The organism is Thermoprotei archaeon (assembly GCA_038881895.1).
GTDB lineage: Archaea > Thermoproteota > Thermoprotei > Gearchaeales > WAQG01 > JAVZOV01.
On record JAVZOV010000003.1, the window covers coordinates 256,916 to 372,258 of the forward strand.

Here is a 115,343-nt window from a genome sequence, read left to right on the forward strand (position 1 = left end):
TAAGTTTAGCGATCTCTTCGTCATGCCTTTTGAATCCCTCTATCATGTCTTGTCTAAGCTTGGCAATTTCTTCGTCGTGTCTTTTGAATCCCTCTATCATGTCTTGTCTAAGTTTAGCGATCTCTTCGTCATGCCTTTTGAATCCCTCTATCATGTCTTGTCTAAGCTTGGCAATTTCTTCGTCGTGTCTTTTGAATCCCTCTATCATGTCTTGTCTAAGTTTAGCGATCTCTTCGTCGTGTCTTTTGAAGCGTTTGTTCATATCTCGTCTTAATCTTATGAGCTCTTTATCATGTTTATCTAACCTCTTTAGTATCTCATGTAAACCTATTAAGCCTGCTACTGCATATCTGAATTCCTTATCCTTTTCTAATGTTTCAATGAGTTTTTTTCTTTCTTCAATCGATAAAACCATTCACTATCACCAAAAATAATTATAAAATCCGCATATAAAGTTATGGATAAAGTTTAATGCTCTGTCAATTATAAAAGCTTTGATAAAAAATACTTTCGTTTGGAGGTGAAAGGACAGTCAAGCTTATATTGAGAAGATTAAGATTGTTAATCCTAAGGATCAAGAAAAACGTGCTACAAGGAGAATAAGATTCTTACTGATACAGCATCTCTATTGCTTGTCTATCCGATTAGAGGTTTATCTATCAGTGCTCTCAACCAATGTGAACTTTGCTTTCACCCTTAATGGCAGCCACGTTTCTCTTAGCTGTCGACAAATATAAGGGAAAAACAAGAAATTTAGTTTGTTGACAATTTATCCCTAAGCTTTAGTTAAGGGCTGTTTTCACTGAATTTTGGCAAATAGGAAAGATCTATATCTTCTGGTTCATAATCGATAAGTTTTCCTGCTAAATAATCATCGTAAGCTGATAGGTCTAGTAATCCATGTCCACTCATATTAAATAATATTGTAGGACTTTCACCTTTTCTTGTTGTCTCTTTTGCTATATCTAATACAGCCTTTATTGCATGTGCGCTTTCTGGTGCAGGGACTAAACCTTCTGATTTAGCAAATAATACAGCGGCATTAAAAACTTCAGTTTGATGATAGGCTATAGCTTTAACGTATCCGAGCTCAGCGAGTAGGCATAATGATGGTGCTTTCCCGTGATATCTAAGCCCACCTGCATGTATTGGTGGTGTCCTAAATTTATGTCCTACAGTATGCATTTTTATGAGCGGTGTTAAGCCTGCGGTGTCTCCATAATCGTATGTATAAATACCTCTTGTTATGCTAGGAATTGCTTTTGGCTCAACTGCTATGAAAATTGTATCACTTTTACCTTTAAGCTTACGTTCCATAAATGGATAAGCTAATCCACTGTAACTACTTCCACCACCTATAGCACCAATTACATAATCGGGATATTCTCCTAAATATTCCATTTGTTTTAATACTTCTAATCCAATAACTGTCTGATGCAGTAATACATGATTTAATACTGAACCCAAACTATACTTAGCCATTCCATCACTTTTTATCACGGTCTCTATTGATTCACTAATGGCTATCCCTAATGATCCTGGGTGATCTGGCTCGGTGGCTAAAAGTTTACGTCCAAAATCTGTTTGATTACTTGGACTAGGGAATACTTCAGCTCCATAAAGTTGCATGAGAATTCTTCTATATGGTTTTTGAGTATAGCTACTCCGTGTCATGTATACTCTTATTCTTATGTCAAATAACGATCCTGCCAATGATAATGCAGAACCCCACTGCCCAGCACCAGTTTCCGTAACAAGCTTATGCACGTTTTCTTTTGATGCATAATATGCTTGTGCAGCGGCAGTATTTAATTTATGACTACCTGCAGGCAACGCACCCTCAAATTTATAGTATATTTTAGCAGTTGTACCTATAGCCTCCTCAAAACGTTTTGCTCGCAGCAATGGTGTTGGTCTACCTACTTCATAATAAATTTTTAAAAGATCTTCAGGTATTGGTATATAATGTTCATTGCTGAATTCTTGCCTAACAACCTCTTTAGTAAACAATATTTCAAACATTTCAGGTTTTACTATCTCTCCATTTGGTAATCTTGGAGGTGGTAATGGTCTCGGTAAATCAGGAATTATGTTGTAGAAATTCGTGGGGACAATTTCTTGAGTTTGTATTGATCTTAGTAGTAGATTATAAGATTTTCTAAGAGGGGTTAAATCCATTGGCGCATATCAAACCCCACCACGAACTAATCTTATCAATCACACCTATATAAACATTGACTAATGATGAGCTAAACAACGTTTATATACCAAAGTACACATTATGAGAGCTTTATCATATGCTTTAATACTCTTCCTTTTAATCTCCTTAACATTACTCCATTAGCGCTTTTTAAAGAAGTTAGAACTTCATTATTTTCTTAGCTCTCATAATCTCTTACAAGGTTTCTTGCTTTAACGGTGATGATAGATTAAGTAACACACTCATTGTTTCTAAGGTGGAATGTGATGAAGTGAGGGCCTAAAAGGACAAATGGACAACTAACCAATGAGTATCTTAGAATGATGTAATTAAGGTACTATGAGCCATAAATTTATATAATTGGTTTTTAAGTATTTCTTGAAATAGATATGGGATTAAAGGATATAATAAACTCTGCAAGGAATATTTTATCGGTTACTGTAAAGCCTACTTGGGATGAGTTTAGTCTTTTGTTTAAGATAGTTTTAGTTGGATTAGTGATTGTTGGCCTATATTCTTTTGCGGTTCAGTTAACTGCCCTAGCTTTTGTGAACTTCAGACTTTATTCTTCACCGTATGTCATATGGGGTTTAACAGGTTTTATTGTCATAGTATATTTCATTGTATACTATAGAGGTAGAAAATCCGGATGGTGGTAATACATGTCAAATGAGCAAAAACAAGATGACAATAAAAGTCAAACAACTCAGGAAACCAAACCAATAATTTCTACTAGATTATTTGCGATAAAAGTATCAACAGGACAAGAGCTAGGAACAGCTTTCACAGCAGACCTTAGATATTCAAAATCACAAGAATTACAATCGAGTAGTGTTGCATCAGTGTTAGTGTTAAAAGAGGTTCGTTCGTATGTATTTGTTGAGGCTAATAATTCGTTTGATGCTGGTAGAATGTTTTATGGATTACGGCATGTAAAAGTAGGTGCACCAACACTCATACCTTATCAGGAAATAGAAACACTCTTGCAAACAAAGATTGCTGCCAGTTCTATAGAACCAAACTATATAGTAGAAATTATCGCAGGACCGTTTAAAGGAATGAAAGCTAAAGTTGTTAGCGTTGATAAAACAAAGAATGAAGTAACCGTGACACTTATAGAGAAAGATATTTCGTTTGCATTCCCTCTCACCATGTCCGCTGAATCCGTTAAAATAATAAGCAAGGGTAAGTAATCATAAAGAGGTTAGAGAGTATGGCAAATGAGAAGACTTTAAAATTCATAATAGATGGTGGAAAAGCTACAGGCGGTCCACCCATAGGACCAGCCTTAGGACCTTTAGGAGTTGATGTGATGGATGTAGTAAATACAATAAACAATTTGACAAAAGAATTTGGAGGAATGAAAGTTCCAGTTGAAGTAACCGTAAATTTAGATACAAAAGAGTTTAAAGTATCAGTAGGAATACCGACAACAGCGGCATTATTACTAAAAGAGCTTAAAGCAGAGAAAGGTGCAGAATCCCCAGCAAAAAACATTGGAAACTTATCAATAGAACAGGTGATCAAAATTGCAAAAATAAAAATACCAGATATGCTTTCAAAACACCTGAAATCCGCCACTAAAGAAGTATTAGGGACATGCTTAAGTCTTGGCATTAAAGTAGAAAATCAAGACCCCAGAGAAGTCATTAAGATGGTTAATGCTGGTAAATTTGATGATTTAATAAAAAAATATGAAGCTGGTGAGGGTTAATGTCATTTGTAAAGAATGAAACATTGATAAAAAACATCAAAGATATGAATAGTAAACTCACAAAAAGAAATTTTAAGCAATCCATAGAATTAATCATCAACCTAAGAGACGTTGACTTAAAAAAACCAGAGAACAGAATTAGAGAAACAGTACTCTTACCACATGAGATACCCGGTAGAAAAGTAAAAATATTCATCGCAGCTGAACGTGATGTAGCTATAAAAGCACGTGATGCAGGAGCAGATTTAGTATTAGGAAAAGCCGAATTAGAACAATTATCAGGAAACAAAAAAGAACTCAAAAAAATAGCACGCGAATACGACTTCTTCCTAGCACAACCTGACCTAATGCCAACAGTTGGCAGAGTATTAGGACAATACCTCGGGCCGAGAGGAAAAGCACCAGAAGTACTTCCACCAAATGCTAACATATCTGAAATAATATCGCGATTAAGAAAAAGTGTACGCATAAGACTAAAAGACCAACCAGTCATAGGAACAGTTATTGGTAAAGAAGGAATGCCAGATGAACAAATAGCAGAGAACATTAGAGCAGTACTAGCAGCATTAGAAAAAAAGTTTAAATTCCCACAAAACTTTAGGTCAATCTATATAAAAGGAACTATGAGTGAACCGGTAAAATTTTACATTAAAGAATTCGAAAAGAGGTGAGAAAACACGTCATCAGCAGTAATATTAACAACAGTTAAAGCCCGAGAAAAGAAAGCTAAAATAATCAATGAAATAAAAGAATACATCAAAAAATACAACATAATAGGAATAGGTGATCTAACCAACATAGGCTCTCATGAAATACAGCTTCTACGCTCAAAACTAAGAAAGAAAGCACTAATGAAAGTAACAAAAAACACACTATTCAGTATCGCATTTACACAAGCAAAATCACAAGAAGAATATGAAAAAATAAAACCATTCCTACAAAGTCAAAACGTCTTCATATTTACAGACATGAACCCATTCGAACTAAGCTTATTCCTAGAAAGAAACATGGTCTCAAGCGAAGCCAAACCAGGTGATATAGCACCAAATGATATAATAATACCAGCAGGAAACACTGGATTCACACCAGGACCAATACTAAGCAAATTCGGGAAATTAAAAATACCAACAAAAATCGAAGAAGGAGCAATAGTAGTAACCAAAGATACAGTAGTAGCAAAACGAGGCGAGCAAATCAGCAGTGATGCAGTAGAAATACTAAACAAGCTAGGAATAAAACCAATGTTAAAAGGCTTAACGTTAAAAGCAGTATACTTTGACGGATATATCATAACAAAAGAACAACTAAAACTTGACATAGAAAACACTAAGAAACAAATACAGGAAGGTTACATCACAGCACTTAACCTATCCATAAATAGTGCATATCCAACACATGAAACAATAACAGTACTCATTAACATAGCCCACACAAACGCACTTAATCTAGCAATAAATGCAACAATACTTACTAAAGAAACAATACCATTATTAATAGCAATCGCTAATACAAAAGCCAACACTCTCTTAAAACTAATACCAAGCTCATAAAAACATTCCCTCCTTCAACATTTTTAATACTTCCATTTTTAATTGAATAAATATTGTGATCACAAATCAATGCGAAGAATTTAAATTTAAGTATATTCTGGAAATATGTAGTTAGGGGGTGAATACTATCGAATACATATACGCGAGCCTCTTGTTACATTCAGCTAAAAAGGAGATTAACGAAGAAAACCTAAAAAATGTACTACAAGCTGCTGGTGCAAACATTGATGAAGTCAGAATAAAGGCTGTTGTGAGCGCCTTAAAAGAAGTAAATATTGATGAAGCTATAAAGGCTGCAGCACCAGTATATGCTGCACCTGTAGCAGCATCAGCAGCACCTGCAGCGGTCGAGACTGGAACAAAAGAAGAAAAGAAAGCTGAAAAGAAGGAGGAGAAGAAAGAGGAGGTATCCGAGGAGGCTATGGCCCAGGGATTGGAAGCACTCTTTGGATAAAGAATCTAAGAATAGCATTCAAAGAAATATACGACAACTATTTATTAATCTTTATTTACTTATATCGATTAAGTAGGTCAGTTATTAATATAGAAGGTGCAATGTATGGAGTTTAGTGTAAAAGAATACGAGATACCGTTTTTTAAAGAAATGGGTTTTGTTAGAAAAAAGTGTCCATCATGTGGAACATACTTTTGGACATTAGATAAGAATCGTAGAACATGCGGTGAAGCTCCATGTGATCCGTATACTTTTATAGGTAGAAAAAACTTTTCAAAAATCTACAATTTAAAAGAGATGCGTGATGCATTCTTAAAGTTTTTTAAATCGTATGGTCATAAAATCATTAAACCGTACTCTGTAATTGCGAGATGGCGTGATGACCTTTATTTAACAATAGCTAGTATAGCAGTCTTCCAGCCATTTGTAACCAACGGTAGCGTTCCTCCACCAGCCAATCCACTCGTAATATCACAACCATGCATCAGGTTACTTGATCTTGATCATGTAGGACCAACAGCTGGTAGACACCTATCAATATTTGAAATGGGAGGACACCATGCGTTTAATTATCCTGATAAGAAAATATACTGGAAAGATGAGACTGTAAGATTCTTTCATCAATTTGTCACCGAAGTACTCGGAATAGACCCAATGGAAATCACATACAAAGAAGGTGTTTGGGAAGGTGGTGGAAATGCCGGTCCAGACTTTGAAGCCATTTACAGAGGACTTGAAATGGCTACACTTGTTTTTATGCAATACAAAGTAACAGAGGATGGTCAATACATTGAGATTCCATTAAAAGTTGTTGATACTGGTTATGGTATAGAACGTTTCACATGGATGTCTCAAGGAACACCCAGCGCTTTTCACAGCATATACGAAGGCCTACTCACCAAATTACTTTCAAAAGCCAACATCAGCACAGACATAAACCTATTAGAAGAACACGCAAAAAACTCAGCACTATTACTAGGAAATAGGTACAGTCCAAAAGATGTAAAAATTATCGTTGCAAAAAAACTAGGTTTAAACATCGAAGAAACCGTTAACACTTTGACAAAAATCGAGTCAATATATGCCATTCTTGATCATTCAAAAGCATTATTATTCATGTTATCAGATGGACTAGTACCATCTAACAGTGGAGAAGGATACTTAGGAAGATTACTTGCTAGAAAAATATTAAGACACATCAGGTATCTAAACCTTGACATAACTTTAAGAGAATTACTTTCATGGCAAATGGATTATTGGCAATCACAATTTCCAAATGTTATCAGAAATAAAGATAAAGTGTTAGAAATGTCCGAAATTGAGGAGAAAAAGTACGAAGAGTCTATTTCAAAAGGCATTACTGAAGTAATAAAAACCATAAAAGAAATAAAGAAATCTAACACTTCATTAGAACTGAACGAACTAATAAAATTATACGACTCTCATGGAATACATCCAGACCTGGTCGCAGAAATAGCAAAGAAAGAAAACATAACAGTCGAAATACCAAACAACTTTTACTCAATAATCTCTTCAAAACACCTTAAACCTATACCAAAGATTTTAAAAGAACCAGACGTAAGCAAATTCCCTACAACAAAGGCATTATACTATGATGATCAATATTTACGCAACTTTAAAGCAAAAATAATAGGCATCATTGATAATGGGCTTATTCTTGATCAAACAGCGTTTTATCCTGAAGGTGGAGGGCAGATCTCCGACACAGGAATCATTAGAATAGGTGATGAACAAATAAAAATAGTAAGTGTCCAAAAGTATGGTCATGGAGTAATAGTACACTACACTGATAAGAAAGAAATCAATAAAAATCTGATTAACCAGGTAGTTGAGGGAACGATCGATTGGGATCGCAGACTAGCATTAATGCGTCATCATACATCAGTTCACATCATGATAGCCTCAGCGAGAAAAATATTAGGGGACCACGTTTGGCAAGCAGGCTCCTATGTTTCACCAGAGTATGCTAGATTAGATATAACACACTACAAAAGAATAACAAAAGAAGAAATAGAAAAAATAGAACAGTTAGCAAATAGTATTGTACTTTCTAATATAAAAGTAACCCCAAAATTCATCGACCGACAAAAAGCCGAGAAGAAGTACGGTTTCACATTATATCAAGGCGGAGTACTGCCTGGTAGTGTAATAAGAATAGTAAGTATAGGAAACTTTGATCACGAAGCAGATGGAGGAACACACATCAAAAGAACCGGCGAACTAGGACTGATAAAGATCATTAAAGTAGATAAGATCCAAGACGGCGTTGAACGATTAATTTTCGTGGCTGGTAAAGAAGCATTAAACAAATTCCGAGAACTTGAAAACACAATTAAAAACATATCATCACAGTTAGAGACAAGCGAGGATAAAGTACTAGAAAGTATAACAAACATAATGAATGAACTAAAGAACAATAGATCAGAAATAGATAGGCTACGATCAATATATGCAGAAACAGTCACTAATAACTTATTAAACAATGCAGAGACAATAGGCAAGATAAAATTCATCAGCTTCATAAACCAAAAATTATCAACAGACGACATAATATCAATAGGCAACGAAATTGTAAAGAAAGATGCCAGCGCGGTCGCAGTCTTGATAACTGGGATCCAAAAAATAAGCGTAGTAGTTATTGTAGGAAAAAACGCAGCAAACCTAGGCATCAATGCTGGAGAACTAGCAAAACTCATTGGAAAACATATTAAAGGAGGTGGAGGAGGAAAAACAGAACTAGGCCAAGCAGGTGGAACGGAATTCAAAAATATTGATCAAGCCTTAAATAATGTAAGGGAGGTATTAAAGAAATATGTCTGAGAAATACGATTTTCGAATAATAGAGGAAAAATGGTTAAAAAGTTGGGAGAAAGATAAAATCTTCGAACCAGAACCTGATAACAGAAAGAAATTCTTAATAACGTTCCCGTTTCCCTACATGAGTGGCCCATTACACGCTGGACATCTGTACACATCAATAAGAGCCGATGCATACGCTAGATACAAACGAATGAGAGGCTATAATGTGTTATATCCATGGGCATGGCATTGGACAGGAGAACCCATAGCTGGTATAGTGAAAAGAATTATAGCAAAAGACCCAGCAATGATTCATGTAGTGCTTAATATTGATAAAGTATCTCCCGAGGAAATACAGAAATTCACAGATCCTGTCTATGTTGCACGTTATTATACAGAGAGAGGTAAAAAAGATCTTCAAAGACTTGGACTAAGCATAGATTGGAGAAGAGAATTCACGACAACATCCTACAACATAGGATTCAGTAAATTTGTGGAATGGCAATTCAGAAAATTAAAATCAATGGACTACATAACAATAGCAAGCCATCCAGTCGTCTGGTGTCCCCGTGATCAAAGCCCGACAGGTGATCATGATAGATTAGAAGGAGAAGGTGTAGCACCTGAAAAATACTACCTCATGAAATTCAAACTATCAGAGAACACATATCTAGTAGCCGCAACATTTAGGCCTGAAACAATCTTCGGTGTCACAAACATTTGGATCAACCCTGATGCATCTTATACACTCTGTAAAGTTAATAATGAACATTGGATAGTAAGCAAAGAAACTTTACAAAAACTTATAGAACAGAACATGACAGTTGAAGAAATAAAAGAGTTTAGAGGAAAAGAACTTATAGGAAAAATAGTAGAAGAACCAATCAATCATAGAAAAATTTACATACTTCCAGCATCGTTCGTAGACTCATGGCTTGGAACAGGAGTTGTTTACAGTGTACCAGCACACGCACCATGGGATTGGCTTGCGCTCAAAGACCTTAAGATGAAAAAAGAAGTATTGAAAGATTATAATACAGATCCAAGTATACTAGATAACATAAACCCAATCTCAATAATTCGCATAGAAAACTTCGGAGAATACCCAGCAATAGAAATAGTCGACAAAATGGGAATAAAAGATCAACTAGATCAACGCGCTGAAGAGGCCACAAGAATAATTTACAGGGAAGAATTCCATAAAGGAATAATGAAAGAGAATTGTGGGAAATACGCAGGCTTATCCGTAAAAGATGCAAAAGAAAAAGTAGTAAACGATCTGAGCACACAGAAAATAATCGATTACCTCTATGACTTACCAGAACCTGTAGTATGTAGATGCGGAACCAGGTGCATAGTAAAGATCCTCAATGACCAATGGTTCTTAAAATACTCTGATAACGAATGGAAAGCAAAAGCAAGAGAGTGCGTTGAATCAATGAACTTTTATCCAGAAGAAGCACGAAATTGGTTACTCAACACAATAAACTGGCTCGAAGACAAAGCATGTGCACGACGTTCAGGATTAGGCACACCATTACCATGGGCTAAAGACTGGATCATAGAACCACTGAGCGACTCAACAATTTACATGGTATTTTACATGATAAGCAAATACATTAACATGGGAACACTAGATCCCAACAAACTTAACGATGAATTCTTTGATTACGTAATCTTAGAAAAAGGAAACATCGAAAACACATCAAAAATAACAGGAATAGACATCAGTATTATTAATCAAATAAGAAAAGACATACTATATTGGTATCCAGTAGATCTGAGAGTATCAGGCAAAGACTTACTTTCAAACCACTTAGCATTTTTCATATTTCATCATGTAGCAATATTTGATAAAAGCATGTGGCCTCGCGGAATTGCCGCGAACGGTTTTGTAACAATAAATGGGCAAAGACTCTCGAAATCCAAAGGCATTATAGTCACAATCTCAGAAGCAGTAGAAAAATACGGAAGCGATACCACAAGGCTCTTCATGTTAAGTGCAGCAGAAGACCTTGATGATCCAACATGGTCAGATAAAGGGGCAAAAGAAACGCTAGAAAACATAGAAAAACTTTACGCAACAATACTCAGTATTATAAATAACATCAAAAACGACACAACCACTAGTACTGAACAAATAAACACGATAGATAAATGGCTACTCAACACACTTCAAAAAAGAATAATACAAATAACAGAATACATGGAGAACTTTAAACTGAGAAGTGCAGCAGTCACCTCTATATACGAAATGTGGAACGATTTAAAATGGTATTTAAAAAGAACAGACAAACCAAAGAAAGACATATTAAAGAGATTCGTTGAAACATGGATACGCCTGATGGCACCATTCACACCATTCATAGCAGAAGAATTATGGGAAAAATTAGGAAACAACAAATATGTAAGTCTTACACAATGGCCGGAAGCAGACTACTCACTAATCGATGAAATGAGCGAAGCAATAGAAGAACAAATAAAAATAATAACACAAGACATAAAAGCAATACTTACACAATACACAACAAACATTTCAAAGATTTACGTCTACCTACCAGCAAAGTGGAAATACCAGATTGCGACATTAATAGGTGAAAAATTAGCAATAAAATCAGACCCCAGAACATTAATAAAAGAACTCATGAAAAACCCAGAATATAAACAAAAGAGTCCTGCAGTGATATCATTCATAAACAAATTCATAGACATCTACTGGGCACTCAGCGAACTTCATAAGAAAATGGTACCAAAAGCAGAGATAATCGATGAAAAAGCATTAGAATCAATGAAAAAACTTGTGAAAGAAGAATTCAATGCAGAACTTATAATAGACTATGAAGAAAACCAAAACCTATACGATCCAACTAAAAAATCACCCAGATCACTACCATTCAAACCAGCAATCTACATTGAGTAAACAAAAAACATAATGTCTATAACTCAAAAAAGCTTAAAAATAAACTCGTTTCATAATATATCAGGGCCTGTAGCGCAGCATGGACAGCGCGGCGGCCTTCTAAGCCGTAGGTCGCGGGTTCAAATCCCGCCAGGCCCGCTATCATAACTCTAAACCTTTGTAGAAATACAGAATAAACTTATATGAATGCTACAATGAATATTGTTTAGAATGTTCAAGATTGTGTTCATAATCCCTACAGATCTACAACCCAAATTTGAAGGAATAAAGGAATTAATAAAACACAAAATTAATAGGGCAGACGTGGAAATGGACTTTATTCTTCAAGGTAACGAAAAGCTTAACGAAAAGCCAGATCTAATAGCAATAATAGGCGGTGACAGAGAATTCCTTAAATGCGTTCAATCAATAAAATTTGTCGACACACCTATCATAGGTTTATGCGATATTAGTACCCCAAGCTTTTATTGCGAAAGCAGCATCGAAATATTTAACAAAATATTACCTAGAATCATTAACAAAGATTATACACTAGAGAAAGCAATAAGATTACTAGTAAGAATAGATGGCAAACCAGCACCACCAGCACTCAATGATGTGTGCATATTTCCTGCTCGCAGCGCTACATTAATGGAATACACATTCTCAGTTAATGGTAATGTATTATTTAGGGATTATTCAGACGGTGTAATAGTGGCAACGCCAATGGGTTCATCAGCCTATGCCATGTCCGCAGGAGGTCCTTTAATATTGTCAGGTTCAGAAGTCCTAGTTGTCGTTTCTGTAAATTCCATGGATGCTGCAAGACGCCCGCTAGTAATACCCGCCAACTCTTTCATAGAAATCTATGACATGAGCAGCAGATACGAAAGAGAAGTTATAATTGATGGTATTTATCGAGAAAAAGTTATGGACAAAGTCGAAATAGAAGCAGGTTTACCAATAAGCATAGTTAGACTAAAATTAATACCTGAAAGATTAAAAACCATTAGAGAAATCCGCAAGATCGAAAAATTAATGAAAATACCTCCAAGCGCACGATTAATACTTAAAAGCATAGAATATGAAGGGCCCCTATCACAAATGGATATTGTGAAAAAGACAGGATTATCACCGCGCACAGTAAGACATGCACTATCAATACTCCTTAGACGTGGTATGGTTTCAAAAAAACCTGATGTAAGAGACCTCAGAAGAAGCATCTATTACATTATAACTAAAGAAAAGGAACATAAATTTAATGAACAACGACGACCCACACAACCGATACTATAATATAGTACACGACAATAAATATTAATAATGATACCTACAAAAATTAAAAAAGAAAATAAAAAACATAAAGTAGACTCAGAATTTTTTGAGACACTAGAAGAAGTATTTGACGGATCAACAGTAATGGCAGCATACGACTTGATCAGAAGAAAAATTATAGATCATTTCAACGGAGCTGTAGCATCAGGCAAGGAATCTAGAATATATTGGGCAATCTCATCAGAAAACAAGGAACTAGCCGTAAAAATATATCTCACCACATCAGCAGAATTTAGAAAAGGTATTAGAAAATATCTTGATGAAGAAATGATGAAAAGTTATAGAAAAGGTTACCGCTGGGTAATATACGAATGGTGCAAACGTGAATACTCAAACCTAAAAAAAGCATACAGTGCAGGTGTTAGAGTACCACAACCTATAGCATACTACAAAAACTTACTCGTAATGGAATTCATAGGATCACAAGGAAGACCAGCACCACTAATCAAAGACATACCACCCAGCGATCCAGACAAATCATACAAAATAATCATAAATTATATAGAAAAACTGTACACAATAGCAAAAATAGTTCACTCCGACCTTTCTGAATTTAATATAATGAACTTCAATGATGACTTAGTAATAATCGACCTAGGACAAGGCGTACAAAACACACACCCAATGGCTGAAGAATACCTCCTGCGAGACATAACTAACATTACCAGATACTTCAAATTTCTAGGAGCAAAAGTCGAAGATCCTTGGAACGTGTTTAACAAAATAGTAGGGTTCTGGGTTAAGTAGGAATGCATAGTGAATTGTTGCTTTTATTCCTACTTAACCCTTCCCTCTCGATTAATTCGTTGAGGGCTCTTTGGGAGAACCCAATTCCCCGCATCTGAAGGTTCAACACCGCTACAACATCCCTATCCATCGTTAACCCGCATTCTTCGCACTTCATTATCCTGCCCAGATAGGAAGCCATACTTCCAGAGCAGGCTGGGCAAGTTTTAGATGAGTTGGCTGGGCTAACGTACTTTACTGGTAGGTTAAGCCATTTAAGCTTGTATTCAAGCATAAACTGGAATGTTCTTGCGTTCCACTTTGAGAGCTTTCTGTTATTTTTCCTTGAGCCGTTAAGAATTCGCCCCTTTACACCTTTCAGGTTTTCAAGTATTGCTCCGCAGTTCTTCTCCTTGAGCTCCCTCGCAATCTGCGTGGTTAACTTATGCATGAAGTCCTTGGCTCTATTCCCCTCACGTCTAGAGTACTTCTCTAATAGTCTCTTTGATGTATTGGGCTTAATCTTAGATAACTTTTGTATCCTCTGTCTTTTAACCTCATAGACTCTATGAATGTGGTAAAGCCCCCTCAAGTCATAGCGCTTAACCTCACCATCTATGAAAGCTGTTATGTTCGTCAGGTTCACATCGAAGGAAGCCCACTTATCAGCCTTGGGCTCAACCCTCTTCTTAACCGTAATTATCAACTCACTTTCAGTCATAAGTAGTCCACCGACTTTATCAAAGTCTCTTGGAATCCACGAACACTTACTCAAGTCAACCTCAAGATAACGTTTGTTCGGTTCAATGCTTACCTTCAGTATGCTATCTCTGAAGCTGAAAAGCGTGCTCTTGATGTAAACGGTTTTTTTAGTTATCTCAGGCTTACCTTCGCCCTCCCCCTATTATATAATGTTATCCAGCCTTTAACAAGCCCTATGACAGAGTTCATTGCTGAATCAACGTAATGCTTTGAGTATTTCCACTCCCGTAGCAGTTCATCCCTAAGCTCTCTCCTATCCTCAGCTTTCAAGTTAAGGTGAGCCTTCTCGGAAATTTTAACGTGTGAGAATATTGCATCTAAAGCCTTCTGCTTAACTTTGAAGTATTCTTCGATTAAATCTTTTGGAGCCTCTACTGGGATCCTGTAGCTTTTAACTGCCTCCATAATCTCTCAACTTCGCTCCTCGGGTAGCGGAGCTTGCCAGTTGGGAGTTTAACTGCTCTAATAATGCCCCTCTTCTGCCACTTCCAGAGCGTTTTAACTGAGATACCGAACTTCTTTGCGACATCTTTTGGTCTAAGTAGTTCTTCTTCCATCAAAGAGTTAATAGAGTTAAACAAATATTTAAACCTATCTATTCCAAAACTGTTGACCACGGCTACTAACTAGGCTTAATATTCTTAATATAACCCTGTTCAACTAACTTTCTAACCTCATCCTTAGTATAATAATGAACTATATCACCACGAGTCTTAGGCTGAAAATCCCAAGGCGCAACTAACACATAATCACCCTCTCTAATCCAAACCTTCTTCTTAAACCTACCAGGTATACGACATACCCGTATTTCTAAATCATCACACTTCACCTTAACTCTATCATAACCAAGCAACTGAACAACAATACCTACAACCTCTCCCTCCGCAGGCACCCGCAACTCCTCACTAGACGACCCATCATTCGCACTCATATTAACTATAATACAGAAACACACATATATTATTTACCTAAATCCAGCAAGAAATCTTAAGGTTTTAACTTGTCGGATGAATCGTCAATGAGCTTAAATACGAATTATTTTGAACTGTAATGAACATAACTCGTCTTCTAAAGAGTTCAATTACTGAAGAGGTCAGGAGTTTTTCCTGCCAAAGTAGGAGAATATCAAAGAAGAATCTAAAATCCACCAAGAGGTTTTATATTTTTTATTACGAGATAATTATTTTTATAGTTGTGTTGAACATTCAAGACATCAGAAAAACCTGTCAGAACAAAGGGGGAATCATGCATTATTTAAAAATTAGCAGATGTTACTTAATCTTCCGTGATTCTTAGTAAGATCGTGTGTCGTGCTATTCTCTTTCCTCCTTTTATTTTAACTAATTTTCTTGTTTCTGTTATGTTTCCGCCAAATTGTCTCTTGAGCTCTTTGGTCACTCTTACAGCCTCATTGTATGACGAAAAGTAGAAATCCACACCATTATCGACCTCTTTTTGGTCTATAAGCCTATAATCACGACCTGATTTGTATGCTTTTTCAAGCGACTTAGAAACCGTTAAATATAGTAAGTTCATCTCCTCTCTATCAATGTGACCGCGCACTTGTAGTACAGCTTCATAATTGCCAGAAATTTCATTCAAACACCTATCACATATTTTATGCTTTACATCAATGTACATGTAAATATCACGATTTATAACTACATTATAACCATGTAACTTTATCTTAACACGAGCATCGATTCTATTATTGCCAGCACGTTTTATAAAATCTTCTACATCACCATCAAACTCTACATCTATTATTGAATCTTCCGCATCTATTTTAATGTTGGACAATACCATAGATTTGAAATCATTTTTTAATAACAATATATTGCTAGAGCGCCTCCAGGAACCTTTATAAAGATGATCACCACATATTGGACAAACAGTAAAATGAACCCTCCTTTCTTTGAACGTAAGAATTTTTCTCTCATGGAGAAAACAATCTAGGCATATCCCCCTGTATATTAAAACTCCTTCACTCCTGCCACAAACAAGGCACTTTTCCTGCACATGATTTCTTACTAAACACAAAGATATAAACTTCATTAGTTATTAAAGATGAACATGCAATATATTATGTTTAAATTTGCTTGAAAGCTGTGATAATGTATCGATATCCAAACGTTTTAAACCATGAGTTCCCAATAAAGCCATCATTAGCACCTAGTACAAGATATTATTTCTTTTGACACTCTCATCGACTAAAGTCGGGAAGTTCTACTTCAGCTCCGTGCTTCATCATACCGAGTCAGAACTGAAGTTCTAGGCTTTCTTGTTAAATTATTTGTAAAGTTCTATAAAGTTAAGAACCTGGTCTTTAAATACAGTTTCACTTCTTAGATCTATAAACCTTTTCTCCTTTCTTCCGAGCCTAGGTATGGTTTCTTTTGGTACAATAAAAATTTGATCTGCAGAAATCCATGTATACGCGCGTAACCTTGACAAGACTTGGGATTTGATTTGATCCGTATCACCAAAATTAAGCTCTAAAAATACTAGCACTTTATCTACACCTACTTCATCTTTTAATACAACATACATATAATGATATATTTCTGGCATTCCCATAAGAGCCTCCTCAACAGCAAAAGGGCTAATCAAAGTACCTTTAATTTTAACCAACTCGTCCAGTCTATATTTAGGCGGCATAACACATACAAAAACAGATCCACATCCACAATCACTGCCAAGCACTACTGAACAATCTCTGCTACGAAATCTAATTGCCACAGTGCCTCTACGTGTAAGTGTCGTAAAGACAAGTTCTCCACGTTCACCAAAATCAAGATCCTCACCAGTATTAGGATCAATAACCTCGACAATAGTATGATCCTCAGGCCAGTGCACACCTCTACCGGCTTCACATTCAGCACCGCTGCCAGCTTCGGTAAGACCATAGCCTACTCTAACCTCAATATTCCACTCTCTTTCCAACCTCTGCCTCACACTCTTAGGAAATGGTTCTCCAAGTGCATATGCTCTTCTAAGTGAACTTTTTCTGGGGTCTTTACCAGTAATCGTCTCATAAGATTTAGCTAACTTTAACATATACTGCGGTATTCCTATCATCACAGTAGGTTTGAAAATTTCAATCAGCCTCACATGCTGTTCTGCAGAGGGTAATTTTCCAGCTGGTATTACAGTAGCGCCTATTTGAACTGCAGCCTCATGGATCATCGTACCTGCAAAGAATAATCCATAAGGTGTTATATTAAGTATTATATCACCTTTATGAATACCAGCAGTAAGTAAATTGCGTTTTTCTTGCTCTGTTTGTATTCTCACATCACTGTGAGTAAAACCGACTATAGTTGGTATTCCTGAAGTCCCGGACGTTATATGCCACTCAGCAATTTTCTTATCAACGATTGGCCCCCAATAATCTTTCACAAAATCTTCCTTAGAAGTAAAAGGTAATTTACGTAGATCGCTAAGAGACTTAATGTCATCAGGCGTTACACCAGATTTTTTGAATAATTCATGATAAAACGAACTTTTCTTATAAGCTAATCTTACGATCTCTCTAAGACGACGTTCTTGTAAAGATTTTAGATCATTTTTACTTAACGTTATCATAAATCTTCTATTATATATTAGAGATTCTGACTGAAAAGGATTACTATTCAAGCGGCATTAATTCTATTTGAATTCCTGTCTGCCTGCTAATTCTGTCAATCTTTTTCCTTGTCTTACCAATAACCATTGGCATGTACTCAGGAGGTATTTTAATGAGCATTTTGTTCTGACTATTACTCTCCAGAGTTATTTCATCATCAGGCATATAACGACCTAACACTCTTCTTACCTGCTTTTCAGCAACATGGTATTGTCTCGACACAGTCTTCTTTATTGGCACCACGAACGTTCTCTCACCAAATACATAAATTTCATACTCAGGTTCATCAGTTTCAGCGTTTCTGACAACAACCACTGGTCTTGCAAGGTCACTTTCAGTAAGTCCGTGGGGGACCTTTACAGCAGTCTCGAGAGTATAGACCTTCTCAACATCACCATTCTTTATAAAAACTACAGTATCAATAATGGATGGAATCATACCCAAATCAACTCTACTAATAAACCTTTGAACAGCATCTATAGGTGATGTAGCATGAACAACACCGACCATACCCACACCAGCTAACCTCAGATCCGTAAAAAGCTCAAAATCCTTAGTATCCCTCATCTCATCATAAATAGTATAGTCCGGCCTCGAGAGCAAAAGAACATCATGAAGCTCCTCAGAAGTAGCATAAGTTTTCGAAAGTTGCGTTATCTCAGGAGGAAGCTGCATATCCCTAGGAGACTCCACAGTTTTCACAATCTTACCCTTTTCATAGTAGAACTCAGCAAGAGCCTGAGCAAAAGTAGTCTTACCCATACCAGGAGCACCAGCAATAAGAATACCCTCAGCCCTCTTCTCAAACCTCTCAAGCAACCTCTTAGAAATTCGATAATCATTCAACCTCAACTTCCTCAAAGGTTTAACAATCGTGATCTCCATTCCATCACTTAGAGGTGGCTTTGTAGACACCACCCTATAGTGACCAACCTGGGCTATCAACGACCCAGACCTTGCAATCTCCTTTACAGATTCAGATGCAGACACCGAATATTCATGAATCTCCCTCAATAAAGCCTCCAATTCACCACGAGTAGTCGGCTCAGTATTTATATACTCAAGCCTCCACTCACCAGGTTTACCACGCTTAATCATAGGCGGAACACCCTCTTTAAGATGAACAGACATCACATCTTCCTCGAAAAATCTTGTAAACGAAGGTAAAACACTCTTATACGGAGCCTTAATCACATCTATTCCAACAGACTGAGCCATAGATACCAAAGTACTATCGTTCGTAATTATACCCAATCCCAAATCCTTAGCAACATTTATAAGAAAATGATTCTTATTCTCCTTAAAATCCTTGTAAGAAAGCCCTTTAGGCATATAATCAGTAAGCTCGACAGTAAAGAGCTCAGTATCCTTCGAAAAATTGTATAACTTCTCTAATATGATAGAATAGGAAATGGCCTCTTCAGGCGCATCTATAATCCTAAAGAAACCCAAATGCACGTACACCTTACCAGAAAACCGCCCACCTACACATAGCTCATTTATTCCCTCACCTGTCAACGAGGATAAATCCAACAAGTAATTCTTTTCTCCCAACATCATTTCTCCGAACCTATTCTTCATACACTAAAAGAGAAAAGACTATTTAAACATTATCTACAACCCAATGAAAATAATATCACTACTAACCTAAACATCCTCATCAATTCTTGAAATATTATAAAGCAAAAGCGCAAACGATTTCTCCATACTTCTTAATCCACCTGTAGGTCCCCCCTCACCAACCACAAAATACTCGTTTGGACTATTTAATCACCATGACCTAAACCACCCATTACAAATGGCAAATTGAGTGGAGGATCGTGAAACAATGAAAACGGTGCCACTACCAGCAATCGTCGGCCAAACCTCAGGTTTCTTTATCAGTCAATAGTCTCCAACAAAGCTTAAACATATCTCGCTGTATATGAGGCCTGCAACAACCTCTAGAAGTTTCAAAACGTCTGTTATATAAATTTCACGTAGGCTTTAACTATTAACCTAAAAGCTTAAGAAGCTGAGTCTTTAGAAGAAGTTTTCACACTTTTCCTGTGCTTAAAGAAAGAAAAATCAGTTAGCTGAAACTTTAAGCTGAGGAGATCAGCAAATTCCATAACCAAAATAGAAAGTTTTAAATACTTTGGTACTTAAATTCGAAAATGAGGTAATAATCTTGAGAAAGGAAATTTTAATAGCGTCTTTTATCATTGTTTTGATAATCGGAGCTGCACTTGGTTATGCTGTAACGATGCTTACGGTGCCGCCAGCTGTTACGGGGCCTACAGGTCTCAAGGGGGAAATATTGATTGGCGCTCCCTTAGCACTTACTGGAGCTTTTGGAAGTTTCGGCACAAGAGAGAAGTATGCAATAGAAATTGCCCAGAGTGACATAAATGACTTTGTTACTAAAGCGGGGATCCCTGTAAAGTTTACTTTTCTAATCGAGGACACTGAAACTAAACCTGATGTAGCACTTTCAAAGGTTCAAGCATTGGCAGCTAAGGGAGTTAAGGTGCTTGTAGGTGGATTAACGAGTGGAGAACTCAGAGGCATAAGTGCTTATGTAGACGCAAATAAAATAGTAACATTGTCCTCAGCTTCAACTGCTGATAGAGGGTCAATCGGAAAAGGTTTTGATGAAGGAAGCTATATAATCAGAACCCTTCCCTCATGTGAAGCTGAAGGAGTGGCTATGACCAAAGCCATTCTAAGTATGGGGTACAAGAAGATAGCAATAATTACGGCTAAGGTCACGTATTCAGAAGCGATAGAGAGAGCATTCATATCAGAATTCGAGAAGGCAGGAGGAAAGGTGGTATATAAAATCTCTTATGAGGAAGGGACAAAAACTTTCACCACAGAACTTTCGCTTTTGGAAGCTGAGATGACCAAGTATTCGAAAGACGAAATAGCCTTATTCGCTAACATGTGGGAGGATGTAGCTTTATTCCTCCAGCAGGCAGAAGGAAGGAAGAGTCCGTTACTTGAATACACGTGGTTCGGACCTGATACATATGCATATTCCACTGTTGTATTAAATGAAGCTGGAACTATAGCATCAAAGGTGAAATTGATCTCTGTGAACTTTGAAGCCCCAGTTACGGAACAATACTTAAAATTTGTCGAGGTATACAAAAACAAGGTAGGAGAAACACCAGACATATATGCAGTCGGAGCTTACGATAACGCTTGGATAGCAGCCCTCTCCATACTCGCCGCGGGTAAATATGATGGAGAGGCAATAAGATCAGTTGTACCATACGTAGCCAATCACTTTTATGGAGCATTGGGAAATCCTGCGCTATTGCCTAACGGCGACAGGGAAATCATGGATCAAGCGTTTTATGCGATTAAAATTGTTGCCGGAAAACCTGAGTGGGTAAGAGTGGCCCTCTACGAGTCAGCGACCGGAAAGCTGACATGGCTGGAACAAATTTAAATATTCCCTATTTTTTTTATTGAGGGAGCTTTATGAAGTTAGAATCAACTTCTTCACATGACCAGTTAAACAATTCTAATGATGACATCCTCGTGACAGATTCTGTTGTAAAGAAGTTCGGAGGATTGAGAGCGGTAGACGATGTGTCCATAAAGGTGAAGAAAAAATTGGTGTCCTTACTTGCAGGTCCTAATGGAAGTGGAAAAACAACGTTAATCAATGTTATATCCGGATATTATAAACCTGATTCAGGCAGGGTTTACTTTAAAGGTGAGGATATAACTGGGCTTCCAATGAACTTGATCTACAAACGTGGGCTTGTGAGAACCTTTCAGATACCTGCTCCATTCTCAAAAATGAGTGTGCTTGAGAACTTATTAGTCGCGTATAGAAATAATCCCGGTGAGAGTTTTTTTAAACACCTAAATAGGAGATACTGGTCAAATGTAGAGAAAGAGGCTATAGATGAGGCCCTCAAGATACTTCAAATGTTAGGTATGGAAGATGTTTGGGATAGAGAAGCTTGGTCGCTGGGCGCAGCTCAACTGAAGCTCCTTGAGATAGGAAGGGCTTTGATGTCAAAGGCTGAAGCGTTAATCTTAGACGAGCCAATAGCCGGTGTAAACCTGAAAGTAGCCCACGAAATATTTTCTCATTTGAATACTCTAAGAAATCAGCTTGGAATAACATTTCTAATTATAGAACATAGACTTGATGTTGCCTTAAAATACGTCGACCATGTATTTGTTATGTCTGAAGGAAAGATTATTTACGATGGTGATCCTAAAAACGTGGTTGAAGATAAAACTGTGAAAAAAATATATTTAGGTGAATGAAAATGCTGGAAGTAAATTCGCTGAACTCCGGCTATGGAAAATTGCATGTATTATATGATGTCAAAATAAATTGTAGGAAGGGGGAAATAGTAACAGTATTAGGACCAAATGGCTCTGGAAAGACCACCTTACTCAATAGTATATTTGGAGTTGCCGATGTATTCTCCGGTTCCATAAAACTGGACGGAGAGGAGTTGATTGGATTATCACCACATAAGATAGCTAATATGGGGATAGGATACGTTATGCAGTTACAAGGAATATTTGCAGGCTTAACCGTGGAAGAAAATTTGAAAATAGCAGCCAAAATGGCTAGAATCACGAACATTAATGAGGCCTTCTCCACCATTTTTGGATTCTTCCCCGATCTAAAGAAATTCTTAAAAAGAAGGGCTTTAACTCTAAGTGGAGGAGAAAGACAAATGCTAGCTATCTCAATATCCCTAATAAGGAAACCAAAATTACTCCTATTAGATGAGCCTACCAGCGGACTTTCCCCACTATACTCCAGCAATCTACTAAGGAGCATAGCTGAAATTAATAAAGAACTTGGATTGAGCATAGTGCTAGTGGAACAAAACGTGAAAAAAGCCCTTGAAATAGCTCATAAAACCTACCTACTTGTCAGCGGAAGAATCAACTTTGAGGGAACACCTTCTGAACTTACAGCTGAGGAAAAACTTATGAAGCTTTATCTCGGAGTGTGATTAAACTTGATAGAATTTGCGCCATTGATGGACGCTGTAACTTACTCATCCATTCTGTCACTTCTAGCCGTCGGAATTACTCTTCTCTATAAAACCACTAAAGTTCCAAACTTTGCGCACGCATCCCTAGCTACTTTAGGCGCTTACGTAACCTATAGCTTGACAAGACTTATAGGGATAAACCCTTATCTTAGTTTGCCTGCTTCCTTTGTTATGGGCGGTTTAGTAGCTTTATCCCTCTTCTTTGTAATCCTTGAACCTATGAGGAAACGAGGATCTTCAATAACCATGCTTATGATCGGCACTCTCGCTTTTGATGTTATAGTGTATGGAGTGCTAAATGCTTATGCAGATTACCTGCAAACTGCCTTAAAGATTCCTTCGAGAGTTGTCTCATTAATAAAGTTAGATTTTACGGTAATGGGCTTTCCTGGAGTTTTTATAACATCCATAGCTTTGCTTGCAGTAAGCGCGGCTGTTTTGCATTTTGTGCTTAATCGGACTTATCTAGGAATAGCCCTTAGAGCGTCGATGGAGAACCAGGTGCTCGCTGAGGTCATAGGTATAAATACAAGGTTCACCCTGATGGTATCATGGTTTATCGCTGGAGGGCTCGCAGGCCTCGGTGGAGCTCTTCTGCCACTCTGGACCCAAATAGATCCTGGAATCGGAATATTATTGATAGCTGCCATGTTCTGTGCCAGTATTCTCGGAGGACTTGAGGAAATTTATGGAGCCTTTTTAGGAGGTTTTTTGCTGGGGTTTGCAGAGTTACTTGGAACGCTGGGCCTGGCAAAAACCATAGGGGCATGGGTTGTCCCATATAGACCTGCAATACCATTAATCATTCTTTCCATAACGTTAATTGCCTTCCCCAGCGGTTTAGTAGAAATAGTTAGAAAAAGGAGAGTGGCGAAATGATTGTTGAAGCCGTCTCGCTCTTTTTGTTAGATCTGTTAGCCATATTTGCCATATATCTAATACTAAATTTGGGTTTGAACATTGAGTATGGCTTTACTGGAATCCCCAACTTCGGCACTGTTTTCTGGGTCGCTGCAGGAGCGTTCACTGTAGGGGCTTTATCGACCAATTTGGCCGCTTGGATGCTCGGTATAAACATATCTGGACTTAACATAATCACTGACAACATCATTATCGTTACAAAGGTAAATGAGTATATAGCGGCACAACCTCTCTACGGTATCATATTACTTATTATAATGTTAATTATGGCTGCGAGTGTGGGGGCCGTCTTAGGAATTATACTATCGCTTCCAACAGTCCGACTTAAAGCAGATTATCTGGCTATAACCTTCTTAGCCTTCGGAGAGATTCTCAATGTAATAGGAACAGCATATGAACCCCTTGTAGGAGGACCGCCCGGTGTAAATGTTCCAGACGTATGGGCTTGGGCTGGTGGTTGGAGATTTGTAGCCTCAACCCTAACAATAGCAATAATTGCAATTATCATCTTCATTTATTCCGAGTATCTAATTAAGACGCCATTTGGGAGAGTCTTAAGGTCAATAAGGGATAATGAAGTTGCAGCAGCAGCGCTTGGAAAAGACATAGCACGATACAAACTTACGGCGATGATTATAGGATCAATTATGATCAGCGTAGCAGGAGCACTCTTCGTTTTGTATTCGGGATCAGTCACTCCCACCTTTTTCAGATTTTACTGGACATTCCTACCGTGGCTGATGATTCTTCTTGGCGGTGTTGGAAATAGCTTAGGAGTAGCCGCTGGAACAGCCATGTTCTACACCGTGTATAAATTGATAATATACTACAAGTACGTGCTCATGGGTTTTATGCCATTCGACGTGGTTTGGCTAAACTACATTCTTTTAGGAATAGTGGTGGTTTTAGTACTTATATTCAGACCCCAAGGCTTAATCCCAGAAAAACCTAAGAGATACAAAACATAGCTGATTCCACCTCCACTAATAAGCACCAACACTCATGACCCTCCTATTTCCACCTTTAGCTTTACTTCTCCTGGGTTTTACCAAGAATAAAAAAATACCACAAAACCGACCGTTGTGGGATTCATGGACTTTCGTCCCTTCCCCCTCAACCTCATTGGGGGCTTTCTGGGTCAACGAAAAATCCCCTCATCCTGAGCATGTTTAGACGTGCCCATTCGGTGCCAATTTACCACCACATATCGGGCACGTTCATGCATTCTTTAATACACTAAACATCTATAAAAATCTATCTATTTGAGAGCTGCTGTCCGACCCTTACAGGTTCGCCATAGTATACACATCAACAGTCATCACCACAAGAAACCTCAAATCTGAAACCATTATTTATTCAGGTTATATTAAGATTAGGAAATAAAGCCCACACTCAACAATAAAACTTCTCAAAACATTTAGCCCATCAAACCACACCCCAACCCCTGCATAACCTTTCAGCCCTTTTAGAGAACGTATATCTATAACTGAACCTTTCCATAAGCCATCCGAAAATAAAAAGTAGACAGAAGCATGAATGTTAGGATGAGAAAAAAAAAGACCCATAGCTCAGTAAGTTTCAAATCCTTATGGATATTCTATAAACTCAACCTTCTTTTATAGATCAACAAAAACAAACTTATAAAAAGTTCAAAAAAGCTTATAAAGGAAAAAAGAAAAAATTAGTGAGCGCAGGATTATAGAATACCTATAAGGATTTGAAGCATGTTCTTCTTTAGCGTGGAGATCTTGCTCCTAAAAGACAGAAAGTTAAAATAATGATAATAATATTAAAAAATTGGTGCCCCGGTGGCCTAGCTGGCAGGGCGGCCGCCTCGTAAGCGGCAGGTCGCGGGTTCAAACCCCGCCCGGGGCTTTAAAATATTTTAAACACTTTTCAAACTAAAGTGATTAACAATTGGAAGTTCGTCATTTTATAAGATCACAATTGTCATGGAAGAGATTTTAGAGAATTTGTTTTTCGTTATAATTCGTTATAATCTTGTAGTAAGTATCTTCAATCCTAGTAGACATTTGAGGTTCTTATAGCTACTAACTCTACAGTCCCCTGCAGTATAGTTCAGGGATGAGAAGGTGTTTAAACGTCATAACTTTCAGAATCTTTAAGTATGAATGCTTCTTCACTATGTACAAGTTTTTATCAAGTTATATATCTGAGGAGTTAGAATAATTAAGGCAATGGACCATACCATAATTGGGGCTACAGCATATCTTCTAAGTGAAGTTCAGGATTCACTACTTTATAGCTTTAATGCATATGAAGTTCTTACCATTGATATCTGTTGAGGGTTCTTCAACTCTAGGGGCTTCGTTTGGAGAAGTGCTTAGAGTACCTCCAAAATCTAGTATCTTGAAACCTGAGATTTCAAGCATCTCTATAACCTCATTAATAGTATAGAATTTAGCCCTAGAGTAAAATCTATGACCCTTTACTCCTAAATCAGAATAGTATTTTCCCCATGGAGAGTCACGTGGGATGATACATGTTACAATGTATCCTCCTCTCCTAAGAACTCTATAAGACTCTTTAAGAGCAGTGAGTGGATCATCAACGAAGCATAAGGTGACAACTATGAGTGTAGAACCGAAGGTAGAATCTCTTAAAGGCATGTGTTCTCCAACTCCTAAAATTAGGTTGTCTATTCCTCTATCTTTAGCTAATTTAAGCATATTAATAGAAGGATCTAAACCAGTATCAATGTTAGCTGCTAAGGCGAAGAATCCAGGGCCTACTCCTACCTCAATAGACGGTTTTGGAGCATCTTTCATCATTAACTTTACAAGTTTGGATTCAGACTCTGCTATTATAATATTTCTTTCATACCATTTATCATAATCTCTATAAAGTTCATCGAAGAGTTTAGCTGTTGACGTAAATTATCCCCTATATGTGTTAAGTGTGCTTTGTATTTATAGCTTTGTACTCACCACTTATACTATCGATTCTTATATGGTGGGTTGAACCTGTACTAAGAGAAAGTGTGATTGTGAACAAGAATCGGTGATTATTTAATAAAAATGTTTAAATATGAAGATGGTAGATTATGTTTAAATATTATTGTGTCATTGAGAGAGGTGAGGTGTTAGGTACGCTCCAAACATAAGGCCTGAGGTTCAGGCTATTGCCGCTGTGCTAGTTGAAAGAGCAGTCAGCAATTTTAGAAGAGTGGTACCTTTAGTGTGTGGGGTTCTCGATCAAGGTTTCTATTGTGATTTTATAGCTGAAGAATGGTTAAAGGAAGAGGATGCAATGCGTATTGAAAAATGGGTGAACGATAATGGATTTAGTGTCATAGTTAATACGTTAAAACCTGAAGAAGAGAATAATCTTAAAAGAAATCGCTCTAAGGTCTTTGAAATCTATGGAAATGTTAAGGTCAGCGCGCTTTCTGTTAATGGATATTCGAGTCTTTTAAAAGGTTCATGGAATTTTGGTTCTTTTCCACAGCAAGTTGTTGTAAAAATAACTAACATTTCAGCTCATAATCCAAGTCCGGATGTAAGATTATTGCGTGTCAGTGGAATAGCTTTTGGTTCTAAGGAAGAGTTAGATAACTATCTAAAATACAGTGAAGAGCTTGTTAAGCGTGATCATCGCGTTTTGGGCAGAAAGCTAGATCTCTATAGTTTCCATGAAGATGCTGGTGTTGGTCTTGTACTGTTCCATCCTAAAGGCACGATAATAAGGCAAGAACTGATTAACTTAATGCGGGAAGTTAATAGGAATCTTAATTACATGGAAGTGAGCACACCACACGTGTATAGAGTGGAATTATGGAAGATGAGCGGACATTATGAGTATTATAGAGATAGGATGATCATTTTCGATGTAAAAGATGAAAAGTACGGTGTTAAACCGATGAACTGCCCTGGGCACATTCTTATATACAAGAGTTCATTAAAGAGTTACAGAGATTTACCATTTAAACTCTCTGAATTTGGTACTGTTTACAGATGGGAGCAAGAAGGTGAGCTCTATGGACTTCTTAGATTGAGAGGATTCACCCAGGATGATGGACACGCATTTCTTAGAGAAGACCAAGTGAAAGATGAAGTGAAAAATATATTAAATGAGGTCACTCGAATCCTAAGCTTATTTGGGTTCAAAAAGGATGATGTAAAAATATCACTCAGCACAAGACCAGCACATAGCATCGGTACTGACGAACAGTGGAGAAAAGCAGAGAAAGCTCTTAAAGAAGCCCTTTACGAGATTAGGATGGATTATGAAGTAAAGGAAGGTGAGGGTGCGTTTTACGGTCCAAAGATTGATGTTGATTTTAGAGATAATTTAGGTAGATGGTGGCAATGTTCAACAATACAAGTGGACTTTGCGCTCCCAGAACGGTTTGACATATATTATATAGATCAGGATAACAAGCCTAAAAGACCGGTCATGGTTCACAGAGCCATCCTTGGCAGCATAGAAAGATTCATGGCAATAATTATAGAAAACTTCAGCGGACGATTACCAACATGGCTTTCACCAATCCAAGTCACAGTTATACCCATTACAAATGCACAAAACGAATACGCAATGAAAATTACACAACTACTTGAATCAAAGAATATCCGTGCTACAGTGGACCTCAGTCCAGACACATTAAACAAAAAGATTAAGAACGCTTACGATCAAAGTATACCATACATTATAATAGTTGGGAAAAAAGAAGCAGAAACTGGAAAAATATCTATAAGAGCCAGAGGAGGAAAAGAAGCAAAAGATATTGAACTAAACACCTTCATAGAATTACTCTCTAATGAAATTTCAACACGAAGCTTAACTCAATATACTATCGACTCCCTCATCAAAATTTAAGAATTTAAATAAAATTTACACATTCCTGTATACTCATCTTTTTAAATAATACAAAATATGATATTAAGGGATATGCATGCAACTTCCACGTGTAATATTATACCAAGGTCAGAAAGAATACGTTACGCGCGTAGGATCACTTGAACGTAAATTACCGATAGTTCAAGTTTCAGAAGGATTATGGATAGCATCAATAGGTGAAATAGTGTTAGGAGATATCAACTTTGTAGAAGAGGCAGGAAAACTTTTAGCCAAAAAAATAAAAGAACAATGCAACCCTGAAATCTTAATAGCGCCAGAAGCAAAAGCATTCCCCTTAGCACACGTAATAGCAAGAGAATTAGGACATAAATTCTTCGCAGCAGCAAGAAAAGGTGTAAAAGGTTACATGAGCGGCTACATTTCCATAGAAGTACAATCCATAACAACAGCAGAAAAACAACAACTTGTACTAGATGATATCGACGTCCTCAGAATAAAAGGAAAAAAAGTATGCCTACTCGATGACATAGTTTCAACGGGAGGAACAATGAAAGCGTTACAAGCAATCACAGAAAAGGCCGGCGGCATTCCAGTATGTAGAGCAGCAATCTGGCTTGAAGGACCATGGTGGAGTGAAAAAGAACTCATATACCTAACAGAACTACCAGTATTCATGAACAGCGAACTCTACGAAAAATCACTCAAAAACCTTGCAAGCGTACAATTTGAAATATGACAAAAAAGAAAACACAAAACATAGGCAAAAAAGAAAGAATCATACAAGGCACATACGGAAGTGCAATATTACTCTTCTCACTATACATCTACTACTTTTTCTATCTAAAACTACCAACAACACTCATGCTAGTATTTATAGCATTCCTCATGTTCTCTGGATACTTAGGATTATTACAATCCTTTAAAGGATTCTACATTGAATACAGCCTCAAAAATACTCACAAAGAGAGTATGGGAACGTTAGACCCAACAATAAAAGAAACCTACAAACAAATCACAATAGAAATTATCATATTTAGTTTAGCACTAACAATTATTACATTAGCCTTTCTAAAAATTTAATAATTGAGGGAATTATTTTTTCAAAGTTTCATCAATTATTTTTCTCAGAACGTACTGCATTATTCCTCCATGCTTATAATACTCAACCTCTATTTCAGTATCTAATCTTGCGATCACATTAAACCTCACTATCTTACCATCATTCCTTTTAGCAGTTACCGTTAACTCTTTCCTCGGCACTAATCCCTCTGAGATCCCCTCTATGTCATATACTTCAAAACCTGTGAGTCCTAATGATTTCCAACTTTGACCATCTTTAAACTGCAGAGGAAGGACCCCCATCCCTATCAAATTACTCCTGTGTATTCTTTCAAAACTCTCTGCTATTACCGCTTTTACACCAAGCAAGTATGTTCCTTTTGCAGCCCAATCCCTTGAACTCCCTGCACCATACTGTTTACCAGCAAGTATTATGAGCGGTGTGTTTTCCCTAGCATAACGCATCGCAGTATCATAAATTGTCATCCTCTCTCCGGAAGGTATGTGTATCGTCCACCCTCCTTCAACTCCCGGAACTAATAAATTCTTTAAACGAATATTCGCGAAAGTACCCCTTATCATAACCTCGTGATTACCCCTTCTAGCACCATAAGTATTGAAATCCATCGGATTCACACCCCTCTCTATTAAATAACGACCAGCTGGACCATCCTTTGAAATAGACCCTGCAGGTGAGATATGATCAGTAGTTATACGATCACCTAGTAATGCGAGCACGCGAGCTCCTTTTATATCCTTTAATTTAGGTGGCTCCAATGGCATATCTTTAAAGAACGGTGGCTCTTGAATATACGTTGAGTTTGCATCCCATGAATATAGATCACCCTCAGGTACTGGCAAATTCTCCCATCTTTCTTCACCTTTAAACAAATCAGCATACTTTTCTTTAAACATCTCCGGTCTTACTGACCTCTCTATCGTTTCTCTAATCTCCTTTTGCGATGGCCATATATCCTTTAAATATACAGGGTTACCATTTGGATCATAACCTATAGGCTCTTTTGTAAAATCTATGCTTATCCTTCCAGCAAGAGCATAAGCCACAACTAACATCGGAGATGCCAAATAAGCTGCCCTAACCAACGGATGAATCCTCCCCTCAAAATTCCTGTTACCACTCAATACTGCAACAGTGAAAAGATCATTATCAACTATAGCCTTAGCAATCGAATTAGGTAACGGTCCACTATTACCAATACACGTCGTGCATCCATATCCTACAACATGAAAACCGAGCGCTTCAAGATACGGCAACAATCCAGAGGATTTAAGATACTCAGTAACAACCCTCGATCCAGGTGCAAAACTTGTTTTAACGTACGGCTTCACACGCAACCCTCTCTCAACAGCCTTTTTAGCTAAAAGACCAGCCCCTATTAACACTGAGGGGTTTGAAGTATTAGTGCAGCTCGTTATAGACGCTATAACTATAGACCCATTGGATATTGTTGCCTCATAATCTCCAACTTGAACCTTAACAGGCGATAAAACATTAATTACATCACCCCCACCGTCAGTACTTGACAACTTTTTAGTCTTAAGGTATTCCATCAATACTTCTAGAAATGCCTCCTTTGCTTTATAAAGCGATATTCTATCTTCTGGGTTTTTCGGACCCGCTATCGATGGTTCAACAGTACTCATATCAAACTCTATCACTTCACTGTAAATAGGATCAGGCATGTCATCACTCCTAAACATACCCTGCATCTTAGTATACCACTCAACAAGCTTAATCAACTCATAATCACGACCAGTAACCCTCAAGTACTCCAACGTCACATCATCAACAGGGAAAAATCCAACAGTAGCACCATACTCAGGAGACATATTAGCAATCGTTGCCCTATCAGGAGCACTCAGCTTACTCACGCCAGGACCATAAAACTCAACAAACTTTCCAACAACACCCTTCTTCCTTAATAACTCAGTTATAGTAAGAACCAAATCCGTAGTCGTTGCCCCCTCAGGTAATTCACCAACCAACTTCACACCAACAACTTCAGGCACCAACATATAGTATGGTTGACCAAGCATAACAGCCTCAGCCTCTATACCACCAACACCCCAGCCCAAAACACCAATACCAGCAATCATAGTAGTATGAGAATCCGTACCCAACACAGAATCAGGAAAGACTGCAAGATCACCATTATGATCATGCAACTGTACAACCTTAGCAAGATACTCCAAATTCACCTGATGTATTATACCACGACCCGGTGGAACAACCCTGAAATTATTGAACGACTTCTGAGCCCACCTAAGAAACACATACCGCTCATAATTACGCTCAAACTCCTTCTCCAAATTCAAAGCAAAAGCATAATTAGTCCCATAATAATCAACCTGAATAGAATGATCAATGATCAAATCCGCAGGCACTATTGGATTAACCTTACGCGGATCACCACCAAATTTCTTCATAGCAGACCGCATAGCAGCCAAATCAGCAACAGCTGGAACACCAGTAAAATCCTGCAATATCACCCTAGCAGGAAAGAATGGTATCTCCTTAGACCCCACAGTACTAGGCCACCTAGCAAGAACTACAGCGTCCTCCTCAGTCACAACCTTATTATCGATATTCCTGAGAACACTCTCTAAGAGAATTTTAATTGTAAACGGAAGCCTTGAAACACCCTTAACACCAACCTCCTCAAACCTATCTAACCTGTAAACCGCAACCTTCCTCCCATCAAAATTAAGAAACTCCTTAACACCAAACACATCCATATTTATACACACCAATATTTATATAGAAAACATACTTAAAAACATTAACCTCACTTATAATTTATTAACACACTAGTACAAATCAAGAAATAACAAAAAGATAGTAAACACCACTCTTAAGCAGAAGTGCAGAGGAAAAAATAAAAGATAGACAAACCCTTTAATACTTAGTTGCGGGGGTGGCCGAGCCAGGTCAAAGGCGACGGACTCAAGATCCGTTCCCTTGAGGGGTTCGTGGGTTCAAATCCCACCCCCCGCACTATATCTAAAGACTAAAAATAGCCAGAATTGAGCTCTTTTTTGGCTAAAAGTCGCTAAAATATTTGCTCGGTTTTTGCGTAGTAAATCTATTTCACTTCTAGGTTTGAACCGTTGTGGGATTCATGGATTTTCGTCCCTTCCCCCTCAATTTCATAGAGGGCTTTCTGGGTCAACGGAAAATCCCCTCATCCTGAGCATGTTTAGACGTGCCCATTCGGTGCCAATTTACCACCACATATCGGGCACGTTCATACATTCTTTAATACACTAAACATCTATAAAAATCTATCTATTTGGGAGCCGCTGTCCAACCCTCATATAGCCAAGGTCATTTAACGATGTTATTAAGGAGGCGGGCTTGAATAAGAAAGCTATTGAAGGTATGTTATACAGGCTTTGGAGAGAAGGAGCGATTCTAAGAACAGATAAGCCATTCATGGAAGCACAGAGAATTTTCAAGGGAAGAGGTGGAATAACTCATAACCTGAGAAAATATCACCTCTACATTCTTAAGCCTGAGGATAAGGATTCAATTGAGTTTCAGGGAATGCGTTTTGGTGAACTACCACCAGCTTTCGCAGGTGGCTTCCTGCTTCCACGGACAGACTCGATCTCCACTCACCCACAGCGGAGGTCTCGGCAGGTGAGACCGTTTCGGGAATCCCGTGTGGAAGGTGGGTTACGGAGGTCTTGCCCTCAGCAGGCGTCTCTTTCGGCCTGTCCCATGCCTACTAGGTCTGCCAGCCAAGCAGACAATGATAAACACAACGAGAAAAAATATAAGCTTATCGGCCTTCATCCCCACACTTACAGATGGGGACTCCCCGCCGTCAAAGTTAAATACAATAAAGAAATTAGAAGCCTTCAAAAGAGAGCAAGACAAAGATAATTTACGAATTTCTTGAAAGGAATAAGAATAGTGCTTTCTTTTCTAAGGAAATAGCTGAGGCTCTTAAGGAAAAGGGAATCAATCTTCCAGATGTGATGACAAATATGAGAAGGCTTGAGAGAAAGGGTTTGGTTTATGTTCGAGGCTATAGAACAGGTTATGGAGAAACTCCTTTCAAAGAGAGTTTTTAATAACTTAGCTCGATTCATCAAAGCAAAGAGAGAAAGCGATAGAAGAGGCTATTCAAAGAACTGAGATTGCTCTAGTTGAAAAATCTAACTCAAGCCCGATAATGCAGAGAATACACATAATAAGAGATCAACTAATTGAGGCATCAAAACTTAATGATTTAATAAGCTTTGAATTCTTACAGAACAAGCTTGATTGCTCCGAGTATGAGCTTGAAACAGCTTTAAAAAGAGCGATGCAACTTTATCCAGAAATTAAAGAAGTTAAACTCTTCAATAGGTTCAACTTTTACTACCACGCTTCAATAAGCGAGGAAGATTTCAAGAAAGCGCTTGAAAGAAAGGAGAATTATATTCGAACAGTAAGCGGGAGGAGTAATAGGATTGGTCACAATTGGGAGGCATGTGTTGAGTGGTTCATAGATAAGTTTACAACAGGCGCACAATTCATGACTCAAGACCATAGAAACAAGATTATGGACAAGAGAAGAATAACCTTACAGTTGATCATAGCATTGATGCATCCTGTCTTCTTCATCCCAGATCGAAACTGCTGCAGAGTGATGCCGCGCCTCGCCGAAGAGGAACTCGACGACCCTACAATTTATCAGAGGAGAATCGCACGGGATGATTGGCGCGTAATCTTGGCTTATCTGATTGAATCCGCTCAGCATTCCTCCAAGCGGATTGGCAAACTGATGCTCATCATTGACGAACTTAACACTTCTATCAGTCAGCATCGACTCAAACTTGCTCCTGCTCTTGCTCCCTATGACCACCACCAACTCCTCCGAGACCTTCAACATTTCTCTCACGATCAGGGAGATGAATGGTCTTCCCCGGTATTCTAGGAATGCCTTGTTTTTTCCCATTCGTTGACTCTTTCCGCCTGCGAGAATTATGACAGGTGCCATGGGAGAGATTATCGCTTCCTTCCACGTGCTCTCAAATGTCTTCCGTTGACTGTAACGGATTCAACGCCACAGCCAAAGTTCAACCTCACCTCAAAATCAGCCCAGGAGCTCTTCTTCTCATGCGAGCACCACGTCTTGAGAAATCCTGCAAACATCTGCCCTCCCTTGCTATCGCTCGAAACTTTGTTTAATCTGATTCCTGTTATCCTCTGATAAGGAGGTAAGAATAGCCCGAGCGTCTTGGACAGGCGCCTTGCCTCCTCTTGAAGTGCACGATGCTGCAACTCGTGAAGCTCGTTCTTGTTTTCGGTCATTCACGCGCTCGCACTTTTACGACATTCACTTTTGTATCGAAGAAGCTGGCGCTTCCGCCGATGGGATCGGTCAAGCACGCGCCTGTCATCACTTTGTCCAGGAGGAGGACTGGATTCCCTATCAAGCCTGCTCTGCGTCGTTCGTCGCCGGGGATAGTGATTCCGTCGACAGTTGCGTCAGCTGCACCGTAGTTCCAGTGCCCATAGGAAAGAGAGACGGCGATGGTTCCGGGGCGTATGCCCTGTATTATTTTGAGCTTACCCTCGACGAAGCGCTTCCCCAGCTCGCCTAGGTCGAAGCTCCCAGTCGGGTTGGATGCCGAAACCAGCCGAACTATGTCCCCATCTTTTAGTCCCAACCTCCTCGCATCTAACGCATTCATGAGAACGAAGTTGGACGGCAGAATCAACAGTTGAGACCAGTAGTTTGACACGGTGCGTTTAGCGCCAAATATCTCCTTGAACGTGGATAACCAGAAGGCGTAGCCATCGTTGGGCAGCGGACTCCCATCGCTGAATGACGGTGGCCTATAACGGGGGACGCCAGAAAAGTGCTTGCCGGTAATGCTGTCGATGCCAGCTGCGATAGGTTCGACATAGATGTTCCACAGTTTGCCAAAGGGATGGCTGAGGTATGACCCGCTGTACGCTTTCTCTGACGACTCGAACCTCCCGCCTCGGTTCAACACGTAAATGACGCGAGCCCAGTTCTCGGTCCCAACGCTGGCCTTCCATTTCTCAGGGTTGAAGACGGCTGAAGGTAGATAACGTCGCGCTTGCAAGAAGAGCGAAATCTCGTCAGGGTCTGCTTCGGGCACGGAGTCGCCTGGTGCATCCCCGCTAGCTATGTTCGCCACCGCCTTCAAGTAGAAATCCTCCGGCCTGTTGAATGGTAGTCCAGGAGCGAAGCCATCTGGGCCGTAACCCGGTGCTTTGAGTTCCTTAGCAATCGCTATCATTACCGCCTCCATGCTGATTGGCATCTCCTCCCCATCGACTGTCACGATTTCTGGTACAGGGATGGCAGCAGGCTGCCTCACCAACGATGTCTTTGTGACCACGCTCGGAGGGGCTCCCATGAATGCCCAACGTTCGAGGTAGCTCAGGTCAGGAAAGATGTAGTCTGCATACATAGACGTATCCCCAATAACTATGTCATCAGCAATGAGAAGCGGTATCGCGTTCGTGTCTCTTAGTATCGCAATCTGCTCTGTACCGGCCGGGGCAAGCTGGACGGGGTTCCCCATATGCAGCCAAAGTATCTTGATAGGATATGGATAGCCAGCTTTGGCTGCAGGAAGGACCTCTTGGTAAATGTTGCCCGTAAACGGATACCAAGGCCGTTTGGCGGGATAGCCTTCGAAGAGTGTTGACCTTTCATAGAACGATCCTTCACGCGTGAGCTTTACCCCGAATGGAGTCAACTTGCCTGTGTGAAGCTTCGCGAGATTGAAGGGTTGCCCCGCCTTTGTGCCCATCGCGTCCCACGCGCCTCCTCCGACTGACAGACCTCCCTTCCAGTCCGGGTTTCCGACCAGCAGGTTCAAGATGATTAAGGCTTGTGCTGTATAGTATCCGTTCCAGTGCTGAACTGCTCCACGGTAAAAGTCGATGGCCGCCCTTGGACCGTGGCTCGTGAACTCAGCTGCGAGTTCGACTATCGCTTTTGGATCCAGACCAGCCTTCTCGGCCCAGCCCTCGATTGTGTCCTCTGCAGCGGCCTCCCTCACAAGCTGCAGTGCACTCTTGACGTGTATCCCCGAGATTGTCGTGTCAACGAACAGATCTCCTATCACTATATTGTCTGAATCGTATGGGTCGAATGCGATAGCACGACCATTAGAGATAACCACAAAGTAATCCTGCGCGTTCTTTCCTTCGGGAACCTTCAGACCAATATCCCCCGCCCTCAGGAACTGCCCTGGCGTCCCGTCCTCCCCTATCTTCACCAGCCAAGTCGCATTCGTCCAGCTCTTCTGGCCAGTAGCAAGAGCCGCTGCCTTGTTCGCGTTCTGCAGAAAACCACGATTGTAACGGTTGTTCTCGATAATCCACTGGATCATGGCCATGGCGAGGGGAAGGTCGCCCCCTGGAACCACTGGAAGCCATCGCCACGCCTTCGCCGCCGTCTTGCTGAACCTCGGATCTATTACTGCGAACTTGAAGTTCTTGGCCTCTGACGTCAAAGAGGAGGTAATCTGTTCGGAGATGGGCGTTGGTCCGAAGTTCGCTTCGAAGGCGCCGGTCCCCCAGAAGATGACGAACTCCGACTCTAGGTAGTTCGGCTTGGCGTGGTTTGGGCCAGGTGTCCATTTACCGCTCGTGTACTGAGCGGTCGACCATTGGTAGGCAACGTGGTGACTTAGTTCGCAAATCGAGGTGTGGTTGAACCAGTTCACTGAGCCTAAAGCTCCATATGTGAACCTCTGTGCAAAGGAGTCCCGACCTCCCTCAATCCTGCCTGCTAAGAAGACGAACTGGTTATTCTTCGGCCCGAGGTCTGGGTGATCTGGGTCTATCAGAACATCCAGGTACGAAGAATACTTGCTCTTGAACTCGGCTACGCTCATCTTGCCCTGCTGAATCAAGGCAACATCGCTTGCCATGGCAGCAGAAAGCTTCGCATCCTTCAGCACAAAGACGTCTTTGAACCCCGGTACATATCGGTCTTCGCCTATGCTCTCGAACAGCTTTCCCCCGTTGACTATCTCTTTGATCGCTTGGTCGAAAGAGATCGTCTGCCACTTGTTCGAGCCACGGGGACCGGCACGCTTGAGGACTTTGACGATTCTATAGGGGTCGGCGTAGGATTGAATCCCGGACTGCCCCTTTGGGCAGAGCTTCCCGTCCACTGGGGCAGCGAGCCGCGGGCTAACATCATAGTCAAGCCATGGAAGCATTGTGAGCGGGCTGTAGGGACTGCCGTCAATCTTTGATATCTTCCCATCCGATCGATGTTTCACCTTAATCGCGCACTGGGTATTGCATTGCAGACAGGCGCTGTAAATTGTGTTCTCTGGGAGGTTAGGGCTGTATTGAGGGGGCGCCTGAGGGCTCTCGCCACCAACCTGCAGCACTCGCAGGCCATCCAACGCAACCAGTGCTAGGACACCTGCGCCTCCCAGGAAAGCAGCTGATTTCAGGAACCCTCGGCGCGTTGAAGCGAGTTCGTTTCTCTTCATCCGCTGCGGCTCATTCTCTTTTGGCCAATTCTCTCCATTTCCATTCATTTTTTAAGCACCTCTTCAAGAGGGATGATCTTCACCAGCAGAACATAGAGGAGGATCAACAGGGATATGCTCGAAACCTCAACGAGTATCTCCCATAACGAAGGGAAGTACGGCAGGCCCGCACCAAGATTGGGCCACAACTCCCCGCTGACTCCCGGTATCGAAGTCCAAGGTGACGACTTTATATCCCAGTCCAAGGGCATGTTCGGCAATGGAAGCTCATTAAGTGCAGGCAGGACTATGTTGAACTTGATACCGATGATCCCAAGCACTATCATGAGCCCCGCGATACAGGCCATGATAGGTGCTTTGCTCGGCGGCCTATAGAGGAGCAATGCTGCAGGTATCAAGAACCCGATGAGGAGCTCGTCAATCCAGAATACCCACCAATAGGGGCCAAGAACCAGCAGAGAAGCGATGAGAGTATTCTCTTGGGGAGCGGTTGGCCAGAAGGAGGTAACGAGTTCCCAGAACACGAAGAACCATTCGATGAAGAGCAAGAGAAGGACCACGTCCCTCAGTTTGTCCGTGGCAACTGAATCAACCTTTATCCCCAAGGCCCTGTTCGTGATAATGTAAGTCGCCAGTAGGAAGGCAGCCCCGCTTAGCATAGCCGAGAGCACGAAGTGGATTGGAGTATATCCCCCAAACCACATCGCACGCCACCCAAGGACGCCGAAGATAGCACCCGTCCCTCCGTTTGCCGCGACCGGAATCCCAACGATTGCCAGAATTCGCACAACCTTCCTGTCTCTCAGCTGACTCCCGTCGCTCAAATCTGATGAGCCCAGAGATATAATGCTGTAGAGGGTTTTCCTTATACCCACAGTGGTTGACTTCAGCCTTACCAGGTCGGTGCGACAGGCAAAGTAAAGCTCTGATAACAGAATCAAGACGTAGACCACGTACATCCAAGCTTCTATCGCCATCCACGAGGAGAAGTTGGGGCTGGTATACAGGTAGATGAAGCGGTCCATCCTCCCCAGGTCTGGGAGGACGCTGAGGAAAGCGCCTAGGAGGGAGAGAATAGCAACTATTAACGCGTACCTGCCCACCTTCTCCAGGTCTTTGAAGTTGAAGCCGTACACCAAGGAAGAAACGAGGAAAGCACCGGCGCTGAGACCCGCGAAAAATATATAGAAAGCTATCCAGAGGCCCCAAGCAGTAAAGGAGGGGGAGAGGGCCGTTACCTTGAGCCCTTCAACCGCCCTGACATACCACCCATAGCTGGTGCTTGCAGTGAGGATGGCGAGGAGGATTACCAAGAAAAGATATTTCCTGGTCACTTCAGCGACACCCCCAGCGGGACCTTAAGCTCGCGCTGAAGTAACACCTTCACAAAGTCATCTAAGGCAGCGTCTATGTCCTTAACATCAATGTCGGTTCCCCCACTGCCGGGGCCCACGATGTAGTATACCGAAGGCTCGGTGCCCAGTTCCTCCTTCAACCTGATGGCCCTGTTCTCTTTGAGCAGCTCGCTCACTAGGCTCTTAGGATTCTTGATGTCCCCGAAGTAGTTCGCGACGCCCATACACGTCGTAACACACTGTGGAAGCATGCCGTTGTCTATCCTCTGTGTGCAGAAATGGCACTTCCTCGTCACGCCCACCAAATCGGCTCTCCGCCAACGGCCATACCATGGAGTCGACACGTATTCCATGCTCGGTAAGTCATCCACTAGACTCTTGGCTTCCTTGTTCATCAGGGGAGCGTTGGTCGCGGGTCCAGCGGGCGTGGAATCCCAGTCAAATCCGAAGTCTGTAGCCCTAGCTCCATACGGGCAGGCGGCGACGCAGTACCTGCAACCGATGCACTTGCTGTAATCAATGACGACGACGCCGTCTTCTCTCTTCCACGTGGCCTTGACTGGGCAGACGGGCACGCATGGAGGGTTGTCGCAGTGAAAACAAGGGCGTGGCAGGAACGCACGCGAAACATTGGGATACTCACCAGTTTCCCACTCAAGGACCGGCCTGTATGTGACCCCCGGAGGGGACCTGTTCTCAGCTATGCACGCGACGGTGCAGGCATGACACGCCACACACTTCCTGAGGTCGATGACCATGACCCATCTCCTTTCCGTGATTGGCTTTTGCAGGGATTCCTGAAGCTCTCTCTGCATCCTCAAAAGCACACCTTCATTTTCCTTCTGCGCGGGCAGGCTAGGCAGGTAGCGAGACTCGTTGAGCGGCTCGGTTTTGGCCTCGGCGAGGACCTTCGTAAGAGGCATGAGAACGGTAGCGCCGACCGCACAAGTAATCGCCGCCGTTCTCAGGAACTCCCGCCGCGATCGATCCCTTGGATTAACGGTCGTGCCTACGGAGCTCATGAGCTCTACCTCCTTTCACAGCGAACGTAAGGTGAACCAAAACGAAAATTGAAATGGGAGCTCTGGGAAGTCATAAATTCTCATCCCGTATATACATGAAACAAAAAAGTATATAAATCTATTGGTAAAGTCAATAGATGTATTAATAGATGTATTACGTAAATGAATAAAGGAGCTTACTGGAATCAAGACTTCTACATATCCAGTTAATTATCCTAATGAGATGAGAGATCCTGTTGTTGAAACTATAATATGCTCGCCTTATGCAATTATACTGGCTAAGCGACATGCTATCCTTAAAACCTCGCAAGAACAACGAGAGAAGATAGACTGGCATTCATACATAAAGGAGATTTCGATTGTTTCATCGAATGTTTCAGACTGGGAATCTTTTACAACAGAAGTGCAAAGTATTAAGCAAAATGAGGGTGCTTTACTTCTTAATGAAGTTTATACCATCTATGAGAATTCATCAGTTATTTACCATCCAGATGTGTATGTTAGAAGAGCTTGGTATGATATATTAATGGATTTCATTTGTACTGGTCTGATAGTGGAAGGTGAAATGAGGCTAGTGTTTAATCCTCTTTTACAATTAAAGACTGTACCAATGGTAGATTTTTCGATAATAGCAGATTTATGGATGCACCACTGGTGCAGAGCATATTTAAAGGACTGCATTCTATATGGAAAAGACCCAGAAAATCTGCTTAACTTTATAAATTTACCTACTCAGGACACGAAAGAATTAAAAGAGTTATCCATCAAAATCTCTGAGACAGAAGTGGAACCAGAACTTGAGGAAATGTTCAAAGGGACTTGCAAGGATATTCTGATAAGAAGACGTTCAAAATCCTCGATAAAACGGTAGTATCTTGCGAAGATCTTCATCTCTTTTCCATGTTCTTTTAATTTCTTCTTCTAGACACATCTTTATAGTATTTAAGGAAATCTCATCGGGTCTCATCCTATATGAGAATAGAAAGTTTTCAACTAACGCGAGGCTTTTTCCATAATTTTTGAGTGAAGGGATACGTCTGAAGTTTAGTGGCGAAAATATTCGTTTTACAAGGCCCTTCTCTCTTATTCTTCTCTATCTTCCCGCTTTAAACCGAGTTCCAGTAGTTCATTTTCTGTCAATTCTACAACATGATGTATTCTTATCTTTTCTGAAGAAAGCTTGCGTATATCTTCGAGAGAACACGAGAAAGAGATTCCTGCAAGACCGTATAATTCCAGACCTGTGTTGACAACAGTGGCATAATATGGTTTCTTTTCATGTTTTGAATGATCCAAATATAATGAAATACTATCACACTTTTTTAGTTATCGTTTATCACAATGATAAATAAATAATTAAACCGTTAATTATTTATCCTTTATACTCATTTTTTCTAAAGGTCTGTCTGTAAAATTTAGTTAAAGCTCTTCATTCCAATTCTCCCTAACTTTTTCAACGCTTGTATGGATTCTAGGCTTAGAAGGATCTTTACTCTGATACTCGCACAAGAAAATCTCTGGATATCTAAATCCGTAAAACTCAAGAACTTGGTAAAGAAACTTATATCCTCCTCCGCAATCCTCTTTTCCTAAAGCTTCACACTCATAACAAGCATCTAAACCACGAAACTGACTTAGCCAGCAAGACTCATCTAAAGAACTTTGTGGCAGAACATAAGCTTCTATAGTTTTCAAATTAGAATCAAGCCTTTTATAAACAGTTCCTTCATTATTTTCAGAACCAGAAATTCTCTTAGGCTTAACAGTACCCTCATCAATCCTTCCAGCTATTTCTCCTTTCTTAATTCCTCTCTCCCAGACTTTAATTGCTCTCTTAACCTTTGCTTCAAATTCTCTATCCTTTCTAGCAACTTCATCTTTATCGAGCAATCGCATTTTATTATCGTAAAGGTTTCCTTCAGAATCCTCAATCCAAATCTTATTCAATCTTCTGCTATGCCTGCAATGAAAGTTATTATCCGAGCCATAGATTTCAGAAATTTCTTTTAAAGCATGGTTGATGTAAGATGAATCTGTTTGGCTATAGCCTCCATAACCCAAAACTTTTCCTTCGTACAAATCAACCTTAAGAATAGGAGTATTGTAATGATTCATGGTAAAAACTGAATCTTCAACTTTGCATTCTAAACCTAATTTGCTTAAACGATAATTTCTTTTGCCTTTAATAGCTTTGCTAATAACTTCATAAGCCATAAAAAGAGATGTTATTAGGGAGAGTGAGTTTTATTGAGAGAAAATTGCCGATAATTTCTTACTCTAACAAAGATATTCTAATATTTTCTATGATTTTTTCATAAGTTAAGCTGGGTAGCAAGTTTATGAATTTTGATATACATGCTCTGAAGATGTCTTCGATTTTATCTATAAATTCTTGTTCTACTTTGTAGTATCCGCTATGTACGATTGACCCTCTTATTTCACGTAGTTTTCTAATATCCTTATTTAGCCTTTCTCTCTCTTCTTTGTTAGAGCCTATAAAATGAGGTACATATAAGTCTAATCTATCTGATGTGCCGAATAATACTTCAAGCGCTATTGCAAGATCCAATAACTTATCTAAAGCTTCAACCTCTCTGTAAGACTTATTGAACCATCTTATTGCAAACTTCATAGGATTTGGAAACTGATTTTTCACTTTTAAGAATTGTTGTACGAATAAACTCAGAGGTGTAATATCCTCCTCAGTCAGAATATAATTTGTAAATATGTGAAATCTATCTATATATCCTCCAAGTGATGCTCCCCAAGACGTCCTCCAAATTTTTGGATAATGTAATATATAGCCATGTTTAACACTTCCACGTTTAAAAAGTCTCAACATCGTTACAAAATCTTCTATATAAGGCTCAGGAGGCGATAGAGAACGTTTTGGAACGTTAACAGTTATCTCAACACAATACCTTATCTCTATATCTCCAAATTCTGGCCTAAATTCCCATCCTAAAGGATAACCGTAGTTAATAAGTTCTTTAAGTTCCCATTCATTAAGCTCACGTACCTTATACTCACCAATTGAAGCCTCATTCACACCCTGTAACTCAAAGTTTTCCAAAGGTGAGACAATAACAAGTTCTCTACCCTTAGAATAAACATGCTTTACCATTTCATCATATAATTTCTTAAATTTTTCTTCATTGAAGTCGAACCCATAAGATTCAAGATATCTATTTACTAGAGTGCCAAGTATTTCAGTCATTAAAAATGGTTTATAATCTGGATTCTCAACAGGTTTACCGCTACTATCTACGATCGTCATTTCAAGGTGTTCAGGAAAATTCCTCTCTAACATTAAGTTGAGACATTTCTTTACAGATTCCAAATTCATACATTCTTCAAAAAATTCAATTACACGTGGATAAATTGTTTTAATTTTAATATCAAGACGCCACCTATAACCAACGATTTGAGGAGCTAAGTAGTAGACGTTCTTAACCTCACCCCTTTCTCTAAGGAGCTGTATTATTGATTTTACGGCGTCTCCGAATACCAATATATCTGAACTTTCGTTCAATGCATACCACCAACCTTAAATCTTTGAAAGTATACTTGAATATTTCTCCGCCCTCATCATTTTTCCCTCAGGCTGAATAAGCCAAGTCATCCAGCAAATCTCTATGGGCTTATATCCACAAGCTAAAGCAACTTCTTCAACTTTCTTAATAAACTCTATATCATCATTTACAGGCTCTAATCCTGCTTTAACTAAAATCTCATTAATCACTCTCTTAACTATCTTGTCAGGCATCGCAGTATCAATACCGCCCATCATTCTTAGATATTGAAAAGTGATTAAGCCTACTCCTTTAATTCTTCCAATAGGGTCTTCTCTCCAATTCTCAGCTTCGCATTACTCGCCCAAGTCCTCAACGCCAACTTATCATCATCGCTGAGAGTTGATAGATAAGATGCTATGTTCTTGGCAATAATCCAAGACCTCTTATTTCTCCACACACTTCTTAATTCGTCGATATTTGCTTCAGCAAGATCTTTAAGACTCTTGATTTTTCCACTCTCAACAAACTTCTTATTGAATTCCTCAACCTTTGGAACCACTGCTGTGAAGTAGTTTAATCCTATTGAGGTGAAGGCTGCATCAACAACCATTAGAACAACGCTTCCTCCCCACCTCTCAGTTCTAAGGCACCTTTCGCAATACTCTTTCAATCCAGAAACCTTCTGCATGTAGCTATCAACAATTCTTTTGAGCGAAGGCGCTCCATCTCCCTTATTAATCCTCAATCACCTACCCAGTTAAAGATTTAAAAATGATAATCGTTATTATTAGTTTAGGTGACTGAAATGAAGGTGTTTCTTGCGCCTGGTTTGTTTAAGAACATTAAAAGAAGTATTGCAGATGGCGTGAATATTGATGAATTAGACATTAGAGACCCTTTGCTTAAGGAGAAGATCCTCAAATTTTATGGTGCTAACCCCATTAAGCTGTGGGCATTGAAGGAATCGCTTCGCGCTCGCTGGACTTCTATTGATGAAGGGGATTACGTATTACTTTATCATGCTGGAAAGTTCATCTACGCTGGCAGAGTATCTTTCAAGTATCCTTTTGCTAAAGAATCTGAACAAGTGGAAGTTGGCAGTCACTTGGCGGAAAGCGTTTGGGGAAGGGATGTTGACGGCAAAACTTGGCCCTACCTCTTTTTCCTGGAGGATGTAAGAGAGGTAGACCTCCCTCTCTCTGAACTCAACGAGTTAACAGGATATAATTTGAAGGCTGTAGCAGGATTTATGAAGATACGTGATGAAAAAAGTCAGAAAGTTATAGAGTATTTGCAACAAATTTACCTTAAACCCCCTGTTAAACCTCCATCTAAGCCGTTAGAGCTACCTCAACACGACGAAATAGTTGACGCCATCTACGCGTTAGGAGAACTCATAGGGTATAAGCCTAAGAAGAAGTGGAGGCATGAGGGATATGAGTTCGATGTTGTATGGCATAAACCTCCCAGAATAGGTCCGAAGTGCGTGTTTGAAGTCCAGGTAAAAGGAAGCTTAGAGGCAGCTCTACTGAGGCTTAAGCACGCTTACGATTTATGGGAATCTCAAATATTTCTAGTTTCAACAGAAGACCAGCTTAAAGAGGCTCAGTCAAAATTCTTGGGTGAGCTTCACGAGCTTAAGGACAAAGTAACTCTGTTGGACGTTAAAAACGTCAAAGAGTTTTGCGATTTTAAGGGAAGATTCGAGTGGCTTGAAAGGAAGTTTGGATTAAAACCAACATAGATTATCTGAACTCAAAATTAGATTCATATGTTGCCTCATCAAAAGTTAATCTATCCATGTCCATTCCGCGATAAGGAAACACTTGAGGTGATTTATAGACCGAGCTACAAGGCTGCTAAGAGAAGTCGGAGCGCTGCTGGAAGCAAGACAACTTGGAGGAGAGTGGAGGAAGGAATTATCCTACTATCGGAGAAATGCTCGAATTGTAGAAAGACTGCAAGGGAGATCGAAAGGAAATGGAAAGGAGATATTGTAAACATAATTGTTAGCGATACTGTTAAAACTTATAAGCCTACAAATTTAAGGGAAATGTGAGGGTAATTTAATGGTTCAGATGAAATTATTTAATAAAGTAGTTACACGCGAAGAATTGAATGCTCTAGTCGATAAGGCAGCAGATATAATAAGAACGGCAACCGATTATAAGTTCATCCTGGTTTTACTTTTTTTGAAGAGAATAAGTGATACCTGGAGGGAGGAGTTCGAAGAGAAGAAGCAAGAATTGATGAATTACTTAGATGAGAAATCTGCTGAAAAAGAGGCCGAGAATGAGGTGTATCATACTTTTAATTTGAGGAGGGAACTATTGTGGGATGAAATAACTAAGGATATTAAAAAGTTGCCTGAAAATCTCTCAAATGCTCTAATTAAGATAGCCGAATTGAACCCGGAGCTCAAAGGGGTTATAGATAAGTTTAGCTTTCTGGGTTTCACCACGCAAGAGCATAGGGTAAAATTGATGCAGTTGATCGAACTTTTCAACCAGTATAACTTCAGCAATAAGTATGTTTCAAGCGATATTGTAGGAGATGCCTATGAGCACATCCTTTACAGATTCGCTCCCACACAAGCGAAAGAGGGAGAAGTCTACACCCCGAGGGAAGTCATTCAACTCTTGGTTGAAATTTTAGATCCGAAGCCTGGGGAAAGCGTTTATGATCCCGCCTGTGGTTCGGGTGGGATGCTAATAGTTTCCCATAAATACGTGAGGGAAAAATACGGGAAAGAGGAGAAGCTCCTACTTTACGGTCAAGAGTACAACTCAGACATTTACGGGCTTTGCAGGCTGAACCTTATAGCTCACGGAATCACAGATGCTTTCATTGAGTTCGGAGATAGCTTATTATATCCCAGGTTTACTGAAGGAGGAAGACTAAAACAATTCGATGTCGTTATTGCTAATGTTCCATGGAATCAAGATGGGTATGGAGAGGAGACGCTAAAGAAAGCTGATTTCAAAGAAAGATATTTTGACTACCCCCCAAACAACACAGCCGATTGGGCATGGGTTCAGCACATGTTAGCTTCAGCTAAGGAAAACGGAAGGATTGGGCTTGTAGTAGATAATGGATGTTTATTCAGAGGTGGAGCTGAAAAAACGATTAGAAGCAAGGTCGTAGAGAAAGATTGGATTGAATGCGTTATTCTTACACCAGAAAAGTTATTCTATAACACTGGAGCTCCTGGAGCCATTATAATCTTCAATAAAAACAAGCCTTACGAAAGGAGAGACAAGATACTCTTCGTAAATGCCTCAAACGAATACATACCTCATCCTTCGGTCAGAAGGTTAAATTCACTTTCAAAAGAAAACATAGAGAAAATAGTGGAAGCTTATAGAAGGCTCACTAGCATACCTGGCTTCTCAAGGGTTGTTGATAAGAGCGAGATCGTAGGCAATGATTACAACCTCAATGTTACGCTCTACGTCATGCCCGTTGAGGAGGCTGAAAAGATGGATATATCTAAGGAGTTTTCAGAACTGAAAGAATTGGAAAGGGAAAGGGAGGAGGTTGGAAAGAAGCTAGAACAATACATTTCTGAAATAATAAAAGTGGTGAGTGGTTAAATGATGTTTTACAAAGAGACTGATTTTAAAGAAACTCCAATTGGAAAAATTCCGAAAAATTGGAAAATAGCACGAGCTATAGATGTTGCTAGATACATAAATGGTTATGCATTTAGCCCAAAAGATTGGAAGACTCGAGGAGTTCCGATAATAAGGATACAAAACCTCAATGATCCGAATACAGAGTTCAACTATTTTGATGGTGAGATAGGTGAGATATATAAAGTGGAAAATGGTGATCTTTTATTCTCATGGTCTGCAAGTATTGGAGTATACGTTTGGAATCGCGGCAAAGCAGTTTTAAATCAACATATCTTTAAAGTCATTCCAGGACCACTAGTTGATAAACTCTTTTTATACTATACTTTATTTCTTGCAATTGAGCAACTCAAAAGAAGAGTTCATGGCTCAACAATGAAACACTTTAGAAGAGGTGAATTAAGAGCTACCTTCATCCCTCTTCCATCTCTCCCAGAGCAGCAAAAAATTGCAGAAATTCTCTCAACCGTTGATGAAGCTATTCAAAAAACTAACGAAATCATAGCTAAGACTGAGCGCTTGAAGAAGGGCTTGATGCAGGAGCTTTTAACAAAGGGGATAGGGCATAAGGAGTTTAAGGATACTGAGATTGGAAAGATTCCAAGAGAGTGGGAAGTTGTTAGAATATGCAAGCTTTTCGATTTATATAAGGGAACAACACCTTCCACGAAGATTAAAGAGTATTGGGATGGTATAATTCCATTTGTAACGCCTACTGATGTAACCAAAGTTAGTGATTCAAATGAGATACATCTTAAGGCTACTGAAAACTTCATCACAGAGAAGGGTTTAAAATCAAAAGGACTTAAACTGGTTCCCGAGAACTCGTTGCTTTTCACTTCGAGAGCTACCATTGGATATTTAGCAATAAATAAGGTTAAGGTAGCGATAAACCAAGGAATAATTTCGCTGATACCTAAAAAAGATACAAACGCTGATACTACTTTCTTCTATTATTTTCTTCAGAAACTAAGAAATTATTTCGAAAATTTGGCAGGGGGAAGCACATACAAAGAGATATCCATGTCAACTTTTAGTAACATAAATGTTCCACTACCCTCTTATCAAGAACAAGAGAAAATCGCTAAGATCCTTTCTACAGTTGATAAAAAACTTGGACTTGAAAGAAATGAAAAAGCAAAGTTGGAAAGAATCAAGCGAGGATTGATGGATTTGCTTCTTACTGGAAAAATTAGGGTTAAGGTGAGTTGATGCCTCTCATAATGTTTCCTAACATAGATTTTGATACGAGTATTGGTTATTACATTAGTTTACATGAATTACGTGAAATTTTCCCTCATCTTGAAAAAGATAAAGAAGTAGAACTATATTTTATAGAACTTAGAAATGAACAGGGCAAACTTGTAAAGAGATTTAAACTATTTAGGAAACTTCTCGCGAAAACAGGTGAACATTACCAAGGCTATTATGGTTGGGTGAAACATTTATGCTTACCTCAAAACATAGTATCCTCGCTTAATATAGGAAGGAACTATAAGATGGTGATAATTCTTATTAGGTATGATAATGAACCACTTTTACCCTTCGAAGTTAAGGCAATAGGTTATGAAGCTCAAAAAGTCGTGGAAACTCTTTCAAATATTGATATGGATCTGCTTTTACTACATTTAGAGCAACCAATTCTCAATAAGGTATGTAGCTATTTATGGGATTCATGGTTTAGACTTGAAGAGAACGATATCGAAGGGTCTAGAACCGCCATAAGAAATTCGCTTGAAGTGTTAGAGAAGGAATTTCTACCAAACATACTTGCAGGTGAAGAATCGAGCAAGTTTCCTGATAAGTTAAAGAGATTAATAATTAGTCTTAGGGATTTCTTACACTACGGGGGCCCTCATCCAGGTCCAGCACCACGAACTACTACAGAGATGATTCTATCTTTAACAATTAACCTTGTCAAATACCTAACGAAAAGCATCGAAAATAAAGTCATTATCTTTCAGGAAGGTTAACAGAATGCTAGCTGAGAGAACCCTCCAAAATTACATCGGAAGAAGGCTTAAAGAAGATCTAGGATGGGAGGTTGTTGAATGGGGTAAAGGTGTAAAAGGTGAAAGAGATTCTCTTGAAGAGGTTATCATAAAGGAAAGGTTATTTAAAACGATAGAAAAGATAAACAACGTAAGTTTAAGCGGTGATGAAAAGAAGGATATATTTTCGATTCTTTCCCTCTTACCCAATACGATTGAAGGAATAAAGAACTTTTTAGACTTCGCTAAGAATGGAATTCCATTTAAAATTAGAATAAACGGCAAAGAAATACCGAAGCAGATTTACCTCTTTGACTTTGAAAACATCAACAACAATGACTTCTTTGCAGTTAAAGAGTTTGAGGTTGAAGAGGAGGATAGGAGGAGACGCTTTGACTTATGTCTCTTTGTTAACGGTATTCCTTTGGTGGCAATAGAAACCAAGAACCCATTCTTAGAGGAAGAGAAGGGAACGACTTGGTATGATGCATATAAACAAATTTTAGAGTATGAAAAAGTAATCCCAAGCATCTTCAAGTACATACAGTTTTGCATCGTTTCAGATGGTTATGAAACAAAGCACTTCCCAAACTACTACGCTGAAAATTATGATGACCTCTTAGAAAAAGAGAAGGGCGTCTGGAAAAGCTTCTACCCGTTTAAAGAAGAGGAAGTCAAGCCTCTTAAAACATTTCCATACTTGGATTCGACCATCTTTGGTTTGCTCTCTAAGAGAAACCTTCTCGATCTAATTGAGAACTTCATCTTCATCAAGAGGTATAAAGACGTTTATCAGAAGGTTATGGCTTGGTATATGCAGTTTGAAGCAACGAACCTAATAGTTAAGAGAGCAGTTGAAGAGAAAGAGAAGAAGCTCGGATTAACTTGGCACTGGCAAGGCTCTGGCAAAACTTTAACCATGGCTTTCGCCTCTTGGAAGCTTCTCAGAAACCCAAAGCTTGGAGTACCGACCATATTTATTGTAGTTGATAGAAAAGATTTGCAAACGCAAATCGTGGACGAGGAATTCAGACCTTTAGGCATAGAGATAGAAAAGATAGAGAACGTAAGAGAATTGGTTAATGTGCTGAAATGGGGAGGAAGGGAAAGGGAGGGAAAAAGGGGGATATTCGCTTGCTTGATTCAAAAGTTTCAGCCCGAAAAGCTCAAGAAACTTCATGATGAGGGGGAGATAAATCTTGAGAGGGAAAATATTGTAATCTTTACGGATGAAAGCCACAGAAGCCAATACGGAATCTTAGCAAACGTCATGAGAGGTATATTCAAGAATGCCACAATTTTCGGTTTCACAGGTACGCCTTTAACAAAGCCTGAGAGGAACACTTTTCAAAAGTTCTCTCCTAAAGGCGAGCTTTATCTGCATCGTTACGGCATGTTAAACTCCATTAAGGATGGCTTCACAATACCAATAAGGTATGAAGCTAGGCTGCCGGAGCTTCACTTAAAAGAGGAGGAAATAGAGGAGCTTTCAGAATATGAGGAAGAAGTTATCGAGGAATTAACGTTAGAAGAGAGAAAATTATGGAGAAGGAAAGTTAGGCCGAGGATCGCGCTCCTCAAAAGTCCTGAGAGAATTGAAAAGATCTGCAGGGACATAGCTGAGTACTTTAAGGCAAAAGTTGAAAAGACAGGCCTTAAGGCTATGATCGCCACGGTTGATAGGGAAAGCTGTGTTTTAATCAAAAGAGAGCTTGACAAACATCTTGATCCAAAATATTCAGAAATTGTCATGACGTACCAAGCAAGAGAGAGGTCACAGATCATTGAAGATTATAAAAATGAATTAGTAAAGAGGTTTGGACACTCTGATTTTGATAAGATAAATAGGGATATAAGGGATTGGTTCAAGGATCGAGATCTCCCGAAGATCCTAATAGTCAGCGATATGCTCCTAACTGGCTTTGATGCCAAGAGATTATGGACTTTGTTCTTATATAAGCCATTAAAAGAGCATAGGCTGTTACAAGCTATAGCTAGAACCAATAGGCCTTACAAAGATGTGAAGGAATACGGCTTAATCGTTGACTATGTAGGCATAGCCAAAAGCCTAGAAAAGGCGTTGCAGCAATTTGAGAGCGACTTTATTAACGAAGCTTTGCTCATAATAAGAGATGTGAAGGCTTCCGAGGAGGATTTCGAAAAATGTGTAAACGGAATTAAAGAGATGTTAGAGGGTGTTGAAATAAAAGGATTGGAAGACATCGATAAAGCCGTTGAAGTCTTAGTTTTAAATGGAAGAGAGAAAGAGTTCGATGAGAAGGCTAAAAAATTGAGGATATTATATGAATTGCTTTCTCCTAGCGAGGCTACATTTAAGCATTTGGAATTTTACAAGTGGGTAATCTGTATTTCAATAGCTCTAAACAGGTATAGGAGAATAGGGATGAGGCTTATAGAGATAGAAAGGATGGCTAAGAAGACGTATGAGCTCATCCAAAAAACCGTTGGCATCGAGGAAATAGAGAAGATTGGTAAAGTAGATATCGTTGAAGAGCTTTCAAAGCTTAAAACTGAGGGAAGGCCGAGGAATGCCCTAAGGGTTCTAGGGGAAACCATGAAAAGGATTGAAGGTTTTAGTTCAGATTTTTATGTTAGCCTGAGAGAAGAAGTCGAGAGAATAGTTGAAGAGATGAGAGAAGAGAAGAAGCTGACAAAAGATGTTATTGAAAGGATAAGGTTGCTGCAAGAAAGACTTAAAATGAGGGAAGAAGAGAAAGAGAGGTTTAAAGAAATCTTCCCAATATTTGATGTGCTAAGGAGATACTTCTCAGATGCAGAGAGAGTTCAAAGAGTATCAAAGGAAACCATTCAAGAACTTATGGAAAGAGATCTGCTCAGTAAAGAGGGCTTTTTGAAGAAGAAATTGAGGAAGGAGATAAAGAGGATAGTAAGGGAGGGTATCATAAGGAACTTTGGACTTGTTGAGAAGCTAGACGAGATTGTGGAGAAGATATTCATGAACTTGGAGGATGAGTATGAATAAAACCACAGAAGAATTTCAAGAGAAATTGGAAAGCATACTCAAAGAGCTTTTAGATAAAAATGGAATAGAGATTTATGGCAACCTCAAAATCGAAGTTGCAAACATGGATACACTCGCCTTACTAAAGGGAAATAGGATCTATATCAACATCCAAGCGAAAAGATATCCCAAGTACATTTTAAAATACGTGATCGCTCACGAGCTCGCTCACCTAGTTGTAAGAAGACACACTAAAAAATTCTGGGAGATAGTAAGAAGAATCTATCCACACTATGAGCGGGCCAAAAATGATCTGCTTAAAAGGACAAAAAATAGATTCACTCAAACTTATGAGTGTGATAACTACGTAACTAGAGAGTAAACAGACTCATACACGTATAACTTGCACTCCCAATCCCACATTGGCTTTAACTTCAGTAATTTTCTGATCCTAGATTTAGCAATAGAATTCATCTGAAAACTCCCAATACTCGATTGACCAGTCATCTTAACCTACTAAAGCCTCAAGAGCGACTAAGGAGTTTTCAGACGAGTTCAATAATAATGCTTTATTTTGTGGCTATCTTTATCTTTTCGGCTTCCTTTTCAGCTATTTGCAACGAAATCTGCATCTCATATTCCCTCAGCATTTTCACGAGCGGGCTTTCCAAGTTGATCTTGTATAGGGTCGCTTTGCCTATCTTTCTTGAAGCCTTAACTACTCCGTACTTTTCTATGTCCGGAAAGTGTTTATAAAAGGTCTGCTTGCTCATTCCCAAAGCCTCTATCACTTCCTTCTTTGTGAAGTCGAAGAGCGGGTTATCTAGGAAAAAGTCTATTATCCTCAGCTTTGGAGAAGCCCCAAGCGTCTTCAGTAAGAGTGACTGGTACTCTTTCTTCGTATACAGTTCTTCTGGCATATCTATCTAAAGTTTAATTAAAAAATCAAGTATATATACTTTGACTTCTAAAGGTATTATAAGTGAACTTATGCCTGAGAGGGAGATAAGCGATGCTGAAATCAAAGCTGACATAATGAATAGACTCCTTAGAAAACATTGTTGGGGTGCAAAATATCTTCCTATTGATACACTCGTCAACTGGCTTAGTAAGCAAATAAGAAAGGATGGTAAAAGGGTCAGGAATTGCATAGAAGAATTGGTTAGAGAAGGGTACATCTTGTTGCATAAAAAAGGTCAAACTGTTTCTTTAAATCCAGCAAGAGGTAGAGATATTGTGGAATATATCAAATCAGTTCTAAAGTCATAGGAAACTCATCCATCTTACTTTGATACCAGATTTCGTAGTTCTATGCCTAACAAAAAAGGCTCAGGATACCAGTAAGGAGGAAAAATAAAGCTAGTAGCTCTTGACAATCTCGTTATTAATTTGCTTGAAGGATGCAAAGTTACTTCCTTAAACTCATTTCACTGAGAACTACCTTTATTTGGGCATAGCGAGTTATATATGCATAACTTACACTCCCAATCCCACATAGGCGAACTCCACTTATCCATGAGCAATTTAGCATGCTTCTCGTCGAACTCATCATTCACTTCAAACTCCATGAAGCCCTTAGGTGAACAGTAGAGAAGATAAGAGTGCTCAGTATCTGAGAGCCACTTATACATACTTGCTCTAAGCCTATCATGCTCTAACCTTCCTATTAGCCATGCTCGCCTCTATTCTTAAGAAGGAATACGCATTCTTCACGTCCCTCTCAAGACCGTGCTTCTCAGAAAGCTCTATGATCTGTCTGAAGCTCAACGTAGCCATCCATCAAAGTGCGGTAAACATCGTAGTCCAGTTTGCCCATGAGCCTAAGTCTTTTTGCCTCTCTTTCAGTTTGATAAATTTCATTGTCTATGGAAATTAAAAGCTCAGCAACGGATCTAGAATCCTTATTTTTCAAAAGGTTCTCAGCCCTAGCCATGATGAGAGGTTCGAGATATTTCAATTCGTTCAAGGCTTCCTTGCTCGAATACTTAACCATTTTACAACCTAAGAAAAAGAGTCGAAGCGAGATAATGACGTTTACCGATGCATAAAATTCCGTTAATTCTGAAACGAAAATTATTTAATCCTCAGCCTGTAAATTATATTTGGTTATTCATGATATCTAGGCTCTCAATTATAGGCGAGAGAGTTTACAAGTTAAATAAAGAGTTCCTCGAAAAAGAGTACATGGGATTTTTGGTCTATGTGAGAAGGGTGTGAGAAATGCCACCACCTGCTGTTAAAACAGTTAGAGACTTAATTTTTTGGCAATATGCAAAAATTATTGCGGAGTCCGCGGGATTTGGTAAAAGAAATTGGGGTTTTGTCATGAAAAAGTTCAAACAATTACAAGAGGGAGAGATGTTTTGGAATGAAATTAGAGAATATGTTAAAGAGAGGGAGAAGACGGATGAGTGTATTTTTTGTGGTAGAAGAGCTAATTTAACAATTGACCATTTATTGCCTCGTTGTTTCAATGGCCCTGATGATGAGAAGAATATCATTTGGGTTTGTCAAGAGTGCAACTCATCTAAAGGTTCAAAAAGACTCTATGAATATTGGACCATGAAAAAGGGGTTGGAAGGGGCTAAATATGAAGTACCCAGAATAGCCGAAGGGAAGTATCTAAAGTTTGTCTATGAGATTTTAAGAGACAGAGGATTGCTTAACCTTGAAATCAATAAGATAAGAAAGGAGATATGTCCAAAATGTGATGTAAAAAAGTTATGTGTTAGAGAGGGATCTGAAGGTAAACTTTCTCCACTTTGCTTAGATGGATTAATTACCTTAGCATTTAAAAGAGGATGATTTCTTGCCAGAAGCTTCTTTAATAATTTACCCAACCCCTCAAGTTTTCCATTAATCATTCTTATAACATTTGGTAGCTGGCGAACCTTTGCCCGGCTAGGAAGCTGCGCTAAGCTTTAGCAAGCCCTCCCTCAAAGCCAAGACCTTGGCGGCATAGAAGCACTTTACAGAGATTAAACCTTACTTTCCCCTTTTATTTTTTGTTTAGTCACTATAAATGGAAGATCCCTTTATTTCCTTCATCCTTGTACTCAATGAAAATATCGAAAATTCCTGCGCTTCCTGTAGGGTAAAGGTCTAATGCAACCTTATCGTTTCGGTAAATTTCCTCCCTGAAACTTATTGGAATCACTTCTAAATCACCATAAGCTTCTCTGTAGGCTTCAAGTACTCCGTGAGCAAATGAAGTGAAGTCTATAGTTCCAGAACACTCAGTTGTTTTGTCTAAGTTATCTCCTTTAATTATGAGGAATGAACGCTTATCTTTCCAATCTAACTTGAGTGAAATTCTTTTTGGTTTTGCTTGAATGCAATAGAAGACTAACTCCTTTACAATTTCTCTAGATTTTCTTTCCTTGTTGAGATCTATTATATTTTTCATGCTAAATGTATATCGAACGCTAGAAAGTGTTTGCTTAACCTAGATCCGAGGGTTGATCCGAGACTTAACTTCAACTCGATAAGCTTTCTTCCATACTCTAATGAAGAGTTAATGATCATTCTTAAGCATAGGATAGTTGATTGTAAGGCTCTATATCCAAACGCTTGGTCTAAGGAAGTCCTTGAGAGAATAGCTGATTTAGCTTGCGGAGACGCTAGGATTGCGATTCAAACATTAAGAAACTCAGCATATGTTGCTGAGAAGGCGAACAAGAATAAAATTGGTTTGGATGATGTGGAAAGGGGATACGAGGAAGTTAAGGACATCAAGAGAAAGTATCTTTTGGAAAAGCTCGGAGTTCATTATAAGCTTATTTATGAAATTGTAAAGAAAAATCCTAGCATAACATCAAGCGAATTTTACGAAGTCTATAAGAAAGAAGCAAAAGAGCATGACTAAATCCAAAGTCAGATAGGACATTTACCAATTACATTATTGATTAGATTAGAATATCTGAAAGTTGATAGGGCTAAAACTAGAGGAAATATAAGATTATTTAACGTAGTTTGAATAAACACTTTCAACATTCTTTTACCATCAAGTTCAATTTATAGAGACCTCTTCTAGATATATTCCTCCCTTCACTAAGACACCACTTCACATCGCTCGTGTCAGTCCGATTAGAATTGTGACCGGTGTCGCTATTACGATGGCGCTGGGACAAGCTATGATAAGAACTATTAAAGCTCTATAGATCCATGCGGAAAACAAAGAGTACGGTTGCGGAACAGAACTTGTAATTGAAAGATACCATTTCAAAAACGGCTTTGTTAGCTTGAGAGATACCATAGGTAAAACTTTGGCTTCTGCAATAACTATAGGTTTCGGCGGAAGTGCTGGATTAGAGGGGCCAAGTCTTTTGTTAGGTGGAGGAATCTCTTCGTTTATTGTTAGAAGGCTAAAGTTAGATCAAAAAGATGTAAAAACACTGTTTCTGTGTAGAGCAGCAGCAGGATTTTCAGCGATCTTTTCTCTTTCTTTTTCGTAGGTGCACAACAGCTGCCATAGCAATTAAGAAAATGCCAATGGTCTCAAAAATTAAAAGCAGCCGAAGGTTCCGCGTCTCAGGAACAATAAAATAGCTCAGCAGAGGCCCAAGAACTAATGTGCCTCCAGCTCCCCCAAGAGCACCTACCAAACGTTCCTCTTCAGTCCTACCTCTCATCTGTTTTTCCTCCATTTATTGTATATGGAGTAGTGCATATATGCTTTACTGTTATGTGTATAGAAAATTATTTATAGAAAAATCTTCTAGAATAATATACATGGTTTACTACAAACATATTCCATACGACCTAAAAGAACTTCCAGAATTCATAAGAAAGCTTGGCATGGAATACAAGTGGGTTAGCATTCACTTTCCAGGGCACAAAAAACACGCCAAATATGGCCTGAAAGACGACAAGGTTCTAATCATAGTTCATAAATGAGTTAGGTCACACTTCACACTCCCTTGGGGCTGGTATGATCTGTATAGCCAAGTGACGCGATTCCCTGAGTCTCTGAAATATATGTGCTTGCTACCGCGGCAGTCATCAACAGTGGAAGACGGCTAGCAGAATAATGAACCTTTTACCCCTCTTCTCGTTGCAGCTAGCCTGTGGCCCATCTCGTGGACTCCGATGATGGCCATAATCGCAAAAGTAAATGTTACTCCGCCCACAACGGAATCAGTTAAACCTTCTGAAAGAAAATATCCCGCAGCAAAAGTTGTTCCAACGGTCGCCAAGAATAGAAGCAAATTTATTGAGGCGCTGCTTCTTTTAACAGGGGGGTCTCGGATTAACCTTTAAAACTATGCGGTTATCAACTCTTCGCATCACTGCCATAAAATTGGTTTCTTCCAGCTTTTTGAGAAGGTTAAGGAATGCCTTTTTAGTTCCTTGATGCTGCTTGAGGTAATATGTAGGGATGCCCCGCTCCAGCAATAACTCCTCAACTTGGAGAATTGATGTGACTGTGGAGGTTATTTGCTCGAAATTTGCTTGAACATTTTCATAGGTTCCGCTGGATGTTATGCTCATGTTTTCAGCCTTTCATTTTTGAAGAGAGGAAAGTTTACCAAATTTAAACACATCTCCATTTCACGTTTCAATTCTCCATCAATTTTGAAGGAACCATTTTTATTCTATTATTCTTCTAAAGCTTATTGATGCTATGATGAACATTATGGCGTCAAAGATTGCTATCGCTGCTAAATCCAGTAGGAGGTTTGAAACGTCTCCCGTGATTAGTAGGCCTCTCACCGCGTCGACAACGTAGCTTAGCGGATTAAACGCTGAAAATTCCCTTAGGATTGGGGGCATCATTTGGATGGGGTATAGGGCATTGCTTGCGAAGAATAGGGGCATGATTATGGCTTGGCCTATGCCCATAAACCTTTCTCTGGTTTTCATGAAGGAGGCCACAAGTATGGATATGGCTGCGAATCCGCCTGAGGCAAAGAAGATTATTGCGAAGGCTAGGATGAAGTAGGCTGGGTTGGGTATAAACTTCACGCCAATTATAAGCGCTATGGGAAGAATTATTAGGGCTTGGAACAGGGCCCTCACGCCTGAAGCCATAGATCTTCCTATCACCATGGAATACCTTGAAGCAGGCGTGACAAGCAACTTCTTCAAGATGCCGGAGTCCCGCTCCCAAACCATCATCAACCCATAGAGTATACTGACGAAAGTTGTTGTTTGAATCATGATGCCTGGAGTTATGAAATCCGTGTATGGCACTCCGCCTGTTGGTATAGCCCTAACACTGCTCATGACTGGGCCATAAATAGCCATCCAAAGAATCGGCTGAACAGCCCTAGAGTAGATTTCCGTTCTGTCATGGTGCAGTCTCCTCAATTCCAGCTCAATCATAACAAGTATGTTTTTGAAGTCTTCCATCATGTTTTACCCCTTCCTAATCATATCGCGCATATGCGTAACATCGCTAATTCTGCCCTTTTCCTCAAGCCTTGTCCCAACATATTTAAGGAAAACGTCATCCAAAGTTGGCTTAGTTATAGAAACTTTCCCCACGGATATGCCCTCACCTTTAAAAATATTCATTAGACTGGGCAATGTGGATTCGGCATCGTCAACAAACACGCTTAAACTTCCATCTTCAACAAAAACATCTTTTACGAAACCTAATTTGCGAAAGTCCTGAACCAACTCGGGTTTAAGGACGGTCTTTTCAAGTGTAAATGCAACAATTTCACCGCCCAAAGAATGCTTTAACTCTTCGCTGGTGCCTCTTGCCACTATCTTTCCTTGGTTGATTATGGCTATGTCATCCGCGTACAAGTCAGCCTCATCCATATAATGCGTATTAAAAAATATGGTTACACCATACTCCTTCTTGAAAACGCCAAGTCTTTCCCAAACAACTTTTCGCGCGGCTGGATCCAAACCAATGGTTGGCTCGTCCAAGAACATTATTTTCGGCTTAATAAGCATGGCACAGGCTATTTCAAGCCTTCTCATCATCCCGCCAGAATACGTCCGAACCAAATCATTCTTCACGCTAGTTAAATCCATATGCTCTAAAACTTCATCAATTATTTTCCCTCTTTCACTGACAGGCAAGCCGAAAATTTTGGAATAAATCAAAAGGTTTTCATAACCGCTAATGTCCGTCCAAACGCTCGTCTCCTGAGGAACATAGCTTACAAGCCTTCTAACTTTGCCGCCTTGACGTACAACATCTAGCCCGAAGACATACGCTTCTCCAGCTGTAGGCTTAATCTGCGTTGTCAAAATGCGCATAAGCGTGGTTTTTCCAGCGCCATTTGGCCCCAACAGTGCAAATGACTTTCCAGCCTCAACCGTCAAATCCACACCATCCAAAGCCCTAACTTTTCCATTATACACTTTCACAAGGCGGTTAACTTGAACAGCAAAATCCACATCCTGCCACCTTTAAGTATTCGATACGAACACGTACTTAAAAACTTTAAGAATGGCAATAAAAATAACGTCATGAAAAGGGATCTACATGAACGCAAACATAGTAGTCTCAATAAGCCAAAAATTGCTTGAAGCCATTTTAAGCCACGCAAAGATGCTTCATCCCAGGGAAACCATTTTCCTCCTTCGAGGAAAAAGAGGTGAAAACTTGATTAAAATATGTGAGCTGGTTGTTCCGCCGTTGTCAGCAGTTTCGAGGCAGACAGGTTTAAATAGAGGTTGATTACTTTGTTCTTAACGATGTCTGGAGATTACGAAGAACTGCTTAGACCAAAGGATGTTGCTAAGAAGTTCGGTATCTCAGTTAAGACTCTCTGGGAGTGGCAAAGGAAAGGCATTATTAGGGCAGTTAGGCTCCCAACTGGTAAGCTGAGATATCCCGAGAGCGAGGTTGAAAGGTTATGGAAGCAGTTAAGAGCTACAGGGTCCCGGTAGAAGCTCCGAAGGATTTAATCGAGGAATACTTCAAAGTTAAGCGGAAGGCTTTAGACGCGATATTCTCACACGTTAAAATTTCCGAGAAGGCTCACCTCGAATTCGATAGAGAGGATAGGAGAGAGCTTAGGGATGAATTGCTACGGGAGTGGAAATACTCAAAGCACTACGTTGATTCAGCAATAAACTCTGTCATCGGATTGGTTAAGGGCTGGATAACGCTCTACAATAGGGGGAGGGCGAAGGAACCTCCTAAGATAACTAAGAGGACAGTCTATATTAAGAGCACGCTTTTCAGCTTCAGAAACGGCATACTGAGGGTAAGCATTGAACCGAACAAGCGGTATCTTGAGGTTGACTTGAGTGAGTGTTCGTGGATTCCAAAAGACTTTGATAAAGTCGGTGGGCTACTTATGACTGAAAGTGAGCTGATAATTACGGTTAAGAAGAGGGTTGAGCCGAAGGCGGAAAAATGGGCTTCCTTCGATGTTAACTTAACGAACGTGACGGCGTTCATAGGTGGCGAGGTCAAGCGCTATGACTTAAGAGAGCTCTACCATATTCACAGAGTTTATGAGGTTAAAAGACAGAGGATACAAAAGTTATCTAAGATTAAGCCTCTAACCTCAAAGAGACTATTAGAGAAGTACTCTAGACGTGAGAAGAATAGGGCTAAAGACTTCATGCACAAACTAACCACGCAGATTGCGGGGGAGTTCAAGGAGAGGAACTGCGGAGCAATACTTGAAAACCTGAAAGGTATAAAGAGACGAATTCTTAACGGCTCAAAAGACGCGAACCGAAAGCTCTCAAAGTGGAGCGCAAGGACATTCCAACTCATGCTCGAATACAAGCTGAAATGGCTTAACTTACCAGTGAAATACGTTAACCCAGCTAACTCATCTAAAACCTGCCCGGTCTGCTCAGGAAGCATGGCTTCCTATCTGGGCAGGATAATGAAGTGCGAGGAATGCGGGTTAACGATGGATAGGGACGTTGTAGCGGTGTTGAACCTTCAGATGCGGGGAGAAGGGTTCACCCAAAGAGCCCCCAATGAAATAATTGAGGGGGAAGGGTTAAGTAGGAATAAAAGCAACAATTCACTATATATTCCTACTTAACTCAGAACCCGCTTGCCACTTACAGGCGTGAATTCGCAAACATTCCAACCCACATGCTCCCCATAGACTTTTCCATCATTGGAACAGTGCACTCGCATCCTTCTGGAAATTTAGTGCCTTCACCTGTAGACTTGAACAATTTCTGGGGAAGCATACTGATGATTGTGGCATTTCCTTACCAAACCAAAACGGTAAATGCGTCGTAATATACAACCACAAAGGTGAAAAACTAACATTAAAAATAGTAGGCGCATAGTTTTGCTCTCTAAGTTAAACCCTTAGATATACATGAATTCTCATGATGATGAAGAAAGAAACCTTAAAGCTGAAGGTGTGTGGACGCCCCAATTTTGCACTTGATTAAAGGCAAACTTGTTCGGGAAGTTGTGGGCCTAAACTGTTTAGGGAAAATGGAGAAAGATGAACTACCAAGAATGGGAGAAGAAGACATGATTTACATTTTAGGCAGAAAAGAGCTATACAACGTTCTTAATGAGAAAACATCCTCATGATTTAAGCTTGAAATAGAGCCTATGGAAGAAAGAGAAAATCTGCAGACAACTATTTATGTTGGATGTGATCATGATTTATCTTGATATTATAACGGTTCCAATGTCTTCTCCTTTAGCAGCCCTTGTAATGTTTTCTGGTTCTGTGCCGTTTACTACTCTGACCGTTAGCTTGCTTCTTTTTATGATTTTTAGTGATGGTGGATCGAAAAGCTTGTATGTCCCTGCCTCAGCTCTCTCTTCTTCCATGATACGTATCAGGTCATCTATTGTTACTGATTTCAATAATTCTGCATCGCTGTGTTTTTTGGGATCTTTTGTGTATATTCCATCAACATCTGTTGCATAAATAAGTAATCTTGATCTTGTGAGTTCTGAGAGGAGCGTAGCGACAGCTGTAGTTGATTGGCCAGGCATTAGACCACCAGCAATTATTATTCTATTATCATTAACAGCATCGATCATTTCCGAAAAAGTTTTTGTTAGTTTTGAGTGAACGCCTTTCATTGAGAGAGCATATTGAAATAGTAAGGCGTTTAGCCATGTAACTTCGATTGCTAATTGATCAAGATGAGCCTCTGTTAAGCCTACTTTTCGTCCCTCTTGAATGTATAACCTAGCTATGGGTCCTCCACCTATAACAAGGTGTGTAGGCTCACTCTGCATTAGATTATAAAGAATGTCAACATATTCCTGCACACATAACGTGTTGTCCTTATTTAAGAGGTGACCACCTAGTTTTACAACAAGAACCATTACTCTCACCTCAGAATCGCGGCAATACCTCCAAAAGCATTCCTTAGCATTGCGGCCTCATCTAAACCTCCAGATATCATGTGTATTGTGGCTCCTTGGTTCTTGGCATTAAGTATAATATCATCAGTTACATCATTCTCAGTAACACTAATGTTTGGTGAGCCACAGGATTCACATTTAAGATTAAGCTTGAAGAGGTAAACATCGTTAGCGTCAATGATTGAGAAACCTGAATGACCACAGTTATTACATGTGTAAGAAATCTTAATAAAAACGTTTTCTTTCGACATAACCAACTCCTTCACATTACCATTTTCAAGGTTCTTCATGACCTCCTTTATCCCTATTGCAACCTTTTCAGGATTGTTTGATACAAGATCTAGCACAGTTTTAACAACCTCTCGCTCTTTAACAAGTTCAGATTCCTTAATATACTCCTTACCCTTCTCGATGAGCTCTCTAATACCACTCTCATCAGTATACCCTATATCAACAACACCTAAGATTCTGTTTTTTAACTCATAGGGTATATATTCCCCATCCAAAAAATCATTTTTCGTGGGCCCCGGTCCACCAATCAACACACCTTCAACCTGGTTTTCATCAACGAAATATCTTTTCATGCGTTCCCCAACCCTATGGAAGAACTCATTAGTAAGAACCTCTATTATGCGCTCAAACCTTCTAGCGGATTGCCCACCAGACTTGTGCTTACCCGGAACACCAGACGTGATAGATTCTAATATTTCAATATCACCACCCATCACGATAGCAAAAGTGGCCTCCTCCTTATCCATAGCAACCAATCCATACACATGACCCTTCTCTAACATTCTCTCTAATATTTCAACATGAAACCTGGAATCACACCTATACAGATATTGACTTAATGGTTTTGGTGGTTCTAATAAGTGCACCTCCAAAACCTCGTCACCAGGCTTATCACCCGCAACATACCCACAAAAAACAATAAGACCATTAGAAGGAGCAACCCTAAAAAGCTTCAAACGCTGCATTATAGTAGTAAGCGCCTCAAGAACATGATGCCTCGTAGTCCTATCCTTAATATTTGATGCCGTAGAATACTCCTCCCTAAGCAACGTTGTAATGTCAGAGATCTGCCTACCAGCAGGTATATAAAGCGACACAAGTTCAGTGCCCCGCCCACTCTTCCTCTTTAGCTCCTTCACTAGCCTTTCCAATTTATATTCATCAAGTTTTTCAGTCGTGCCCTCCACTACTCAACCCCTTCCCAAATAAAAATAACCTTTCTACAAATAAACATATTCGCAGCATTTATCAGAGTTAATTAAGATATTATCTTATAAACGTATAGCAAATCACAAAACGAGAATTTAAATGAAACTAATATATTTTAGAACTGCACCCTCGCTTGCATCACTTACTAACATAGAATATCTCCTTAATACTCCCTTAAACTCCCTTTTAGGAGGTGTCCAACTCTCTATCCTGTATTTTAACTCTTTTTCATCAACTTTTAACATTATTTTTTTAGATTCAACATCTATGTAAATTTTATCATCATATTCTACGACAGCAATAGGACCACCAACAGCAGCCTCTGGAGACACGTGCCCAACCATAATACCCCTCGTCGCACCACTAAACCTACCGTCAGTAACCAACGCTACACTCTCCCCTAAACCTAAACCAACCAACGCAGAAGTCACCTGAAGCATTTCGGGCATACCTGGTGCGCCAGCAGGACCTACATACCTAATAACTACTACATCGCCAGGCCTAACCTCATCCCTTTCAATATACTTAAGGGCTTCCTCTTCGCTATTGAAGGGTCTAGCATTACCCTCAAATTTTTTAACAGAAACTCCTGCAATCTTTACAACAGAACCATTCGGCGCAAGATTCCCCTTTAACACCATCAGCGCGCCACGAGATGATAAAGCCTTCTCCACAGACCTTATTATTACATTATCCGGATTAGGAGCACTTGCTATGATCTCCTTCCAAGTAACACCTAATATTGTTAACGCATCAGGATTAATAACACCAACCTTTGACAGCTCTTTCATCAACACCGGCACCCCACCCACTGCGTGAAAGTTAATCACGTAATACTTTCCTCCAGGGGCCAAATCAGCTATGTAAGGCACTTTAGAACTCATACTATCAAAATCATCGAGAGTTAAGCTTACACCAGCCTCCCTCGCAATAGCGAGCAAATGCAACACGGCGTTCGTTGATCCCCCCATGGCTAAATCTACAGCGATAGCGTTAAGTAATGATTCACGTGTTATTAGATTACGAGGGAGAAGGTTCTCTCTTACTAACTTTACTATTAATTTGCCAGAATCCTTAGCAGCTCTGATCCTATGTGCATTTACTGCGGGTATTGTTGATGTACCAGGCATTGATAAACCTAACACCTCAGATAATATCGACATCGTATTAGCCGTATATAATCCAGCACAGCTTCCTGGACCAGGACAAGCGTTTCTTTCTATCTCATAAAGCTCTTCAACAGTTATACTACCTTTTAAGTATGCACCTACAGCTTCAAAAACATTACCTAATGCAATCGGTTTTCCTTTATAATAACCTGGTTCCATTGGACCACCATTGAGAAAGATTGATGGAATGTTTAATCGAACAGCCGCCATTATCATGCCGGGCACTATTTTATCACAACTCGCCATCAAAACTAACCCATCCACCTGGTGAGCTTGAGCCATTATTTCAACACTGTCCGCAATTATTTCCCTACTCACTAATGAATATTTCATCCCCTCATGACCCATAGCGATGCCATCGTCAACAGCAATGGTGTTAAATTCTAACGGTACCCCACCAGCCTCCCTGACTCCCTCTTTAATAGCATTAACAAGATTTCTTAGATTCAAATGACCAGGAACAAATTCACTGTAAGAATTTGCAATACCGATGATTGGTTTATTAAAATCATTCTCAGTGAATCCAACAGCTCTTAATAAAGCCCTATGAGGAGCTCTCTCTACACCTTGAGTTACCGTAGAACTGCGCATACTAATCCCTTCCACTCGCAAGTGATCTAATGTACTTGCCTGTTACTTCCACTTGATGTTTTTCGATTTCCTTAATAAGCTGGGTAAGCGTGGACATTCCTTCCTTATATTCTTTAACCCATAATCGTGCAAACTCATTATTCCTAACCTTCTCTGCAGCTTTTTTCATGTTCTCCTTAACATGATCATCGATAACCTGAGACCCAACTGTTAAACCTCCAAACCTAGCCGTCTCAGAAACATTCATCAGCATTCCTGTAAATCCTTTTTCCCATATTAAATCCATTATCAACTTAGCCTCATTTATAGCTTCAAAATAGGCTACTTCAGGTTGATAACCTAACTCTACTAAAACCTCAAACCCCTTCTTTAAAAGCTCGATAAGACCACCCACAAGCACAGTCTGCTCACCTATTAGATCTGTTTCGGTCTCCTCAGCAAAAGTAGTTTCTAAAACACCCATCCGTGTAGCACCTATTCCTTTAGCAATCGCCAGAGCATACTCCATAGCAACACCGCTATAATTCTGGTGCACCGCTACGAGAGCAGGAACACCACGTCCTCTAACATACTCATCCCTAACCAACTTTCCAGGTCCCTTAGGAGCAACCATCACCACATCTACAAAGTCAGGCAGTTTAATCAAACCAAACCTCACATTAAATCCATGAGCAAAATCTATTACAGTTCCAGGTCTTACATGCGGGGAAACATATTCACTCCACACACTTTGCTGAACCATATCAGGTATCAACATTAAAAGTACATCAGATCTTTTAGCAGCCTCATCAATTTCATACACCATAAAACCGTCTTTAGCAGCCTCACTCCACGACTTACCCTTCCTCAAACCGATTATGACATTAAGGTCACTATCCCTTAAATTGAGCGCTTGCGCCCTTCCTTGACTACCATAACCTATGACACCGATAGTCTTATTCTTGAGAACATCTAATGAAACGCTCTCGTCAGTATAAACTTTAGACACCCTCAATCACCTCCATCTTGTCAACATCCACAAGCCTAAATAACTTTTTAGACAACCAATCGATTTCATCCTCCGAACCATTAAGTTTAACATGCATCATCACACAATCATCCCTAAACCTTATCATGATCTCTTGTAAACTCACCTTACTCCTCCGTACAACATTAATAATTCTACCCACGGAATCAACACCTATAGTAGCTTGCAGGACTATTACCTTCTTCATCATCACTCCCTCCAGACAAGATCAACTTTCATCCCATCAGGAGGTATAGCATTAGTAAGCCAATCACCAGGTTTAATCCATGGAAGCACGATATCTTTCTCTCTATCAATAGGAACATCAATCAATACAGGCTCATTATTTCTCACAGCCCATTTTGCTATCCTTTCTATATCATCATAATTATTAGGCTTATAACCCTCAATATCGTATGCATCAGCCAATTTAATGAAATCCGGTCTCTGAGAAAACTCAGTCTCCACTATCCTCTTAGAATACATGTACATCTGCCACTGCTTTACTAACATTAAAGCCCTATTATCAAAAATCACCATTATTATCGGTAGATTATAATCTCTAATCAAGGACAGATTATTCATCGTCATCTGAAATGAGCCATCACCATCAATCAACAACACTGGCCTATCCCTCACAGCTATTTTTGCACCCAAAGCTGCAGGTAACCCAAAACCCATCGTCCCAAGCCCTGCACTAGTTATGAAAGTCCCTGGAACATATACATCCCAATGAAGCTCACACCACATCTGATGACTCCCTACACCAGTTACAGTTATACTATCTGCCGGCATAGAGCCCCTAATAGTTTTAAGAACCTTCCATGGAGCAAACTTTAATTCATTGCTTAACACCTCCAAAGCATTCTCGTAAGATTTCCTTATCGAGAATAACCAGTTCAGGAACTTTTCATTTTTCTTTACAACATTCGGAAGAACCTTCATCATTTCATTCAAGGCCACCTTTACATCAGAAACTATACCGACAGCCGATTTAACATTCTTATTAATTTCACTAGAATCAATATCAATATGTATGACTTTCTTCTCATTCATCTCATTAAACCTACCCACAGTCCTATCACTAAACCGAGTGCCAAGTGCCAAGACTACATCAGCATTAGCAAGAGCTGCATCAGCCTCAAGCCTCCCATGCATACCAGCAGGACCCACATAAAGCACATGATTATTAGGCACGCAATTCTTACCAGGTAAAGTAGATACAATAGGCGCCATCAACACCTCAGCAATCCTAATCACCTCACTCCACGCGCCACTCCAATACACACCACCACCAACAAGTATGACAGGTCTCTTAGAACCTAAAAGAAGCTCAACAGCCTTTTTAATGTCATACGAATTCGGCCTAAGTAAAACAAACTTACTCAACCTTAACTTCACACTGACATCCTCATCCCTAGTATAAGTAGCAGCTTGAACATCCTTAGGAACATCAATCAAAACCGGACCCGGCCTACCACTCACAGCAACTTTATACGCAACACGAAAAGCTGAAGGTAATTCATTAGGACTCCTTACCATGTAATTAAACTTCGTTATAGGAAACGTAACGCCCATAATATCAGTCTCCTGAAAACCATCCCTACCGAGCATCGCAGAAGACACTTGACCAGTAATCGCAATCATCGGAGAACTATCCATGTACGCATTAGCCAACCCAGTCACCAAATTAGTCGCACCAGGACCACTAGTAACCATCACAACACCAGGTCTCTTTAACACCCTTGCATAAGCATCTGCAGCATGAATTGCACCCTGCTCATGCTTGAAAGTAAACAGCTTTACGTCATCAACATTATAGAAGGCATCATATATTATCATTATACTTCCGCCCTGAATCCCGAAAACGTGCTTAACGTTTAATTCACGAACTGCTTTAACTAAGACATCAGCCCCACGCAAAACGGTAGCGGTTAATTGATTTCCATGGAGGTCACCAACCTCACAAGACAACTAACTCATATATATCTATTATGCACTTTTAAACATTACGCACTCATAATCAGACTAACACTTATAAGCAAAAACTAACAGAAAACATGACGAAAAATAAATAAATTTGTTCACGTAGAATAAGAACCTTCAACACAATATTACGAGACGGTGAACAAACACCAGGAACCACATTAAAACCTTTAACAAATAACAAATTAAATTAAAATTGCACAAACATTAGATGAATGAGTGTTAACGTCATAGAAGCCAGTTTTTCTTCATCAAAAAAGTGAAGTGAAATCATCAAATTAATAAAAAAGAACATCAACACAAAAACAACCAAAAATATAACATGCACTACAAAACCAACTATCACACAGCACATCAACCAGTAATATCAACTTTATATTTTTCCTACACTTGACCTTAATTGTGGGCCGGTAGTTCAGCTGGGAGAATGCCCGCCTTGCACGCGGGAGGTCGCGGGTTCAAATCCCGCCCGGTCCACCAAAATTTTTAATCAAACCCTACCTCGAACTTTTAGAAGGAAATTCTACAATAAAAACAATAGAAAAACCTAGAACTTCAGTTCTAGATGAATTGTCAATAAATTAAACATTTGATTGTTGTATCAATGTTTGAGCGAAGATGAGACTATATGTTCCATTCAAGAGGCTAGTTTGACCAGCCCTTAACTCGGTACGATGAAGCACGAAACTGAAAAACCGAGAATCTCCCGACTTTAGTTGATGAGAGTGTCAAAAATAAGCAATAAAGCAAAATAAATCTAAATCCAAACCTCTCAAATATAATAAATCTTAAACAAAATAATTTGTTTACTAAATAGTTAAATTTATACGTCTCTATTCCCCAATATTTAGTGAGTTGATATGAGCAAAGATCAAATCATAGGCGGACTATTACTCGCAATATCCATAATAGTAATAATAGTCTATGGATGGATCGTCTTCCTCACATCGTGGTCATTATTCCTCCTACAATTAACAGCCTTCATCGCTATAGCCGGCATCTTCGGAATATTAGCATGGATAGGCTACACTCTAGCAACAACACCACCACCAAAACCAATAGAAGAAATCGAAAAAGAAATAGAAAGCGAAACAAAAAAACTTGAAACCACAGAACAAAAACCCCCAGAAGAACAAACCGAAAAGAAAAACCCATGACAACAAACCATACCAAAACCACTCACACAACAAATATTTTCCTCCTATAGTTAATAATTTTTATCTTTTATATGATACAATAAAAATTTTAAATACATCTTCAATTTTATTTATAAGTTTATTTATTAGCAAAGCTTATAAACTCAGTAAAGTTTATAAACTTTTAACACCACATACTTTTGATGTCGGGTGTATACCTATATTGAACTATTTAATTATATGAAGCGTGGTTTGAGGAATGGCGCATGGTTTAAACTCAAAAGGTTGGAGAAAAGCTTGTATAGAGCAACATTACTCTATGCGAAGTTTAAAAAGAGGATAATTAACAGCGAGCTCATCTCACAACTCAACACGATAATCGAAAAGCTCCTCACACCAGGCTTAAAAATCCTTAAAAGAGGCTTCGAAAGAGCAAAGAAACTGGTGGAAGCCTACAAGAAAGGTTATTTATCATGGTGCCCAGAACTCATAGAATGGCTCCAAGACCCAAAATACATCTTCTGGCTAGGACTATAACAAACAGAAAGGAGTCACACAAAAGTTAGCAAACGAATAACGCACAAAATATTAAGCACTCAAATGTATAGATAGGTGTCATGCTAAACCAGAAACTTCTATTAAGAAAGCGCGGAACAACATCAAAATTTCAAAAGACTTCCAATGAAAGATCATAGCAGTTCATTCCTCAGCAGCATAAAAGATATTGGTCAGATTCAAATAGATAGATAGTATTATGCGTATAGCTCTGGTTACGGAGACTTTTCCACCATTCAATGGTGGTTCGTCTAGACGTTATTTCGAAGTCTTTAGGAGGTTAGTCAAGAAGGGTCACGAAGTCGATGTTTTCACCGTTAGGTTGAATGAGAGTTGGAGTAAGTTCGAGGAGATCGATGGATTGAGAGTTTTTAGGACAGACATGGTTTTAAGAAATTTCATTACTTCTGATGGTTTTAGGTCTATTTCCCAAGTCCTTTTGTACACTTCTTGGGCATGGAAGCGTTTAGGAAATGAACGTTACGATATCATCGAAGCCAATCACTGCCCCATCTTCCCCACGTTCTCCTCTTGGTACCACTCTAGGGTTAATCACATACCCCTATCCGTAACTTTTCATGAAGTTTGGTTCGATCATTGGTACCACTATGTACCATCGAGCATCTATGCACCGCTGGGGATGATCATGGAGAAGGCCATGAGCCGCCTTCCATCTCTTTATATCGCTGTGAGCAGATTTACAGCCGATAAACTAGAAAAGTTGTTACATATAGATAATAGGAAGATCGTTATCATTCCCAATGGTGTTAATTTGGATATGTTCAATGGTGTCGATGTAAAGAAGGATAGAAATAAGATCATATATTTCGGTCGTTTAAATCCTCATAAGAGAGTTGACCTCCTTTTGGAAGCAATGAAGATCGTTATAGAGGATTACCCAGATGTGAAGTTAGAGATCGTTGGTGATGGTCCCATGAGAAGGTTTTATGAAGAGTATACATTGAAGAATGGATTAAAAGACCATGTGTCTTATATAGGTAATGTTAGCGATTTGGAGTTGGTGATAAAATTGAAGAGTTCGTACATATACGTTCTACCTTCCATTAGAGAGGGACAGAGTATAACGACTCTGGAGGCCATGGCCGCTGGAACTCCTCAGGTCGTCGTCATGAGCGATGATAGTGGAGCTTCTCAATTGTTACATGAGAGTAAGAGTGGCATCATCGTTCGAGCATCTGCCCTTTCCATAGCTGAGGGTATCAAGATGCTGTTGGACGATAGGAATTCATGGTTAAAGTTTCGAGATAATGGCTTGAAGTACGTGAAAAATTATACGTGGGATTTCGCCGCCGAAGAGTATAATAGGGCATATACAAGTTTGGTTAATTATATGGCATGAATATTCGTAGACCACTGTACAAGTTAATGCCCATTGTGAGTTTGATCGTAGTTTACATCATCGTTTATTACCTACTAATTTCTAACGTCCTCTTTACCAAAACTGGAGACATCGTATGGTTAAGCGCTATGAATGATTTGTGGGGAAGTTATTACAGGTACAATTCCTTCGCTATCGTAACTTTTGCATTGAATTCTCTCACATTATCACCTATGTTAAGTATGAACACAATCATTTTACTGTTCTTCATTACTCTTTTTATTCCTGGATACTTATTCATTACGAGAATTGCTAAAAATGCGTTTTTAGGATTTTTGGCCGGTATACTTTTCTTAGCATATCCAATTAACATTCAGCTTATTGAAGAATCTAAGTACGATATCTTCTCCAGCATCGTAGTATTGGGCATCACCATGTACGTTTTTTACTCGATCTGTGATAGGCACGATGTTCGTGCTTTGCTCATTCTATTCACTTCATCTTTAGTAGTTAGTCTATTTTCTCCATACAGTGGCATGGTATACTTCCTTTCCATTTTTGTGTATTATGTTAGAGACCTTATTAAGGGTAATACTAAGTTTTTGGGCAACGTCCTCTCCGTTTCTCCATCCCTTCTATTATATTTTCTGCTACATAGAGAACCCATCGGTAGTGAGTTTATTAGTCTAGAACTCCTCCCTCTGTTCTTCTTAGTCTCCTCCGGTATCATAGGAATGTTGTACATGCACGCTCACCTTATTAATGGGAAGGGCAACATTGTACTGCTATCATGGTTCATCGGCATCATCCTTGCGTCTTTACTGAGCTTTGACGCTGGTGTGTTTTTAATTTACGGTCAATACCCTCTGGTAATTTATGCCATATTTTTACTTGGCTTTGGCGCTCGTAATCTCTACAGCATAGTTAAGAGGGAGGGCGAAGAACTCACAGTTGAGATAGATGTGCTTAAGTTGGGTGCCATCCTATTGACCACACTTCTCTTCATTTCTAGCGTAGTAGCATCCATAAACGTCTATGGTACTTCCATCAATTCGAGCAGATTATTCCTCGATATATATGGAAATAATGATCTGATCGAAGCACTCAATTGGATTTCAAAAAACACAGATAGAAATGCCGTGATAGTTTCAGAGTATCCGTTGGGTTCTTGGATAAATCTCTACACTGGCAGACCAACTCTTGAGAACAAACCCAGTAGTTTAAACATCAGCATGAAGGATTTCTTGTCCAGCTACGATGCCGATAGTATTTTGAATTCCAACTTTGAGATTAGGAACAGGTACATCCGCGTTAGAGATTGGAGTCCCGTAGCTCCACAACGAGATCCAGTTATTGGCTCTAGTGATGGTTATAATTATGTGGATTTCCTATACATTGACGAAAATCATGCCAAGGTGAAGTACGTCTTAGATGGAAAAACAGTCGAACCCGATTTCTACAATTACAAGAGTACACATTCTGAGTGGATCTATAGAAATGATAGTAGTGCAATGCTCCACCATGTTTATCTGTTGGATGGCGTTAGGATCGATAAGTATCTGACAGTTAGTAGAAGTTCAGAAGTGAAAATAGTATACAATGTGACCGGAGGAAGTGATGTAAGGATCTTAGGTTTCAGTTTAAAGTTGTGGATTCCTTGGGAGAGAAAGTTGGGATTCACTCAAGTAAAGAACAATACTTTCAGTGTATCGATGGATTCAGGCGATTACCAGGTTATCGTGAGTAGCAGGTTAATGAATATGAGCTTTGGTCCAGACGAGAAGTGGACTCAGTATAGATTGTTGTGCAATTATGAACCTATCGGGAACAACATTTACACCGAAATCATCGTGAAAGCTCTAAATGCAAAGAGTGTATCATGGATGGATGATAAGATCGTAGCAATTTCTGCCGACGAGTTGATGGCTAAGTATAGAGTCGCATACTTGGTTGTTCCTACGATCATCAAGAAGGAGTTCATGGATAGATTTGGGTTAGACTACAGTAGGTTCAAATCTCAATTCGAGAATGAGAAGATAACCATCTATAAGGTAACACTATGAAGCTCAGGACCTTCGTAGGGATCGTCGCTCCCATTCTGATAAATTCTATAATATATTACAACGTTTTCTGGAAAGATGCATTTCCTCCCATAAACGATCCTGCAATATGGTTAAAGTATGCGAATGCATTGCTGGGGAACACTTATCCGTTGTGGAATCAAACCGTTCTTCAATATCCACCATTCTTTAACATGCTACTAGCATTGCTCATCATGCTAACTAATGATCCTCTGCTATCCGTGAAGTTCCTCGGTATACTCTTGATCATCGTTCTACCCCTAGCTTCTTATCCCATGGCCAAGGAGCTATCTGGGAGTGAATTTGGTGGCATAGCATCAGTATGGCTCTTCAGCTTCCATCCTTCCCTTGCTGAGATGTACGGTTGGGGTGGCTATCCAAACCTACTCGCTATCATGTTTTTGCTATTATCAGTTTATTTTCTCTATAGAACGTACGTGCACAATGATAAAAAATCGATGATCTGTGGCTTGATTACCGCTTCTCTCTTAGTTCTAACCCACCATCTGACCACAATCGTATATGATGCTTTAGCTTTTGCGTGGTCGTTCATAGTTTTATATAGATACCTGGTCGGTAAGCCTTTCCCTGGAAGTAGAAGAATCATTTTCATCTTTTTTGTATCCGGCGTAGTTTTCGTTACGTGGAGAATCATTGCTGGACCCTTTCAATACATACTCTTCAATTATTCTTCCCTTTTCATTAGACCCTTCAATCTGGATGCATTCTGGTGGATATTCAAGGATCCGATCGTAACTACTCTATTGTTCATCATGAGCACCATAGGTTTCACATCCTTGTACCTTACTGATGTAAATATGAGGGATTTCCTAATGATCTTACTCGTCTGGATCATCTCCCCCTTTCTCTTCACTCAATCGTACATAGTTGGTATAGCCTTAGATTACAGGAGATTTCCAATGTTTTCCGTTCCTCCCCTATTGTTATTGAGTTCTTCCGTTGTAAGATTATTATCCCCTTTAGATTGGATCAAGAAGTTCGATGGATCAGTTCATATCGATGCCAGTAAGGCTCTACTGATTGGATTGCTAATTACACTAATTACTATGAATTTTATCAGTGGTGTTGTAATGCCTGGTAAGGTCTACGATTATTTTCACTACCTCAGCGATTATGCCTATGGTGTCAATGAAAAGTTGGATGCTCTGAATTGGATACGTTACAATACCGAACCCAACAGCACCTTTGTAGCAGATGAATTCATCGGAAGATGGATTGAAGGTTATGCAGATAGGAGAGTCCTCATGACCCTTTCCCCCTATCAGATATTCATAGTTGGAGAGTACGAGAGGTACGAGGCATCTAAGCTGGTGATGGATGGTAACATAGAATTGAGGAACGAATATCTGAGGATCCTAGACACATCTAAACACGATGGTAACGAAATTTTATGGATAAGTACATCCGATGGTTTGGATTACAATGGAATCGTGTATTTGATAGATGGAACGTTCGACGTCATCTTCACGTATTCTGGAAATGTATGGGTCGAATCTCCATACAGAGCAAACATAACTAGTGTGAATTGGCTCGTGAGGAACAATACTGAGGCTAGCATAGAAGTAAAGTATAGATCTAAATCTTTAGAGATCGTTAGGATCATCGATTTAAAGGCCAATTCAAAAGTCGTCGTGGTTAGGTACATTGTCAAACCCATCATAGGTGCCACGCTGTTGAAGGCACATCTTCCCATATGGATACCCTACAGTAGTAAATTAGACGATGTATTGTTCTACAACGGCACATTGCATGCATACGTTAACGGTGTTCCCTTTTATGTAAGAATATTGAACGGGAATAGTAGTTATGAAGTCGGTCCCGATAATAAGTGGGGACAGACAAGAATTCAATACACGTTCAATGCCTCCAACAATATGATCGATTACAGAGTTGAATTGACATTTCCCAACGCTAAGAAGAGTGTATGGGGCTACGACCTTTACGCTTCCACATTCGATGAAGTAGTGAATAAGTACAATGTTAGCTACATAGTTTTATCCAAAGTGAAAGATGATTTCATCAGGTTTCTGAAAGATCCTAGGATGGTCGTTGCATATGAGAATGATAAGATAATCATATTCAAGGTGAAATAGATGCAATTTCATCGCAAACAGCGGGATTGGACCGTTAGGACCCTCCTATTCCTATCTTTCCTCATACCATTCGCCTATTCGTGGTACTACCTGTCCAGTAGAACAATGCCCATGTGGAGCGACCCAGGCGAGTGGCTCAAGTATTCGAACGCCATAGAAGCCCATTTAGCTTTAACGATCGGATTAAATGAGGATGTTTACAAATATATGCTGTATCCCATGTGGAATCAGGGAGTCTGGCAGTATCCACCCCTCTTCTTCATAATCCTAATCCCATTGATAAAACTGCTCAATCCATTCTTAGCTCTAAAGTTGATGGGTAGCCTCCTCTTGTCCCTGCAACCCATACCAACATACTTCATATCCAAGAGGATCACAAAATCTAGGATTGGAGGTTTATTGGCAGCTTACATATCTTCTTTGATGCCTTTATACCTTGAAATGTACGGCTGGGGTGGTTATCCGAACCTAATGGGTTTTCTCTTACTGGCCACGAACATCTACTTCACTCTAGCCGCCATCGAGGAAGGAGGAAAGAAGTATTTTTCTTTGATGCTCTTAACGAGTATGCTGATACCCCTGACCCATCACCTGACCACCGGTATACACCTGGGCGTTCTTGGATTATGGATGATCATGATGAACATGATGAAGAAGCTTAGTGAGATCAGGTATTTAGCGTACAATTTTTGCACTAGCTCGGCAACGTTGTTTTTATATAGGATCATCCTCGCATATCCATCTCAGTTCGTTACATTCAACGAGGCTGCCTACTACAGCTTACGAGTAGATTTTTTGAACACCATAGTTTGGCTCTTCAAATCTCCTATCCTTATGAGTATAGTAATCATCATAGCTATCTACCTATTCCTAAAGAGAAATATCCTAGATAGAAGATACCAAGCATTACTGCTAAGCTGGACACTCTTCCCCGTGCTTGCTACACAAGGTTACTTATTCAATTTTACAATAGATTACAATAGAGTGTTCTTCTTTGCGGTTCAACCTATACCCTTGATAGTGGCGTCGCCCTTCACCTCCATCAACTCATTGGATTTGAACGGCATGTTTGGATCGATAAATTACAGTTCCATCAAGAAGTATACCGTGGCAATTGCAATTATAGTGATCGTTGTGCTATCTCCATTTCTGTTCCTCCTCGCAGGTTTTGAGACCATGAGGAATGTAGTAGGATGGTATAGTTCTCAAGATCCTTACGGTGATATCGACAAGGCTGCGGCATTAAAATGGATACGTTACAATACCGAACCCAACAGCACCTTTGTAGCAGATGAATTCATCGGAAGATGGATTGAAGGTTATGCAGATAGGAGGACACTCCTCTACATGGAACCAAGGTTCCTCTTCATAGAGGGACAGTTAGATAGATATTACATAGCTTCGTCCATCCTACTTTCCAATCATGAGATAAGAAATAAATACTTTAGAGTCATGGACCAAACTCCGTATAGTACCAGTTTTAGCCCATCATTATTTGTTTGGTCGAAAGGAGAGTACAAAGAGACCCTGTTCGTCAACGATACTAGACTAAACCTAGAAACCTCCAATAAGACTTATTCAGTAGGCGAGAACAAAACTAAAGCAGAAGTCTCTGTCAAAAGCGATCGGGATTCTTCGAAGATAATAACAACTTATAACATTATGAACAGGACTTCAATGATAACCTCAATAGTAAAGACCATTGAGGTTTACGAGAAACCTCAAGCAACCTTGAAGTACGACGTGCATAATGTGAGTGGAAATATGACGATAGAACTCAACGTATTCCCTTCGAGAAAGGTGAGCTTGGTCGAAATTACTCCTAGACTAATAACATTACATTTGGACATTGGAGTAGTGAGAATAAGCATCAACACGCCATCTCGAATAGAGAATCCTACTGAGCATACTCTATTGATAACATCCAAGATGAATGATAGTTTTCCATTAATCATAACAGTGAGCACCTCCGGTGATGAGTATAATAAAAATTTAAATGACATAATACTAATTAGAAGTAACGAACTGATAAACGATTATGGCATCGATTACATAGTTGTTCCCAGAGTTAAGAATATGAGATTGTCAACTTGGGATGTTTACCAGTTTTTACTAAAGAAGTACGAAGTTAGCTACGTAAATGATAGAGTCATAATCCTATCGTCAGGTAGGAATACTTCAGCATGAATTCAAGTAAAAAACTGAACATTGTTATAAACGATAAGTTATTCATGCTAACAGCATTCGCCGTTGGAGTGGTGATTAGAGTCATACCTGAGATTCAATTTCCATATCCGATAGGGTTCGATACACCGCTATACCTCGCTATGGGAAAATATTACGCGCATCATTTACTACCATTTCCACTATTCTATACTCTACTTGGGGTATTATACCTAATGGGGATGGATCTATTGTATGCAATAAAGATCTTACCAACGTTGGTATACGGTCTGTTAGCTTTCTCCGTATTCAGGTTCGCTAAGAATTATCTAACATGGAGCAATGAAAAGTCCCTCCTAACAACCATTAACGCAGCATTGTCAGTTGCACTGTTGAGGATGTCGTGGGATATGCACAAGCTAACTTTGGGGATTGCATTGATACTCCTCACATTATCATACTTGAAAGAGGTAAAGGATGAGAAGAAGCTCCTTCCATTCTTCATCCTATCAGTATTGACAATCTTTTCACATGAATTGATCACAGTAACATATCTTGCAATCCTATCAGTCTTACTAATACATGGTAATTTTAAAGATAAGATGCCCTTTCTAACAACATTGATATTTGGTTTACTCGCGTTTCTGGGAGTATGGTATATAAATGATTTGAATAGAGTGTTTAGATGGATATTTGATGCCTTTAAATCAGTGCCATTCTCCAATTCAATTCCGGAACTTTATTTCAACGGAGGACTGATTGCAAAATTATACCTTCTATCGATCCCCCTGTGTGCTGTGGGATTCTTCAAGGATAAGATCTTGAGTACATGGTTGACGTTTACGTTTCTTGGTTCCATTTCAACGATACTATCACCAACTTTCTTATTGGGCGGAATACTCCCATGGAGATATATTCTTCTATTAACCATTCCAATTTCCATGTATGCTAGCAATGGTATTGCAAAAGTGAGTAACGGAATTAAAAAGATATCCAATAAGTTGAAAGGTAAATCCGTACCATTTGCCTTCATTCTTATAATATTAATCAACATACCTACCGTCTCATTTCTTGGAGTTACAAATTGGCCACAGATCTATACATCCGAAAGCATAATACCCTCTAACATGATTCAGACATCTATACCGATCTACGACATTGAGCCAACCATAAACCTTCTAAAGAGAATAAATGGTAATACAACTCTATTGATTTATGGAGATTTCGTAGGATGGGCATCGTATTATAGTAATGCCAACATAATTACCTTCGGAGGAACTTATGGAATTAAACCAACATTAAAGGATGCATTAAGCCTGATAAAAGACAAGACCGATGTATACTTGCTTTATTGGGATGATGAGTCAGCTGGAAAGTTAGGGTTTAGAGTAATAGCTACGGATAATCATCTAAAATTATACAAATATTTTGGTGAATAAATCATTAGAAAGATCAGGCTTAGACTTTCCCCTTCGAAAATCAAAAGGTATTTCAAGGAGAATCTTGGAACTCCATTCATCATCGGCTTTCAAGCTCTCCTGCTAGCTTGTGCAAGCCTACTAGCTCTTGGAAATTCGAGTTTAGCGAATGATGTTGCAGTGTATGCTTACTACCTACTGGTCATCGGAGTCGTTCTGCAACTAATCTCATTTGTAAAGCATGGAAAGGAGCATGAGAATGAAAGGTAATCCAAAGCTTTCAGTAATCCTACCGGCTTACAATGAGGGAGATACCATTCAAGAGGCAATTGGGAAGATCGATCGTATCCTCAAGAATGTAAAGCTCGATTACGAGCTCATCGTGGTGGACGATGGAAGCTTGGACGATACTCGAATGAAAGCAGTTAACTATGCTAATAACAATGCTCACGTGAGGGTGATCGGCTATGGAAGGAACATGGGAAAGGGGTATGCCATGAAGACCGGGTTCGAGCATGCGAAGGGTGACTCGGTCATCTTTCTGGATAGCGATCTAGACATTGATCCGAGGCAGATCGTCCGTTATGTTGAGGCTTTGAGATTTGGGGATGTGGTTGTAGCCTCCAAGTGGCATCCCCAGTCAAGGGTGGAGATGCCGTTGATGCGGAAGTTTCTAAGTTTCGGTTTTAATGCTTTGGTTAAGCTTTTAACTGGGATTAAGCTGAGGGACACTCAGACTGGACTTAAAGCGGTTAGAAGGAAAAGCCTAGAGAGGGTGTTTTCAAGGCTGGCAGTTAAGCGTTTCGCGTTCGATGTGGAGTTGCTGGCCCTTGCGAACCTTTATGGCTTAAAGGTTGTCGAGTTGCCGGTTGAAATTCGGCTTACACGTAAGCTCTTCAGCCTTAGGGAGGTATGGAGGATGTTCATAGACCTGCTTGGGATAGCGTACAGGCTAAGGGTTCTCAAATGGTATCAGCGTTAGGGGCAGCTTCTTTGGCCAGTGTTGATGCGAGTGAGCAGTTATGACTGAGCGCTGGCCGCGGCGTTTGCAGTTGTCCTGTCTGGAGACTTTTTTCAGCTTGAGGTGTGGAAGGTTTACGCCGTTCTCTGTATGATCTCCGTTGGGTTTGTGTTGGACCTGACTAATTATTACGGAGCTTTAATGTTCGGGTTAGGAATGTACTCGACTGTAATGGCGCAGAACGTGATATTCTCATGTTCAAGCCGTGTCTTGGGTTTGTTGTTCGCTTACTTAGGGCATGGTTTGGTTGGGGTTTCAGCAGGCTTCCTAGCTGGGGCTCTTCTCTGCCTTTCCTACTCCATGAGCATTGTGAAGGGTAAGTTAAAGGAGCCTTATGGCGTTTTCCCCTACGGGAAACTGCTTTCTTACAGCTTGCCCCTCTACGCTTATGGGCTTATCGGGCTTGGCTTAACATGGGCTGACCTGCTGGTTCTACAGTTGATGGCCGGAAGCCTTCCCCTCACCGGGGTTTACTACCTCGTCACAGCCAGCACCAATGTTCTAAGCGTCCTTTGGAGCCCCATAGCTTCAGCCCTCTTCCCAGCCATGTCGGCGCATGGAAGCGCCAATTCTCTGGGGTTGAAGGAGGCTGTTGAGCAATCCCTGAGGGTGATCACGGCGCTGGTAATGCCAATTAGCATGGCTTTGGTCTCGGCATCTGCAACGGCTATAGCAATCGCATATGGAGAGGACTATCTGCCGGGCGCCCTACCATTTTCCCTTGTGGCTGCAGTTGCCGTTTTTGCGGCTTACTCATCAATTTTCACAACGCTACTTCAATCTGTTGGAAAAACTCTGGAGGTAGCCTATATTGGAGGCCTTTCCATGCTGTCAGGCATCAGCCTAGCCTTAATCCTCGTAAAATACTTTAACTTGATTGGAGTAGCCCTAGGCAGAATACTGATGACCCTGACGGCATTCGCGTTGAGCTACAGGTTTGCAAGGAAAATTGTAAACTTCACGTTTGACGGGTATTCCATTAAGCGATCTCTAATGGTTACGCTGTGTACAGCGCCAATCTTGCTTGGAATGGACGCCTTAATGAGGGTTCAACATCTACAATTGGTTTACACAGCCATTGTGGATGTAGCATTATTCGTAACGTTAGGAGTGGCAAGCTTGCTCTTTTGGAAACCACTAACCCTCAGTGATGTTGAGGTCATCGAAAAGGCTATGCCGCCAAGCCTGGGCAAGGTGCTCTCTTTACTGAGGTGCGGCGCTAAGCAGGGATGAAAAGTGGAAACTTTAAAAATTCTTATATTTAATTGGCGCTGCTGGCTTAACCCCGAGGCTGGCGGGGCTGAGGTTTTCACCTACGAAGTTGCTAAAAGGTGGGTTGAGGCCGGGCACGACGTTACGCTGTTTACCTCCGAGTTCCCGAACTGCGTGAAGGAGGAGGTCATGGATGGGGTTAGAGTTGTTAGGGACGGTGGAAAGTACTCGGTTTACTGGAAAGCTAAAAAGTACTACAAGAAGCGCTTCTCGAAGGAGGGTTACCACGTCGTAGTCGACGAGATTAATACTAGGCCCTTCCTTACGCCTAAGTTCGTGAATAATGGGGAGAAAGTCGTCGCCTTAATTCACCAGCTGGCCAAGGAGTACTGGTTTTACGAGGCCCCTTTCCCGATAAGTTACATTGGTTGCCATTTCCTTGAGAAAGGATGGTTGAGAAGTTATGTCGACGTGCCGACGGTTACCGTCTCTGAAAGCACAAGGCGGGATTTGCTAGATTTAGGGTTTAAGGAAGTTTTTGTTGTTCCTGAAGGAGTAAACTTCAAGCCTTTAAGCGAAGTTCCAGAGAAGGAGAGCCATCCCGCTGTTGTTTACGTTGGACGTTTGAAGAAGGCTAAGCGTCCAGACCATGCCATTAAGGCTTTTAAAATCGTTAAGGAGAAAATGCCAGAAGCCGAATTGTGGGTTGTAGGTGATGGCTACTTTAGGAGGGCTTTAGAGAGGATGGCTTCTGATGGTGTCAGGTTCTTTGGTTTTGTTAGCGATGTTGTTAAGCGTGACTTGGTTAGGCGGGCTTGGGTTTTGGTTAATCCAAGTATCCGTGAAGGTTGGGGCTTAAATGTTGTTGAGGCTAATGCGCTTGGAACACCTTGTGTGGCTTATGATGTGGCTGGCTTAAGGGACAGCGTTAAAAATGGCAAAACAGGGTTACTGGCTAAGGACGGCGACATTAAAGATTTAGCAGAAAAAATCACTAATATTTTAGAGGATGACGAGTTAAGGAAGACGCTGAGCAAGAACGCATTAGAATATGCGAAGCAGTTCAGCTGGGACAAAACAGCGGAAGAGTTCATGAAAATTATTGAGGAGGCAAGATCTTAATGAAAATACTTGTCACCGGCGGAGCAGGCTTCATAGGATCCCATGTAGCGGAGCACTACGCAAAAGAAGGGAACGAAGTTGTAGTCTTTGATAACCTCTCCAGAGCCAGAGTTCTCGGGAAAAGCGTAGGAGATCCACTTTACAATTGGAATTACTTGAAAAAGAGCTACACCAACGTCACCTTGGTTAGGGGGGACGTAAGGAACTTTGAGGAAGTTAGGGCCAACTCGAAGGGTGTGGATGTAATAGTACACGCGGCAGCTCAGGTGGCGGTTACCACTTCCCTAAGCGATCCTAGGACGGATTTTGAGGTCAACGCCTTGGGCACGTTTAACGTCCTTGAGGCTGCCCGCCTAAACAACGCTTCCATGGTCTTTCTCAGCACGAACAAGGTTTACGGGGAAAACGTTAACAAGATTCCGGTAAAAGAGGAGGGGAAACGTTATTGCTTTGCTGATGAGAGGTATAGAAACGGCCTACCTGAAACTTTCCCAGTGGACCTGTGCGGGCATAGCCCTTACGGTTGCTCAAAGTTATCCGCTGACATCTACGTTCAAGACTATGCCCATACATACGGGCTGAAGACAGGAGTGTTCCGCCTATCCTGCATTTACGGTGAAAGGCAGTTCGGCGTAGAAGACCAAGGTTGGCTATCTTGGTTTGTGATAGCGACCTTGACGGATAGGCCCATAACAATATACGGCGATGGTAAACAGGTAAGGGACGTGCTTTACGTAGGCGATTTAATCGAGGCGTTCGACAAGTTCCTAAATTCAAACCTTAAGCATGAGGTGTTTAACGTTGGCGGAGGCCCGAAGAACACCGTTTCGTTGCTTGAACTCCTCGACCTTCTTAAGGACTTAACGGGTAAGCATCCTAAGGTATCCTTCGCTGATTGGAGGCCGGCGGATCAGAAAGTCTACGTATCGGATATATCTAAGGCTGAAAGGCTTCTTAAGTGGTCACCTAAAGTAGATCCAAGGATAGGTATTAAGCGAATGATAAAATGGATTTCGGGGAATTTGGCACTTTTTAGGCAGAGATAATTTAGAGGCGAATTTGAGATGAAAGTTTTAGTCACAGGCGGTGCCGGATTCATAGGTAGTCATATAGTTGACCTCTTACTCAAAAAAGGATATGAAGTATATATCATCGATGATCTCTCCACAGGAAGGAGATCCAATGTACCTAACGGAGCTCACCTTGAAGTTAAATCCATAACTGAAATATCAGGTGACGATGTGAAGGGCTTTGATGCAGTCATACACTGTGCAGCCCAGGTTTCAACATTTAAGTCGATAGACTATCCTGAGGAGGACTTCAAGAGGAATGCATTGGGAACATTTAGGGTTCTTGAAGCCTTGCGAAAGCACAATACCAATGCCCTTTTCATTTACACAAGCAGTCGGAGCGTTCATGGTAATATACCCGCACCATATATAGCCGATGAATCCTGGCCGTATAACCCTTCAACCTTCTATAATGTTCACAAGATATACGGGGAGATGCTTTGCAAAATATACGGTGAGCTTTATGGAATCAATTACGTGATACTTAGACCTAGCAATGTATATGGGCCCAGACAGCCATACTGGGTGGGAGGCTGGTATAATTTCATAGCGTTTTGGATAAAGCTTGCCCTTGAGGGAAAGCCTATTCCTATTTACGGAACAGGAGAGCAGATTCGAGACTACACGTACGTTGAAGATACTGCCAGAGCCTATCTTCTCGCCTTAGAGAATCGAGATGCTGCGCGAGAAACTTTCCTCTTGCCAACAGGAAGAGGAGTAAGCTTAAATCAATTAGCTGACCTAGTTCTTTACTTTACTAAAGCTAATGCTGGTAAGGAATATCTTTCACCTCGCAAGGGGGACATAGCCCGTTTCGTGGGAAGTTACAGGAAAGCTAAGGATATATTGGGATGGGAGCCAAAAGTAAGTCTTGAAGAAGGACTAAAAAAAGAAATTGAATGGGTAAAAAATGAGCTTGCTGACACGTTATAGCGCGCGGAAATGGTGCTGAATTGGACGCCCTAAAGTAAGCCCTGTCAAAGTGTAAAAAGTTCATCAAAACTAGGTCTCGAATAAATCTCTCCAGCGATGAAAGTATTACTTCTGGGCTCACACATGAACTATAATTTAGAGCATTACGTTTACATGAACCTAGTTAGGCTTGGCCATGACGTGAGGTTTTACGGCTACAAGGAGAAGCTGAGAAGGTTGGCAAACCCCGTTAGAATGACAATCACGAGATCAAAGATGGCTCGAGATATAGCAAACATGCTTTGGCTTAATAAGGTAAATGAGGATATAAAAGAGGTAGCTGAGAAATTTCGCCCGGATCTTGTTTTGTCGATAAAGGGGGAGGTAGTAAAACCTAGCACTGTAGAGTGGATTAAAAGAGAGCTTAACGCAAAGACTGCCTTATGGTACCCTGATGATCCAAGATTCTTTAACAGCTTAGTCAGATACATTGCATCAACCTACGATTACGTTTTCACAGCATCCGAGAGAATTATTCCGGCGTATAAGGAATTTGGATGTAGAAATGTCCATTTCCTTCCATTTGCATGCGAGCCAACAGTGCACAAAAAGGTGAAACTCAACGAGGAAGAAAGGAGGAAGTATGAAGCTGATATTGTCTTCGTTGGAACATATACACGAAGAAGGGCTAAGCTCATTAATGCGCTAGAAAATGCCGGCATAATGGTTAAGGTTTACGGGCCCTACTGGAAGTATTTCAAGTGCGGAGATAACGTAGATGATGGGATCTACGGCCCTGAGATGGTAAAGGCCTTTAATGCAGCTAAGATTGTGCTTAATGTACACGTAAAGGACGATGTACCTTATAAAGTCAACATGAGAGCATTTGAGGCTACTGGTAGCGGTTCCTTTCTCTTAACTGACAAAACCGATGGAATTGAGAAAATGTTTGATTTGAATGAAGAAGTTGCAGCGTATGAAGGTGGGAAAGATCTTGTCGAGCTGGCTAAGTATTACATAGACTCTAATGATGAAAGGGAAGAAATCGCATATAAAGCACAGGAGAAAGCTTACAGAAAACACACTTACGGGAACCGCGTTAATAGGATTTTGGAGGTAATCTGATGGGCGCGCTATATATTAGGTATACTAATCACGAAACTCATTGAAGCCGTAGGCTTAGCGATTGGATCATGCATGCGAATTAAAAGTTCATCCTGAAACATTATGAAAGTAGCCTTACTCGTTGATGAGCTTCCAACCAGTAGCGCTCCTAAGATAGTAGGTGAAGAAGCATACCACCTAGAGAGGCTTGGCGTTAAGTGTGACGTATATGTGCTTAAGTACAAGGTCTCGGAGATCCCTCCAGTTCATGCTGAGAGCATCAATCTTAAACATCTGGATGAGAATCTAGGCCTCCTACGGAAGATATGTGAATGGAGAGTTCCTTCCTTTTCCTTCTTTTCGCTGTATCACATTGCTTACCCCTGCATACTTTCCGGAAAAGCAAGCAAAGTACTGGCTAAATATGATGTAGTTATATCACACTTTGGTTCAACTTTACTTACATCTAGGCTATCTCTTAAAAGAACGATGAAGGCTTTCTATTGTTGGGATCCACTCTCATATATTTTTGAGAAAGCATATATGGAGAGTTGGTCGAAAGTTAAACGAAAAGTGCTGTCATCTATAGGCTCTCACCTTGACAAGTGGTTACTTTCAAAATTTGATATGATAATTCTTCCATCAAAATTCCACCTTCAAAGAATTATGAACTTTAACATCAATAAACCCATTAGAGTAGTATATCCTGGAACAGATGTTACAAGAAGCATACCCAAGGAAAGAGGAGATTACCTCTTAGCAGTGGCACGTTGGGAGAGAGGTAAAAATCCATTTTTCTTTATCAAGATAGCTATTAAGCTCAAGAGGGACTTCAGTAAAAATTTCAAAATTATTATGGTTGGACCATGGAGTTCGCATATTACTCTAGAGGAATTTCGAAAAAGTGCTAAGAAAGCAGATGTTTTTGATGTCTTCAAAATTGTAGGGCCGAAATATGGGTCAGAACTTAAGGAACTTTACATCAAAGCCAGATGTTTGATACATGCTAAGACCGAAGCATTTGGCTTTACTGGTTTAGAAGCAGCTGCTCATGGATGTCCCATAATATTTCCTAAAGGATCGGGGGTTACAGAATTGTTCATACATGGCGAACATGGATACTTTCCTAAAGAAGGAGTCACGGAAGAATATGCCGAATACATAAGTAGGCTCCTAGATGATGAAAGACTTGCTTGGAAAATGGGATATGAGGCTTGGAATGTGGCCAAGAATTACACATGGGAAAATCACGCTAGGCAGTTAGAAGATGTAATTAAGCGATACTGAGAGCATCAACAGCGCGCTATGAAGACGACATTAAAGTTTAAGGGACTGAAGTTTGTAGTCCCAATAGAGACTGAAAGTTTCTGGCCTTACTACGGAATATGTTTTGTAGGCGAATACGCCCCGATCCTAAGCAACATTAAAAGGTCGGACATTGTCTTGGACGCTGGAGCGAACGCCGGCATATTTACTTTACTTGCAAGCAAAAAGGCGAAGAAGATCATCGCCGTAGAGCCAGACCCTGAGAATTTCAGTTATCTCGTTAAGATCATCTATTTGAACGGTGTCAAAAACGTTGTTTCTATAAGGGAGGCATTATCAGACTACGTTGGAAAAGGTTATCTTTCTGGGAAAGGGCTTTCAGCCTAGAAATGTCGAAATATCGAGGGAAAAGGTATTTGGTGTGCCAAAGATATATCATGCACATCCTACAACACACATACATACCGCAACGTGCAGAGCTCTTACAGAGCTACTAAAGTATTATGGTTTCAATATACTCTCAATTAGGGGCTCCACGAAAATCGTAGGACCATGGGTGGTCTAACTGTCAAGATTTTGAGAGCCATGTATAAGGTAGTTTCCTATAGTTGTCCTACGATGGCTATCAGGCTATTCATTTTAGCTCAAAAAGATTAGCCTATGTTAAGGCTCATTAAGAGATGGCTTTTTAGAATCATCTATAGGACTTATTTATGGGCATCTGAAGCCTCTAATGAGAGCTATTTGGGATCGCGCTCAGTTGAATATCCATTCATAATTGAAGAATTGAGGAAAAGCCTGATACCTGAAGGTTCAAAAATATTATTAGTTGGCTGTGCTGGCGATCCGTTATCAACGATTTTGCCTGCTCTTGGCTATGAGACTTACGGATTAGATGTAAAACATGTAGCAATTAGATATCCAAATTTTCACTTTGTTAAGGGGGACATTAGAAGGACCGACTTTCTTAACAATTATTTTGACGTAGTAATAGCAGTTTCGACAATAGAGCATGTTGGAGTATTAGAAGACGATTTTGAGGGGGATCATAAAGCTGTAAAGGAAATCGCAAGAATTCTAAAATCGGGAGGCTTATTGCTCGTGACTTGTCCAGTTGCATTCAAAGCTAAGGTAACTCCGTACGAAAGAATTTATAATCCTTATACCCTTAAAGCCCTCTTCAGCGAGTTTGCGATAAAATCGGAAAAGTTCTTCAAAAAAAGAAATGGATACTGGCTAGAATGCGCAATTTCGGAGCTTTCTAATGGCGAGGAAGCTGTTTGCTGTATAAGCGCATTAAAACCGAGGGGAACATATGCAAATCTTACTCATATGTGATTTACCTCCTAGTTCTGGTGTGGGACGTTACACATCGTCTATTTTTCTCGAAATGAGAAAAAACAGTGTACATGCGGATTTACTATGGTTATATAGCAAAACGATCACCACCTTATTCTCTCCATTAAGGAGACACGCACTTATGCCTATTCTTCACGAAATATTAAACGCCATATGGAAATATTGGCACACCCATTTAGCATCAATTAAGCTCAATAACTATACTACTTATCATTTGACAAATCCAAGCATAAGCATTTTATCTAAACGATTGAGACCTTCAATTATTACAGTTCACGATCTCATATCTTTCTTGCCTCAAGTAAGGGGATCGCCTACAGATACATTGCTAAGATTAGGCATGAGAGATATCAAGCATGCAAATCTTATAATTTGCGTATCTGAAAGCACTAAAAATGATTTGCTTCGCTTCATTAACATTGATCCTAGGAAGCTCAAGGTCGTCTACTATGGTGTTGATCACGACCTGTTTAAGCCTAGAGATAAACTTGAAGCTAAGAGAAGGCTTAGATTACCATTGGATAAACCAATAATTTTAAACGTTGGTAGCGAGGAGCCTAGGAAGAACGTTCCCACTTTACTTAAGGCGTTTAAGAAATTACTAAGCGATATTCCAAACGCCTTACTTGTAAGGGTTGGAGAGAGAACGGCAGGGGTAGAGAGATTAGTAAGAGCACTAGAGCTAAGCGATAAAGTGCTTTATCGAAGAGCATCGCCCAGCGAAGTGGCTTTCTACTACAATGCGGCAGACCTCTTAGTCCATACATCTTATTATGAAGGATTTGGAAACCCGCCTTTAGAAGCCATGTCCTCAGGCTGCCCCGTTATAGCTGGCAACAGGACTTCCATTCCTGAGGTTGTTGGTGATGCTGGCATACTGCTGGGTCCGTTCGACGTTGAAGGTTTCGCCTACTGGATGCGTGAAGTGCTTACGAACGAAGACTTAAGGTTTAAACTGAGCCAGAAAGGTTTAGAAAGGAGCATGAACTTCAGCTGGGAGAAGTGTGCTAGAGAAACGTTGGAGGTCTATAGGGAGGTCTTGAATGAAGTTTAGGATACTGACAAGCTCATTGAGAAAATTGCAAAGCGTTTTTGATATGATGGGACTACTTAAGATGTCGCACAAACGTTCCAGATACGTGGAAAAGACGCGTCGTAGGTATAGTATTCCGTCTCAGAGGCGTCTCGGACACGATATTATCAGGGGAGTGGGGCATCTCTGTCAGGTGTTAACGGCGTTTCCAATATGTTCCGTCGCGTGTCAGAGACACATTTAAAGTATACTTTGCGACGTATGTTTTAGGTGTTAAAATATGCTCATTTATCACGATAAGGAATTAGTTAAAAAGGTTTGGGAAGTTAAGAGGAAGCATCCTGATTGGGGCATTAGGAGGATAGGTGAAGTCTTAGGCGTAACTAAGGATAAGATGCACAGGATTCTGAAGCGCATCGAGAGGGGGGATATAGAGGTTACGGAGAAGGGAGAGGTAATAGATAGGTCTGAACCTAAGGGTATAATCGCAAAGCAGCGTGTATCTGCTCAGAGACCGTCAGTGCAGCAACTCCGAGAGCCTGAAGCCGTCGAAGCGTCAAGCAAGCCACAATCAGAAGCTCTAATAGACGTTACACAGTCCCCTCAACAAGACCCGCTGGAAGCTTTGCTGAAGGGCTCTTGGAAAGTAGAGTATGACTGGTGCGGGAGGCTTTTAGATCCTAACTGGAACGTTTATAACCTAATAGATTCTGACTACGATTACGTCACCTGCCTTAAGTGTGTAGTGCATCCACTGAGCATTCCTGGGATATTCTCCTATAACCATAAGGTTTTCATACGTTTGGCAGACGTATTCCGAGCATACCTTCAAGGCTCGAGAATTGTTAGAACAAAGACTCGAACATAAATACTCTTGAAGTGAGAAAGTCTTTAACTGTTAGAGATCTCATACATTAGATGAGCTTAAACCGCTATATTTTATGTTCTCAGCTGGACCAGTAAAGCTGAAGTATAAGTTTGTGGCAGAGAAGCATAGTCTACATGCTAAGATCATTATATGTCGGTAGAAGTAAGTGCATTTTAGATGTTGGATGCGCGATAGCTATTTAGCACAGAAGTTTTAAATGAACATTAAAGTAAGGAGTTTCAGGAATGTACACTAAGCATGACTATAAAAAAGCGTTTCTTCTAAATTCTTCCTTTTTGTAGTGGAAAAAAATGGAAATTATTTTCTTAAGACCATATATGTTAGGAGGAAGCGCAAAAAGGGTACTTTATTGTTGGTGTAAGGGTTTGCTTCAAGAAGGTTGTGAAGTCACCGTGCTTACACTCTTTGGAAATAAGTATTTAGAGCTTGATCTTCCAGAAGGTACTAGACTGATTTATGAGAAAGTCGCTGAAGGTACAAAAGTATTTCCAACATTTCGTGATTTAGTTATTGAAGATACATTGCGTGGCAATATTAGCAGTAAAATGGCCAGATTTGCGCATAAGTATAAGGAGCCAGACTTTTACATTCTCATGGATGACTATGCTCTTTCTATATCAAAGTGGAGTTTTAAGGCTCTGTTAGGCTATTACTGTCAAGGTCTACCTCAAACATTGGGATTTACGCTATTGCCCTCGTTTTTACAGGGATTTCCCAAGCTCCTTCAATTATCTTTGAGAACTTTCTCGGCACCGTTATTCCTAAAAGTGTTAGAAAACATTAGGAAGTTTGACTTCGTACTTGCGAACAGCAAGTATACTGCTGAAATCTTACATTATTTTACGGGAATTTACCCGAAAATAATTCACCAACCCATCGACACTGAGTTATTTAAACCTGAGAGGAGTAAGGGCATTGCCGAGAAATATCTACTTGCTTATGGTGATGGATCAGATAAGAAGATCTTGGAAGAAATCGCAACTAATTATCCAGTGAAAAATATGGGCAAGTCACATATCCGTCATGCCGAGAACGTAGGTTGGGTATCTTCAATCGAGGTTTTAAGACAATTATACTCTAATGCCTTCATGACAGTGTTCCCGCAACTGGAAGAACCTTTTGGTTTCATTCCTGTTGAAAGTATGGCTTGTGGCACTCCAGTACTCGCGTATAACTCTCAAGGCCCCTCTGAAACTATTCGTAATAAAGTGACGGGGTGGCTCGCTGATACACCAGATGAATTTAGAGAATTACTGAAAGATGTATGGGTAAATGGCTATCCCCAAAAGATGCGCTCCCTTTGCAGGGAACACGTAGTAAGCAAATTCTCAACAAGAGTTTCAGCTAAGGCTTTATTGGGTTATCTAAATCGCGTATGAGTCATGAACATTCCTATGTTTGAAGATAAAGGACACGAGGCTACAGGATTTCAATTCGACCTATCTCCTCATGGGGTTCATATGAAAATCTTAAAGTATATTGATAGAAACAAGAGGGTTCTAGAGGTAGGGTGTGCAAGTGGACACTTTTCCAAGAAGCTCAAGGAAAAAGGATGTTTTGTCGTTGGCATAGAGATAGACCCTGTTGCTGCTAAGTTAGCTAGAAAAATAGCAGATGATGTCATTATTGGGGATGTGGAAGAAATATCACTATTACCTTATCCAGAAGGATCATTTGACATCATAATATTTGCCGATGTGTTAGAGCATTTAAGAAGACCAGATAAAGTTATAAAAGAATTCAAAAGGTGGTTAAGCCCTCCTGGTTATGTTATCGCAAGTATTCCAAACGCGGTACGCATTGAGTTCAGGCTAAAATACTTAATGGGCAAATTTGAATATGGAAGAGGTTTGGGTCAACATCCAGTCACTCACCTCCGTTTTTTTACCTTAGAAACAAGTAGACGGCTATTCGAAGAAGCAGGTTACAAGATCATCAAAATTGAACCCACCGGTCTCGGCTCCAGATTGAAAATTCTCTACAACCTTTTTTCATGGAGTTTCATCATAATAGCTAAACCTGCTTGAACCGAAAAGGGGAAAATTACTTTAGCTTGAGAGCGTTTCACAAAGCTCGCGAGACGATCAAATGAAGTCTCTTCGCGTAGCACTCTTTAATCTCTATCCGAGGTCATCTGGTATAGGCAGATATAGTTTTTCCCTTTTTGAGGAACTTAAAAAGTACAACATCAGCATTTCCATGATTCACTTCGAAAAGTCTAGTGCGATGAAACTCATTGTAGGAATGAATTACCCAAAGCATGTAGAGGGCATTTATGATTTGTATCATATAGCTAATTCAGAACTTGGCATGTGGTCAAAAGTTAATCGACCTTGTGTATTTACCCTGCATGACATAATCACTTATGGAAGAGATATTAAACGCGAGCCTACGCTAACTCCACTATACCCTAAACCATTCTCATTACATCCCGAAGAGACATACTTTTGGAATAGGTGGATGAGGAAAAGTATTGAAGCCGCTATAGTTAATTCAGAGAAAATTATTTGCACATCACATTATGTTGAAAAGAAGCTAAAAGAGCTGATCAAAGTTCCTGAACATAAGCTACGCGTTATTTACTATGGATTAAATCATGATCTGTTCAGACCGAGGGATAAACTTAAGGCTAGAAATAGGTTAAACCTTCCAAGGAATAGACTCATCATTCTTCATGTGGGCGGTGATGGAGCCAACAAGAATATTCGAACCCTGCTAAAAGCTGTAAAAGTATTACAACGCTATACAGACAGATTTCTCCTTATAAGGATAGGTAAACATAGAAAGGATACTAGGAAATTAATGCAAAAGTTGGGTATAGCAAGATGCGTTTTACCAATTGAGTATGTTTCCAGCAGTGATATAGCTCTCTTCTATAACGCTGCAGACCTATATGTACACCCTTCCATTTATGAGGGCTTCGGTTTTCCTCCTCTAGAGGCAATAGCATCGGGTTGTCCTGTATTATCTTCCAACTCGGCAGCTCTCCCTGAGATCCTTGGAAATGCTGCTCTGTACTTTGAACCTTATTCGGTGGACGATTTAGTGGAACTAATAATACAAGTTCTTAATGATGCCACTTTGAGGGAAAGACTTATTAACATGGGCCTTTCTAGGGCAAAGATCTTTTCATGGAGGAGAGCGGCTGAAGAGACCATGAAAGTCTACGAATCAGTAGTTAGCACTTTGATATGACTAGAAGATTAGTGTGAAATGTTTATCGGTCATATCGTAGAAGAATTCTTTTACGGATATGGAGGTCTGCCATCTAAACAGATTAGCGATTTTTCCGAAGTGCTTATGAAAAAGGGCTTTAAGTTTGTAATATTCACAAACAAGTTCCACGCAAAGGAAGGCCACAATCCCCCATTTTTAGTTAAGGAGTTTAAGTGGAAGTTTCCTCTTTTACTTAATCCAAAGCTAATTAAGGAGATAAACTCGCTGGAATTAGACATTTTACACGTGCACATGGGAAGCCCCAAAGCTCTACCTTTCTTAAGACGTTTTGCCATAAAGTATAAACGACCCTTCATCTTGAGCATATACAAAAGACTACTATTTTCAGAACTTTTGCATGACGCCAAAGTAAGAGGGAATATTATATCTTTCATAGAAAATCCTCTCTATCCTAACTTTTTAACCAAATATTTCATCGGCATCCCCAATCTGGCTCAAGTAATTGTACCGAGTTATCGCATGAAAAGATACTTTCAACGGATTATTCCTAAAGTGATCGTAAAGAGAATACCCCCTGGCGTGAACCTAGAAGAATGGAGACCAGTTATTAACCCTGAATTTAAAGAAAGTCTTGGTCTAAGCAGTAGAATACTATTGTATCTTGGCCATGGAACAACGCCGCGAGTAAGAGGTTTAGATACGTTAGGCCAAGCTTTCATCTTACTTAAAGAGAGGTTTTCAGAACTTAAACTCCTATTTTTACTTTTTCCAGGGTTTTACGGGAAAGATCGATTGTTTGTTGAAAAATTAAGACTGAGGCTGGGTAAGTACATCAAATACATAGAAGGAATTGTTGCTCATCCCGAGAACTTTGTTAATATAAGTGATATTGTGGTTTTCCCATTTAAAAGTTCCGTAGGTATACCTGAATATCCTTTATCAATGCTTGAGGCAATGGCATCAGGAAAAGTTGTAATCACAACTAACGTCGGCGCTTTACCAGAGATTGTTAAGCATAATATAAATGGGTTGGTTGTAGAGCCAAACAATCCTAAGAATCTAGCTAATGAAATCGATAAGGTACTGCGAGATGAACTTTTTGCAAGAAAATTAGGAGAAGAAGCGAGAAGATTTGTTCAAAGGAATTTTGATCTGAATGAATTGAGTAAGCTAATGGCAAAAGTATATGAAAGCGTGCGCTAACTATGCGTGTATTCTTAGTAGCCATTTCGTGATAGTGGAAATAATTCAGCACGCATCGAATGAATTTGAACATGGATAAAGGCACACTTATCAAGTTATACAATTTACAAGCCAGCAATTACGATAAGTCTAGGTTTGGAATCATTACAGGTAACTATATTGATTTTCTTGAAAAGTGGTACATTATCGTGCATATTAGAGGCACTAAAGTTCTTGATGTAGGATGTGGAACTGGAAGGTTTATTCCCATACTCAATAAACTGGGTATCAATTATTATGGTATAGATCTCGCCGAAAATATGGTGAAAGTAGCAAAAAGGAGAGGGTCCCGCTTTTGTAATCTTTTAATTATGGATGGGGAGAAGATGGGATTCTTGCCGAATACTTTTGACAGCGTTTTTCTCGTTCGAACCTTTAAGTTTTTTTCAGAGCCTCTTAATTTTCTGGGGGAAGTCCATAGAATTTTAAAACCGAAAGGTAGGTTGATATGCATATACGAAAACAGAGATGCTTTTTGGAGGAAAAATAAGAAGTTTATTTCCGCTTCTGGTGGGAGGTACTATACGAAAAGAGAAATGGAGTTAATGTTTAGATCAAGCAACTTTAATGTCATTTTATCCAAGAAAGCTTTCCTCACGCCCTATGTCTTTCCAAAATTCATTCCGCCTCATTTGGTTTATTTGTTCTTGAAACTTAGTCAATCAATGCCGATAAGTAAACCGTTATATACTGACAACATCATTATTGGAGAAAAAGTTTGAATAGCAAAGTTTCAAGTGTAACTTCAACAATAGAGGATTTATAGGGAAGTCTTTAATGCACGACCAACTTTTGAAAAAGATAAATATTGAAAAGCTTCACCTGATTTTCTTGCTCTCTTCATTAACCATAATCTTCGGTTTAGCTTACAGGAACATTTTCTTTACTCGATCCATGCTCTCCATAGGTGATCTTATGCCTTTTTTCATTACTGATAAAGACCTTCTAATCTCGTTGCTTTCATCTTGGACTCCTTATGGCCTGGGAGGTTATTCCGCTGATGTTCCAGGTATATTCATTCTGCAAATAATTACAAGGTTACTGGCATTCAATAATATAGTAGTGGCTCAACAACTTTATTACCTTTCTCTCATGCCAATATCCTCAGTAACCATGTACTTGTTTCTTAACTATTTTATGAAGTCTAACGTTGGGAAGTTTGCCATCTCTATAGCATATGGTGTGAACTCAATAACCATTCCGCAATTTTTGGAAGGCGGAGCTCCCTTACTAGGAGTCCATGCTACTTTTCCTCTTCTCCTTCTGTTCCTCCTTAAGGCGTTAAATGAGAATTGCGGTAGGAAAAGAATACGCAATATACTTTTAGCATCAATATTCCTTGGATGGCTAAATCCCCAAGCAGTATTTTACTCGATGCCGTTCATATTCGCTCTATACTTAGCTGAAGTTATTTACAGAGGTAGCCGAAAGTATGCCACCAAATCTTTCTTATTGGTTACATGTTTGATTGCAATAAACTTCCTTCTTCTTCTACCAGCATATATTCTTCCAATCTCTCAAACCTTGCAATATCCAACTTTTACAACCAAAACTTTCGGTAGCTATGCTATTAAGGGGAATTTTACAAAATACGTTCAACAAATAATAGATTTCTTTTCAAGCCACCCATACTCAACAAACAACTTCATAAGGGCTACATATGCCCTAGGAATTTTAGCCTCTTTCACATTATTAATTAGGGACAGAAGAAGGGCAACATACTTCTTATGCTTTCTACTGGCTGGCATTTCAATAATGCTTTTCTGGAGACTTAATATGAGCCAATGGGCCGTAGGCTTCTACCGGGTCTTCCCATTTATGATCCTCTTTAAGGACTTAGTAAAAATACACTACATGTTAATATGGGATTTCCTAATACTGGTTGCCATAGCGGTAGATGAAGTACACAAGAGGATATCCTCCAGCGAATTGCTAAGCAAAAAGCGCCTAGGGAGTAGGGCATTACACGTCATTAGTCATGTAGCTAACTTATCAATTTTGAGCGTAATAATCCTATCACCATTCCTTACGCTCTTTACCTACGATGTAAATCCTCCCTTAAGAGATCCAAGCAATAATTTGGCCACCTTTCTTAATGGAGTGAGCTTCTCAGGTATGGAAGTACCTAAAGTTCTTCAGGATGCAAATCGATGGTTATCAGGCCATAGAGCAAGTGAAGATTTTTTCAGAACCCTTTGGCTACCTCAACATCCAAAATTTATCAGCGACCTCAGAGTTTATGATCCGCATACATTCTCCACAACCCCAGAGCTGACGAGGTTGGTGCTTGAGCCTCTGGTCTATAGATGGACAGAACAAATAGGGGCTAGTCTAGCTCAGTTCAACATCAAATATGTAATTGTTAATTTAGAGATGGAAGGATTGAAGGAATGGGGGGAAGGGGATCCAAAGCTTAGAGGATGGGGTTTTAATTATTACGTGGTTGGAAGTCCAAAGAAGATCGTCGAAATTCTTAACACGCAAAAGGATCTTAAGCTTATAGCCAACGAGACTAACTTCTTAGTTTATGAAAATTTAGAGTTTAGTCCACATGTATCCGTATACGATGAAGTCTTACTAGTTGCGCCACTTTCATATATTAATGCCACTAAAAGCCCTATTATATATAACTATACAGGCAACCTCATTTTAAATCCGAGTTTTGAGGAGGGGGTGAACAACTGGGGTTTACCGCTTGAGGAAAAGATAGTTATCGACAATTCCACCAGCATTTCAGGTAACTCTTCCTTAAGGATTGAGAGGGTTAAGAGGGGTTGGGTGGCCGTGAGCCAGGTCGTGAATGTAAAGGGAGGTACTTCATATTATGTATCTGGCTGGATGAAAATTCAAAACGTGAGAGGGGCACATCTTAAAGTAGTCTTCTATGATGATGGACTCAGAAGTTTAGGCGGGAATATAATACAAACCGGAATCGATGGAACGAGAGATTGGTGGCGTACCTCAGGAGTTTGTATCAGCCCTCAAAATGCTACGAAAGCCGTTATATATCTCATGGGTGGATGGAGCTATGACAACACTAACCCTGGCGTGACATGGTTTGATGACATTTCCTTCATGGAGGCCTATTATCCCTTGCTCAGCCCTATTCAAAACTGGTGGTACGTTGGCGACCCAACCACGCGTGGGCCAATGCTAGCGAATGGCCCAAGCCTATTCCTCTACGTCCCTGGATTTGATAAGAGCCGACAACTTCTAATATTTGGAGATCTTATGCCATCCGAGGGAGTATTTGAGGAGTATTTGAAAATTTCAAACCTCCTATTCTTGGGAGATCCCTTGATATCCAATAAAACTAGAAGTTGGGTTGCATCAGCACAATCCTACCTCCTTATCTATGAGGGAGAAGCTACACTCGTTCCGAGAAGTGGATATTGGAAGCACATGAGTGGAGAATCGTTAAGTTATGGATATGCGGCGTTAGTTCTTAGGGAGGGGGAGGCCACAAAGCGTTTCCCCATCCTGAAAAACGGATATTATACAATTTATGTACGGGCCAAGATAAATGGAGGGGCTACAATTAAGGTTGATGGCAAAATGTTAGCTGTTATGCAAGGTGGAGAAACGGAAAACTTCAGATGGCATGAAGTCTCTCCTTTCTACCTGGAAAGTGGCTATCACGATTTATCCATAAGCTTTACAGGAGAATCTATGGCTATAGACCAGATCTTAATATCCTCGGTTAATGGTAAAAACGTGGGTGTTGAAGGGATTCCTTCTTCCAAGCGACCTAACATCTACTCAGTTAAGGTTAGTGAAACCGAGTACCAAGTATCCGTAGACTCAGAGAAACCCGTCTTCATCACATTAGGCGAATCTTACCATCCAAGTTGGGAGGCATATACCAATAGCAAAAAACTTGAACATCTACCCACATACGCACTCGGATGGGCTAACGGCTTTTACCTTGATAAAGGCGGAAAGAATGAAATAAAAATAATTTTCACTGAACAGAAAATAAGGAATATAACAATACTTATATGGGTCATATCCTGGCTCTCCCTTCTAGCTACGATAGTTTGCACATCCAATAAAGTTCTAACAGTCTTGAAACATGCAAACATCATTAAAATGTCTGATCATGAAAAAATCTAAACGAATAATACGCGCATTCGGCTCTAAAATCCAAAAACTATCGTTCATGCATCCTATCTTTTTGCCTCACGTAAACGTGCTGTGGTGAGAATTGGACAAGTGTTCAAACACATTGTTAGATGTAGGTTGTGGAGAGGGAGGCGTAATTGTATCTCTCAAAAAAATTGAGAAGAACTCTACCTTTATGTCAAATTGTTATAAGATTGGCCTTGATCTCTTCAGACCCGCCTTGAACATTGCAAAGCATTGGGGGATATACGATAGTTATATTCTTGCCGATGCCCGACACCTTCCGCTCAAAAACGAATCCATAGACATTGTGTTAGCCTTTGACTTAATAGAACACCTAAATAAAAACGAAGGAGAAGATCTAATCAAATCGCTTGAGGAAATTGCATGTAAACAAGTGATAATATTTACACCTGTTGGCTTCTTACCTCAATATACATCCAAGGACAATCCTCACCAAATACATAAGTCAGGCTGGCTTCCCAAAGAGTTTAAAATAAGAGGTTACCGTGTTTACGGTATTCGAGGCTTTGCATTTATTACCCAAGTAGCCCATTTCACTTGGATGAAAAGCATTTTAGGCGTGATAGTCCTACTACTAGGCCTCCTTACACAACCTATCGTTTACCTAATTCCAAGATTAGCATTTCAAATGATATGTATCAAAAATCTTAGAGAACATAAGTAGGTTCTGGTTGCTGATGAAATATGAAAATTTCGTTAGCGCGCAAGACTTTAATGAAGAAAAAAGAGTTAGTATAAAAAAACGATTAAGATGCAACAAGAATGTTAACATCTGATAAGATAAGTGAGAGGTTTCCTCTAGTCTCTATAGTGATCATAAATCATAACGGAATAGAGCATATACAAAAATGCCTAGAATCTGTCTTTAGTACAAGTTACCCCAATTTTGAAGTCATCCTCATCGATAATGCATCCACTGATGGTAGTTTAGCTTTAGTGAAGAAGTTATTCGGCCAACATTCACTATTGAGCATCATTCACAATCAAAGGAATTTAGGCCTTGCTGAAGGACGCAATATTGGGGTAAGACATGCCAAAGGAAAGTACGTTGCCTTCTTAGATCACGATACCAAAGTTACTCCAGAGTGGCTAAGTGAACTGGTAAAGGTTATGGAATCGAATGTGGGCATAGGAGTAGCTCAATGCAAGTTCCTGCTTATGGATGACCCGACCTGCTTTGACTCCGCTGGCCACTACATAGATCTCTTCGGCATAGGCACTATCATCGGATACTTAGAGCGTGATAGAGGGCAGTACGACCACGTTTATGAGATTTTTGGGGCTCAAGGAGGGGCATTCGCCATCAAACGCAAATTATTTAACGAAATAGGCGGAACCGACTCGGACTTCTTTTACCTTTTCGAGGAAACCGACCTATGCTGGAGAGTCTGGCTAGCTGGATACACGGTAGTATTTGCACCAAGAGCCATCGTATATCATAAGGGAGGGGGAACCGCCCGAAAAATAGGTAACGAAAGGATAGTCTATCTCTTTGTGAGGAATCGGATCACATCTATCTTAAAGAACTATGAACTAATGAGCCTGCTGAAATATCTGCCGATCCACCTCATACTTATGCTTGGATTCTCCCTAGTCAAAATTAGAAAACGTCGCCTCAAAGAAGCTAAAGCTATCGTGAAGGCGATTACGTGGAATCTTTTCAATTTACGGAAAATATGGCAGAAACGGAGGAGAGTACAAAGGATGAGAAAAATTTCAGATAGATTCCTAATAAAGCGAGGGATCATCAGGAAGCCAAACATTTGTGAAATATGGAAACGTGCCCAAGGTTAAAAATATGGAGAAAGTATTAGCGCGCGTGGCATCCACCTTCCAGAGGATAAGCCGATCGGTTTCCTTGTACCTGAAGATTTGAGGGAGAGTGGACGCTTATACTAGCGCGCTAGAAAATGCTACCGAGCCATAAGGGAAGGGTTAAAATATCCTCCAAACATTGTATACGTTAGGAGATATCATGAAGCCCGAGCAAGCTAATGCGGATGTTAAGCTAAGGTACGGGGATAAGTCCATTGAGCTTAAGGCCATTGTAGATACTGGTGCCAGCAAAAGCGTTATCTCTAAAAAGCTTGCGGATGAGCTCGGCGCATTCATACCCATAAAGGAGCCTTACGAGCTCAGAACAGCAGACGAAAGTGGAAGATTAAAGATCATAGGAAGGTGTATGGTGGACGTTGTATTTCAAGGAGTTAAAGTGCCCGGCGGAGCCGTATTTGAAGTCGCTGAAAACCTTAGAAAAGACATGGAGCTCATCATAGGCATGTCGGAAATAGATTCATGGGGCATAATATTTACACCGGAAGGGCCGAAGCCTAGAAAGACACCCATAGAGTTCGGAATAATATAGCTATAGTGAATAAATGGACTGAGCTCTGAGAAAGCTGAAGCCGTACATAACCCTTTGTTGAAAGAATTTGAGGAAAGGCGTCTTGCAGCCCGAAACGATTAAAAAGGTGGTCATTCCAGCCGTCGGCTTAGACACTAGGCTGCTTTCCGCAACTAAGGAACAGCCCAAGGAAATGATGCCCATCTTCGCCAAAGATAAGTCCAACAACTTATGTGTAAAACCCTTCCTCCAACTCCTTTTGAGCAGCTTTATGGCTTGGGATTTAGGGAATTCTGCTTCATTGTCGGCCGTGGTAAAAGGGCCATTGAGGACCACTTCACCCCAGACTACAGGTTTATAGTCCCAGCTGTAACGCACTCGCCTTTATTTTTCCCTCCCTCTTCTAGGTATCGGGCTAATCAGCACTCTTTTGGATTGGATAGATAATGTCTTCATTTGGACCAAGCTCCCTTTCAGACTTAGGAATATACCAAACTGCAACTATTGTCTATGGCTTTCTGTTATTGCCTTTACAGGCTCTGTTGACTCCTCTTTATCCTCAAGTCTCAGAGCTTTACGGTAAATATAGAAAAGACTCTCTTAGTGACATATTCAAGATTACTTCTCGATATATTTTCCTCACCTACATTCCCTTAATATTCGCAGCCATATTGTTCTCAAAATATATCATAGCGTTCTTAACCGGGCCTGAATATTCAGGAGCGATCCTTCCGTTTATGATAATGTCCTTTGGCGCTTTCGCTACAGGGTTCACTTTAATCCTTAACTTAAACTTTATGATATTAGGAAAGACAAAGCAATTCCTTGGCTTGCAGGCCATATCTTTTATGGCTTATCTAATTACCCTTTCTTTTCTCGTTCCTTCGTTGAGTATAAGAGGTGCGGCCATAGCTAAGGCAATTATAGCATTCTTTACATTGCTGATAACTTTACTTGCCCTAAAAAGATGCATATCAACACGCTTTGATGCTGAGGGGTGTTTAATCCATAATATCTTCATTCATTGCATCGTTTGTTGTTTTACCATTTATGGCGCTTTCTTCTTCGACTGTACTATTCCCGCTTTACCCATTGCTTTTCGCCACAGTTTACTTCCTTGCTTTAGTAGCCTTGAAGACCATACACGAAGAGGATCTAGTACGCATAAAAGCGTTCCTTCCTATGAGAATGCAGTTTGTAGCTAGCTTCCTCAGTAAGTTTGTGACTTAACTAAAGCGCATGTAGAATTCTAATGGAACGAAAAACTGACAAAAAATTTCCACTTGTATCGGTAATTATCTTAAATTACAACGGGTTAAAGTATATTGATAAATGCTTAAAGTCTGTTCTTTGCACAGATTACCCTAACTTTGAGGTAATATTTGTCGATAATGCTTCTACAGATGAAAGTTGCGAATATCTAGAGCGGAGATATAGCTTTAATCCACGCACTAAGATTGTTAAAAATCCTGAGAATTATGGCTTTGCTAAGGGCAATGATGTGGGGGCTAACCATGCTAGTGGTAAGTATATCGTCTTCCTTAACGTGGATACCAAAGTTGATCCAGCGTGGCTTACTAAACTAGTGAGTACCTTAGAATTGGATACAAGTATTGGAGCTGCACAAGCTAAACTGCTTAGGATGGATGACCCCGGTAGGCTCGACACGTGCGGCCATAAGCTAACACCTTACGGCTTCACCTATGAAATAGATTAAATAAGGAGGCAAACCGCTACAATAAGCCCCTCACCACTCTGGCTGGTAAGGGGCTGCCCTCATTGTTAGGAGGGATGTGTTTGAAGAAGTCGGAGGGTTTGATGAGGATTACTTCCTTCTAAGGGAGGAAACGGACCTTTGCTGGAGAATGTGGCTTCAAGGCTATAAAGTAATATTCATCCCAAACTCAGTAGTTTATCATGCCATTGGAGGGGCATTTAAAGAAAGCAATATTCAATCACTTTACTTTTTCCAAAGGAACATGATAGTAACGCTGATCAAGAACCTTGAGTTCAAAAACTTGCTAAAGATTCTCCCCGTACATTTACTCCTCCTTTTCATCGATTCACTTTTCTCAAGCTTAAAAAATAAAAGTCCTGAAAGGTTACGCATCACGCTGAAATCTATTAACTATGCCATAAGAAATCTTAAGCAAATATGGAATAAGAGGCTTAACGTTCAAAGCAGGCGTAAAGTAAGCGATAAAAAGCTTTTCAAATATTTAATGGCTAAAATTACACTATTGGATAAGCTTCGTGAAAGGTTAAGAACATGATTAGATTACTTGCTTCAATGGATAGCCTTTACGTTATCCTCCACAGCCTTTTAGCTTTACTGCCCTCAAAATTGCTAGGGTGAGCTGGAAAGAGGATGTTACTCGTTAAATATTTAGCGGAACTGCTTTTAACTCGCCTTCAACCTGTTTATACAGCAGCCTGCAAAATTTACGCTCTCTTCCACCATGCCACCCTAAATCAAGGAAGCTTATACTAAAACTTACGGGTTCTAAAGCGCATTAGGTGATGCAGAAAGCGTTAACGTATGTTTTTATAAAAACGCGCAGATTTTGAAAAGCTTTATACTCAGAATGACGAAACTTTTACAATATCGGCATACTTCCAGCATGAGCAAAATAAAGGACATGCTGGGGTGTGGGTAAACTGAAGGGCATAATACTACATGGGGGGAGGGGCACAAGACTTAGGCCATTAACCCATACTGGACCAAAGCAGTTAATACCCGTCGCCAACAAGCCGATAAGCCAATATGTCTTGGAAAGCCTGCTTGAATGCGGGATAAGCGAGATAGCCATAGTGTTAGGGGATATTCACCCTGAAAAGGTGAAAGAATATTATGGTGATGGGAGCTCTTTCGGGGCAAAATTGAGCTACATCCATCAAGGTAAGCCTAAAGGCATAGCCCACGCCATATGGCTGTGCAAGGAATATGTAGGCGATGAGCCCTTTGTCGTCTACTTGGGAGACAACCCACTGAAAGGTGGCATAGTGAAATTCGCTGAAGACTTCGAAGGCTCGAACTACGATGCTATGATCCTACTATGCGAAGTGAAGAACCCCCAACGCTTCGGGGTAGCGAAATTCGATGAGAATGGGAAATTGATAGGCCTGATAGAGAAGCCAAAGCAGCCCCCGAGCAGGTATGTCCTAACGGGCATTTACTTTCTAAGGCCTATGATCTTCAACATGATTGGGAGATTAAAGCCGTCGTGGAGGGGTGAGCTTGAGATAACGGAGGCCATTCAACTTCTGATAGAGAATGGATACAACGTGGGCTATCGATTCGTTAATGGGTGGTGGAAGGATACTGGAACACCTGAGGACGTACTTGAGGCCAACAGGCTGGTCCTCGACGAGCTGAAACCGGAGGTGAAAGGGGAGGTTGAAGATGGCAGCTCCATACAGGGGAGGGTTTCCATAGGGAGGGGCAGCGTAATCAAAAAGGGGGCGTTAATCCGCGGCCCAGCCATCATAGGAGAAAAAACAACCATAAAGGCCAACGTATACATTGGTCCTTACACGAGTATAGGGAACAACACCGTCATAGAGAGGGGAGAGGTGGAGAACTCCATAATAATGGACAACTGCCTGATCGACGCAAACGAAAGGATAACCACAGCCTAATCGCATCCCACTCCAGAATCGTTTCAAACGATAAGAGGAGGCCGTTTGGAAGGAGGTTCATACTGGGCGAGATGTCGCAGGTCGAGCTGTGACCCTCATGCTTGAAGGAATCCAGATTAAAACACTTAAGCGAAGGTCTGATGAAAGGGGCTTCTTCCTAGAGCTCATGAGGAAGGACTGGAAAGAACTCCTCAGGGAGGACGAAATAGTCCAGGTAAACATGTCCATAAGCTATCCCGGTATCATTAGGGCCTGGCACAGACACCTAAGGGGACAAATCGACTACTTCGTGGTCCTTCAGGGAGCCATAAAAATATGCGTCTACGACGAAGAGTCGGGCGAGCTGGACGAAATCATATCCACGTGGAGCGATCCACAAGACTCAGCAGACATGAATTCGCACTAAAGCTGGCTAAGGTATTTTACCTAAACATCAACTTAATCAAGCCAGCTAGAATAAATGAAATATCGTGGAAAGCCCGAAGACCTAAGGACTCCTCAATGAACGTAGGTAAAGCTGAAGTCTTACTGAACGCGAAACCTCTAGAAATTGACCAAGCTTTAAGGATTATGAAGGAGGCGCGCACTGCTTTTAGCTGAATTTCCTTTTTAATGGAGTTCTGTCTCGTCGAGGTCTTCTGGCCATTTCGTTATCTTGAAGGCTCCAAAGTATTTCTCGGCTATAGGCTCAAGAGGTTCTATCACAATGCCTTTCTCGTCCGCCCTTATTTTAACGTAGCTTCCCTCCTTCACTCCAGCCTTTTCCCTCATGCTTTTAGGAATGATAATCCTGCCTTTTTCGTCCACTTTCACGGTTTCCATAATCTTCATCCCACCAAAAATATTTCTCACATATTTAAATTCTCCTTCCCACCACATGCAAAGTGGGAGACTTCTAGCAGTTTTATGAAAATATGTATTCTGAAAGGTTTTAGTCTAAATGTTGTTGGAACTAAATTTTTCAACAACACAAAAGCAAAGGACTTTTAGCTGAGCGCTTAATTTCTCTCTTTGTTTCAGTATGTGCCTGTGACTGGCCCTTGGTTTGATGGTCTTTCTGTTAGCATTTTACGTGTTCGGATTCTTTTGGAGCCTTCCAGAATTTACTCCGTTATCGGATTGGTTAAGGGCTGGATAACGCTCTACATTGCTGAATCAACGTAGTGTTTGGAGTATCTCCACTCTCGTAGCAATTCATCCCTAAGCTCTCTCCTATCCTCTCTATCGAATTCAAGGTGAGCCTTCTTAGAAATCTTAACGTGTGAGAAGATTGCGTCTAAAGCCTTCCGCTTAACTTTGAAGTATTCTTCGATTAAATCCTTCGGAGCTTCTACTGGGACCCTGTAGCTTTTAACTGCTTCCATAACCTCTCAACCTCGCTCCTCGGGTAGCGGAGCTTGCCAGTTGGGAGTTTAACAGCTCTAATAATACCCCTCTTCTGCCACTTCCAGAGCGTTTTAACTGAGATACCGAACTTCTTAGCGACATCCTTTGGTCTAAGCAGTTCTTCTTCCATCAAAGAGTTAATAGAGTTAAACAAATATTTAAACCTATCTATTCCAAAACTGTTGACCACGGCGGTTTGGAAGAAGATAGGACTAATCCCGATGAGGGAGCACGAGTTCACGTTGGCGGACGGTACGATGGTGAAGAGGAAAGTTTCGGAGTGTTATATATTCTTACCACAAGGAGAAGGACATACACCCGTCGTACTAGGTGAGGCTGACGATCATGCCCTACTAGGTGTTGTAACGTTGGAGATCCTAGGTTTGGTCTTCAACCCCTTCAAACGTACTCTGCAACCGATGAGAATGCTACTCGTCTAGATCGTTAACCTTACGTTCACCAAATTTGTGCGTTTTCATCTCGATGGATGTTCCTAAGCAGAATATCAGATCAACTCATTTAATATCTTCTTTTCTGTTCTAGGATTCAGAGAAATCTTTCCTATGGGCTGGCGATTCTATTCTTGTTCTCACTTGTTTCTCGTATATACTCCATCTCCATGTAAGAGCATAAGCTATGGCTGTAGAAATCATTAAAGGTGCTAACAAGCTATAACTCCCTGTCATTTCTGTTACCATTATCATAGATGCAAGAGGTACGTTTGCTATACCTCCAAAGAAAGCAGCCATTCCGACAAGAGCAAAGGCTGATGGTTGAGTTATTATTGTAGGGAAAAATAAATGAAATATACCTCCGAAAAATCCACCAAACATAGCTCCTATTACTAGAGAAGGTGCAAATAATCCTCCACTACCTCCTGAGCCAACCGTGAAGGAAGTGGAAAATATTTTTAAAATAGCTATGAGGAGAAGAACAAAGAGAGGTAATTGTTCATATATTGTTAACTGTACTACTCCATATCCCATACCAAGTACTCCATCCAATACCTTCTCTTTTGGTAAAAAGTAACCAATGAGAAATGCGATACAACCAACTATTGCACCACCTATTGCTGGTTTTATGTGTCTTGGTATCCTCAAATACCTGAAAAGGTTCCTTGTTCCATAGAATATCCTTACATAGAAAATACCAAAGATAGCAGATGCAATACCCAATAGGGCATAAAAAATCAGTTCATAAGGATTGAAATTGTATTCATGAGTTTCAAATATAGGTCTCCAGCCTATGTTAGGAAAAGAGCTAAATACTGCATAGGAAACTACTGAGGATATAGTTGCTGGAATCATTGCTTCTATCTCAAAATCCCTCCTATACAGGACTTCCATAGCAAATATAGCTCCTCCAAGTGGTGCTTTAAATATAGCCCCTAATCCTGCTGCAGCTCCACAAATCATCATCTCCCTTCTCTCCCTCTCACCTAGCTTTATGTGAGAAGCAAGAAAAGAAGCAATCCCACCACCTATCTGCATGATAGGTCCCTCTCTCCCCGCACTCCCTCCTGATCCAATGGTTATAGCAGATGCAATAGCCTTTATAATTGGTACTCTTCCCTTTATCTCTCCTCCCTTATTGTGAAAGGCATCTATTACTGCATCTGTTCCATCCCCCTCTACCTCTGGATCTAAGGAATAAACAATAAATCCTACAATAAGTCCTCCAATAGCTGGAATAAGCACAAGGACCCATAAGCGAAAAGGAGTTGAAGGGAAAGAGAAGAGGGGATGTTCTCCAGCTGGTGATACGGGATGGAATCCTGCAAAATAACCAAGGAAGAAAGCCTTTGTTAATTGTAACAAGGAATAAAAAATGAAAGTTCCGATTCCAACTACTATACCTATTATTATGCTATAAATTGACCATCTCTCTATATATTGGACTCTCATCTCCTCTATCTCTCTTTTTAACCTCATTTTTCCTGCCCTCTGTTTTGTTTTTCATCATCTCCTTTATATTTTTCACGGTTAGTCGTGGAGATGAATCGCCGTTAAGTTTATATTCCTCCAATTCCACCATCTCCTTGAGCGGGTCGCTCGGATGTGGATGGGACGTCCGAAAGCTGGAATAATGCTCCCATCCAAGACGGGTAGGGATGGTTCCAGCGAGCGGGCCATGGGCTATACGTCCATGGCAGGGGCTGGTTTGACACAGCCCTTAACTCGGTAGAATGAGTGGAGGCCCCACGACAAACCGAGAATCTCCCGGCTTTAGCTGTGGAGAGTGTCAATGTTAGAATTCGGATATGAAAAATGATAGAGATGTGATAGCATGTCTAAACCTATTGAAAAGAAATCCAGGATGTAAGAATTTCCCGTTAATCCCGAATGCCATCCATGAAGCTTTGACAGAGGTGGAACGGATAGTTAAAGTTAGCTATCCGACAATGGTTTAAAGTGATTATAAGTTCTATGCTGAAAGAAAGATTTATTAGTTACTTAGGTAATTAGTTACCTGGGTAATCATGCTCTTCAGTTTAAGACCTAAAGAATCGCTCAAAGAACTGTACAATAGAAGTGAAGAGTATCGAGAGCTTTTACGCTTGACAAACTCAGGGCTTTGGGTTGTAGTATTAGGTAAAAGGATGACTGGGAAAACAAGTTTAATAAAGACGTTCGCAAACGAAAATAAAGGTATATACGTTAACCTTCTTGGAGCAAAGGGTGTTGAAGATATTGCAAAAAATCTTCTTGTAGAATCGGGGCTAAAATTTGATGAACTAACAATTAACTTAAAATTCTTACAAATAAAATGGAGTAAAATTTTAGATGAGGCATTTCAACGTGTAAAGGATAAAATAATAGTCTTCGATGAAGTTCAGGAAGTATCTTCACCATACTTCCTTAAAATCTTAAAGAGTGTTTGGGACAAATACAGTAAAATAAGAATAGTTTTTTCAGGTTCCTATATTAGAATCCTAAGAAGACTACTTGAGCCAAGCCCAACCTCACCCCTGTATGGAAGGAAGCCTGCTATAATCACGCTAAAACCATTCAATCACGAAGTATCAAAAAACTTTCTTATATCAGGTTTCCGAGAATATCCTCAAGTACATTTTAAAGAAGAGGAGATAGTTGATGCAGTTGAAAGATTAAACGGATATGTTGGATGGCTAACGTACTATGGAAACTTCAGATGTGAGAGGAGACTTTCGCATGAGGAAGCCTTAAAAGAGACAGTAAGTGAAGGTTCGAAGATCATACAAAGTGAATTAAACCATTTCCTCAAAAACAGGAGAAGAGAGCTATACATAAAAGTGCTAAGAATCGTTAGAACGGGAGCAAGGTGGAGTGAAATAAAAAGAGAACTCGACATAAACAGTAAAGTTCTAAACGGCATCCTAAAAAATCTAACATCAGCAATGATAGTAGAAGGAAATGAAGGATACTATTGGATAGAAGACCCGATAACAAGAGAGGCAATAAAAAAACTAAGATAATCTTTAAAATTGAATAAACCTGATTACGTAGAATGCCGTGGTCAACAGTTTTGGAATAGATAGGTTTAAATATTTGTTTAACTCTATTAACTCTTTGATGGAAGAAGAACTACTTAGACCAAAGGATGTTGCAAAGATATTCAACATCTCAGTTAAGACTCTTTGGAAGTGGCAGAAGAAAGGCATTATTAGGACTGTTAAACTCCCAACTGGCAAGCTGAGATATCCCAAGAGCGAGGTTGAGAGGTTATGGAGGCAGTTAAGAGCTACAGGGTCCCAGTAGATGTTCCAAAAGATTTAATCGAAGAATACTTCAAAGTTAAGCGGAAGGCTTTAGACGCAATCTTCTCACACGTTAAAATTTCTAAGAAGGCCCACCTTAACTTGAAAGCTGAGGATAGGAGAGAGCTTAGGGATGAACTGCTACGAGAGTGGAGATACTCAAAGCATTACGTTGACTCAGCAATAAAATGGCAAGCTGATGTCTGAAGGAAAAGGTCTGATGTTTTCATCAAGATCAGTTAAAGAGAAATGTTATTCTGTTTTTGGTTCTTATTTTATGTTGGAAAATAATTATTTATACGATTAGCTTTATTCATAAGGGGAGTAAGAAAATGTCGAAGGAAGCTAAGAAGCTGTTTTCAGGAACGTTGTATTTAACTGTTATGCAGGTTTCTTTCTATATAGTGGCATTTGTGTTCTATGTTGTAGTTGCGAGGGTCTTGGATCCTAAGGAGGTTGGACGTTTTTCTTTGCTCCTCATGGTTTTGACGGTTTTCAATACGATTTCTTTGCTTGGGTTGAATAATGCAGTTATAAAGTATGTTTCGGAGAATTTAGGTAAGGGTGATGAGGAGTATGCTTTAGCTTCGGCGAGGGAGGCGTTTAAGGTTTTGTTATTTGTATCTATAGTAGCGTTAGCTGTTGGATTTTCGTTTTCGCCTGTTATAGGATCTTACATAGGGGTGGGGGTGATTGAGGTTTTGATCATCTTGACTACAGCTTTCATATTGAACATTACTAGCTATTATGGTGCTTTAATGTATGGTTATAGTATGTTTAAGGAGGTTAGTGTACAAAATATACTCTATACAACCGTTGGAAGGTTTTCGGGGATTCTCTTCACTCTTTTTTGTTTAAGTGTACTTGGGTTAATTTTGGGATTGCTGGTGGGTTCTATTGTGACGTTGTTTTACTCAATATTAATCTTAAAGGGTAAGGTGAGGAGGACGAATAAGCGATTTCCGGCGGTGAAGTTACTTGCTTTTAGTATGCCAGTCTATGGTGCGAATATAATTGGGTTGTCTCAAAATTGGCTTGATATAGCTGTGCTTTCTGGTATAGCTGGTTTAAGTGTGACTGGAGTTTATTTTATAGCTGTATCAAGTGTTGGTGTTCTGTCCATACTTTGGACGCCGTTATCTTCTGCTCTTTTTCCTACGTTTTCATGGATAAATGGTACGGGGAATAAAGAGGGAATAAGTGTGATGCATATAAGGATAATTAGGTTAGCTACTGCTGTAATTTTGCCGTTAAGTGTATCGTTAGCTGCTGTATCGCGGACGGCAATAAGCGTGGTTTATGGCGAAAAATACTTGGATGCGAGCGTACCTTTTATGATACTTTCGGTGTTGGTAATTTTAAGTGCATATTCAGGGATATATTCTGCAGAATTGCAGGCGGCGGGCAGGACAAAACCAATATTTATTGCGGGGTTAATTTCAGCGATGGTATACTTAATGCTGTTGCTAAGTTTAACGATGTGGCTAAAACAAATAGGTGCTGCGATAGCAAGGGCATTGATGGTAATAACGGCGTTTGTGATTTTGTATAATAGCATAAAAATGAAGATGCCTGATAATATTATGAAGAGTATAATTATGTCAATTGTGATGGCATTTATTTTATCGTTGGTTGAAAGTTTTTTAAATGTAAGTCTATATGCTAAAGCATTGATAGAAGCTCTAATTTTTGTAATAGCGTTGCCAGTCTTTTATAAAATTGTAAAACCGTTAAACAAGGAGGATATTAGTCTACTGAAAGCAATAATACCAAAGCTGGATAATCGCTAAATATTAAATAGTACATGCTTCTTTTCATTTAGTGCATAAGTGAACTACCCCACCCTTACGGATGGGGCTTCCAGCTTAGGCTGGTTATGGGCTGGTTCACTTGCAGCCCCGTGGATGGGCATATAGCTCATCCACCTCTCAAATTTTTTAGCGATGTTGATGGCTCCGTTTAGGTCTGCGTTGTATTCTCCGCAGTGAGCGCAGACAAACAAGCCCTGAGTTTTGCGCTTTCCTTCACACCCGCAGATATGGCACGTTATTGAAGTGTAGGCTTCGCTTGTGGTTATTACTGGTATGCCTACGAGCATAGCTTTATACTCTATCATTTTCGTTAAGCGATAATATGGCATGTTGCTGACTATTCTGTTTAAGCGTTTGCCTTTGCCCTTGACTCGCTTTCTTATTCCCTTTAGGTCTCCCAAAACTATGTAAGAGTTGGTTGCAAGGGCGAGGCTGACTATCCTTTTGCTGACTCGGTGAAGGATGGTGTTAACCACCCTTCTCTCCTTGCTTCCAACTCTCTTCACGACTTTGGTTAGACCTCTCTCTTGAAGCCTTCTGCGGAGCCATGCGTAATGCCTTCTAACTCCTCTAATCTCCCTACCGTAGAATTGGGCTTTCATCACGTTTTCATTCTGCCAAAGCACCGCAGTGGCAGCGAAACGCTCGCCCAAATCCACAGCAAGGATGGAGGAACATTCTCGCATGGGCGGGGCTGGAAACTCGAAGGTGAGCATGGCAATGTAGCGGTCTTTTCGCTTTACGATTTTGCTTTCGCATAGTTTAGCGTTTTCTGGAAACTTCCTGTGAGGTTTAACTGGAACCTTTATTCCTCCCCTTACGCCATAGACTGGAATCTTCAAAAACCAAAATGCCTTAGCCCTTCTAAGGTTAATTAAGTCGTTTCTCAAGCTAAGCGGATACTCTTTATGCTTAACTCTTTGATAGTATCTAAGAGCTTGTTGCTTATTCGCCGAATACAACGGAACAGTCTTGTCCCCCCTAAGAAACTTCTGAAGGTTAAAATATTCCCTATCCAACAAGTCTTTTTTCCTTCGAGTCAGTCCAACAACGCCCGCTTGGATAGTCAGCTTCATATCAAACTTTAATTACTCAAAGCTGTTTAAAAGTCTATCGCAATTCATCCCCACGCTTACGCATGGGGTCTTCTTGCGAGATTAGATAAAGGGTTGGTGAGCAGTTTTTGAATAGATAGATTTTTATAGGCGTTTTGAGTTGATTTTTTATGCCGATATGGGTCCTGCTTCCAATGCGAATAGGACGACAGGCAGGCGGGGGAACTTCCAATGTGCCGTCCTTCACCGTTGGCGGCGAAGGCCCTCGAAAGCGTTTGCCGATAGAGGGAAGGGACGAAAATCTATGAATCCCACAACGGTATGAGATACTGCAGGTTATAGTAAAGAAGGAGCATCTAGAGATAGCAAAGAGAGCGGCCAAGGTAGCTTCATCTAAGATCCCCATACCATCCAAGATAGAGATTGAGGAAATAGAAAAGAATTGAGCTCCTGTTTTCTTCTGCTCAAGAAGCTAGAAGACTGGTCTAGAGTGCTTATGTTTTCTCTTCTGGTTTATGATTAGAATTGTCACTTTCTGGTAAAAGCATGAAGCTAGAACAAGGTTATGAAAAGCAAATATACTACGAGGTTAACCGCTGTAACCAATGCTCCTACTCTAAGGAACGTTGTGAATTTTATAGTTGTGTTGAACTTGCTTTCAACAACTTCAAGTATTATTATGTTAGATGCTGCTCCAAAGAGAGTTAAATTTCCAGCAATAGTTGAGGACATTGCCAGGGATATCCAAGCCTTAACATCCTCTCCAGTAAATCCAAGAGTGTTCATATAATTTATGAAGAGCTTGACAAAAGGCACGTTGCTTAATAGCTGGCTAAGTATTATTGATGTAGTGGAAATTTCAATGAGCTCGAATAGACTGTTTGGCTTGCTTTTCATGAAAAGGGATATCATGTCGCTTGAAACTCCGCTGTTCCATATCCCCTGCATTGCTATGAACATTGTTATGAAGAACATTATTGTCCCCCAGTCAATTTCCTTGATTACTTTTCTGGGCTCCTCCACAAAGAAGTACATGGCTGAAGCTACGAGAAAAGGTATGAATCCTATTTCCTCGATATGAGGGCCTCCGCTCAACCTAAGTATGTCGTTGGCAAGCATGAGAGATATAACTGAAATGAGGGAAAGGGAAGCAATTAGGGGTTCTGAACTAAGTATGGATATGTGTGGAATCCATACTTAGTCCTTGAGCCTCATCCCTCTTGTCCTCCTCAGGGTTCATCGGAGGACTCATCGAGGTTAGCTCCTTTCGGGGTGAACCCATGAATCCCCACATCCTAAGGAATGTTTTCCAAATGTTTATTGATGCATTCTTCTGCCTATCGATTACAAGTCCGCATTTTGGGCACTCGAAGACTGCTCCTCTTAGGTCTTTATTATAGTACCCGCATTTGGAGCAGGTCTTTGAGGTGCCCTTCGCCTTCACATACATGGTAGCATAACCATTCCACGCAGATTTGTATTCTACGTACTTTTGTAGTTTGATGTAATTGTGCTTGCTGTTCTGCCTGTTCATGCTCCTACTCTTCGTCCTAGCAATCCTCTCCTTGAAGTTCGTCAGGTCCTCGAAGACGTTTGTCCTGCCTGAGAGCTGCCTGGCCAGCTTGTGCAGCGCGTCGTCAACCCTGTTCCTCTCCCTCGAGCGGTACTTCTTCAGGAGCCTCTTCCTCGTTTTCTCTGGAAGCTTTTGGATGACTCTTCTCTTCAGCTCGTAGATCCTGTGGATGGTGTAGATCTCTTTCAGGTCTATGGAACAGTGATCCCGGCCGTCGAAGCCGTCCAGGGATAGGAGGTTCGTGTCCCAGGCAATCGGTTTCTCGACCTTCAGCCCCACCC

Annotated in this window: 113 protein-coding genes, 4 tRNA genes and 1 pseudogene (1 of these 118 cut by a window edge); 74 read left to right on the forward strand and 44 right to left on the reverse strand. The window is 40.2% G+C overall.

Annotated features, from left to right (window positions below; all coding sequences use genetic code 11):
- Both QW128_06785 and QW128_06790 read right to left on the reverse strand, forming a co-directional pair.
- On the reverse strand, positions 1-415 hold a 415-nt coding region (locus QW128_06785; GenBank protein MEM3833278.1), incomplete at its 3' end, for a hypothetical protein.
- 371 nt (positions 416-786) lie between these two features.
- Entirely contained in the window at positions 787-2,178 is a 1,392-nt protein-coding gene (locus QW128_06790; GenBank protein MEM3833279.1) for a TrpB-like pyridoxal phosphate-dependent enzyme, read from the reverse strand.
- A gap of 411 nt (positions 2,179-2,589) precedes the next feature.
- On the opposite strand from QW128_06790, the gene QW128_06795 reads away from it, so the two are divergent.
- The 11 genes from QW128_06795 to QW128_06845 all read left to right on the forward strand — a co-directional run bounded on the left by QW128_06795 (position 2,590) and on the right by QW128_06845 (position 13,719).
- Positions 2,590-2,859 carry a preprotein translocase subunit SecE gene (locus QW128_06795; GenBank protein ID MEM3833280.1) on the forward strand — a complete coding sequence of 90 codons (270 nt, stop codon included), beginning with the start codon at positions 2,590-2,592 and terminating at the stop codon, positions 2,857-2,859.
- Positions 2,860-2,862: 3 nt separating this feature from the next.
- Complete coding sequence (locus tag QW128_06800; GenBank protein ID MEM3833281.1) at positions 2,863-3,393, forward strand: transcription elongation factor Spt5; 531 nt, start codon at positions 2,863-2,865, stop codon at positions 3,391-3,393.
- Between the two features lie 20 nt (positions 3,394-3,413).
- Positions 3,414-3,914, forward strand: coding sequence for a 50S ribosomal protein L11 (locus QW128_06805; GenBank protein ID MEM3833282.1), 501 nt, complete (start codon positions 3,414-3,416; stop codon positions 3,912-3,914).
- Positions 3,914-4,585, forward strand: coding sequence for a 50S ribosomal protein L1 (locus QW128_06810; GenBank protein ID MEM3833283.1), 672 nt, complete (start codon positions 3,914-3,916; stop codon positions 4,583-4,585). The genes QW128_06805 and QW128_06810 overlap by 1 nt, the downstream gene beginning before the upstream one ends.
- 21 nt (positions 4,586-4,606) lie before the next feature.
- The gene (locus QW128_06815) at positions 4,607-5,464 is read left to right on the forward strand and encodes a 50S ribosomal protein L10 (GenBank protein ID MEM3833284.1); all 858 of its coding nucleotides are present in this window, start codon (positions 4,607-4,609) and stop codon (positions 5,462-5,464) included.
- 127 nt (positions 5,465-5,591) lie between these two features.
- Entirely contained in the window at positions 5,592-5,918 is a 327-nt protein-coding gene (gene rpl12p / locus QW128_06820) for a 50S ribosomal protein P1 (GenBank protein ID MEM3833285.1), read from the forward strand.
- Positions 5,919-6,023: 105 nt separating this feature from the next.
- Positions 6,024-8,759 (forward strand): alanine--tRNA ligase, encoded by a 2,736-nt coding sequence (alaS, locus tag QW128_06825; GenBank protein ID MEM3833286.1) that lies wholly within the window; start codon positions 6,024-6,026, stop codon positions 8,757-8,759.
- Positions 8,752-11,658, forward strand: a complete 2,907-nt coding sequence (gene leuS / locus QW128_06830) for a leucine--tRNA ligase (GenBank protein MEM3833287.1) — start codon at positions 8,752-8,754, stop codon at positions 11,656-11,658. The genes alaS and leuS overlap by 8 nt, the downstream gene beginning before the upstream one ends.
- A 63-nt stretch (positions 11,659-11,721) precedes the next feature.
- Positions 11,722-11,796: transfer RNA gene (locus QW128_06835), tRNA-Arg, on the forward strand.
- A 72-nt stretch (positions 11,797-11,868) separates the two neighbouring features.
- Positions 11,869-12,933 carry a MarR family transcriptional regulator gene (locus QW128_06840; protein ID MEM3833288.1) on the forward strand — a complete coding sequence of 355 codons (1,065 nt, stop codon included), beginning with the start codon at positions 11,869-11,871 and terminating at the stop codon, positions 12,931-12,933.
- Positions 12,934-12,960: 27 nt separating this feature from the next.
- Positions 12,961-13,719 (forward strand): serine protein kinase RIO, encoded by a 759-nt coding sequence (locus QW128_06845; GenBank protein ID MEM3833289.1) that lies wholly within the window; start codon positions 12,961-12,963, stop codon positions 13,717-13,719.
- Here QW128_06845 and QW128_06850 read toward each other — a convergent pair.
- The 7 genes from QW128_06850 to QW128_06880 form a co-directional block, all read right to left on the reverse strand.
- Positions 13,712-14,473 carry a transposase gene (locus QW128_06850; protein ID MEM3833290.1) on the reverse strand — a complete coding sequence of 254 codons (762 nt, stop codon included), beginning with the start codon at positions 14,471-14,473 and terminating at the stop codon, positions 13,712-13,714. The genes QW128_06845 and QW128_06850 overlap by 8 nt on opposite strands.
- 98 nt (positions 14,474-14,571) lie before the next feature.
- Positions 14,572-14,865, reverse strand: coding sequence for a hypothetical protein (locus QW128_06855; GenBank protein ID MEM3833291.1), 294 nt, complete (start codon positions 14,863-14,865; stop codon positions 14,572-14,574).
- Positions 14,832-15,017: a helix-turn-helix domain-containing protein gene (locus QW128_06860; protein MEM3833292.1), complete on the reverse strand. Its 186-nt coding sequence runs from the start codon at positions 15,015-15,017 to the stop codon at positions 14,832-14,834. The genes QW128_06855 and QW128_06860 overlap by 34 nt, the downstream gene beginning before the upstream one ends.
- A gap of 65 nt (positions 15,018-15,082) precedes the next feature.
- Positions 15,083-15,391, reverse strand: a complete 309-nt coding sequence (locus tag QW128_06865) for a translation initiation factor aIF-1A (protein ID MEM3833293.1) — start codon at positions 15,389-15,391, stop codon at positions 15,083-15,085.
- Positions 15,392-15,735: 344 nt separating this feature from the next.
- Positions 15,736-16,479, reverse strand: coding sequence for an NMD3-related protein (locus QW128_06870; GenBank protein ID MEM3833294.1), 744 nt, complete (start codon positions 16,477-16,479; stop codon positions 15,736-15,738).
- Positions 16,480-16,749: 270 nt separating this feature from the next.
- Positions 16,750-18,045, reverse strand: a complete 1,296-nt coding sequence (locus QW128_06875; GenBank protein MEM3833295.1) for an AMP-binding protein — start codon at positions 18,043-18,045, stop codon at positions 16,750-16,752.
- 43 nt (positions 18,046-18,088) lie between these two features.
- Entirely contained in the window at positions 18,089-19,666 is a 1,578-nt protein-coding gene (locus QW128_06880; GenBank protein ID MEM3833296.1) for an ATPase, T2SS/T4P/T4SS family, read from the reverse strand.
- A 589-nt stretch (positions 19,667-20,255) separates the two neighbouring features.
- Here QW128_06880 and QW128_06885 point away from each other — a divergent pair.
- The 6 genes from QW128_06885 to QW128_06910 all read left to right on the forward strand — a co-directional run bounded on the left by QW128_06885 (position 20,256) and on the right by QW128_06910 (position 25,902).
- Positions 20,256-21,521, forward strand: a complete 1,266-nt coding sequence (locus QW128_06885; GenBank protein ID MEM3833297.1) for an ABC transporter substrate-binding protein — start codon at positions 20,256-20,258, stop codon at positions 21,519-21,521.
- 32 nt (positions 21,522-21,553) lie between these two features.
- Entirely contained in the window at positions 21,554-22,357 is an 804-nt protein-coding gene (locus tag QW128_06890) for an ABC transporter ATP-binding protein (GenBank protein ID MEM3833298.1), read from the forward strand.
- A gap of 2 nt (positions 22,358-22,359) precedes the next feature.
- Positions 22,360-23,064, forward strand: coding sequence for an ABC transporter ATP-binding protein (locus QW128_06895; GenBank protein MEM3833299.1), 705 nt, complete (start codon positions 22,360-22,362; stop codon positions 23,062-23,064).
- A gap of 6 nt (positions 23,065-23,070) precedes the next feature.
- Positions 23,071-23,985, forward strand: a complete 915-nt coding sequence (locus QW128_06900) for a branched-chain amino acid ABC transporter permease (GenBank protein MEM3833300.1) — start codon at positions 23,071-23,073, stop codon at positions 23,983-23,985.
- Complete coding sequence (locus QW128_06905) at positions 23,982-24,995, forward strand: branched-chain amino acid ABC transporter permease (protein MEM3833301.1); 1,014 nt, start codon at positions 23,982-23,984, stop codon at positions 24,993-24,995. Before QW128_06900 ends, QW128_06905 begins: the two co-directional genes overlap by 4 nt.
- Before the next feature lie 834 nt (positions 24,996-25,829).
- Positions 25,830-25,902 (forward strand) — tRNA-Thr (locus QW128_06910).
- Between the two features lie 380 nt (positions 25,903-26,282).
- Here QW128_06910 and QW128_06915 read toward each other — a convergent pair.
- Positions 26,283-26,819, reverse strand: a complete 537-nt coding sequence (locus QW128_06915) for a class I SAM-dependent methyltransferase (protein ID MEM3833302.1) — start codon at positions 26,817-26,819, stop codon at positions 26,283-26,285.
- A gap of 358 nt (positions 26,820-27,177) precedes the next feature.
- Between QW128_06915 and thrS the strand changes: the two genes are divergently transcribed.
- From thrS to QW128_06930, 3 genes are all read left to right on the forward strand, one after another.
- Positions 27,178-28,866 carry a threonine--tRNA ligase gene (thrS, locus tag QW128_06920; GenBank protein MEM3833303.1) on the forward strand — a complete coding sequence of 563 codons (1,689 nt, stop codon included), beginning with the start codon at positions 27,178-27,180 and terminating at the stop codon, positions 28,864-28,866.
- Positions 28,867-28,942: 76 nt separating this feature from the next.
- Positions 28,943-29,584: a phosphoribosyltransferase family protein gene (locus QW128_06925; protein MEM3833304.1), complete on the forward strand. Its 642-nt coding sequence runs from the start codon at positions 28,943-28,945 to the stop codon at positions 29,582-29,584.
- A complete protein-coding gene (locus tag QW128_06930; GenBank protein ID MEM3833305.1) occupies positions 29,581-29,928 on the forward strand; it encodes a hypothetical protein in 348 nt (115 codons plus the stop codon). Before QW128_06925 ends, QW128_06930 begins: the two co-directional genes overlap by 4 nt.
- A gap of 12 nt (positions 29,929-29,940) precedes the next feature.
- Here the strand turns inward: QW128_06930 and acnA are convergent, their stop codons facing one another.
- Positions 29,941-32,664, reverse strand: coding sequence for an aconitate hydratase AcnA (acnA, locus tag QW128_06935; GenBank protein ID MEM3833306.1), 2,724 nt, complete (start codon positions 32,662-32,664; stop codon positions 29,941-29,943).
- A gap of 173 nt (positions 32,665-32,837) precedes the next feature.
- Between acnA and QW128_06940 the strand changes: the two genes are divergently transcribed.
- Both QW128_06940 and QW128_06945 read left to right on the forward strand, forming a co-directional pair.
- Positions 32,838-32,923 (forward strand) — tRNA-Leu (locus QW128_06940).
- A 360-nt stretch (positions 32,924-33,283) separates the two neighbouring features.
- A complete protein-coding gene (locus tag QW128_06945) occupies positions 33,284-33,814 on the forward strand; it encodes a hypothetical protein (protein ID MEM3833307.1) in 531 nt (176 codons plus the stop codon).
- A gap of 685 nt (positions 33,815-34,499) precedes the next feature.
- Here QW128_06945 and QW128_06950 read toward each other — a convergent pair.
- Genes QW128_06950 through QW128_06970 form a run of 5 tightly spaced genes read right to left on the reverse strand, consistent with a single transcriptional unit; the run spans position 34,500 to position 40,789 of the window.
- Positions 34,500-34,916 (reverse strand): molybdenum cofactor guanylyltransferase, encoded by a 417-nt coding sequence (locus QW128_06950; GenBank protein MEM3833308.1) that lies wholly within the window; start codon positions 34,914-34,916, stop codon positions 34,500-34,502.
- A gap of 8 nt (positions 34,917-34,924) precedes the next feature.
- Complete coding sequence (locus QW128_06955) at positions 34,925-35,230, reverse strand: hypothetical protein (protein ID MEM3833309.1); 306 nt, start codon at positions 35,228-35,230, stop codon at positions 34,925-34,927.
- Positions 35,227-38,460 carry a molybdopterin-dependent oxidoreductase gene (locus QW128_06960; GenBank protein MEM3833310.1) on the reverse strand — a complete coding sequence of 1,078 codons (3,234 nt, stop codon included), beginning with the start codon at positions 38,458-38,460 and terminating at the stop codon, positions 35,227-35,229. Before QW128_06960 ends, QW128_06955 begins: the two co-directional genes overlap by 4 nt.
- A complete protein-coding gene (nrfD, locus tag QW128_06965; protein ID MEM3833311.1) occupies positions 38,457-39,746 on the reverse strand; it encodes an NrfD/PsrC family molybdoenzyme membrane anchor subunit in 1,290 nt (429 codons plus the stop codon). The genes QW128_06960 and nrfD overlap by 4 nt, the downstream gene beginning before the upstream one ends.
- Entirely contained in the window at positions 39,743-40,789 is a 1,047-nt protein-coding gene (locus QW128_06970; GenBank protein MEM3833312.1) for a 4Fe-4S dicluster domain-containing protein, read from the reverse strand. Before QW128_06970 ends, nrfD begins: the two co-directional genes overlap by 4 nt.
- A gap of 223 nt (positions 40,790-41,012) precedes the next feature.
- Here QW128_06970 and QW128_06975 point away from each other — a divergent pair, with 223 nt between their 5' ends.
- The gene (locus QW128_06975) at positions 41,013-41,660 is read left to right on the forward strand and encodes a hypothetical protein (GenBank protein ID MEM3833313.1); all 648 of its coding nucleotides are present in this window, start codon (positions 41,013-41,015) and stop codon (positions 41,658-41,660) included.
- A gap of 212 nt (positions 41,661-41,872) precedes the next feature.
- Here QW128_06975 and QW128_06980 read toward each other — a convergent pair whose 3' ends face one another.
- The 5 genes from QW128_06980 to QW128_07000 all read right to left on the reverse strand — a co-directional run bounded on the left by QW128_06980 (position 41,873) and on the right by QW128_07000 (position 45,049).
- Complete coding sequence (locus tag QW128_06980) at positions 41,873-42,085, reverse strand: hypothetical protein (protein MEM3833314.1); 213 nt, start codon at positions 42,083-42,085, stop codon at positions 41,873-41,875.
- Between the two features lie 123 nt (positions 42,086-42,208).
- On the reverse strand, positions 42,209-42,904 hold the full coding sequence (locus QW128_06985; protein ID MEM3833315.1) for a hypothetical protein: 696 nt from the start codon (positions 42,902-42,904) through the stop codon (positions 42,209-42,211).
- Positions 42,905-43,061: 157 nt separating this feature from the next.
- Positions 43,062-44,321 carry a HEPN domain-containing protein gene (locus QW128_06990; GenBank protein MEM3833316.1) on the reverse strand — a complete coding sequence of 420 codons (1,260 nt, stop codon included), beginning with the start codon at positions 44,319-44,321 and terminating at the stop codon, positions 43,062-43,064.
- 15 nt (positions 44,322-44,336) lie between these two features.
- A complete protein-coding gene (locus QW128_06995) occupies positions 44,337-44,576 on the reverse strand; it encodes a hypothetical protein (protein ID MEM3833317.1) in 240 nt (79 codons plus the stop codon).
- A 29-nt stretch (positions 44,577-44,605) separates the two neighbouring features.
- Entirely contained in the window at positions 44,606-45,049 is a 444-nt protein-coding gene (locus QW128_07000; GenBank protein MEM3833318.1) for a hypothetical protein, read from the reverse strand.
- Positions 45,050-45,100: 51 nt separating this feature from the next.
- Here QW128_07000 and QW128_07005 point away from each other — a divergent pair, with 51 nt between their 5' ends.
- The 7 genes from QW128_07005 to QW128_07035 are packed head-to-tail and all read left to right on the forward strand — an operon-like array spanning position 45,101 to position 53,292.
- Positions 45,101-46,048 carry a hypothetical protein gene (locus tag QW128_07005; GenBank protein MEM3833319.1) on the forward strand — a complete coding sequence of 316 codons (948 nt, stop codon included), beginning with the start codon at positions 45,101-45,103 and terminating at the stop codon, positions 46,046-46,048.
- 27 nt (positions 46,049-46,075) lie between these two features.
- Entirely contained in the window at positions 46,076-46,363 is a 288-nt protein-coding gene (locus QW128_07010) for a hypothetical protein (protein ID MEM3833320.1), read from the forward strand.
- A 10-nt stretch (positions 46,364-46,373) separates the two neighbouring features.
- Positions 46,374-47,897, forward strand: a complete 1,524-nt coding sequence (locus QW128_07015) for an N-6 DNA methylase (protein ID MEM3833321.1) — start codon at positions 46,374-46,376, stop codon at positions 47,895-47,897.
- Positions 47,898-49,148, forward strand: a complete 1,251-nt coding sequence (locus QW128_07020; GenBank protein ID MEM3833322.1) for a restriction endonuclease subunit S — start codon at positions 47,898-47,900, stop codon at positions 49,146-49,148.
- Positions 49,148-49,909 carry a hypothetical protein gene (locus QW128_07025; protein MEM3833323.1) on the forward strand — a complete coding sequence of 254 codons (762 nt, stop codon included), beginning with the start codon at positions 49,148-49,150 and terminating at the stop codon, positions 49,907-49,909. Before QW128_07020 ends, QW128_07025 begins: the two co-directional genes overlap by 1 nt.
- 4 nt (positions 49,910-49,913) lie before the next feature.
- Complete coding sequence (locus QW128_07030; GenBank protein MEM3833324.1) at positions 49,914-52,931, forward strand: HsdR family type I site-specific deoxyribonuclease; 3,018 nt, start codon at positions 49,914-49,916, stop codon at positions 52,929-52,931.
- Entirely contained in the window at positions 52,924-53,292 is a 369-nt protein-coding gene (locus QW128_07035) for a M48 family metallopeptidase (protein ID MEM3833325.1), read from the forward strand. The genes QW128_07030 and QW128_07035 overlap by 8 nt, the downstream gene beginning before the upstream one ends.
- 187 nt (positions 53,293-53,479) lie before the next feature.
- Here the strand turns inward: QW128_07035 and QW128_07040 are convergent, their stop codons facing one another.
- The gene (locus tag QW128_07040) at positions 53,480-53,830 is read right to left on the reverse strand and encodes a winged helix-turn-helix domain-containing protein (GenBank protein MEM3833326.1); all 351 of its coding nucleotides are present in this window, start codon (positions 53,828-53,830) and stop codon (positions 53,480-53,482) included.
- Between the two features lie 40 nt (positions 53,831-53,870).
- Here QW128_07040 and QW128_07045 point away from each other — a divergent pair, with 40 nt between their 5' ends.
- Positions 53,871-54,179 carry a hypothetical protein gene (locus tag QW128_07045; GenBank protein ID MEM3833327.1) on the forward strand — a complete coding sequence of 103 codons (309 nt, stop codon included), beginning with the start codon at positions 53,871-53,873 and terminating at the stop codon, positions 54,177-54,179.
- Between the two features lie 466 nt (positions 54,180-54,645).
- On the opposite strand, the gene QW128_07050 is transcribed toward QW128_07045, so the two are convergent.
- Positions 54,646-54,903 carry a hypothetical protein gene (locus QW128_07050; protein ID MEM3833328.1) on the reverse strand — a complete coding sequence of 86 codons (258 nt, stop codon included), beginning with the start codon at positions 54,901-54,903 and terminating at the stop codon, positions 54,646-54,648.
- 332 nt (positions 54,904-55,235) lie between these two features.
- On the opposite strand from QW128_07050, the gene QW128_07055 reads away from it, so the two are divergent.
- Positions 55,236-55,715, forward strand: coding sequence for an HNH endonuclease (locus QW128_07055; GenBank protein MEM3833329.1), 480 nt, complete (start codon positions 55,236-55,238; stop codon positions 55,713-55,715).
- Positions 55,716-55,926: 211 nt separating this feature from the next.
- On the opposite strand, the gene QW128_07060 is transcribed toward QW128_07055, so the two are convergent.
- The gene (locus QW128_07060; protein MEM3833330.1) at positions 55,927-56,316 is read right to left on the reverse strand and encodes a hypothetical protein; all 390 of its coding nucleotides are present in this window, start codon (positions 56,314-56,316) and stop codon (positions 55,927-55,929) included.
- 30 nt (positions 56,317-56,346) lie between these two features.
- Here QW128_07060 and QW128_07065 point away from each other — a divergent pair, with 30 nt between their 5' ends.
- Positions 56,347-56,775, forward strand: coding sequence for a hypothetical protein (locus tag QW128_07065; GenBank protein MEM3833331.1), 429 nt, complete (start codon positions 56,347-56,349; stop codon positions 56,773-56,775).
- Positions 56,776-57,334: 559 nt separating this feature from the next.
- Here the strand turns inward: QW128_07065 and QW128_07070 are convergent.
- Positions 57,335-57,556, reverse strand: a complete 222-nt coding sequence (locus QW128_07070; protein ID MEM3833332.1) for a hypothetical protein — start codon at positions 57,554-57,556, stop codon at positions 57,335-57,337.
- A gap of 85 nt (positions 57,557-57,641) precedes the next feature.
- Here QW128_07070 and QW128_07075 point away from each other — a divergent pair, with 85 nt between their 5' ends.
- Complete coding sequence (locus QW128_07075; GenBank protein ID MEM3833333.1) at positions 57,642-57,806, forward strand: hypothetical protein; 165 nt, start codon at positions 57,642-57,644, stop codon at positions 57,804-57,806.
- 333 nt (positions 57,807-58,139) lie between these two features.
- Here the strand turns inward: QW128_07075 and QW128_07080 are convergent, their stop codons facing one another.
- The 3 genes from QW128_07080 to QW128_07090 form a co-directional block, all read right to left on the reverse strand.
- A complete protein-coding gene (locus tag QW128_07080) occupies positions 58,140-58,400 on the reverse strand; it encodes a hypothetical protein (GenBank protein ID MEM3833334.1) in 261 nt (86 codons plus the stop codon).
- A gap of 99 nt (positions 58,401-58,499) precedes the next feature.
- Positions 58,500-59,264: an ABC transporter permease gene (locus QW128_07085; GenBank protein MEM3833335.1), complete on the reverse strand. Its 765-nt coding sequence runs from the start codon at positions 59,262-59,264 to the stop codon at positions 58,500-58,502.
- A 3-nt stretch (positions 59,265-59,267) separates the two neighbouring features.
- Positions 59,268-60,266 (reverse strand): ATP-binding cassette domain-containing protein, encoded by a 999-nt coding sequence (locus QW128_07090; GenBank protein MEM3833336.1) that lies wholly within the window; start codon positions 60,264-60,266, stop codon positions 59,268-59,270.
- 300 nt (positions 60,267-60,566) lie between these two features.
- On the opposite strand from QW128_07090, the gene QW128_07095 reads away from it, so the two are divergent.
- Both QW128_07095 and QW128_07100 read left to right on the forward strand, forming a co-directional pair.
- The gene (locus QW128_07095) at positions 60,567-60,761 is read left to right on the forward strand and encodes a helix-turn-helix domain-containing protein (GenBank protein ID MEM3833337.1); all 195 of its coding nucleotides are present in this window, start codon (positions 60,567-60,569) and stop codon (positions 60,759-60,761) included.
- Entirely contained in the window at positions 60,728-61,882 is a 1,155-nt protein-coding gene (locus QW128_07100; protein MEM3833338.1) for a transposase, read from the forward strand. Before QW128_07095 ends, QW128_07100 begins: the two co-directional genes overlap by 34 nt.
- Positions 61,883-62,469: 587 nt before the next feature.
- Here the strand turns inward: QW128_07100 and pyrH are convergent.
- The 6 genes from pyrH to ilvB all read right to left on the reverse strand — a co-directional run bounded on the left by pyrH (position 62,470) and on the right by ilvB (position 69,096).
- Positions 62,470-63,147, reverse strand: a complete 678-nt coding sequence (gene pyrH / locus QW128_07105) for a UMP kinase (GenBank protein MEM3833339.1) — start codon at positions 63,145-63,147, stop codon at positions 62,470-62,472.
- 5 nt (positions 63,148-63,152) lie between these two features.
- Complete coding sequence (gene prf1 / locus QW128_07110; protein MEM3833340.1) at positions 63,153-64,385, reverse strand: peptide chain release factor aRF-1; 1,233 nt, start codon at positions 64,383-64,385, stop codon at positions 63,153-63,155.
- A 117-nt stretch (positions 64,386-64,502) separates the two neighbouring features.
- Entirely contained in the window at positions 64,503-66,167 is a 1,665-nt protein-coding gene (gene ilvD / locus QW128_07115; GenBank protein ID MEM3833341.1) for a dihydroxy-acid dehydratase, read from the reverse strand.
- Between the two features lies 1 nt (position 66,168).
- A complete protein-coding gene (gene ilvC / locus QW128_07120) occupies positions 66,169-67,155 on the reverse strand; it encodes a ketol-acid reductoisomerase (GenBank protein ID MEM3833342.1) in 987 nt (328 codons plus the stop codon).
- Positions 67,148-67,381, reverse strand: coding sequence for an ACT domain-containing protein (locus QW128_07125; GenBank protein ID MEM3833343.1), 234 nt, complete (start codon positions 67,379-67,381; stop codon positions 67,148-67,150). The genes ilvC and QW128_07125 overlap by 8 nt, the downstream gene beginning before the upstream one ends.
- 2 nt (positions 67,382-67,383) lie before the next feature.
- A complete protein-coding gene (ilvB, locus tag QW128_07130; protein MEM3833344.1) occupies positions 67,384-69,096 on the reverse strand; it encodes a biosynthetic-type acetolactate synthase large subunit in 1,713 nt (570 codons plus the stop codon).
- Between the two features lie 467 nt (positions 69,097-69,563).
- On the opposite strand from ilvB, the gene QW128_07135 reads away from it, so the two are divergent.
- From QW128_07135 to QW128_07280, 30 genes and pseudogenes are all read left to right on the forward strand, one after another.
- Positions 69,564-69,639, forward strand: a tRNA-Ala gene (locus QW128_07135).
- A 380-nt stretch (positions 69,640-70,019) separates the two neighbouring features.
- On the forward strand, positions 70,020-70,316 hold the full coding sequence (locus QW128_07140; protein MEM3833345.1) for a transcriptional regulator: 297 nt from the start codon (positions 70,020-70,022) through the stop codon (positions 70,314-70,316).
- A 189-nt stretch (positions 70,317-70,505) separates the two neighbouring features.
- The gene (locus QW128_07145; protein MEM3833346.1) at positions 70,506-70,832 is read left to right on the forward strand and encodes a hypothetical protein; all 327 of its coding nucleotides are present in this window, start codon (positions 70,506-70,508) and stop codon (positions 70,830-70,832) included.
- A 217-nt stretch (positions 70,833-71,049) separates the two neighbouring features.
- On the forward strand, positions 71,050-72,210 hold the full coding sequence (locus QW128_07150; protein ID MEM3833347.1) for a glycosyltransferase family 4 protein: 1,161 nt from the start codon (positions 71,050-71,052) through the stop codon (positions 72,208-72,210).
- Positions 72,207-74,252 carry a hypothetical protein gene (locus tag QW128_07155; protein ID MEM3833348.1) on the forward strand — a complete coding sequence of 682 codons (2,046 nt, stop codon included), beginning with the start codon at positions 72,207-72,209 and terminating at the stop codon, positions 74,250-74,252. The genes QW128_07150 and QW128_07155 overlap by 4 nt, the downstream gene beginning before the upstream one ends.
- 965 nt (positions 74,253-75,217) lie before the next feature.
- Positions 75,218-76,384: a hypothetical protein gene (locus tag QW128_07160; protein MEM3833349.1), complete on the forward strand. Its 1,167-nt coding sequence runs from the start codon at positions 75,218-75,220 to the stop codon at positions 76,382-76,384.
- A gap of 105 nt (positions 76,385-76,489) precedes the next feature.
- Positions 76,490-78,571, forward strand: a complete 2,082-nt coding sequence (locus QW128_07165) for a hypothetical protein (GenBank protein ID MEM3833350.1) — start codon at positions 76,490-76,492, stop codon at positions 78,569-78,571.
- A complete protein-coding gene (locus QW128_07170; protein MEM3833351.1) occupies positions 78,568-79,986 on the forward strand; it encodes a hypothetical protein in 1,419 nt (472 codons plus the stop codon). Before QW128_07165 ends, QW128_07170 begins: the two co-directional genes overlap by 4 nt.
- 238 nt (positions 79,987-80,224) lie before the next feature.
- Positions 80,225-80,947, forward strand: coding sequence for a glycosyltransferase family 2 protein (locus QW128_07175; protein ID MEM3833352.1), 723 nt, complete (start codon positions 80,225-80,227; stop codon positions 80,945-80,947).
- A 75-nt stretch (positions 80,948-81,022) separates the two neighbouring features.
- Positions 81,023-82,219 (forward strand): oligosaccharide flippase family protein, encoded by a 1,197-nt coding sequence (locus QW128_07180; protein ID MEM3833353.1) that lies wholly within the window; start codon positions 81,023-81,025, stop codon positions 82,217-82,219.
- Between the two features lie 3 nt (positions 82,220-82,222).
- A complete protein-coding gene (locus tag QW128_07185; protein MEM3833354.1) occupies positions 82,223-83,320 on the forward strand; it encodes a glycosyltransferase family 4 protein in 1,098 nt (365 codons plus the stop codon).
- Complete coding sequence (locus QW128_07190) at positions 83,320-84,366, forward strand: SDR family NAD(P)-dependent oxidoreductase (protein MEM3833355.1); 1,047 nt, start codon at positions 83,320-83,322, stop codon at positions 84,364-84,366. The genes QW128_07185 and QW128_07190 overlap by 1 nt, the downstream gene beginning before the upstream one ends.
- 18 nt (positions 84,367-84,384) lie before the next feature.
- Positions 84,385-85,323, forward strand: a complete 939-nt coding sequence (locus tag QW128_07195; protein ID MEM3833356.1) for an NAD-dependent epimerase/dehydratase family protein — start codon at positions 84,385-84,387, stop codon at positions 85,321-85,323.
- 96 nt (positions 85,324-85,419) lie between these two features.
- Positions 85,420-86,427 carry a glycosyltransferase gene (locus QW128_07200; GenBank protein MEM3833357.1) on the forward strand — a complete coding sequence of 336 codons (1,008 nt, stop codon included), beginning with the start codon at positions 85,420-85,422 and terminating at the stop codon, positions 86,425-86,427.
- A gap of 102 nt (positions 86,428-86,529) precedes the next feature.
- Complete coding sequence (locus tag QW128_07205; protein ID MEM3833358.1) at positions 86,530-87,693, forward strand: glycosyltransferase family 4 protein; 1,164 nt, start codon at positions 86,530-86,532, stop codon at positions 87,691-87,693.
- An 18-nt stretch (positions 87,694-87,711) separates the two neighbouring features.
- Complete coding sequence (locus tag QW128_07210) at positions 87,712-88,059, forward strand: FkbM family methyltransferase (protein MEM3833359.1); 348 nt, start codon at positions 87,712-87,714, stop codon at positions 88,057-88,059.
- A gap of 34 nt (positions 88,060-88,093) precedes the next feature.
- Positions 88,094-88,237 carry a hypothetical protein gene (locus QW128_07215; GenBank protein ID MEM3833360.1) on the forward strand — a complete coding sequence of 48 codons (144 nt, stop codon included), beginning with the start codon at positions 88,094-88,096 and terminating at the stop codon, positions 88,235-88,237.
- A gap of 95 nt (positions 88,238-88,332) precedes the next feature.
- Positions 88,333-89,010 carry a class I SAM-dependent methyltransferase gene (locus QW128_07220; GenBank protein ID MEM3833361.1) on the forward strand — a complete coding sequence of 226 codons (678 nt, stop codon included), beginning with the start codon at positions 88,333-88,335 and terminating at the stop codon, positions 89,008-89,010.
- Entirely contained in the window at positions 88,988-90,085 is a 1,098-nt protein-coding gene (locus QW128_07225; GenBank protein MEM3833362.1) for a glycosyltransferase family 1 protein, read from the forward strand. The genes QW128_07220 and QW128_07225 overlap by 23 nt, the downstream gene beginning before the upstream one ends.
- A gap of 259 nt (positions 90,086-90,344) precedes the next feature.
- A complete protein-coding gene (locus QW128_07230) occupies positions 90,345-90,932 on the forward strand; it encodes a hypothetical protein (protein MEM3833363.1) in 588 nt (195 codons plus the stop codon).
- A 386-nt stretch (positions 90,933-91,318) separates the two neighbouring features.
- The gene (locus QW128_07235; protein ID MEM3833364.1) at positions 91,319-92,332 is read left to right on the forward strand and encodes a glycosyltransferase; all 1,014 of its coding nucleotides are present in this window, start codon (positions 91,319-91,321) and stop codon (positions 92,330-92,332) included.
- Positions 92,333-92,335: 3 nt separating this feature from the next.
- Positions 92,336-92,980, forward strand: a complete 645-nt coding sequence (locus QW128_07240) for a class I SAM-dependent methyltransferase (protein MEM3833365.1) — start codon at positions 92,336-92,338, stop codon at positions 92,978-92,980.
- A 61-nt stretch (positions 92,981-93,041) separates the two neighbouring features.
- Entirely contained in the window at positions 93,042-94,148 is a 1,107-nt protein-coding gene (locus tag QW128_07245) for a glycosyltransferase family 1 protein (protein ID MEM3833366.1), read from the forward strand.
- A gap of 18 nt (positions 94,149-94,166) precedes the next feature.
- Positions 94,167-95,333: a glycosyltransferase family 4 protein gene (locus tag QW128_07250; GenBank protein MEM3833367.1), complete on the forward strand. Its 1,167-nt coding sequence runs from the start codon at positions 94,167-94,169 to the stop codon at positions 95,331-95,333.
- A gap of 71 nt (positions 95,334-95,404) precedes the next feature.
- Positions 95,405-96,094 carry a class I SAM-dependent methyltransferase gene (locus tag QW128_07255; GenBank protein MEM3833368.1) on the forward strand — a complete coding sequence of 230 codons (690 nt, stop codon included), beginning with the start codon at positions 95,405-95,407 and terminating at the stop codon, positions 96,092-96,094.
- Between the two features lie 70 nt (positions 96,095-96,164).
- A complete protein-coding gene (locus QW128_07260; GenBank protein MEM3833369.1) occupies positions 96,165-99,485 on the forward strand; it encodes a carbohydrate binding domain-containing protein in 3,321 nt (1,106 codons plus the stop codon).
- 91 nt (positions 99,486-99,576) lie between these two features.
- Positions 99,577-100,182 (forward strand): class I SAM-dependent methyltransferase, encoded by a 606-nt coding sequence (locus QW128_07265; protein ID MEM3833370.1) that lies wholly within the window; start codon positions 99,577-99,579, stop codon positions 100,180-100,182.
- Positions 100,183-100,280: 98 nt separating this feature from the next.
- The gene (locus QW128_07270; GenBank protein MEM3833371.1) at positions 100,281-101,312 is read left to right on the forward strand and encodes a glycosyltransferase family 2 protein; all 1,032 of its coding nucleotides are present in this window, start codon (positions 100,281-100,283) and stop codon (positions 101,310-101,312) included.
- A gap of 181 nt (positions 101,313-101,493) precedes the next feature.
- The gene (locus QW128_07275) at positions 101,494-101,883 is read left to right on the forward strand and encodes a retropepsin-like aspartic protease (GenBank protein MEM3833372.1); all 390 of its coding nucleotides are present in this window, start codon (positions 101,494-101,496) and stop codon (positions 101,881-101,883) included.
- Positions 101,884-101,965: 82 nt separating this feature from the next.
- Positions 101,966-102,222, forward strand: a pseudogene (locus QW128_07280) (hypothetical protein).
- Between the two features lie 283 nt (positions 102,223-102,505).
- Here QW128_07280 and QW128_07285 read toward each other — a convergent pair.
- Positions 102,506-102,637: a hypothetical protein gene (locus tag QW128_07285; GenBank protein MEM3833373.1), complete on the reverse strand. Its 132-nt coding sequence runs from the start codon at positions 102,635-102,637 to the stop codon at positions 102,506-102,508.
- A 78-nt stretch (positions 102,638-102,715) separates the two neighbouring features.
- Positions 102,716-102,883, reverse strand: a complete 168-nt coding sequence (locus tag QW128_07290; protein MEM3833374.1) for a hypothetical protein — start codon at positions 102,881-102,883, stop codon at positions 102,716-102,718.
- A gap of 231 nt (positions 102,884-103,114) precedes the next feature.
- Between QW128_07290 and QW128_07295 the strand changes: the two genes are divergently transcribed.
- The 4 genes from QW128_07295 (at position 103,115) to QW128_07310 (ending at position 105,907) form a co-directional block, all read left to right on the forward strand.
- Positions 103,115-103,579, forward strand: coding sequence for a glycosyltransferase family 2 protein (locus QW128_07295; GenBank protein ID MEM3833375.1), 465 nt, complete (start codon positions 103,115-103,117; stop codon positions 103,577-103,579).
- A gap of 61 nt (positions 103,580-103,640) precedes the next feature.
- On the forward strand, positions 103,641-104,135 hold the full coding sequence (locus QW128_07300) for a glycosyltransferase family 2 protein (protein ID MEM3833376.1): 495 nt from the start codon (positions 103,641-103,643) through the stop codon (positions 104,133-104,135).
- Between the two features lie 376 nt (positions 104,136-104,511).
- Positions 104,512-105,501, forward strand: coding sequence for a glucose-1-phosphate thymidylyltransferase (locus QW128_07305; protein ID MEM3833377.1), 990 nt, complete (start codon positions 104,512-104,514; stop codon positions 105,499-105,501).
- A gap of 97 nt (positions 105,502-105,598) precedes the next feature.
- The gene (locus QW128_07310; GenBank protein MEM3833378.1) at positions 105,599-105,907 is read left to right on the forward strand and encodes a dTDP-4-dehydrorhamnose 3,5-epimerase family protein; all 309 of its coding nucleotides are present in this window, start codon (positions 105,599-105,601) and stop codon (positions 105,905-105,907) included.
- 203 nt (positions 105,908-106,110) lie between these two features.
- Here the strand turns inward: QW128_07310 and QW128_07315 are convergent, their stop codons facing one another.
- The 5 genes from QW128_07315 to QW128_07335 all read right to left on the reverse strand — a co-directional run bounded on the left by QW128_07315 (position 106,111) and on the right by QW128_07335 (position 108,912).
- Complete coding sequence (locus QW128_07315) at positions 106,111-106,380, reverse strand: AbrB/MazE/SpoVT family DNA-binding domain-containing protein (protein ID MEM3833379.1); 270 nt, start codon at positions 106,378-106,380, stop codon at positions 106,111-106,113.
- Between the two features lie 263 nt (positions 106,381-106,643).
- Positions 106,644-106,865 carry a hypothetical protein gene (locus QW128_07320; protein ID MEM3833380.1) on the reverse strand — a complete coding sequence of 74 codons (222 nt, stop codon included), beginning with the start codon at positions 106,863-106,865 and terminating at the stop codon, positions 106,644-106,646.
- Positions 106,832-107,017, reverse strand: a complete 186-nt coding sequence (locus tag QW128_07325; GenBank protein ID MEM3833381.1) for a helix-turn-helix domain-containing protein — start codon at positions 107,015-107,017, stop codon at positions 106,832-106,834. The genes QW128_07320 and QW128_07325 overlap by 34 nt, the downstream gene beginning before the upstream one ends.
- 409 nt (positions 107,018-107,426) lie before the next feature.
- Complete coding sequence (locus QW128_07330; protein MEM3833382.1) at positions 107,427-108,791, reverse strand: chloride channel protein; 1,365 nt, start codon at positions 108,789-108,791, stop codon at positions 107,427-107,429.
- Positions 108,754-108,912, reverse strand: a complete 159-nt coding sequence (locus tag QW128_07335; GenBank protein ID MEM3833383.1) for a hypothetical protein — start codon at positions 108,910-108,912, stop codon at positions 108,754-108,756. Before QW128_07335 ends, QW128_07330 begins: the two co-directional genes overlap by 38 nt.
- A 454-nt stretch (positions 108,913-109,366) precedes the next feature.
- On the opposite strand from QW128_07335, the gene QW128_07340 reads away from it, so the two are divergent.
- The 4 genes from QW128_07340 to QW128_07355 all read left to right on the forward strand — a co-directional run bounded on the left by QW128_07340 (position 109,367) and on the right by QW128_07355 (position 112,413).
- A complete protein-coding gene (locus tag QW128_07340) occupies positions 109,367-110,341 on the forward strand; it encodes an ATP-binding protein (GenBank protein MEM3833384.1) in 975 nt (324 codons plus the stop codon).
- A gap of 97 nt (positions 110,342-110,438) precedes the next feature.
- Positions 110,439-110,624 carry a helix-turn-helix domain-containing protein gene (locus QW128_07345; GenBank protein ID MEM3833385.1) on the forward strand — a complete coding sequence of 62 codons (186 nt, stop codon included), beginning with the start codon at positions 110,439-110,441 and terminating at the stop codon, positions 110,622-110,624.
- Positions 110,591-110,830: a hypothetical protein gene (locus tag QW128_07350; GenBank protein MEM3833386.1), complete on the forward strand. Its 240-nt coding sequence runs from the start codon at positions 110,591-110,593 to the stop codon at positions 110,828-110,830. The genes QW128_07345 and QW128_07350 overlap by 34 nt, the downstream gene beginning before the upstream one ends.
- A gap of 125 nt (positions 110,831-110,955) precedes the next feature.
- Complete coding sequence (locus tag QW128_07355) at positions 110,956-112,413, forward strand: oligosaccharide flippase family protein (GenBank protein ID MEM3833387.1); 1,458 nt, start codon at positions 110,956-110,958, stop codon at positions 112,411-112,413.
- Positions 112,414-112,457: 44 nt separating this feature from the next.
- Here the strand turns inward: QW128_07355 and QW128_07360 are convergent, their stop codons facing one another.
- From QW128_07360 to QW128_07370, 3 genes are all read right to left on the reverse strand, one after another.
- The gene (locus QW128_07360) at positions 112,458-113,510 is read right to left on the reverse strand and encodes a transposase (GenBank protein ID MEM3833388.1); all 1,053 of its coding nucleotides are present in this window, start codon (positions 113,508-113,510) and stop codon (positions 112,458-112,460) included.
- Between the two features lie 531 nt (positions 113,511-114,041).
- On the reverse strand, positions 114,042-114,608 hold the full coding sequence (locus QW128_07365) for an SLC13 family permease (GenBank protein MEM3833389.1): 567 nt from the start codon (positions 114,606-114,608) through the stop codon (positions 114,042-114,044).
- 49 nt (positions 114,609-114,657) lie between these two features.
- Positions 114,658-115,343: the 3' portion of a zinc ribbon domain-containing protein gene (locus tag QW128_07370; protein MEM3833390.1), read on the reverse strand. The gene runs 502 nt beyond the window's last position; 686 of the gene's 1,188 nt are visible here — the last part of the coding sequence; its start codon lies off the right edge, out of view; its stop codon occupies positions 114,658-114,660.

Bases quoted from the DNA above. Each gene is read 5' to 3' on its own strand.
- QW128_06790 (MEM3833279.1), bottom strand. From the start codon at position 2,178: ATGGATTTAACCCCTCTTAGAAAATCTTATAATCTACTACTAAGATCA.
- QW128_06795 (MEM3833280.1), top strand. From the start codon at position 2,590: ATGGGATTAAAGGATATAATAAACTCTGCAAGGAATATTTTATCGGTT.
- QW128_06800 (MEM3833281.1), top strand. From the start codon at position 2,863: ATGTCAAATGAGCAAAAACAAGATGACAATAAAAGTCAAACAACTCAG.
- QW128_06805 (MEM3833282.1), top strand. From the start codon at position 3,414: ATGGCAAATGAGAAGACTTTAAAATTCATAATAGATGGTGGAAAAGCT.
- QW128_06810 (MEM3833283.1), top strand. From the start codon at position 3,914: ATGTCATTTGTAAAGAATGAAACATTGATAAAAAACATCAAAGATATG.
- alaS (MEM3833286.1), top strand. From the start codon at position 6,024: ATGGAGTTTAGTGTAAAAGAATACGAGATACCGTTTTTTAAAGAAATG.
- leuS (MEM3833287.1), top strand. From the start codon at position 8,752: ATGTCTGAGAAATACGATTTTCGAATAATAGAGGAAAAATGGTTAAAA.
- QW128_06840 (MEM3833288.1), top strand. From the start codon at position 11,869: ATGTTCAAGATTGTGTTCATAATCCCTACAGATCTACAACCCAAATTT.
- QW128_06845 (MEM3833289.1), top strand. From the start codon at position 12,961: ATGATACCTACAAAAATTAAAAAAGAAAATAAAAAACATAAAGTAGAC.
- QW128_06855 (MEM3833291.1), bottom strand. From the start codon at position 14,865: ATGGAGGCAGTTAAAAGCTACAGGATCCCAGTAGAGGCTCCAAAAGAT.
- QW128_06860 (MEM3833292.1), bottom strand. From the start codon at position 15,017: ATGGAAGAAGAACTACTTAGACCAAAAGATGTCGCAAAGAAGTTCGGT.
- QW128_06865 (MEM3833293.1), bottom strand. From the start codon at position 15,391: ATGAGTGCGAATGATGGGTCGTCTAGTGAGGAGTTGCGGGTGCCTGCG.
- QW128_06875 (MEM3833295.1), bottom strand. From the start codon at position 18,045: ATGATAACGTTAAGTAAAAATGATCTAAAATCTTTACAAGAACGTCGT.
- QW128_06880 (MEM3833296.1), bottom strand. From the start codon at position 19,666: ATGAAGAATAGGTTCGGAGAAATGATGTTGGGAGAAAAGAATTACTTG.
- QW128_06890 (MEM3833298.1), top strand. From the start codon at position 21,554: ATGAAGTTAGAATCAACTTCTTCACATGACCAGTTAAACAATTCTAAT.
- QW128_06895 (MEM3833299.1), top strand. From the start codon at position 22,360: ATGCTGGAAGTAAATTCGCTGAACTCCGGCTATGGAAAATTGCATGTA.
- QW128_06905 (MEM3833301.1), top strand. From the start codon at position 23,982: ATGATTGTTGAAGCCGTCTCGCTCTTTTTGTTAGATCTGTTAGCCATA.
- QW128_06915 (MEM3833302.1), bottom strand. From the start codon at position 26,819: ATGATGAAAGATGCTCCAAAACCGTCTATTGAGGTAGGAGTAGGCCCT.
- QW128_06925 (MEM3833304.1), top strand. From the start codon at position 28,943: ATGCAACTTCCACGTGTAATATTATACCAAGGTCAGAAAGAATACGTT.
- QW128_06930 (MEM3833305.1), top strand. From the start codon at position 29,581: ATGACAAAAAAGAAAACACAAAACATAGGCAAAAAAGAAAGAATCATA.
- acnA (MEM3833306.1), bottom strand. From the start codon at position 32,664: ATGGATGTGTTTGGTGTTAAGGAGTTTCTTAATTTTGATGGGAGGAAG.
- QW128_06950 (MEM3833308.1), bottom strand. From the start codon at position 34,916: ATGGCACCTGTCATAATTCTCGCAGGCGGAAAGAGTCAACGAATGGGA.
- QW128_06955 (MEM3833309.1), bottom strand. From the start codon at position 35,230: ATGACCGAAAACAAGAACGAGCTTCACGAGTTGCAGCATCGTGCACTT.
- QW128_06960 (MEM3833310.1), bottom strand. From the start codon at position 38,460: ATGAATGGAAATGGAGAGAATTGGCCAAAAGAGAATGAGCCGCAGCGG.
- QW128_06970 (MEM3833312.1), bottom strand. From the start codon at position 40,789: ATGAGCTCCGTAGGCACGACCGTTAATCCAAGGGATCGATCGCGGCGG.
- QW128_06975 (MEM3833313.1), top strand. From the start codon at position 41,013: ATGAGAGATCCTGTTGTTGAAACTATAATATGCTCGCCTTATGCAATT.
- QW128_06985 (MEM3833315.1), bottom strand. From the start codon at position 42,904: ATGAATCATTACAATACTCCTATTCTTAAGGTTGATTTGTACGAAGGA.
- QW128_06995 (MEM3833317.1), bottom strand. From the start codon at position 44,576: ATGGGCGGTATTGATACTGCGATGCCTGACAAGATAGTTAAGAGAGTG.
- QW128_07010 (MEM3833320.1), top strand. From the start codon at position 46,076: ATGTTGCCTCATCAAAAGTTAATCTATCCATGTCCATTCCGCGATAAG.
- QW128_07015 (MEM3833321.1), top strand. From the start codon at position 46,374: ATGGTTCAGATGAAATTATTTAATAAAGTAGTTACACGCGAAGAATTG.
- QW128_07020 (MEM3833322.1), top strand. From the start codon at position 47,898: ATGATGTTTTACAAAGAGACTGATTTTAAAGAAACTCCAATTGGAAAA.
- QW128_07025 (MEM3833323.1), top strand. From the start codon at position 49,148: ATGCCTCTCATAATGTTTCCTAACATAGATTTTGATACGAGTATTGGT.
- QW128_07030 (MEM3833324.1), top strand. From the start codon at position 49,914: ATGCTAGCTGAGAGAACCCTCCAAAATTACATCGGAAGAAGGCTTAAA.
- QW128_07035 (MEM3833325.1), top strand. From the start codon at position 52,924: ATGAATAAAACCACAGAAGAATTTCAAGAGAAATTGGAAAGCATACTC.
- QW128_07040 (MEM3833326.1), bottom strand. From the start codon at position 53,830: ATGCCAGAAGAACTGTATACGAAGAAAGAGTACCAGTCACTCTTACTG.
- QW128_07050 (MEM3833328.1), bottom strand. From the start codon at position 54,903: ATGGTTAAGTATTCGAGCAAGGAAGCCTTGAACGAATTGAAATATCTC.
- QW128_07055 (MEM3833329.1), top strand. From the start codon at position 55,236: ATGAAAAAGTTCAAACAATTACAAGAGGGAGAGATGTTTTGGAATGAA.
- QW128_07060 (MEM3833330.1), bottom strand. From the start codon at position 56,316: ATGAAAAATATAATAGATCTCAACAAGGAAAGAAAATCTAGAGAAATT.
- QW128_07070 (MEM3833332.1), bottom strand. From the start codon at position 57,556: ATGGAGGAAAAACAGATGAGAGGTAGGACTGAAGAGGAACGTTTGGTA.
- QW128_07075 (MEM3833333.1), top strand. From the start codon at position 57,642: ATGGTTTACTACAAACATATTCCATACGACCTAAAAGAACTTCCAGAA.
- QW128_07080 (MEM3833334.1), bottom strand. From the start codon at position 58,400: ATGAGCATAACATCCAGCGGAACCTATGAAAATGTTCAAGCAAATTTC.
- QW128_07085 (MEM3833335.1), bottom strand. From the start codon at position 59,264: ATGATGGAAGACTTCAAAAACATACTTGTTATGATTGAGCTGGAATTG.
- QW128_07095 (MEM3833337.1), top strand. From the start codon at position 60,567: ATGTCTGGAGATTACGAAGAACTGCTTAGACCAAAGGATGTTGCTAAG.
- QW128_07100 (MEM3833338.1), top strand. From the start codon at position 60,728: ATGGAAGCAGTTAAGAGCTACAGGGTCCCGGTAGAAGCTCCGAAGGAT.
- pyrH (MEM3833339.1), bottom strand. From the start codon at position 63,147: ATGGTTCTTGTTGTAAAACTAGGTGGTCACCTCTTAAATAAGGACAAC.
- ilvD (MEM3833341.1), bottom strand. From the start codon at position 66,167: ATGCGCAGTTCTACGGTAACTCAAGGTGTAGAGAGAGCTCCTCATAGG.
- QW128_07125 (MEM3833343.1), bottom strand. From the start codon at position 67,381: ATGAAGAAGGTAATAGTCCTGCAAGCTACTATAGGTGTTGATTCCGTG.
- QW128_07140 (MEM3833345.1), top strand. From the start codon at position 70,020: ATGAGCAAAGATCAAATCATAGGCGGACTATTACTCGCAATATCCATA.
- QW128_07150 (MEM3833347.1), top strand. From the start codon at position 71,050: ATGCGTATAGCTCTGGTTACGGAGACTTTTCCACCATTCAATGGTGGT.
- QW128_07155 (MEM3833348.1), top strand. From the start codon at position 72,207: ATGAATATTCGTAGACCACTGTACAAGTTAATGCCCATTGTGAGTTTG.
- QW128_07165 (MEM3833350.1), top strand. From the start codon at position 76,490: ATGCCCATGTGGAGCGACCCAGGCGAGTGGCTCAAGTATTCGAACGCC.
- QW128_07170 (MEM3833351.1), top strand. From the start codon at position 78,568: ATGAATTCAAGTAAAAAACTGAACATTGTTATAAACGATAAGTTATTC.
- QW128_07175 (MEM3833352.1), top strand. From the start codon at position 80,225: ATGAAAGGTAATCCAAAGCTTTCAGTAATCCTACCGGCTTACAATGAG.
- QW128_07190 (MEM3833355.1), top strand. From the start codon at position 83,320: ATGAAAATACTTGTCACCGGCGGAGCAGGCTTCATAGGATCCCATGTA.
- QW128_07195 (MEM3833356.1), top strand. From the start codon at position 84,385: ATGAAAGTTTTAGTCACAGGCGGTGCCGGATTCATAGGTAGTCATATA.
- QW128_07200 (MEM3833357.1), top strand. From the start codon at position 85,420: ATGAAAGTATTACTTCTGGGCTCACACATGAACTATAATTTAGAGCAT.
- QW128_07205 (MEM3833358.1), top strand. From the start codon at position 86,530: ATGAAAGTAGCCTTACTCGTTGATGAGCTTCCAACCAGTAGCGCTCCT.
- QW128_07210 (MEM3833359.1), top strand. From the start codon at position 87,712: ATGAAGACGACATTAAAGTTTAAGGGACTGAAGTTTGTAGTCCCAATA.
- QW128_07220 (MEM3833361.1), top strand. From the start codon at position 88,333: ATGTTAAGGCTCATTAAGAGATGGCTTTTTAGAATCATCTATAGGACT.
- QW128_07225 (MEM3833362.1), top strand. From the start codon at position 88,988: ATGCAAATCTTACTCATATGTGATTTACCTCCTAGTTCTGGTGTGGGA.
- QW128_07230 (MEM3833363.1), top strand. From the start codon at position 90,345: ATGCTCATTTATCACGATAAGGAATTAGTTAAAAAGGTTTGGGAAGTT.
- QW128_07240 (MEM3833365.1), top strand. From the start codon at position 92,336: ATGAACATTCCTATGTTTGAAGATAAAGGACACGAGGCTACAGGATTT.
- QW128_07245 (MEM3833366.1), top strand. From the start codon at position 93,042: ATGAAGTCTCTTCGCGTAGCACTCTTTAATCTCTATCCGAGGTCATCT.
- QW128_07250 (MEM3833367.1), top strand. From the start codon at position 94,167: ATGTTTATCGGTCATATCGTAGAAGAATTCTTTTACGGATATGGAGGT.
- QW128_07255 (MEM3833368.1), top strand. From the start codon at position 95,405: ATGGATAAAGGCACACTTATCAAGTTATACAATTTACAAGCCAGCAAT.
- QW128_07270 (MEM3833371.1), top strand. From the start codon at position 100,281: ATGTTAACATCTGATAAGATAAGTGAGAGGTTTCCTCTAGTCTCTATA.
- QW128_07275 (MEM3833372.1), top strand. From the start codon at position 101,494: ATGAAGCCCGAGCAAGCTAATGCGGATGTTAAGCTAAGGTACGGGGAT.
- QW128_07290 (MEM3833374.1), bottom strand. From the start codon at position 102,883: ATGAAGATATTATGGATTAAACACCCCTCAGCATCAAAGCGTGTTGAT.
- QW128_07295 (MEM3833375.1), top strand. From the start codon at position 103,115: ATGGAACGAAAAACTGACAAAAAATTTCCACTTGTATCGGTAATTATC.
- QW128_07310 (MEM3833378.1), top strand. From the start codon at position 105,599: ATGCTTGAAGGAATCCAGATTAAAACACTTAAGCGAAGGTCTGATGAA.
- QW128_07315 (MEM3833379.1), bottom strand. From the start codon at position 106,380: ATGTGGTGGGAAGGAGAATTTAAATATGTGAGAAATATTTTTGGTGGG.
- QW128_07320 (MEM3833380.1), bottom strand. From the start codon at position 106,865: ATGGAAGCAGTTAAAAGCTACAGGGTCCCAGTAGAAGCTCCGAAGGAT.
- QW128_07325 (MEM3833381.1), bottom strand. From the start codon at position 107,017: ATGGAAGAAGAACTGCTTAGACCAAAGGATGTCGCTAAGAAGTTCGGT.
- QW128_07330 (MEM3833382.1), bottom strand. From the start codon at position 108,791: ATGAGAGTCCAATATATAGAGAGATGGTCAATTTATAGCATAATAATA.
- QW128_07340 (MEM3833384.1), top strand. From the start codon at position 109,367: ATGCTCTTCAGTTTAAGACCTAAAGAATCGCTCAAAGAACTGTACAAT.
- QW128_07345 (MEM3833385.1), top strand. From the start codon at position 110,439: ATGGAAGAAGAACTACTTAGACCAAAGGATGTTGCAAAGATATTCAAC.
- QW128_07350 (MEM3833386.1), top strand. From the start codon at position 110,591: ATGGAGGCAGTTAAGAGCTACAGGGTCCCAGTAGATGTTCCAAAAGAT.
- QW128_07355 (MEM3833387.1), top strand. From the start codon at position 110,956: ATGTCGAAGGAAGCTAAGAAGCTGTTTTCAGGAACGTTGTATTTAACT.
- QW128_07360 (MEM3833388.1), bottom strand. From the start codon at position 113,510: ATGAAGCTGACTATCCAAGCGGGCGTTGTTGGACTGACTCGAAGGAAA.
- QW128_07365 (MEM3833389.1), bottom strand. From the start codon at position 114,608: ATGCTTGCCAACGACATACTTAGGTTGAGCGGAGGCCCTCATATCGAG.